Origin of the sequence: Streptomyces sp. NPDC056222 (genome assembly GCF_042264065.1) — a bacterium.
In the GTDB taxonomy this organism is placed as follows: Bacteria; Actinomycetota; Actinomycetes; order Streptomycetales; family Streptomycetaceae; genus Streptomyces.
The window spans coordinates 1-112,805 of record NZ_JBHJTL010000012.1 but is presented as its reverse complement, the minus strand read 5'-3'; the positions used below and the strand labels follow the sequence as shown (position 1 = coordinate 112,805).

Annotated in this window: 106 protein-coding genes and 1 riboswitch (1 of these 107 running past the window's edge); of the genes, 42 read left to right on the top strand and 64 right to left on the bottom strand. The window is 71.8% G+C overall.

Going from position 1 to position 112,805, the window contains the following annotated elements; translation table 11 throughout:
• Window positions 1–681, bottom strand: partial view of a hypothetical protein gene (locus tag ACFC0D_RS08940; RefSeq protein WP_376432662.1) — the 5' portion only. Its footprint begins 324 nt before the window's first position; only the first 681 of its 1,005 coding nucleotides appear in the window; its start codon is at window positions 679–681; the stop codon falls past the left edge of the window.
• Between the two features lie 390 nt (window positions 682–1,071).
• Here ACFC0D_RS08940 and ACFC0D_RS08935 point away from each other — a divergent pair, with 390 nt between their 5' ends.
• The 7 genes from ACFC0D_RS08935 to ACFC0D_RS08905 all read left to right on the top strand — a co-directional run bounded on the left by ACFC0D_RS08935 (window position 1,072) and on the right by ACFC0D_RS08905 (window position 10,901).
• Window positions 1,072–2,505: a PLP-dependent aminotransferase family protein gene (locus tag ACFC0D_RS08935; protein ID WP_376432659.1), complete on the top strand. Its 1,434-nt coding sequence runs from the start codon at window positions 1,072–1,074 to the stop codon at window positions 2,503–2,505.
• 184 nt (window positions 2,506–2,689) lie between these two features.
• Window positions 2,690–4,279, top strand: coding sequence for an alkaline phosphatase D family protein (locus tag ACFC0D_RS08930; protein ID WP_376432657.1), 1,590 nt, complete (start codon window positions 2,690–2,692; stop codon window positions 4,277–4,279).
• A gap of 76 nt (window positions 4,280–4,355) precedes the next feature.
• Entirely contained in the window at window positions 4,356–4,778 is a 423-nt protein-coding gene (locus ACFC0D_RS08925; protein ID WP_376432655.1) for a hypothetical protein, read from the top strand.
• On the top strand, window positions 4,775–5,089 hold the full coding sequence (locus tag ACFC0D_RS08920) for a winged helix-turn-helix domain-containing protein (RefSeq protein WP_376432653.1): 315 nt from the start codon (window positions 4,775–4,777) through the stop codon (window positions 5,087–5,089). Before ACFC0D_RS08925 ends, ACFC0D_RS08920 begins: the two co-directional genes overlap by 4 nt.
• A gap of 196 nt (window positions 5,090–5,285) precedes the next feature.
• Window positions 5,286–6,692: an SWIM zinc finger family protein gene (locus ACFC0D_RS08915; RefSeq protein ID WP_376432651.1), complete on the top strand. Its 1,407-nt coding sequence runs from the start codon at window positions 5,286–5,288 to the stop codon at window positions 6,690–6,692.
• Window positions 6,689–9,418, top strand: a complete 2,730-nt coding sequence (locus ACFC0D_RS08910; protein ID WP_376432649.1) for a DUF6493 family protein — start codon at window positions 6,689–6,691, stop codon at window positions 9,416–9,418. Before ACFC0D_RS08915 ends, ACFC0D_RS08910 begins: the two co-directional genes overlap by 4 nt.
• Before the next feature lie 88 nt (window positions 9,419–9,506).
• Window positions 9,507–10,901, top strand: a complete 1,395-nt coding sequence (locus tag ACFC0D_RS08905; protein WP_376432647.1) for a GNAT family N-acetyltransferase — start codon at window positions 9,507–9,509, stop codon at window positions 10,899–10,901.
• Here the strand turns inward: ACFC0D_RS08905 and ACFC0D_RS08900 are convergent.
• Complete coding sequence (locus tag ACFC0D_RS08900) at window positions 10,828–12,033, bottom strand: trans-sulfuration enzyme family protein (RefSeq protein WP_376432645.1); 1,206 nt, start codon at window positions 12,031–12,033, stop codon at window positions 10,828–10,830. The two genes, ACFC0D_RS08905 and ACFC0D_RS08900, sit on opposite strands and share 74 nt — an antisense overlap.
• A gap of 59 nt (window positions 12,034–12,092) precedes the next feature.
• Between ACFC0D_RS08900 and ACFC0D_RS08895 the strand changes: the two genes are divergently transcribed.
• The 3 genes from ACFC0D_RS08895 (at window position 12,093) to ACFC0D_RS08885 (ending at window position 14,964) form a co-directional block, all read left to right on the top strand.
• Complete coding sequence (locus ACFC0D_RS08895; protein WP_329123259.1) at window positions 12,093–12,590, top strand: Lrp/AsnC family transcriptional regulator; 498 nt, start codon at window positions 12,093–12,095, stop codon at window positions 12,588–12,590.
• A 49-nt stretch (window positions 12,591–12,639) separates the two neighbouring features.
• Entirely contained in the window at window positions 12,640–14,343 is a 1,704-nt protein-coding gene (locus ACFC0D_RS08890; protein ID WP_376432642.1) for a DUF885 domain-containing protein, read from the top strand.
• Window positions 14,344–14,517: 174 nt separating this feature from the next.
• On the top strand, window positions 14,518–14,964 hold the full coding sequence (locus ACFC0D_RS08885; protein ID WP_376432640.1) for an Lrp/AsnC family transcriptional regulator: 447 nt from the start codon (window positions 14,518–14,520) through the stop codon (window positions 14,962–14,964).
• On the opposite strand, the gene ACFC0D_RS08880 is transcribed toward ACFC0D_RS08885, so the two are convergent.
• The 4 genes from ACFC0D_RS08880 to ACFC0D_RS08865 all read right to left on the bottom strand — a co-directional run bounded on the left by ACFC0D_RS08880 (window position 14,954) and on the right by ACFC0D_RS08865 (window position 21,542).
• Window positions 14,954–18,184 (bottom strand): AAA family ATPase, encoded by a 3,231-nt coding sequence (locus ACFC0D_RS08880; RefSeq protein WP_376432638.1) that lies wholly within the window; start codon window positions 18,182–18,184, stop codon window positions 14,954–14,956. The two genes, ACFC0D_RS08885 and ACFC0D_RS08880, sit on opposite strands and share 11 nt — an antisense overlap.
• Window positions 18,181–19,353 carry an exonuclease SbcCD subunit D gene (locus ACFC0D_RS08875; protein ID WP_376432636.1) on the bottom strand — a complete coding sequence of 391 codons (1,173 nt, stop codon included), beginning with the start codon at window positions 19,351–19,353 and terminating at the stop codon, window positions 18,181–18,183. Before ACFC0D_RS08875 ends, ACFC0D_RS08880 begins: the two co-directional genes overlap by 4 nt.
• A gap of 126 nt (window positions 19,354–19,479) precedes the next feature.
• On the bottom strand, window positions 19,480–20,106 hold the full coding sequence (locus ACFC0D_RS08870; RefSeq protein WP_376432634.1) for a YigZ family protein: 627 nt from the start codon (window positions 20,104–20,106) through the stop codon (window positions 19,480–19,482).
• A 38-nt stretch (window positions 20,107–20,144) separates the two neighbouring features.
• Complete coding sequence (locus ACFC0D_RS08865; protein ID WP_376432632.1) at window positions 20,145–21,542, bottom strand: PucR family transcriptional regulator; 1,398 nt, start codon at window positions 21,540–21,542, stop codon at window positions 20,145–20,147.
• Between the two features lie 358 nt (window positions 21,543–21,900).
• Between ACFC0D_RS08865 and ACFC0D_RS08860 the strand changes: the two genes are divergently transcribed.
• From ACFC0D_RS08860 to ACFC0D_RS08850, 3 genes are all read left to right on the top strand, one after another.
• Window positions 21,901–23,388 carry a long-chain fatty acid--CoA ligase gene (locus tag ACFC0D_RS08860; RefSeq protein WP_376432629.1) on the top strand — a complete coding sequence of 496 codons (1,488 nt, stop codon included), beginning with the start codon at window positions 21,901–21,903 and terminating at the stop codon, window positions 23,386–23,388.
• A 35-nt stretch (window positions 23,389–23,423) separates the two neighbouring features.
• Window positions 23,424–24,878, top strand: a complete 1,455-nt coding sequence (locus tag ACFC0D_RS08855) for a carboxylesterase/lipase family protein (protein WP_376432627.1) — start codon at window positions 23,424–23,426, stop codon at window positions 24,876–24,878.
• A 69-nt stretch (window positions 24,879–24,947) separates the two neighbouring features.
• Window positions 24,948–25,370: a CoA-binding protein gene (locus ACFC0D_RS08850; RefSeq protein WP_376432625.1), complete on the top strand. Its 423-nt coding sequence runs from the start codon at window positions 24,948–24,950 to the stop codon at window positions 25,368–25,370.
• Window positions 25,371–25,399: 29 nt separating this feature from the next.
• Here ACFC0D_RS08850 and ACFC0D_RS08845 read toward each other — a convergent pair whose 3' ends face one another.
• Together ACFC0D_RS08845 and ACFC0D_RS08840 are read right to left on the bottom strand one after the other, a co-directional pair.
• Window positions 25,400–25,957, bottom strand: a complete 558-nt coding sequence (locus ACFC0D_RS08845; protein WP_376432623.1) for a YbaK/EbsC family protein — start codon at window positions 25,955–25,957, stop codon at window positions 25,400–25,402.
• Between the two features lie 44 nt (window positions 25,958–26,001).
• The gene (locus ACFC0D_RS08840) at window positions 26,002–26,574 is read right to left on the bottom strand and encodes a helix-turn-helix domain-containing protein (RefSeq protein ID WP_376432621.1); all 573 of its coding nucleotides are present in this window, start codon (window positions 26,572–26,574) and stop codon (window positions 26,002–26,004) included.
• 118 nt (window positions 26,575–26,692) lie between these two features.
• Here ACFC0D_RS08840 and ACFC0D_RS08835 point away from each other — a divergent pair, with 118 nt between their 5' ends.
• Entirely contained in the window at window positions 26,693–27,562 is an 870-nt protein-coding gene (locus ACFC0D_RS08835; protein WP_376432619.1) for an EamA family transporter, read from the top strand.
• Window positions 27,563–27,774: 212 nt separating this feature from the next.
• On the opposite strand, the gene ACFC0D_RS08830 is transcribed toward ACFC0D_RS08835, so the two are convergent.
• Window positions 27,775–28,518 (bottom strand): acyltransferase, encoded by a 744-nt coding sequence (locus tag ACFC0D_RS08830; RefSeq protein ID WP_376432617.1) that lies wholly within the window; start codon window positions 28,516–28,518, stop codon window positions 27,775–27,777.
• A 122-nt stretch (window positions 28,519–28,640) separates the two neighbouring features.
• Here ACFC0D_RS08830 and ACFC0D_RS08825 point away from each other — a divergent pair, with 122 nt between their 5' ends.
• Window positions 28,641–29,168 (top strand): gamma carbonic anhydrase family protein, encoded by a 528-nt coding sequence (locus ACFC0D_RS08825; RefSeq protein WP_376432615.1) that lies wholly within the window; start codon window positions 28,641–28,643, stop codon window positions 29,166–29,168.
• A gap of 84 nt (window positions 29,169–29,252) precedes the next feature.
• Here the strand turns inward: ACFC0D_RS08825 and ACFC0D_RS08820 are convergent, their stop codons facing one another.
• The 3 genes from ACFC0D_RS08820 to ACFC0D_RS08810 form a co-directional block, all read right to left on the bottom strand.
• Window positions 29,253–29,918, bottom strand: a complete 666-nt coding sequence (locus ACFC0D_RS08820; RefSeq protein WP_376432693.1) for a DedA family protein — start codon at window positions 29,916–29,918, stop codon at window positions 29,253–29,255.
• Between the two features lie 61 nt (window positions 29,919–29,979).
• Window positions 29,980–32,592 (bottom strand): glycoside hydrolase family 3 C-terminal domain-containing protein, encoded by a 2,613-nt coding sequence (locus ACFC0D_RS08815; RefSeq protein ID WP_376432613.1) that lies wholly within the window; start codon window positions 32,590–32,592, stop codon window positions 29,980–29,982.
• A 147-nt stretch (window positions 32,593–32,739) separates the two neighbouring features.
• A complete protein-coding gene (locus ACFC0D_RS08810; RefSeq protein WP_329123227.1) occupies window positions 32,740–33,192 on the bottom strand; it encodes a DUF4442 domain-containing protein in 453 nt (150 codons plus the stop codon).
• 106 nt (window positions 33,193–33,298) lie between these two features.
• Between ACFC0D_RS08810 and ACFC0D_RS08805 the strand changes: the two genes are divergently transcribed.
• The gene (locus tag ACFC0D_RS08805; protein ID WP_376432610.1) at window positions 33,299–34,390 is read left to right on the top strand and encodes a hypothetical protein; all 1,092 of its coding nucleotides are present in this window, start codon (window positions 33,299–33,301) and stop codon (window positions 34,388–34,390) included.
• 73 nt (window positions 34,391–34,463) lie between these two features.
• On the top strand, window positions 34,464–35,792 hold the full coding sequence (locus ACFC0D_RS08800; protein ID WP_376432608.1) for an MFS transporter: 1,329 nt from the start codon (window positions 34,464–34,466) through the stop codon (window positions 35,790–35,792).
• Window positions 35,793–35,807: 15 nt separating this feature from the next.
• On the opposite strand, the gene ACFC0D_RS08795 is transcribed toward ACFC0D_RS08800, so the two are convergent.
• The 5 genes from ACFC0D_RS08795 to ACFC0D_RS08775 form a co-directional block, all read right to left on the bottom strand.
• Window positions 35,808–36,653, bottom strand: coding sequence for a spermidine synthase (locus tag ACFC0D_RS08795; RefSeq protein WP_376432605.1), 846 nt, complete (start codon window positions 36,651–36,653; stop codon window positions 35,808–35,810).
• Between the two features lie 4 nt (window positions 36,654–36,657).
• Window positions 36,658–37,503, bottom strand: coding sequence for a patatin-like phospholipase family protein (locus ACFC0D_RS08790; RefSeq protein ID WP_376432602.1), 846 nt, complete (start codon window positions 37,501–37,503; stop codon window positions 36,658–36,660).
• 75 nt (window positions 37,504–37,578) lie between these two features.
• Window positions 37,579–38,748 carry an elongation factor Tu gene (gene tuf, locus ACFC0D_RS08785; RefSeq protein ID WP_376432600.1) on the bottom strand — a complete coding sequence of 390 codons (1,170 nt, stop codon included), beginning with the start codon at window positions 38,746–38,748 and terminating at the stop codon, window positions 37,579–37,581.
• A 94-nt stretch (window positions 38,749–38,842) separates the two neighbouring features.
• Window positions 38,843–38,977: a hypothetical protein gene (locus ACFC0D_RS08780; RefSeq protein WP_329123215.1), complete on the bottom strand. Its 135-nt coding sequence runs from the start codon at window positions 38,975–38,977 to the stop codon at window positions 38,843–38,845.
• Between the two features lie 59 nt (window positions 38,978–39,036).
• Complete coding sequence (locus ACFC0D_RS08775; RefSeq protein WP_376432597.1) at window positions 39,037–39,753, bottom strand: DNA alkylation repair protein; 717 nt, start codon at window positions 39,751–39,753, stop codon at window positions 39,037–39,039.
• A gap of 68 nt (window positions 39,754–39,821) precedes the next feature.
• Between ACFC0D_RS08775 and ACFC0D_RS08770 the strand changes: the two genes are divergently transcribed.
• Window positions 39,822–40,601: a TVP38/TMEM64 family protein gene (locus ACFC0D_RS08770; protein WP_376432595.1), complete on the top strand. Its 780-nt coding sequence runs from the start codon at window positions 39,822–39,824 to the stop codon at window positions 40,599–40,601.
• A gap of 316 nt (window positions 40,602–40,917) precedes the next feature.
• Here the strand turns inward: ACFC0D_RS08770 and ACFC0D_RS08765 are convergent, their stop codons facing one another.
• Entirely contained in the window at window positions 40,918–42,087 is a 1,170-nt protein-coding gene (locus ACFC0D_RS08765; protein ID WP_376432593.1) for a thiolase family protein, read from the bottom strand.
• Between the two features lie 117 nt (window positions 42,088–42,204).
• Between ACFC0D_RS08765 and ACFC0D_RS08760 the strand changes: the two genes are divergently transcribed.
• The 3 genes from ACFC0D_RS08760 to ACFC0D_RS08750 all read left to right on the top strand — a co-directional run bounded on the left by ACFC0D_RS08760 (window position 42,205) and on the right by ACFC0D_RS08750 (window position 44,216).
• Window positions 42,205–42,666 carry a winged helix-turn-helix transcriptional regulator gene (locus ACFC0D_RS08760; RefSeq protein WP_376432591.1) on the top strand — a complete coding sequence of 154 codons (462 nt, stop codon included), beginning with the start codon at window positions 42,205–42,207 and terminating at the stop codon, window positions 42,664–42,666.
• Between the two features lie 109 nt (window positions 42,667–42,775).
• Window positions 42,776–43,648, top strand: coding sequence for an undecaprenyl-diphosphate phosphatase (locus ACFC0D_RS08755; RefSeq protein WP_376432589.1), 873 nt, complete (start codon window positions 42,776–42,778; stop codon window positions 43,646–43,648).
• A gap of 352 nt (window positions 43,649–44,000) precedes the next feature.
• Entirely contained in the window at window positions 44,001–44,216 is a 216-nt protein-coding gene (locus tag ACFC0D_RS08750; RefSeq protein ID WP_376432587.1) for a hypothetical protein, read from the top strand.
• 22 nt (window positions 44,217–44,238) lie between these two features.
• Here ACFC0D_RS08750 and ACFC0D_RS08745 read toward each other — a convergent pair whose 3' ends face one another.
• A complete protein-coding gene (locus ACFC0D_RS08745; RefSeq protein ID WP_376432585.1) occupies window positions 44,239–44,838 on the bottom strand; it encodes a flavin reductase family protein in 600 nt (199 codons plus the stop codon).
• A gap of 83 nt (window positions 44,839–44,921) precedes the next feature.
• Here ACFC0D_RS08745 and ACFC0D_RS08740 point away from each other — a divergent pair, with 83 nt between their 5' ends.
• Together ACFC0D_RS08740 and lnt are read left to right on the top strand one after the other, a co-directional pair.
• Window positions 44,922–45,359, top strand: a complete 438-nt coding sequence (locus ACFC0D_RS08740; protein ID WP_376432583.1) for a nuclear transport factor 2 family protein — start codon at window positions 44,922–44,924, stop codon at window positions 45,357–45,359.
• A 54-nt stretch (window positions 45,360–45,413) separates the two neighbouring features.
• Window positions 45,414–47,147 carry an apolipoprotein N-acyltransferase gene (gene lnt / locus ACFC0D_RS08735; protein WP_376432581.1) on the top strand — a complete coding sequence of 578 codons (1,734 nt, stop codon included), beginning with the start codon at window positions 45,414–45,416 and terminating at the stop codon, window positions 47,145–47,147.
• Here lnt and ACFC0D_RS08730 read toward each other — a convergent pair.
• Both ACFC0D_RS08730 and ACFC0D_RS08725 read right to left on the bottom strand, forming a co-directional pair.
• The gene (locus ACFC0D_RS08730; protein ID WP_376432579.1) at window positions 47,071–47,976 is read right to left on the bottom strand and encodes a Gfo/Idh/MocA family protein; all 906 of its coding nucleotides are present in this window, start codon (window positions 47,974–47,976) and stop codon (window positions 47,071–47,073) included. The genes lnt and ACFC0D_RS08730 overlap by 77 nt on opposite strands.
• A 40-nt stretch (window positions 47,977–48,016) precedes the next feature.
• A complete protein-coding gene (locus ACFC0D_RS08725) occupies window positions 48,017–49,204 on the bottom strand; it encodes an FAD-dependent monooxygenase (protein ID WP_376432576.1) in 1,188 nt (395 codons plus the stop codon).
• A gap of 81 nt (window positions 49,205–49,285) precedes the next feature.
• On the opposite strand from ACFC0D_RS08725, the gene ACFC0D_RS08720 reads away from it, so the two are divergent.
• Both ACFC0D_RS08720 and ACFC0D_RS08715 read left to right on the top strand, forming a co-directional pair.
• Window positions 49,286–49,933 carry a TetR/AcrR family transcriptional regulator gene (locus ACFC0D_RS08720; RefSeq protein ID WP_376432574.1) on the top strand — a complete coding sequence of 216 codons (648 nt, stop codon included), beginning with the start codon at window positions 49,286–49,288 and terminating at the stop codon, window positions 49,931–49,933.
• A 52-nt stretch (window positions 49,934–49,985) separates the two neighbouring features.
• Window positions 49,986–50,507, top strand: coding sequence for a DinB family protein (locus tag ACFC0D_RS08715; protein WP_376432572.1), 522 nt, complete (start codon window positions 49,986–49,988; stop codon window positions 50,505–50,507).
• Between the two features lie 156 nt (window positions 50,508–50,663).
• On the opposite strand, the gene ACFC0D_RS08710 is transcribed toward ACFC0D_RS08715, so the two are convergent.
• From ACFC0D_RS08710 to ACFC0D_RS08600, 23 genes are all read right to left on the bottom strand, one after another.
• On the bottom strand, window positions 50,664–51,137 hold the full coding sequence (locus ACFC0D_RS08710; protein WP_376432691.1) for a hypothetical protein: 474 nt from the start codon (window positions 51,135–51,137) through the stop codon (window positions 50,664–50,666).
• A gap of 138 nt (window positions 51,138–51,275) precedes the next feature.
• Window positions 51,276–51,959, bottom strand: a complete 684-nt coding sequence (gene ung / locus ACFC0D_RS08705) for a uracil-DNA glycosylase (protein WP_376432570.1) — start codon at window positions 51,957–51,959, stop codon at window positions 51,276–51,278.
• 70 nt (window positions 51,960–52,029) lie between these two features.
• Window positions 52,030–53,607 (bottom strand): ABC transporter substrate-binding protein, encoded by a 1,578-nt coding sequence (locus tag ACFC0D_RS08700; protein WP_376432568.1) that lies wholly within the window; start codon window positions 53,605–53,607, stop codon window positions 52,030–52,032.
• A gap of 148 nt (window positions 53,608–53,755) precedes the next feature.
• Complete coding sequence (locus ACFC0D_RS08695) at window positions 53,756–54,523, bottom strand: SDR family oxidoreductase (RefSeq protein ID WP_376432566.1); 768 nt, start codon at window positions 54,521–54,523, stop codon at window positions 53,756–53,758.
• 28 nt (window positions 54,524–54,551) lie between these two features.
• Entirely contained in the window at window positions 54,552–55,313 is a 762-nt protein-coding gene (fabG, locus tag ACFC0D_RS08690; RefSeq protein WP_376432564.1) for a 3-oxoacyl-ACP reductase FabG, read from the bottom strand.
• A 167-nt stretch (window positions 55,314–55,480) separates the two neighbouring features.
• On the bottom strand, window positions 55,481–55,864 hold the full coding sequence (locus ACFC0D_RS08685) for a DUF3037 domain-containing protein (protein WP_376432561.1): 384 nt from the start codon (window positions 55,862–55,864) through the stop codon (window positions 55,481–55,483).
• A complete protein-coding gene (locus tag ACFC0D_RS08680; protein ID WP_376432559.1) occupies window positions 55,861–56,706 on the bottom strand; it encodes a HipA family kinase in 846 nt (281 codons plus the stop codon). Before ACFC0D_RS08680 ends, ACFC0D_RS08685 begins: the two co-directional genes overlap by 4 nt.
• A gap of 137 nt (window positions 56,707–56,843) precedes the next feature.
• Entirely contained in the window at window positions 56,844–57,659 is an 816-nt protein-coding gene (locus tag ACFC0D_RS08675) for an ABC transporter permease (RefSeq protein WP_376432557.1), read from the bottom strand.
• Window positions 57,656–58,642, bottom strand: coding sequence for an ATP-binding cassette domain-containing protein (locus ACFC0D_RS08670; RefSeq protein WP_376432555.1), 987 nt, complete (start codon window positions 58,640–58,642; stop codon window positions 57,656–57,658). Before ACFC0D_RS08670 ends, ACFC0D_RS08675 begins: the two co-directional genes overlap by 4 nt.
• A 121-nt stretch (window positions 58,643–58,763) precedes the next feature.
• Window positions 58,764–60,326 (bottom strand): GMC family oxidoreductase, encoded by a 1,563-nt coding sequence (locus ACFC0D_RS08665; protein ID WP_376432553.1) that lies wholly within the window; start codon window positions 60,324–60,326, stop codon window positions 58,764–58,766.
• Between the two features lie 47 nt (window positions 60,327–60,373).
• Window positions 60,374–61,921 (bottom strand): APC family permease, encoded by a 1,548-nt coding sequence (locus ACFC0D_RS08660; protein WP_376432551.1) that lies wholly within the window; start codon window positions 61,919–61,921, stop codon window positions 60,374–60,376.
• Window positions 61,918–63,387, bottom strand: coding sequence for an aldehyde dehydrogenase family protein (locus ACFC0D_RS08655; protein ID WP_376432549.1), 1,470 nt, complete (start codon window positions 63,385–63,387; stop codon window positions 61,918–61,920). The genes ACFC0D_RS08660 and ACFC0D_RS08655 overlap by 4 nt, the downstream gene beginning before the upstream one ends.
• A gap of 236 nt (window positions 63,388–63,623) precedes the next feature.
• Window positions 63,624–64,640, bottom strand: coding sequence for a Rieske 2Fe-2S domain-containing protein (locus ACFC0D_RS08650; protein WP_376432547.1), 1,017 nt, complete (start codon window positions 64,638–64,640; stop codon window positions 63,624–63,626).
• Window position 64,641: 1 nt separating this feature from the next.
• Complete coding sequence (locus ACFC0D_RS08645; RefSeq protein WP_376432545.1) at window positions 64,642–64,866, bottom strand: recombinase-like helix-turn-helix domain-containing protein; 225 nt, start codon at window positions 64,864–64,866, stop codon at window positions 64,642–64,644.
• A 29-nt stretch (window positions 64,867–64,895) separates the two neighbouring features.
• Window positions 64,896–65,831 (bottom strand): PDR/VanB family oxidoreductase, encoded by a 936-nt coding sequence (locus tag ACFC0D_RS08640; protein WP_376432543.1) that lies wholly within the window; start codon window positions 65,829–65,831, stop codon window positions 64,896–64,898.
• A gap of 43 nt (window positions 65,832–65,874) precedes the next feature.
• A complete protein-coding gene (locus tag ACFC0D_RS08635) occupies window positions 65,875–67,509 on the bottom strand; it encodes a thiamine pyrophosphate-binding protein (protein WP_376432541.1) in 1,635 nt (544 codons plus the stop codon).
• A gap of 9 nt (window positions 67,510–67,518) precedes the next feature.
• Window positions 67,519–68,307, bottom strand: coding sequence for an SDR family oxidoreductase (locus ACFC0D_RS08630; protein ID WP_376432539.1), 789 nt, complete (start codon window positions 68,305–68,307; stop codon window positions 67,519–67,521).
• Between the two features lie 19 nt (window positions 68,308–68,326).
• Window positions 68,327–69,082, bottom strand: a complete 756-nt coding sequence (locus ACFC0D_RS08625) for an SDR family oxidoreductase (protein ID WP_376432537.1) — start codon at window positions 69,080–69,082, stop codon at window positions 68,327–68,329.
• A complete protein-coding gene (locus ACFC0D_RS08620; protein WP_376432535.1) occupies window positions 69,075–69,596 on the bottom strand; it encodes a cupin domain-containing protein in 522 nt (173 codons plus the stop codon). The genes ACFC0D_RS08625 and ACFC0D_RS08620 overlap by 8 nt, the downstream gene beginning before the upstream one ends.
• A 12-nt stretch (window positions 69,597–69,608) precedes the next feature.
• A complete protein-coding gene (locus ACFC0D_RS08615; RefSeq protein ID WP_376432533.1) occupies window positions 69,609–70,415 on the bottom strand; it encodes an alpha/beta fold hydrolase in 807 nt (268 codons plus the stop codon).
• A complete protein-coding gene (locus ACFC0D_RS08610) occupies window positions 70,412–71,209 on the bottom strand; it encodes an aspartate dehydrogenase domain-containing protein (protein ID WP_376432531.1) in 798 nt (265 codons plus the stop codon). Before ACFC0D_RS08610 ends, ACFC0D_RS08615 begins: the two co-directional genes overlap by 4 nt.
• Window positions 71,206–72,150, bottom strand: a complete 945-nt coding sequence (locus ACFC0D_RS08605; protein WP_376432529.1) for a VOC family protein — start codon at window positions 72,148–72,150, stop codon at window positions 71,206–71,208. The genes ACFC0D_RS08610 and ACFC0D_RS08605 overlap by 4 nt, the downstream gene beginning before the upstream one ends.
• Before the next feature lie 30 nt (window positions 72,151–72,180).
• On the bottom strand, window positions 72,181–73,665 hold the full coding sequence (locus ACFC0D_RS08600) for an aldehyde dehydrogenase (protein WP_376432527.1): 1,485 nt from the start codon (window positions 73,663–73,665) through the stop codon (window positions 72,181–72,183).
• Between the two features lie 293 nt (window positions 73,666–73,958).
• Here ACFC0D_RS08600 and ACFC0D_RS08595 point away from each other — a divergent pair, with 293 nt between their 5' ends.
• From ACFC0D_RS08595 to ACFC0D_RS08575, 5 genes are all read left to right on the top strand, one after another.
• The gene (locus ACFC0D_RS08595; RefSeq protein WP_376432525.1) at window positions 73,959–75,323 is read left to right on the top strand and encodes an MFS transporter; all 1,365 of its coding nucleotides are present in this window, start codon (window positions 73,959–73,961) and stop codon (window positions 75,321–75,323) included.
• Between the two features lie 98 nt (window positions 75,324–75,421).
• Window positions 75,422–75,961, top strand: a complete 540-nt coding sequence (locus ACFC0D_RS08590) for a MarR family winged helix-turn-helix transcriptional regulator (protein ID WP_376432523.1) — start codon at window positions 75,422–75,424, stop codon at window positions 75,959–75,961.
• Window positions 75,962–76,140: 179 nt separating this feature from the next.
• Complete coding sequence (locus tag ACFC0D_RS08585) at window positions 76,141–81,039, top strand: RHS repeat-associated core domain-containing protein (protein ID WP_376432521.1); 4,899 nt, start codon at window positions 76,141–76,143, stop codon at window positions 81,037–81,039.
• A gap of 7 nt (window positions 81,040–81,046) precedes the next feature.
• On the top strand, window positions 81,047–81,412 hold the full coding sequence (locus ACFC0D_RS08580) for a DUF6193 family natural product biosynthesis protein (protein WP_376432519.1): 366 nt from the start codon (window positions 81,047–81,049) through the stop codon (window positions 81,410–81,412).
• Between the two features lie 74 nt (window positions 81,413–81,486).
• Window positions 81,487–81,651, top strand: coding sequence for a DUF6193 family natural product biosynthesis protein (locus ACFC0D_RS08575; RefSeq protein ID WP_376432517.1), 165 nt, complete (start codon window positions 81,487–81,489; stop codon window positions 81,649–81,651).
• A 36-nt stretch (window positions 81,652–81,687) separates the two neighbouring features.
• Here ACFC0D_RS08575 and ACFC0D_RS08570 read toward each other — a convergent pair whose 3' ends face one another.
• Window positions 81,688–82,884 (bottom strand): MFS transporter, encoded by a 1,197-nt coding sequence (locus ACFC0D_RS08570; protein WP_376432515.1) that lies wholly within the window; start codon window positions 82,882–82,884, stop codon window positions 81,688–81,690.
• On the bottom strand, window positions 82,881–83,426 hold the full coding sequence (locus tag ACFC0D_RS08565) for a Chromate resistance protein ChrB (protein WP_376432689.1): 546 nt from the start codon (window positions 83,424–83,426) through the stop codon (window positions 82,881–82,883). The genes ACFC0D_RS08570 and ACFC0D_RS08565 overlap by 4 nt, the downstream gene beginning before the upstream one ends.
• Window positions 83,427–83,617: 191 nt before the next feature.
• Between ACFC0D_RS08565 and ACFC0D_RS08560 the strand changes: the two genes are divergently transcribed.
• Window positions 83,618–85,996, top strand: coding sequence for an alpha-N-acetylglucosaminidase (locus ACFC0D_RS08560; protein WP_376432513.1), 2,379 nt, complete (start codon window positions 83,618–83,620; stop codon window positions 85,994–85,996).
• 42 nt (window positions 85,997–86,038) lie between these two features.
• Entirely contained in the window at window positions 86,039–86,455 is a 417-nt protein-coding gene (locus ACFC0D_RS08555; protein WP_376432510.1) for a Rieske (2Fe-2S) protein, read from the top strand.
• Here ACFC0D_RS08555 and ACFC0D_RS08550 read toward each other — a convergent pair.
• Window positions 86,442–87,101, bottom strand: a complete 660-nt coding sequence (locus ACFC0D_RS08550) for a cysteine hydrolase (RefSeq protein ID WP_376432508.1) — start codon at window positions 87,099–87,101, stop codon at window positions 86,442–86,444. The genes ACFC0D_RS08555 and ACFC0D_RS08550 overlap by 14 nt on opposite strands.
• Window positions 87,102–87,212: 111 nt before the next feature.
• Here ACFC0D_RS08550 and ACFC0D_RS08545 point away from each other — a divergent pair, with 111 nt between their 5' ends.
• Window positions 87,213–87,680 (top strand): pyridoxamine 5'-phosphate oxidase family protein, encoded by a 468-nt coding sequence (locus ACFC0D_RS08545; protein WP_376432505.1) that lies wholly within the window; start codon window positions 87,213–87,215, stop codon window positions 87,678–87,680.
• An 84-nt stretch (window positions 87,681–87,764) separates the two neighbouring features.
• Here the strand turns inward: ACFC0D_RS08545 and ACFC0D_RS08540 are convergent, their stop codons facing one another.
• Entirely contained in the window at window positions 87,765–88,670 is a 906-nt protein-coding gene (locus tag ACFC0D_RS08540; protein ID WP_376432502.1) for a LysR family transcriptional regulator, read from the bottom strand.
• 50 nt (window positions 88,671–88,720) lie between these two features.
• Here ACFC0D_RS08540 and ACFC0D_RS08535 point away from each other — a divergent pair, with 50 nt between their 5' ends.
• The gene (locus ACFC0D_RS08535; protein ID WP_376432500.1) at window positions 88,721–89,716 is read left to right on the top strand and encodes a DMT family transporter; all 996 of its coding nucleotides are present in this window, start codon (window positions 88,721–88,723) and stop codon (window positions 89,714–89,716) included.
• A gap of 52 nt (window positions 89,717–89,768) precedes the next feature.
• On the opposite strand, the gene ACFC0D_RS08530 is transcribed toward ACFC0D_RS08535, so the two are convergent.
• Window positions 89,769–91,100, bottom strand: a complete 1,332-nt coding sequence (locus ACFC0D_RS08530; protein ID WP_376432498.1) for an aminotransferase class I/II-fold pyridoxal phosphate-dependent enzyme — start codon at window positions 91,098–91,100, stop codon at window positions 89,769–89,771.
• Between the two features lie 35 nt (window positions 91,101–91,135).
• On the opposite strand from ACFC0D_RS08530, the gene ACFC0D_RS08525 reads away from it, so the two are divergent.
• Entirely contained in the window at window positions 91,136–91,819 is a 684-nt protein-coding gene (locus ACFC0D_RS08525) for a pyridoxamine 5'-phosphate oxidase family protein (protein ID WP_376432496.1), read from the top strand.
• 10 nt (window positions 91,820–91,829) lie between these two features.
• Window positions 91,830–92,468: an FMN-binding negative transcriptional regulator gene (locus tag ACFC0D_RS08520; protein WP_376432494.1), complete on the top strand. Its 639-nt coding sequence runs from the start codon at window positions 91,830–91,832 to the stop codon at window positions 92,466–92,468.
• A 52-nt stretch (window positions 92,469–92,520) separates the two neighbouring features.
• Here the strand turns inward: ACFC0D_RS08520 and ACFC0D_RS08515 are convergent, their stop codons facing one another.
• The 3 genes from ACFC0D_RS08515 to ACFC0D_RS08505 form a co-directional block, all read right to left on the bottom strand.
• Window positions 92,521–93,459: a DMT family transporter gene (locus ACFC0D_RS08515; RefSeq protein ID WP_376432687.1), complete on the bottom strand. Its 939-nt coding sequence runs from the start codon at window positions 93,457–93,459 to the stop codon at window positions 92,521–92,523.
• Between the two features lie 195 nt (window positions 93,460–93,654).
• Complete coding sequence (locus ACFC0D_RS08510; RefSeq protein ID WP_376432492.1) at window positions 93,655–94,671, bottom strand: DMT family transporter; 1,017 nt, start codon at window positions 94,669–94,671, stop codon at window positions 93,655–93,657.
• Window positions 94,672–94,712: 41 nt separating this feature from the next.
• A complete protein-coding gene (locus ACFC0D_RS08505; protein ID WP_376432490.1) occupies window positions 94,713–95,252 on the bottom strand; it encodes a Clp protease N-terminal domain-containing protein in 540 nt (179 codons plus the stop codon).
• 197 nt (window positions 95,253–95,449) lie between these two features.
• Between ACFC0D_RS08505 and ACFC0D_RS08500 the strand changes: the two genes are divergently transcribed.
• Together ACFC0D_RS08500 and ACFC0D_RS08495 are read left to right on the top strand one after the other, a co-directional pair.
• Complete coding sequence (locus ACFC0D_RS08500) at window positions 95,450–95,659, top strand: hypothetical protein (protein WP_376432685.1); 210 nt, start codon at window positions 95,450–95,452, stop codon at window positions 95,657–95,659.
• 78 nt (window positions 95,660–95,737) lie between these two features.
• The gene (locus ACFC0D_RS08495) at window positions 95,738–96,166 is read left to right on the top strand and encodes an SRPBCC family protein (RefSeq protein WP_376432488.1); all 429 of its coding nucleotides are present in this window, start codon (window positions 95,738–95,740) and stop codon (window positions 96,164–96,166) included.
• 80 nt (window positions 96,167–96,246) lie between these two features.
• Here the strand turns inward: ACFC0D_RS08495 and ACFC0D_RS08490 are convergent, their stop codons facing one another.
• Complete coding sequence (locus tag ACFC0D_RS08490; protein ID WP_376432486.1) at window positions 96,247–96,873, bottom strand: PadR family transcriptional regulator; 627 nt, start codon at window positions 96,871–96,873, stop codon at window positions 96,247–96,249.
• Window positions 96,874–97,021: 148 nt separating this feature from the next.
• On the opposite strand from ACFC0D_RS08490, the gene ACFC0D_RS08485 reads away from it, so the two are divergent.
• Complete coding sequence (locus ACFC0D_RS08485) at window positions 97,022–97,831, top strand: PhzF family phenazine biosynthesis protein (RefSeq protein WP_376432483.1); 810 nt, start codon at window positions 97,022–97,024, stop codon at window positions 97,829–97,831.
• A gap of 82 nt (window positions 97,832–97,913) precedes the next feature.
• On the opposite strand, the gene ACFC0D_RS08480 is transcribed toward ACFC0D_RS08485, so the two are convergent.
• Window positions 97,914–98,711: a CPBP family intramembrane glutamic endopeptidase gene (locus ACFC0D_RS08480; protein ID WP_376432481.1), complete on the bottom strand. Its 798-nt coding sequence runs from the start codon at window positions 98,709–98,711 to the stop codon at window positions 97,914–97,916.
• A gap of 177 nt (window positions 98,712–98,888) precedes the next feature.
• A complete protein-coding gene (locus ACFC0D_RS08475) occupies window positions 98,889–100,388 on the bottom strand; it encodes a glutamate-cysteine ligase family protein (protein WP_376432479.1) in 1,500 nt (499 codons plus the stop codon).
• A 477-nt stretch (window positions 100,389–100,865) separates the two neighbouring features.
• Here ACFC0D_RS08475 and ACFC0D_RS08470 point away from each other — a divergent pair, with 477 nt between their 5' ends.
• The gene (locus tag ACFC0D_RS08470) at window positions 100,866–101,465 is read left to right on the top strand and encodes a hypothetical protein (RefSeq protein ID WP_376432477.1); all 600 of its coding nucleotides are present in this window, start codon (window positions 100,866–100,868) and stop codon (window positions 101,463–101,465) included.
• 368 nt (window positions 101,466–101,833) lie between these two features.
• On the top strand, window positions 101,834–102,040 hold the full coding sequence (locus tag ACFC0D_RS08465; protein WP_376432475.1) for a DUF5999 family protein: 207 nt from the start codon (window positions 101,834–101,836) through the stop codon (window positions 102,038–102,040).
• Between the two features lie 133 nt (window positions 102,041–102,173).
• Here ACFC0D_RS08465 and gcvP read toward each other — a convergent pair whose 3' ends face one another.
• Window positions 102,174–105,059: an aminomethyl-transferring glycine dehydrogenase gene (gene gcvP, locus ACFC0D_RS08460; RefSeq protein ID WP_376432473.1), complete on the bottom strand. Its 2,886-nt coding sequence runs from the start codon at window positions 105,057–105,059 to the stop codon at window positions 102,174–102,176.
• Window positions 105,060–105,239: 180 nt separating this feature from the next.
• Window positions 105,240–105,338, bottom strand: a riboswitch (glycine riboswitch).
• A 111-nt stretch (window positions 105,339–105,449) separates the two neighbouring features.
• On the opposite strand from gcvP, the gene ACFC0D_RS08455 reads away from it, so the two are divergent.
• Window positions 105,450–105,815, top strand: a complete 366-nt coding sequence (locus ACFC0D_RS08455) for a PRC-barrel domain-containing protein (protein ID WP_376432471.1) — start codon at window positions 105,450–105,452, stop codon at window positions 105,813–105,815.
• Window positions 105,816–105,952: 137 nt separating this feature from the next.
• Here the strand turns inward: ACFC0D_RS08455 and ACFC0D_RS08450 are convergent, their stop codons facing one another.
• From ACFC0D_RS08450 to ACFC0D_RS08415, 8 genes are all read right to left on the bottom strand, one after another.
• Window positions 105,953–107,344 (bottom strand): DNA polymerase IV, encoded by a 1,392-nt coding sequence (locus tag ACFC0D_RS08450; RefSeq protein WP_376432469.1) that lies wholly within the window; start codon window positions 107,342–107,344, stop codon window positions 105,953–105,955.
• 89 nt (window positions 107,345–107,433) lie between these two features.
• Window positions 107,434–108,063, bottom strand: coding sequence for a MerR family transcriptional regulator (locus ACFC0D_RS08445; RefSeq protein WP_376432467.1), 630 nt, complete (start codon window positions 108,061–108,063; stop codon window positions 107,434–107,436).
• 218 nt (window positions 108,064–108,281) lie between these two features.
• On the bottom strand, window positions 108,282–108,755 hold the full coding sequence (locus tag ACFC0D_RS08440; protein WP_026281837.1) for a bifunctional nuclease family protein: 474 nt from the start codon (window positions 108,753–108,755) through the stop codon (window positions 108,282–108,284).
• Window positions 108,756–108,808: 53 nt separating this feature from the next.
• A complete protein-coding gene (locus ACFC0D_RS08435) occupies window positions 108,809–109,552 on the bottom strand; it encodes a MerR family transcriptional regulator (protein ID WP_376432465.1) in 744 nt (247 codons plus the stop codon).
• Between the two features lie 29 nt (window positions 109,553–109,581).
• The gene (locus tag ACFC0D_RS08430; protein ID WP_376432683.1) at window positions 109,582–110,523 is read right to left on the bottom strand and encodes an FHA domain-containing protein; all 942 of its coding nucleotides are present in this window, start codon (window positions 110,521–110,523) and stop codon (window positions 109,582–109,584) included.
• An 82-nt stretch (window positions 110,524–110,605) separates the two neighbouring features.
• Window positions 110,606–111,412, bottom strand: coding sequence for a DUF881 domain-containing protein (locus ACFC0D_RS08425; RefSeq protein WP_376432463.1), 807 nt, complete (start codon window positions 111,410–111,412; stop codon window positions 110,606–110,608).
• Between the two features lie 4 nt (window positions 111,413–111,416).
• Window positions 111,417–111,749, bottom strand: a complete 333-nt coding sequence (locus tag ACFC0D_RS08420; RefSeq protein WP_015032176.1) for a small basic family protein — start codon at window positions 111,747–111,749, stop codon at window positions 111,417–111,419.
• On the bottom strand, window positions 111,746–112,675 hold the full coding sequence (locus tag ACFC0D_RS08415) for a DUF881 domain-containing protein (protein ID WP_376432460.1): 930 nt from the start codon (window positions 112,673–112,675) through the stop codon (window positions 111,746–111,748). The genes ACFC0D_RS08420 and ACFC0D_RS08415 overlap by 4 nt, the downstream gene beginning before the upstream one ends.
• Window positions 112,676–112,805: the final 130 nt, after the last annotated feature.

Sequence of the window (112,805 nt, the reverse complement as noted above, 5' to 3'; positions counted from 1 at the left end):
GAGCGTCAGGAAGGCGCCGGAACGGAGGCTGCTGCCCGTGAAGGGCTCGTCGTAGCCACCGACCTGGGTGATCTCCAGCCGCTCCGGTGCGGACGCGACGAGCAGGGAGTACGCCTCCTCCTGCCCCTGCGCCGCGTTGAGGAAGACCTCCTGGGCGGCGGCCGGGCCGAGCGGCTGCTGGAACGCGTACGTCCCCCAATGCGTCGGGAGCGTGCCGGACGCCAGCACGGCGCCGGTCGCCAGGTCCAGGACCACGAGGACTTCGTTTCGTTCGGCCTCGACGCCGGGCTGGACGACCGCGAGCAGGGCGGTCCCGGAGGGGTCCGGGGCGCATGCGCCGTAGGCTCCGGTCGGCCACGCGGGGTGCGGGAAGGTCCACCGGACGCTTCCGTCCGCCTCGTGGAGGGTGACGGAGTCGCCCGCGCTCACCGCGAGGCCGCCGGCCGGCACGGGCGTCACGTACGCCCGCTCCGTCCCTGGCAGCCGCCGGCCGTGCCGGACGTCGAAGACGATGCTCGTGTCCCCCGACAGGCGGCCCGCCTCGACCCGCGCTCCGTCGCGGGCCACGATCCAGTAGGCACCGTCCCTGACCAGCAGCGAGTCGAGTCGGCCGAGCGCCGCGCCGAGGCCCGGCAGCTCCTCGGTGGCGGTGAGCTCGGCGCGGACGGCTTCAAACTCCACGGTGGTTCCCAGGTGTTCTTGACGTGGTTGTCGGGCCGGGCACTCGACTTCATCCAGACGAGGCGGCCGACGGCAGCAGCCTAATCGGACGGCGTCAACACCCGCCGTCAGGTTCGCGATCACGGACGCGCATGATGCCGAGCACCGGCGGATCCGCCACGGCGGAGCTCGGCTGCCGTCCACAGGGATCGAGCGAAAGATGTGCTCCGCCGCCCTGACCCCGATCTGAGGAAGTGACCGGTCGGGTGCCGCGCAGGGAGTGCGCTCTCATGCCGTACGAGTCCGGCAGGATCGAGGTGCGGTCGGGGGTTCGGTCGCGACGACGAAGTAGGGGGTGGTGTCGTGAACGGCGAGGAGTCCAGGACGCCGGGCGGGAGGGGGACATCCAGGATGCGGGCCTACACGGCGTGGGAGTTGCTGCTCCCCGCCGCGGGTGCGCCGGTGCGACGGCGCGGGCGGGCGCTTCAGGAGGCGTTGCGCGAGGCGGTGCGGAGCGGTCGCCTCACGGCGGGGACGCGGATGCCGTCGAGCCGTGAACTGGCGGCCGATCTCGGTGTCTCGCGCGGCCTGGTGACGGAGGCCTACGAGCAGCTCACCGCCGAGGGCTATCTGCGCAGCGACCGCGGTTCGGGCACCTGGGTGGGCGAGGCGGTGCGGGCGGCCACGTCCCAGGCCGCGCGGGATCGGGCGCCGCGCGCGCCGGGCGTTCAGGTGGACTTCCGTCCCGGGACGCCCGATCTCTCGCTCTTCCCGCGCGCCGCCTGGGCGGCGGCCCAGCGGTCGGTGCTCTCCTCGCTTCCGCACCGCGCGCTCGGCTATCCGGACCCCCGAGGGCTGCCGGAGCTACGGACCGCGCTCGCCGGGATGCTCGCCCGTCGGCGCGGGGTGGTGGCCGATCCTGAACGTCTCGTGGTGTGCTCGGGCGTGGCGCAGGCGTCGACACTGCTCGGCTTCGTCCTGGCGGCGCGCGGGATGCGGACCATCGGAATCGAGGACCCCGGCAGCCCGGAGCACGAACGGCTGTTCGCCTCGACCGGTCTCGGGACGGTGTGGCTGCCGACGGACGAGGAGGGGCTGCTGCCCGGTCCGCTCACCGCGTCGGGGGTACGGGCGGTCGTGACGACCCCCTCCCACCAGTTCCCCACCGGGATCGCCTACTCGGCGCCGCGCCGCGCCGCACTCCTCGACTGGGCCCGGGCGGTGGACGGCTATGTCCTGGAGGACGACTACGACGGGGACTTCCGCTACGACCGGGCGCCCGTCGGCGCGCTGCAGGGGCTCGATCCGGAACGGGTCGCGTACACCGGTTCCGTGAGCAAGTCCCTGGCGCCCGGACTACGGCTCGGCTGGATGCTGGTGCCGGAGGAGCTGGTGGCTGAGGTCGTGGAGCGGAAGAGGACGATGGACCTCGGGAACCCCGCCCTGGACCAGGCGTTGCTCACGGAGTTCGTGACGAGCGGCGGCTACGACCGGCAGCTGCGCCGCTGCCAGCGTGCGTACCGGGAACGGCGGGACGCGCTGGTCGCGGCCCTGGAGAAGCACTTCCCCGGCACCGGGGTGAGCGGGATCGCCGCCGGGCTGCACATCATCGCGCGCGTGCCGGAGCGCTACGGCCCCGGCGCGCGTTTCGTGGAACGGGCCGCGGCCGCCGGTGTCGCCCTGCGCCCCCTGGAGGAGTACGGCACGGCCCGCTCCACGGACGGCGCCGTCCGGTTGGTGATCGGCTACGCCCATCTGACGCCGTCCGAGATCGAGCGGGGGGTGGGGCTGGCGGCGGAGGCGTGCGGCCAGCAGCCAGCGGCGCAGGCACACACCGGCGGCTAGCCGGGCCGGTCGGCGTCCGGCCCCCACCCAGCCGCTCCCCCGCCGACCCGGCCGGGTCGGCGCTTGGGCCGAAGGGGGCCGACTCCGGTCTGTTCACGCGGGGTTCGTGTGTCAGCCGTCCCCTGCCGTTAGGCATGAGGGCGGCACAACGGACCCACCCGACCCAGCACTTGGAGGCCCTTCCATGTCCTACTCCGTCCCCGGCGGCCCGTCCCCCGCCCGCCGCAGCGTGCTGCGCGGCTCGCTCGCCGCGTCGGCGGCGCTCACCCTCGGCGGTACCGCGGCCGCCGCCCCGGCGCTGGCGCTCTCGGGTCGGCCGCGGGCCGCGTGGGGCGTGCAGACGGGCGATGTGACCGCCTCCTCGGGTCTGGTCTGGGTCCGTTCGGACCGGCCCGCCCGGATGATCGTGGAAACCTCGGCGAGCGAATCGTTCCGCCGTACGCACCGGCACGTCGGGCCCCTGCTCGGCGCGGGCAGCGACTTCACCGGGACGACGGCGTTGCGCGGGCTGCCCGCGGGCGAGCAGATCCACTACCGGGTCACGCTCGCGGACCCCGACGACCCGCGCCGTACCGGCGAACCGGTCGTCGGCACGTTCCGTACGGCTCCGGCACGGCGCCGCGACGGGGTGCGCTTCCTCTGGTCGGGCGACATCGCCGGACAGGGCTGGGGCATCAACCCGGACATCGGCGGTTTCCGGGCGTACGAGGAGATGCGCCGGCTGAACCCGGACTTCTTCCTGTGCAGCGGCGACACGATCTACGCGGACGGCCCCCTCCAGCCGAGCGTGACCCTGCCCGACGGACGGCTCTGGCGGAACGTCACGACGCCGGAGAAGGCGAAGGTCGCGGAGACCCTGGACGAGTACCGAGGCAACTTCCGCTACAATCTCCTCGACCACAACGTGCGCGCCTTCAACGCGCAGGTGCCGTCGATCGTGCAGTGGGACGACCACGAGGTGCGCAACAACTGGTACCCCGGCCAGATCCTGGACGACGCCCGCTACGCGGAGAAGGACGTCGACGTGCTCGCGGCCCGTGCCTCGCGGGCGTTCGCCGAGTACTTCCCCGTCTCCACGCTCCACGCGCGCGGTGGCGCCGCGGAAGGCCGGATGCACCGGGTGGTGTGCTACGGTCCGCTGCTCGACGTCTTCGTGCTCGACATGCGCTCGAACCGCAACGCCAACTCCCCCGGCCGGCAGGCGGACGACACCACGGGCATCCTCGGCGCCGAGCAGCTGGCCTGGCTCAAGCGGGAGCTGAGCCGCTCGCGGGCGGTGTGGAAGGTGCTCGCCGCCGACATGCCGCTGGGCCTCGTCGTCCCCGACGGCGCGGCGAACATCGAGGCGATCGCCCAGGGCGACCCCGGCGCCCCGCTGGGCCGGGAGCTGCAGATCGCCGAGCTGCTGCGCTTCATCAAGCACCGTCGCATCACCGGCACGCTGTGGCTGACCGCCGACGTGCACTACACCTCCGCCCAGCACTACGCGCCGGAGCGTGCCGCGTTCCAGGACTTCGCGCCGTTCTGGGAGTTCGTCTCCGGCCCCCTGGCCGCGGGCGGCTTCCCGGCCAACAAGCTGGACGCCACCTTCGGCCCGGAGCGGGTCTTCGTACGGGCGCCGGAGCGGGCGAACCTCTCGCCGATGGAGAGCCCGCAGTACTTCGGAGAGGTCGACATCGACGGCAGCAGCGGCGAGTTGACGGTCAGGCTCCGCGCGGAGGGCGGAACGGTCCTCTTCAGCAAGACACTTCAGCCGGGACGCGTCGGTCAATAGCCCCTTCTTCGTTGCCTCGACAGCATTTACTTGCCATAGTGGAAAGTAGTTGCTGTCGAGGACAAGGGGGATGGACATGTCCGCACACACGGACGCGTCACAGGCGTTGCACCGTTCACGCGCCATGGAGGACGCGGTACGGAAGCGCAGCGGCTGGTACGGGCGGTATCTGCTGGTCTTCGGCGCCACCCAACTCGCCCTGGTGCCGACCATCCTGCTGTGGCGGAGCCCGCTCGTCGTCGCCGTGTCGATGACGCTCTACGCGCTCGTCGTGGCCGGGTTGAGCCTGTACGCGGCCCGTCAGCGGGTCGTGCGGCGGAGCTTCGGGCTGCGCCACGGACTCGTCATCGGGACCTGGGGCGCCCTGTACGCGGCGGCGCTGGTCCTGGGGTTGAACGTGTGGGCGGACAGCGTCCCGTTCGCCGTGGTCGCGGCCGTCGGCTGCACGCTCCCGCCGGCGGTCGGGGCGTGGCTGGAGCTGCGGAGGCCCACGGCGTGAGCGCCACGGAGAAGCAGGGCGCGCACCCCCGCCACGATCTGGAGCCGCTGCTGACGTCGCCGGTACGACTCTCGGTCGTCGCGGCTCTCGTACCGCTGGACAAGGCGGAGTTCGCGTTCGTACGGGATCTGGTGGAGGTGACCGACTCGGCGCTGTCGAAGCAGGTGGCGGCGTTGGAGGAGGCCGGTCTCGTGTCGGTGGACAAGGGGCGGGTGGGGCGCCGGCCGCGGACGTGGCTGACACTGACGGCCGAGGGGCGGGCCGTGTACCGACGTCACCTGGACGCGCTGCGGGCGATCGCCGGGACGTGAGCGCGGGCGGTTCGAGCCGCCCGGTGTACCCGCGGCCGAGGGGCGCGGACCTACCCCCCACGGCGGCCGAGGGGCACGCGGGCGACACCACGCGGCGGTCGAAAGCGCCCGCGGATCGGCCGCCGGAGGACCCGCGGGGCGGCCTGCACTCCGCGGTCCCGGCCGATTGTCAGTGGTGGGTCCTAGCGTCCTTTCCATGACGCGATCCGTACAGGCGCTCGCCTACTCACGCCCGTCCGCCCTGGAGTCCTCCGGTGCCGGCCGGCTGCTCGGCCTGGAGACCTCCGGGGGGCTGACACCCGCCGGTGCCGAGGCGCATCCCCGTTTCTTCTCCGGCTTTCTGACGTCCCCGCAGATCGCCGCGCGCGGTCTGCTCGCGGTGGCGGACGTGGCGGCCGCCCGCTACTACCAGCGGATACGGCCGGGGTCGCTGGACCCGGTCGTGACGGGGAACGGCGACCGGCTGCGGTTCGAGTCGTTCTCGGGATGCGGCGGGGTGTACGCACGGCTCGACGTGCTGAGCGAGGGGCTGGACGGCGCCGAGACCGGGCACGGCACCACCAATGTCGACGTCAACAACCCGCTGCGCGAGGCGCTGTCCCGGATGACGGGCAGCGATCCGCTGCATCTGCGGGTCGGCCCGGACGAGTTGGCGGTGACCACCCTGGAGGGCGCGGTCGTCGAGAAGAAGGTTCCGCTGCCCGACCGCTGGCTGCGCGGTTTCGCCGAGGCACAGGTGGTGTCCGCCGGGTTCGATCTGCGCGCGGAACTGACGGGCCCCGAGGCGGTGCGGTTCCTGCGTTCGCTGCCGCGCTCGCAGGGCCGGGGGGCTGGTCCCCTCTGGGTCGTTCAGAACGGCCGCACCCTGCGGCCCACCACCCGGCCGGTACCGGGCGCCGTCTGTCTGCCGGGTCCGGACCGGCTGGCGACACTCGAACGGGTGCTGCGGCACGCGACCGCGCTTCGGGTCTACGGTCCCGTGCCGGACGGCGTCGCCACCGCGAGCGCCTGGGAGGTGGCGCTGCCGGGAATGCGCCTGACGCTCACCCTGTCACCCGACGCATCCCGGGGCTTCTCCGGCGAGGGCGGCGTTCTCGACGCACTGGCCACGGAGGAGGCGGCACAGGACGCCGAGCTCGTCTCGGTCCTGCTGGCCTGGGAGCCGCGCATCGATCTCGCCGAACTGGGGGCGCAGGCGGGGCTGCCGGTGGACCGGGTACGGGCCGCGCTGACCCGGCTCGGCACGGCGGGCCGCGTCGGCTACGACGTGGCCGACGCGGCGTACTTCCACCGAGAGCTGCCGTACGACGCCGACCGCGCCGAGCGGCACAATCCCCGCCTGGTGGCTGCGCGCGCCCTCGTCGCGGAGGGAGCGGTCGCGCTCGATGGTGAGCCGGCGACGGTCGCGTCCGGCGAACGGCGCTACCAGGTACGGGAGTCCGGCGGGGTGCAGAGCTGTACGTGCCAGTGGTGGGCGGACTACAGGGGCCGCCGGGGGCCGTGCAAGCACGCGCTGGCGGTGCGGATGGCCCGGCGTGGCGCCGTGCCGAGTGCCAAGACCGGGGCAGCGGCCGGAGTCGTGTCCGCCGGAGGTGCGCGATGAGCGACGGCATCGACGAGGCCGCGCTGAAGGCGCGGCTGGCGGCGGCCCGGGAGGGTCGGGCGGTGACCAAGCTGCTGATCACGGTTCGGGCGGGACGGGACGAGGCGGTTCCCGGACGGCTGAAGGAGCTGGGACCCGGCGATCGGAAGACCGCGCTCGCGGAGCTCAAGGCCCTGCGGACGGAGGTCCGCGGCTGGGGCTGGGCCCGTTGGAACGAGCAGACGAGGGTCCAGCGCGCGCTGCGGGTGGCCGGCGCCGGGTGTCACACGGGTGCGGCGGCCGCGGCGGCCTGGATCGGTGGCCGCGACCTGAACGACTGGAGCAGGTCGACCACGGACCTCGTCCTGGACGTGCTCGCCGACCGTGAGCCCGCGTGGCTGGGCGACGTGGCCCAGCGCCTCGCCGAGCGACCGGCCGTGGCGGAGGGCGACTACCGGCTGGTCCATGAACTGGTCCTGCGTTCGGGCTGCGCCGTTCCGACGACGGACGGCTACATCCTGGGCTGGACGGGCGAGGTGACCGGGCCCCGGCTTCTGGAGCAACTGCGCGCCGACCCGCAGACGCCGATCCTGGTGCCCCGGATCTTCGACATGATCGAGACGCCCGATCGGCTCACCTGGGCGGCGGGACCGGAGTCGCCCACTCACTGGCCCACCGCGCTCAAGGCGCTGGTCGACGAGGGCGTCCTCGACCGCGCGACGCTGCTGGACGGCTGCGTCGCACGGCTGCTGCGCGGCGGGAAGCCGCGTGATCTGCGCTTCCCGCTCGCGCTGCTCCAGCTGCTCGGCACGGACGGGGAGGAGCGCCGCGGCCGCACGGCCGAGTGGATCGGGATGGCGGCCGACGCTCCGTCACCCGTCGCGGCCCATGCGCAGGAGGTCCTGGCGGGGCTCGCCGCCGAGGGATCGCTCTCCGTCCAGGACCTGGCCGAGATGTCGGGACCGGTGCTGTTCCGTCCGGAGAAGAAGCTGGTACGCGCCCAGCTGTCACTGCTCGCCAAGGAGTTGCGGCGCCGGTCCGGTGCGGCGGCCGACCTGCTGCCCCTGGTCGCGGACGCGTTCGGGCATGAGGACACCGGTATCCAGGAACGGGCGCTGAAGCTGGTCGGGCGGCACCTGGCGGAAGTGGACGAGCACGTGCGCGAGGAACTGTCATGTGCCGCAGCCTCCTTGAGCCCCGTGCACCGGCAGACGGCCGAGGAGCTGTTCGGCGGGGTGACGGACTTCGGGGACGGCCTTCCGTACGAGGAGGTCCTTCCTCCGGTGCCGGAGCTGCGGCCCGTGCGGGATCCCGCTGGGACGGTCGCGGAGCTCGTCGAGGACCTGGTGACCGTGTCCAAGGGACGCACGACCGCTCCCGAGGAGTTCGAGCGTGCGCTGGACGGCCTCGTCCGCCATGCCCATCTCCACCGCGAGGAGCTGAAGCGGGCGGTGGCGGCCGCGTTCGCCGACGCGTTCTGGATGCGGACCTCGGAGGACGGAGGGCAGCGGGACCCCTTCGGGCACCACACCTACGGCGTGGACGTCGTCCTCGCCGCCCTGCTGGAGATGGTGCGGCCCTCGATGATCCACGGCGCCCTGGTGCACGGTCACAGCTTCGGCTCCTGTGCGCACCAGTCGCTGGACAGGGTGGTGGACGCGCGGCTGTGGGAGGCCGCCTCCGTCATCGGTTCGGGCAGGCTCCCGTTCCTGCTCGCGACCCCCACCTGGCACACGGGGGCGATCGATCCTTCGGTACTGGTGGAGAGGCTGCGGGCCTACCGGGACGCGAGGATCGAACCGGCCCCGGCGGATCTCGCCCAGGCGCTGCTGCGGGTCCACAAGTCCGACCCGTCGGCCCGGGGCGCGGCCGTCGCGGCGGCGGAACTCGGCACCAGGGCCGGTGAGCGGCTCGCGGACTGGCTGACGGCCGACCCCTCCCTGATGCCGGGCATGCGGTTCCAGACCCGCGGCTCCGAAGTGGGGCAGGGGAAGTGGTGGCTGGCGGACCGAATCGTGCTGAAGATCCGCGAGCGGCGGACCGTACGTGAGGAGTTTCCGCAGGCCTTCCAGTGGCTGGGAGGCGCCGAGAGCGAGGTCAGCCATCGCTGCCACCACTGGATCGGCGAGCGGGTGAACGGGCCGGCTGTCCTGCCGGACGACCGGGAGACGCTGGCAAGCTTGCTGCTGCCGGTTCTCGCCGGTGGGGTCGAGTGGGACGAGCGCGGGGTGACCTGGGGTCTGACGGCGCTGGCGGAGGCCGGCGGGCCGGTCGGTCCCGCGACGCATCTCGCGGTGGCGATCGGCCTCGGCTGCCGGCACGCGGAGGATCGGCTGACCGCCGTGGACGCGCTCCTCGTCCTGGCCGCGCGGGGCGATCTCGACGCGGAATGCCTCGGCACGACCCTCGCGCAGCTCGTCGGCGACGGCACGGTCAAGGTCAACCGCCTCGCCGACGCGGCTCGTACGGCCGCCGCCACCGGCGCGTGCGCCACCACGTGGGCGGTGCTCGCGGGCACGCTGCCCGGTCTGCTGGCGGCGGAGAAGCCGGTGCGCGGGCTCGGTGAACTGCTGGCCGTGGGCGCCGACTGCGTGGAGCGGTGCGGAGCGACGGCCGAGGTCGGGGGCCTCGACGCGGTCGCCGAGCGCGGCGGCTCCTCCCAGTTCGTGATGCAGGCCCGGCGGCTGCGGAAGGCCCTTCACCAATCGGCCCTCCAGGCCGATCAGGACGCGACACAACTGGTCTGAAACCGTCACCAAGCCCACAGATCGGCGCTTAACCCGTCAGTCACAAAGCGTTCGTGATCACGCAACACCGCTGGGTCACAGTGAAGTCATGACTGATGTGACATCCGCGAAGAGCGCCCGCCGTCCCCACCACTGGCGGCGGGACCTCATCGAGCTGGCCGCCCTGTTCACGGCCGTGGTGGTGGCCGACACGATCGCCAAGACCGTCGTCCGCGGCGCCGACGGTCCGTACATGCTGGTTTTCTCCGCGATCGCCCTGATCGCCACGGCCACCTTCCACACATGGTGGGCACGGCGCCACAGCCATGCACCGCCGGCCGGTGATCCCGGCGGCAGCGGGCACACCCCGCTGCCGTCGGACACCGGCACCGGCGAGCCCGTCGAAACGAGCCTCTGGCGGATGCGGACCACGGTCCGTGACGCCCCGGGCAGCCTCGCCGCGCTGTGCACCGCGCTGGCCCGCCACGAGGTCGACATCCTGACCCTGCAGACCCATCCGCTCGCCGAGGGCACGGTCGACGAGTTCCTGCTGCGCGCCCCGGCCGTCCTCCAGGCCAACGAACTCACCCGCGAGATCGCCGCCGCGGGCGGAAGCAGCACCTGGATCGAGCGGGCCGACGCCCACGACCTGGTGGACACTCCGACCCGGCTGCTCGGCCTCGCCACCCGCACCGCCCTCGACGCCGCCGAACTCCCGCTGGCTCTGCGCCAGCTGCTCGGTCGGTGCACCATCCACTCGCTGCCCGCCGTCTCCCTGACCGGCCGGCCCACCGGGGAGACCGCACCGGTCGAGGGCGTTCTGGAGGAGACGGTGATGCGGCTGCGCGACCCCAACGGCGGGGCGATCACGATCGAGCGGCCCTATCTGCCGTTCACCCCGACCGAGTTCGCCCGCGCTCGCGCGCTCGTCGAACTCGACGCACGCCTCGGCCCGCGCATCCCGCGCAGCCACGACGTCCTCACCCTGCCCGAGGGCAACGAGATCACGGTCCGCCGCGCCGACCAGAGCGACCTGGTCGCGGCCCGCGCCATGCACGACCGCTGCTCCGAGCGGACCCTGGGGCTGCGCTACCACGGGCCGGTCGGCGACGCCGACCGCTATCTGAGCCACCTCCTCAGCCCCCGCTTCGGCCGCACCCTCGCCGTGCAGACGGCCTCCGGCCGGCTCGTCGCCCTCGGCCATCTGCTGTGGGACGGCGACGAGACGGAGGTCGCCCTGATGGTCGAGGACGACTGGCAGCGCCGGGGCATCGGCTCCGAACTACTCGGCCGTCTTGTGGCCATGGCCGTCGAGGCCGGATGCGAGAGCGTCTACGCGGTGACCCAGTCCTCCAACACGGGCATGGTCGCCGCCATGCGTGCGCTCAACCTCCCCCTCGACTACCAGATCGAGGAGGGGACCCTCGTCATCACCGCCCGGCTCGGGGCGACTCCGACGCAGAGCCGTGTGTCGTACGAGGAGTACCAGCAGGCGGAGCGCTGAGCGCCTGCGTCAGATCCCGCCACAGGTCCTCCACGTCCTCCAGACCGACCGACATCCGGAGCAGCCGGTCGCTGACGCCCGCCGAGCGCCGGTCTCCCTCGGCCACGATCCGGTGGCTGATGGAGGCCGGGTGCTGGATCAGGGTGTCGACGCTGCCGAGACTGACCGCGGGCGTGATCAGCCGGACGCCGGCGATCACGTCGTGCGGGTCTCCGTACACCTCGAACGAGACCATCGCGCCGCCCACCCTCGGGTAGTGGACCCGGGCGATGCGCGGATCGGTGGCCAGCCGCCGGACCAGCTCCGCAGCCGTCGACGACGCCGCCCGTACCCGTACCGGCAGGGTGGACAGTCCCCGCAGCAGCAGATAGCCGGCGAGCGGGTGCAGCACTCCGCCGGTGGCGAACCGCACCTGGCGCAGCGAGCGGGCGAACTCCTCGTCGCAGGCCACCACGCCGCCCATGACGTCGCCGTGACCGCCCAGGTACTTGGTCGCACTGTGCAGCACGATCCGCGCACCGTGCTCGACCGGCCGCTGGAGCACCGGAGTGGCGAAGGTGTTGTCGACCAGCAGCGGCACCGAGCCGCAGGCGTGGGCCACGGCGCGGATGTCGACCTCGGCGAGGGTCGGGTTGGCGGGGGACTCCACCATCACCAGGCCGGTGTCCGGACGGATCGCCTCGGCGATGCCCGCCGGATCGGTCCAGGTGACCTCGGTGCCGAGCAGGCCGGCGTTCAGCAGATGGTCGCTGCAGCCGTACAGCGGCCGGACGGCCACCACGTGGCGCAGCCCGAGGCTCGCCCGGACGAGCAGTACGGCGGTGAGCGCCGCCATGCCGCTGGCGAAGGCCACGGCGGAGTCGGTCCCCTCCAGCCGGGCGAGCGCCGACTCGAACCGGGCGGTGGTGGGGTTGTCCAGGCGGGCGTAGACGGGCGGCCCGTCGAGCCGGGCTCCCGTGGTGGCGAACTCGTCGATCCGGGCGGCTTCGGCCCGGGTGTCGTACGAGGGGTACGTCGTGGACAGATCGATCGGCGGGGCGTGCACACCGAGCTCCGCGAGGTCTTCGCGGCCGGCGTGCACGGCTTCGGTGGCCAGAGCCCTGGGGGTGGAGGCGTCGTAGTCCATGTACATGGCGGAACTGTGAACGGATACCGGAAAGTAGCGTCGAATGTCCGTGCTACGTTCGGCGAATGGCCGATTCTGTCGTACTGGACCCGGTCGATCTGCACATACTTCGCCTCCTGCAGAACGACGCCCGGACCACCTACCGCGAACTCGCCGCCGAGGTCGGCGTCGCGCCGTCCACCTGCCTCGACCGGGTGGCGCGGCTGCGCCGCACGGGAGTGATCCTGGGACACCGGCTTCGATTGGATTCGGCCAAACTCGGCCGGGGGCTCGAAGCGCTCCTCCTTGTCCAGGTCCGCCCGCACCGGCGCGAACTGATCGGTCCGTTCGTCGAACGCATTCGCGCGCTTCCGGAGTCCCGGGCACTGTTCCATCTGACGGGACCGGACGACTATCTCGTGCACGTGGCCGTGGCCGACCCCGCCGACCTGCAAAGACTCGTGCTCGACGAGTTCACCTCGCGCCGCGAGGTGGCCCGCGTGGAGACCCGGTTGATCTTCCAGCAGTGGGAGTGCGGACCACTTCTGCCGCCCTCTCCCGGCGCTCATTTGTCAGCCGACTGAGATCGAATGAGGGTGACGCGGGCACGCCGGAGGCACGAGGATGAGCCTCATGCCAACGACTTCCAGCAGCGCGCTGCCCCGCCAGGTCGCCGACACCTTCGTCGACGCACTCATCGAACTCGACCCGATCACCGGTACATACCTGGGAGTCAAGGAAAGCGCAGGTCGCCTTCCCGACTTCTCGCCGGCCGGGCAGGAGACGGTGGCCGAACTCGTCCGCCGCACCCTGGCCCTGCTCGACGAGGCCGAGAAGCGGCCCGGCGCGGACACCGATGCCGAACGGCGCTGCGGCCGCCTGCTGCGGGAGCGACTGACGGCCGAACTCGCCGTCCACGAGGCCGATGAAAGCCTCTGCACGGTCAGCAACATGCGCTCCCCCGCGCACAGCGTGCGGATCGTGTTCACCGTGATGCCGACGGAGACCGAAGAGGACTGGGAGGCCGTGGCCCAGCGGCTGCGCGCGGTTCCGGCGGCACTGGAGGGCTATCGCGCCTCGCTCGCCCTCGGACTCGAGCGCAAGCTTCTGGGCGGGCCCCGGCCGACCGCGACCTTCGTCGAGCAGCTGACGGAGTGGTCGGGCGGGGACACCGAAGGCCGTGGCTGGTTCGAGGAGTTCGCCGCGCAGGGACCGGAGTCGCTCCGTCCCGAACTGCGTACGGAACTCGCCGAGTCGGCCGCGGGTGCGACCGCGGCGGTCGCCGCGCTGCGGGACTGGATGCGGGACGTGTACGCCCCTGCGGTCGCCGGTGCCCCCGACACGGTGGGCCGCGAGCGCTACCAGCGGTGGTCGCGCTACTTCAACGGCACGGACCTGGACCTCGACCAGGCCTACGCGTACGGCTGGTCCGAGTACCACCGTCTCCTCGCCGAGATGCGCGTCGAGGCGGAGCGCATCCTGCCCGGCGCGGGTCCGTGGGAGGCCCTGGCGCACCTGGACGAGCACGGCACGCACATCGAGGGCGTCGAAGAGGTCAGGGTCTGGCTGCAGAACCTGATGGACCAGGCGATCGAGGCGCTCGACGGCACCCACTTCGAACTCGCCGAGCGGGTACGGAAGGTGGAGTCGCACATCGCTCCGCCCGGCGGCGCCGCGGCGCCCTACTACACCGGCCCCTCGGAGGACTTCTCCCGGCCCGGGCGCACCTGGCTGCCGGTCGACGGCCAGACCCGCTTCCCGGTGTACGACCTGGTGTCGACCTGGTACCACGAGGGTGTGCCGGGCCACCATCTGCAGATCGCCCAGTGGGTGCACGTGGCCGATCAGCTCTCCCGCTATCAGGCGACGATCGGCGGAGTGAGCGCCAACGCCGAGGGCTGGGCGCTCTACGCGGAGCGGCTGATGGACGAGCTCGGCTTCCTGCCGGACGCCGAGCGGCGGATCGGCTACCTGGACGGGCAGATGATGCGCGCCTGTCGCGTGATCGTCGACATCGGCATGCACCTGCGGCTGGAGATCCCGGCGGACTCGCCCTTCCACCCGGGCGAGCGGTGGACGCCCGAGCTGGCGGAGGAGTTCTTCCAGCAGCACTCCAGCCGGCCGGCGGCCTTCGTCGCGAGCGAGATGACCCGCTATCTGTCGATGCCGGGCCAGGCGATCGGCTACAAGCTGGGCGAGCGGGCCTGGCTGCTCGGCCGCGCCAACGCGCGGGCGGCGCACGGCGACGCGTTCGACGCGAAGGCCTGGCACATGGCGGCACTGTCACAGGGCCCGCTGGGCCTCGACGACCTCGTGGACGAGATCTCGCGTCTCTGATCGCGGGCCATGGGCACCGCTCCGGGTCATGGGTCGACGGCCCACGGGCGCAGTGGCAATCGGGACGGATGAGGGCGGGGCCGGGTGGAAATCCGGCCCCGCTGCCCGTTTCGTACGGTGGGAATCCCCGGGCATTTCTTGATCGACCGGGGATTTCCCTGCTACATCTCGTTCATGAGCGGATATTCACCGGACGCCACCGACTGGCGCATCCTCGAGGCCCTGCAGGCCGAGGGCAGGGCCAGCTTCGCCGAGCTGGCGCGGGCCGTGTCGATGTCGGCGTCCGCGGTGACCGAGCGGGTGCGCAGGCTGGAGGAGGCCGGGGTGATCGCCGGGTACACGGCGGTGGTGGACCAGGAGCGGCTCGGGCTGCCGATCCTGGCCTTCGTCCGGCTGCGCTACCCCAACGGCAACTACAAGCCCTTCCACGATCTCGTCGGGACCACCCCCGAGATTCTGGAGGCGCACCATGTGACCGGCGACGACTGCTTCGTGATCAAGGTCGCGGCCCGGTCCATGAAGCATCTGGAGGAGATCTCCGGGAAGATCGCCACGCTCGGCTCGGTGACGACGAACGTCGTCTACTCCTCACCCCTCCCCCGGCGCCCGATCAGCCGCTGAGGCCGCCTCCCGTACAAAGCTTCACGGCCGAGCCGCTGCGCTCCTTGACCACCTCCAGCTGGGCCGGGATGCGGCGGCGCAGGTCGCCGACGTGGCTGACGATGCCGACGCTCCGGTCCCGTTCGCGCAGGGAGTCGAGGACGTCGAGCACCTCGTCGAGGGTCTGGTCGTCCAGGCTGCCGAAGCCCTCGTCGATGAAGAGGGTGTCGAGACGGACGCCGCCGGACTCGTCGGTGACGACATCGGCGAGGCCCAGTGCGAGCGCCAGGGAGGCGAAGAAGGTCTCGCCGCCGGAGAGGGTGGCGGTGTCGCGCTCGTTGCCCGTCCAGGCGTCGACCACGTGGAGGCCCAGTCCTGCGCGCTTGCCGCCGGTCCGGGCGTCGGAGTGGACCAGGGTGTAGCGGCCGGAGGACATGCGCTGGAGGCGGGCGGTGGCGGCGGCCGCGACCTGCTCTAGCCGGGCGGCCAGTACGTACGACTCCAGGCGCATCTTCCGTTCGTTCTCGGCCGAGGTGCCGGCGGTGAGGCCGGCGAGCCGGGCGACCCGTTCGTACTCCTCGCGGAGCGGCCCCAGGCGGCGGACCTCCGTGTCGGCCTGCCGGGAGAGCCGTGCCAGCTCGGCGCACCGCTCGCGTACGACCGCGAGGGCCGACGTGGCGTCCCGCAGAGCCCGTTCGGCCGCGGTGTGCGCGGCCTCGGCGCTCGCCGGTTCGGCGGGCGGCCGGTCGGCGGCGGCCCGTGTCCCGGGCTCGGCGAGCCGGTCGGCGACAGCGGCGGCCTCCGCCTGCCAGGCGTCGAGCCGTTGCTGGAGGGTACGGCGCTCGCCGTCCTCCAGGAGCGCGCCGGCGGCCTGGGCGGGGGTGTCGAAACCGGCGCGGAAGGCGGCGTCGGCGAGCCGGTCGTCGGCCTCCTTGAGCCGCTGGGAGGTGAGGTCCACGGCCCGTACGGTCTCGGCCGCGTCGATCAGGATGGCGATCTTCCGCTCCAGCCGCGAGGCGTGCTCGGCGACGCTCCCGGACTCGCCACGGCCTCTGACCAGTTCGGCGTCCAGGCCGGCCTGCTCGCGGTCGAGCGCCTCACGCTGCGAGGTGCGCCCCGCCATCCGCCGCTCGGCGTCCCGCTGCGCGCCGACCCTGCTCTCGTACTCCCGCTCGGCCCGCGCGAGCGCCTCACGCGCCCCGTGCGTCTGCGCGGCGAGCGAGTGTGCCTCGGTATGCCGCGCGGCCAACTCCTCCACTTCCCGGGCCAGTTCGGAGACGGTGGGCTCGGCCGCCACCGCTTCTGCCGGGATCCTCTCGTCGGCCACGGGAGCGGCGCCCTCGCCCGCGGTTCCGCTCGGGGCCCGCCCGACGGAGGCGTGCAGGGCGGACTGCTCGTCGCCGCTGGGCGTGTGGCCCGCATTCGGGGTTGCGGCGGCGGCGCTGCCTGTGAGGACTCCTGCGCGTGTCTCCGCGTCGGCAGAGGCGCGGCCCTGTGTCGGGATCACGGGTGAGGGTCCCGCGAGGACCTCCGCGCGGGCCGCGGACCAGGATTCGCGGGTGACCGCGAGCTCGCGTTCGGCTGTGGTCCTGGTCTCCTCCGCGCGAGTGAAGGCGGCGTAGGCCGCGTCCTCGGCGGTGCGGTCGACGTGGTCGGCGCCGGTGCGGGCGGGGGCCGGGTGGTCGGCGGAGCCGCAGACCTGGCAGGGGGCGCCGGGGGTGAGGGCGGCGGCCAGTTCCGCCGCGATGCCCTGCAGGCGACGGGACTTGACGTCGAGCCAGGCCTCGTGGGCCGTGTTGCGGTGCTCGCGGGCAGCCGTGAGCCGGGCCTCGGCGGTGTTCGTCCGCTCCGCGAGGTCGTCGCGGCGGCGGGCCGCCGACAGCCTGCGGCGGGCGGGTTCGAGGCGGCCCGCCAGGTGCTCGGCGCGGGCGGCGGCCTCCTGGGCCGCCTCGATGCGTGCCGTCAGCTCCGCCCGCCGCGCCTCCCACCCTGCGAGCCAGCCGCCCGCGTCCTGGAGGATCTCCTCGTCGGCGCGGGCCTGGCGCTCCAGAACGGCGCGTTCCTGGGCGATGTCGGCGCTGCGCCTCTCGGCGCGCCGCGCGGACTCCAGGCCGCCGAGCTCCTCGCGCAGTCGGCGCTCCAGGGCGGACAGTTGCTCCGCGCCCGCGTCGGCCAGGTCGGCGGGCAGCCTGCCGCGGATCCGCTGCCGGGCGGAGCCCGCGGCCGCGTGCTCGCGCTCCGCGTCGGCCCGCAGTCCGAGGGCGGGTGCCACGCGGTCGGCCTTGCGGGCGCGCTCCAGCGTCGCCTCCCACACGTCCCGCTCGGGCCGGCGTTCCTCCAGTTCCCGCTGCCGTCGCCGCGCCTCCGCGTGCCGCGCCTGACGGTTCGCCAGGTCCCGTTCCGTGTCGAGCGCGTGGCGGGCGGCCGCCTGTCGGGACTCGGCCGCCGAGACCGCGGAGTCGGCGATGTCGAGCGCCTCGCGCGCCTCGGACCGGGCCACGGCGGCCCGGGTCTGGACGGCCTCGGCGAGTCCGGGCTCACCTGGCCGCTCCTCGACCACGGCGCCGCCCGTCTCCTGCGCCATCCGGTGGGACAGCGCGAGCAGCCGCTCGTCCCCCTCCCGTACCTGCTGCTCGGCGGCGCGCCGCAGATCGGCGAGGCGCTCCTCGACGGCCGCGAACCGGCGGGTGTCGAAGAGCCGCCCGAGCAGCTTGCCCCTGGCCTCGGCGTCGGCACGCAGGAAGCGCGCGAAGTCGCCCTGGGGAAGGAGGACGACCTGGCAGAACTGCTCGCGGCTCATCCCGACGAGCTGGGTGATCTCCTCGCCGATCTCCTGGTGGGAGCGGCTGAGCCCGGTCCACTCCGCCGTGCCGGCGTCGTACTCCCGCAGCCGGCTCTGCGCCTTCTCGGTGGTGAAGCCGCCGCCCCGCTTCTTGGGGCGTGGCTGGGCCGGGCGTCGGGTGATCTCCAACCGCCGGTCCCCCACGGTCAGTTCGAGGGTGACTTCGGTGGAGGTGCCGGTCGCGGCGTGGTCGCTGCGGAGCGAGGCTCCCGGGGACTGCCGCGCGCCCGGCACGGCGCCGTACAGGGCGAAGCAGACGGCGTCGAGGACGGAGGTCTTGCCCGCGCCGGTCGGTCCGTGGAGCAGGAAGAGCCCCGCGGAGGACAGGGCGTCGAAGTCGATCTCCTGGGTGGCGCCGAAGGGACCGAACGCGGTGACGGCAAGGCGGTGCAGTCTCACCGGGCGCCCACCTCGCGCTCCGCCGCGTCCACCCGTACGTCGTCGAACGCGCCGTACAGCACGCTCCGTTCGGCGCCGTCCGGTCCCGCGCCGCCGCGGACATGCGCCACGAAGTCCTCCGCGATCTGCTGGTCGCTGCGGTCGCGCAGCCGCTGTGCGTACGAGGCGAAGGGGTCGCCCTCGGTGCGCTCCGGCTCGAAGACCAGGTTCAGGGTGTGCGGGAAGCGTTCGGTGAGCCGGGCCATGGGCTCGGCGGGCCGCACGGGGTCCGTGAGGGTCGCCTCGACCCAGGACTGCTCGTGCCGTACGAGGGCGGGGTCGGCCAGCAGGTCGTCCAGCCGTCCCCTCATCCGGGCGAGGGGCCGGGGCACCGGGCAGTCGATCCGCTCGGCGGCCTCGATGCCGCCCTCGGGTCCGAGGTCGATCAACCACATGGTCTTGCGGTGATCCACCTCGGAGAAGGAGTAGGCCAGCGGGGAGCCGGAGTAGCGCACGCGCGGGGTGACGGCCTGACTGCCGTGCAGATGGCCGAGGGCCACGTAGTCGACGCCGTCGAAGACTCCGGCGGGGACGGCGGCGACACCGCCGACGGTGATGTCCCGTTCGCTGTCGCTCGGTTCGCCGCCGGCGACGAAGGCATGGGCGAGGACCACGGACCGGGTGGAGTCGGGCCGCTGCGCGAGGTCGGCCCGGACGCGGTCCATGGCAGCGCCGAGGACCGCCTCGTGCCCGGCCTTGGTGACACCGAACTGCTCGCGGACCAGGGCCGGTTCGAGGTAGGGAAGGCCGTACAGGGCCACGTCCCCATGGGCGTCGGTGAGGACGACGGGCGTGCCGACGCCGGTCGGGTCCGTCCGCAGATGGATTCCGGCGCGCTCGATGAGCCCGGCGCCGACCCCGAGGCGGCGGGCCGAGTCGTGGTTCCCGGAGATCATGACCGTCGGCACCCCGACCTCGGCGAGACGGTGCAGGGCGGTGTCGAAGAGCTCGACGGCGGAGAGCGGCGGCACGGCCCGGTCGTAGACATCCCCGGCGACGAGGACCGCGTCCACGTCACGCTCGCGCACCGTGGCCACCAGGTGGTCGAGGAACGCGGACTGGGCGTCGAGCAGGCCGACCCGGTGGAACGACCGTCCCAGGTGCCAGTCCGACGTGTGCAGGAATCTCATGATCCAGGAGCGTATCGGTGGGGTCGGACATCGGTCGGGGCTTCGGGAATCCCAGGGGCTGCGGGAATCCCGAGGACATGCGCAACGCCCGGGGTCGCGGACGGGTGCCCTCGGCGGATGACGCGCTCAGGCATCGCCGTACGCCTCGCCGCCGAGCTCCAGCGTCGCCGCGCCGGCCGTCGCGTCCGCGAGCCAGGCGCGGAACTCCGCCACGTCCGCGTCCGGCAGACCGATCTCGATGGTGACCCCCTCGGCGTACGTCACCTCACGGACCGCGCGCCCGGTCGCCCGCAGGTCGTTCTCCAGCTTGCCCGCACGCTGGTGGTCGACGGTGACGGTGGCGAGACGGAAGCGCTGCCGGGTGATCGTGCCGAGTGCGTCCAGGGCCTCGCCGACCACACCGCCGTACGCCCTGATCAGACCGCCGGCGCCGAGCTTCACGCCACCGTAGTAGCGGGTCACGACCGCGGCGACGTACCGCACCTCCCGCCGCATGAGCATCTGGAGCATCGGTACACCCGCCGTGCCGCCGGGCTCGCCGTCGTCGCTCGCCTTCTGGACGGCGGCGTCGGCGCCGATGACGTACGCGAAGCAGTTGTGCGTGGCGGTCGGGTGCTCCTTGCGGATGCGTGCGACGAACTCCTGCGCCTCCTGCTCGGTCGCGACGGGTGCCAGCGCGCAGATGAAGCGCGATCGGTTGATCTCGGTCTCGTGCACACCCTCGCGGGCGAGCGTGCGGTACTGCTCCTGCATCCCGCCACCCTATGCGCCCGCGCCCGTGCTCCCGGCCGTCAGTCCCCCGGCGCCCGCTCGGGCTCCGCGCCGAGGCCGGCGAAGCCACCGAAGTCGCCCGGTCCGCCGAGGTCCCCGAAATCTCCGGCGCCGGCCGGGTCGCCGAGGTCCGCGAGGGGCAGCGCCCTCAGGGCCAGGGACCAGCCGAGGCGGGTGGCACCCGACTCGCTGGAACGGCCGGTGAGCTCCGCGATTCGGCTGATGCGGTTGAGGACCGTGTTGCGGTGGCAGTAGAGCTGCTCGGCAGCCCGGGCCGCCGAGCAGCCGTTGTCCAGCCAGACCCGGAGGGTCTCGAGGAGGGCGGCGCGTTCGCCGCCGGTGGCCAGGACGGGTCCGAGGTGGACGGTGACGATCCGCTCGGAGATGTCACCCCGGCCGCTGAGCAGCACCTCGGCGAGCCGGTCGTCGAACGTGGCCGCCTCGCCACTGCCCGTGGGGAGCGTACGGAGGGTCTCCTCGGCCAGGCGCAGTGCCCGGCCGGCCCGCGCGAGCCGGTCGAACTCCGGGGAGACCCCGGCGGTCGCGCCCGTCCGGTTCCGGAGCAGGTCGAGCAGGGTGCGGTGGGCGTCCGCGCCGCGCGGCAGCCGGACGATGCCGGCGTAGCGGCCGCCACGGGGGCGCCAGAACGACCACATGCCGTGCGCCTCGAGGACGGGTGCCGGGTGGGGCGGGGCGGCCGGGTCCTGGGCGGCGACCACCACGACGTACCGGTCCTGCTGCGGCACGCCGAGTGCGGCGGAGGCGGCCGCGGCGACGGCCGGGTCGTCGGCGCGACCGTCGAGCAGCGCCTCGAAGAGCGCGACCCGGCGGGTGTCCTGGCGGCTCTGCATCTCCAGCTGGGTCAGGCGGTACGCGTCGGACATGACGACCGAGTAGCGGTCGATGGTCTCCCAGACCGCGCCGGCGACGTCGAGCTCGGTGTCGCGGCTGTCGGAGTCCCGGCCGGGCCTGGTCCGCAGATGTTCGGCCATCACCAGCCACAGGACGCGGCCGCCCCGGCGGTAGGCACACAGAACGGTGTCGAGCGGGACGTTCTGCTCGGCCCGGCGGCGGCCGGTCGCGCGGGCCGCGTCCTCGAAGTCTCCGCCGGTGGGGGCCAGTCCGCCGAAGTCCTCCAGGGCTCGCAGCAGGTTGTCGCGGACGAACCTCCACAGCTCCTCGCGTGTGACGGGGGTTCCGGAGGCGTACGTGCCGCTGTGGGCGCGGATGTCGTCGACGGCCCGGTCGGTGAGGCGGTCGAGGTCGTCGATCAGCGCGGTGGCGAGGGTGTGGCGCAGCGCGCCGGTGGCGGAGCCGACGGGGGTGTGGCGCAGCGCGCCGGTGGCGGAGCCGACGGGGGTGTGCGCGCCCCGGCCTCCGGGAGCCGTCGAGCCGGACGTCGCGGAGCCACGCGCCATGGAACCGGGTGATGTGGAGCCGCGTGCCGCGGAACCGGACGATGCGGACCCGCGGGCCGCGCCTCCGGACGATGCGGAGCCACGCCCCGCGCCGCCTCCGAGCGTCGTGGATCCGCGCGTCGCGTCTCCCGGCGTCGTGGGGCGGGGCGTCCTGCCGGGAGTCGTCGGGGGGCCGTGCGTCATGGCCGCACCGTAACGCCGGAATTTGGCGAATGCCACGCCCCGGTCGGCCACAGGGGGCCGCTGCCCAGCTCCGTCGGTCACATGGTGGGCAGATGCACATGGTGCCCGGCCGGCATGGCGACGGATTCTGTCTCGTGTCAAGCGATTGTCAACGCGGTGTTTCCTGGAGCGTGCCATGTCACTGAGCGTCGCCAACGTCCTGGGCGAGTCCGCCCGCCACTTCCCCGACCGGATCGCGGTGGTGGAGGGCGCGGCCCGGGTGACGTACGGGGAACTGTGGGGCGAGGCGCTCCGCTGCGCCGCCGGGCTGCGCGCCGCGGGCGTGAAGCCGGGCGACCGGGTCGCGGTACTCCTGCCGAACACCACGGAGTTCCTGCGGGTGTACTACGGCGCGCTGGCCGCGGGGGCGACCGTCGTGCCGGTGCACGCGCTCCTGGTGGCCGAGGAGGTCCAGTACGTCCTGGAGCACAGCAAGGCGGTGGCGATCGTCAGCGGCGGACCGCTGTGGCCGGTGGCCGAGGAGGCGGCGCGGGCCGCCGGGGTGCGCGCGCTGCAGGGCGCGCCTTCGGCGGCCGAGCCGCTGCGCGCCCCCGAGCCGGCCGAACCCTCCGACACGGCCGTGATCCTCTACACGAGCGGGACGACGGGACGGCCGAAGGGCGCCCGGCTCACGCATCTCAACATCGTGCTGAACGCCTCCGTGACCTCGCAGGACCTGCTGGGTCTGGGCGCGGAGGACGTGGTCCTCGGCTGTCTGCCGCTCTTCCACAGCTACGGGCAGACGTGCGCCATGAACGGGACGCTGCGGGTCGGGGCCACGCTGGTACTGATGCCCCGGTTCACCGGGGCCGCGGCGCTGGAGGTGCTGGCCGGTGAGGGCGTCACCGTCTTCATGGGCGTTCCGACGATGTACCACGCCCTGGTGGAGGCGGCGGCCGTGTCGGGCTCCGGGCAGGTGGCGCTGCGCGCCGCGGTCTCGGGTGGCGCGGCGCTCCCGGTGGCCGTGCTCGAACGGTTCGAGGAGACGTTCTCGACCCAGGTCCTGGAGGGCTACGGCCTCACCGAGACCTCGCCGGTCGCCACCTTCAACCAGCCGCACATCGGACGGCGTCCCGGGACGGTCGGACACCCCGTCTGGGGTGTCGAGATCGGGATCGCGGACGCGGCTGTGGACGACGAGGTCCGGTTCCTCGCGGACGGCGAGATCGGCGAGGTGGTGGTGCGCGGGCACAACGTCTTCGCGGGGTATCTCGACGACCCGGAGGCGACGGCCGCGGCGGTGGTCGACGGCTGGTTCCGGACGGGTGACCTCGGGGTCCGTGACGAGGACGGGTTCCTGAGCATCGTGGACCGGAAGAAGGACCTCGTGATCCGGGGCGGCTTCAACATCTACCCGCGCGAGGTCGAGGAGGTCCTGGTCCGCCACCCGGCCGTCTCCGAGGTCGCGGTGATCGGCATCCCCGACGACGCTAAGGGCGAGGAGGTCTGCGCGGTGATCGTCCGGCGCGCCGACGCCGGCGTGGTCACGACGGAGGAGCTCGTCGAATGGTCGAAGGAGCGTCTCGGTCGTCACAAGTACCCGCGGGTGGTCCGGTTCGTCGACGAGCTGCCGCTCGGGCCGACCGGCAAGGTCCTGAAGCGGGCGCTGGTGTCCGCGGTCTGAGCACGGCGCGGCGCGCCGAGGAGGGGGCTGAACCGATGTCCGATGGTGCCGGTCCGCTGGTGACCACGTGTGAAGGTGTCCTGCGGGGCTCCCTGGAAGGCGGTGTGGCCTCCTTCCTCGGTGTCCCGTACGCCCAGGCCCCCGTGGGTCCGCTGCGCTTCGGGGCGCCCGAGGCCGTCGAACCCTGGGACGGCGTGCGCGAGGCGGTCGCCTTCGGGGCGACGGCCCCCAAGCGCCCGTACGCCCCGCCGCTGGACGCGCTGCTCCCGGATCCGGACGTCGTGGGCGAGGACTGTCTCAACCTCAACGTCTGGGCCCCCTGGGAGCGCGGGGCCGGGAGCCGTCCGGTCATGGTCTGGATCCACGGTGGCTCGCTGGTCCATGGTTCGTCGTCCGTCCCCGTCTACGACGGGGCGGCGTTCGCCCGCGACGGTGTCGTGCTCGTCTCGCTCAATTACCGGCTCGGCATCGAGGGCTTCGGGGTGTTCCCCGACGCTCCGGCCAATCTGGGGCTGCGTGACCAGCTGGCCGCGCTGACCTGGGTACGGGAGAACATCGCGGCCTTCGGGGGCGACCCGGAGCGCGTGACGGTCTTCGGCGAGTCGGCGGGCGCGATCTCGATCGCCGCGCTGCTCGCCTCCCCGCTCGCCAAGGGGCTGTTCCGGCGCGCCGTGCTCCAGAGCGGGGCGCCGACCGCGCTTCCGCTCGAACGGGCCCGCCGGACGACCGAGGCCATCGCCTCGCACCTGGGCGTCGAGGCGACCGCGCGGGCGCTGTCCGCCGTACCCCGTGACCGGCTCCTCGACGCGCAGACCGCGGTGACCGGGAAGGGCTCGCCGCTGACGGGTGGGCACTCGTTCCAGATCGCCGTCGACGGCGAGGTGCTCCCCCGCGACCCGGCCGAGGCACTGCGCGACGGGGCGTCGGCGGAGGTCGATCTGCTGATGGGGACGAACACCGAGGAGTACCGCCTGTGGTTCGTGCCCAGCCGGCTGACCGAGCGGCTGAGCCGCCTCGCGCTGAGGGCGGCGCTGTGGAGGACCAAGGTGCCGTCGCGGACCACGCGCGCGTACCGGGCGAACCGGCCCGGCGAGACGCCGGGCGAGCTGCTCGGGGCGCTCGCGACCGACAAGCTGCTGCGCGTGCCGCTGAACCGAGTGGCGGACGCCCGGCCGACGGGTCCCGGCTCGACCCATGTGTACGAGTTCGGCTGGCGTTCCCCGGTCATGGGCCTCGGCGCCTGTCACGCCCTGGAGATCGCCTTCGTCTTCGACACCTTGGACCGGCCCGAGGCGGTGGCGCTCACCGGCCCGGACGCCCCACGCGAGCTGGCGGCGGCGATGCACGGGGCCTGGACGCGGTTCGCCGCGACCGGCGACCCGGGATGGCGGCCCTGGGACCCGTCCCGGCCGGTGATGACCTTCGGCCCGGGCGCCCCGACGCTGGTCGAGTCCCCGCGCGAGGACGAACGGCGGGCCTGGGACACCTGACACGACCGACGGGGAATCACCGGGGCCCCTGGCTCGTTCTGGACAGCGACGAGCCACAGGAGGCAGCAGATGAGCGTCGAGACCGCGACCACCGAGTCGGACACCGTACGGAAGATCCTGACCGCGACGGGCGACACCTGGGCGGTCGTGGGCCTGTCGTCGAACCGGGCGCGCGCTGCGTACGGCGTGGCCGCGGTGCTGCAGCGCTTCGGCAAGCGAATCGTGCCCGTCCATCCGAAGGCGGAGACGGTGCACGGCGAGCAGGGTTACGCCTCGCTCGCCGACATCCCCTTCCCGGTCGACGTGGTCGACGTCTTCGTCAACAGCGAGCACGCGGGACAGATCGCGGACGAGGCGGCCGCCATCGGCGCCAAGGCGGTGTGGTTCCAGCTCGGCGTGATCGACGAGGCGGCGTACGACCGGACCCGCGAGGCGGGCCTCGACATGGTCATGGACCGCTGCCCCGCGATCGAGATCCCGCGCCTCGCCTGAGCGAGGCCCTCGAAGCCCCGCGCCACGCCTCAGCCGACGCCGAGGCCCTCCAGGACGACGGCGCCGGGCAGTTGGGCGAAGGCCTTGCCCGGCACGATGAGCTTGCCGCGCCGTCGGCCGCTGCCGACGAGGACCCATTCGGTGTCGACGACGGTGGCGTCGACGAGGACCGGCCAGTCGGCGGGGAGCCCGATCGGGGTGATGCCCCCGTACTCCATGCCGCTCTCGCCGGTCGCGGTCTCCGACGGCGCGAACCGCACCTTGCGGGATCCCAGGTGCTTGCGGACGACTCCGTTGACGTCGACCCGGGTGGCGGAGCGCACCACGCAGGCTGCCAGGGTCGTCTCCTCGCCGCGCTTCCCGGCGACGATCACGCAGTTGGCGGACTGGTCGAGCAGCCGGGGCCCGTAGTGCTCGACGAAGACGGCCGTGTCGGCGATCTCCGGGTCGGTGTCCACATACAGCAGCTGGTCGGCCGGGACGGCTCCCCGCCAGGCGCGGACCGCGGCGGCCACCGGTTCGGTGAGCCGGTCGAGGCACTCGGGGGCGGGAACGGCGTTGTCGAAGTCTCCGATGGGTGCGCGCATGGGCGACACGCTAACAAGGCGCCCGTTCCCCGGGTTTGGTCGTCTCAGCGTGCGGGCGGGATGGAGACCGCCATGGTCATCTCGGCCTTGTCCGTGCCGTCGTTGCGGTAGGCGTGCGGCACATTGGCCTCGAAGACGGCCGAGGTGCCGGCCGGGATCCGGTGCTCCTCGCCCTCCACGACGAGGGTGAGCTCGCCCTCCGTGACGTGCAGCAGTTCGGTGGTGCCGTCGGGGTGCGGGTCGGAGGCGCTGCCGTCGCCGGGCATCAGCGTCCAGGACCAGAGCTCCAGCGGGCCGCGTGCCTCGGTGCCGACCAGGAGCTTGGTGTGGCTGCCCGTGGACGTGGACCACATGCGCACGGCCTGATCGGGCGGGACGAGGCGGACGTGCGGGCCCTGCTCGTAGTCGAGGAGGGTCGTGATCGAGATGCCGAGCGCGTCGGCCAGCTTCACCGTGGTGCCGACGCTGGGGTTGGTACGGGCCTGCTCGATCTGGATGATCATGCCGCGGCTGACCCCGGCCCGTGCGGCGAGCGCGTCCAGAGTGAAACCGCGCTCGTTGCGCCACCGCTTCAGATTCCGCGCGAGCGACTGCGTGAGCTGATCGAGGTCCGACACATTCCGTCCAATATTTTGGATGACAGAGTTCAACAGACTGAACTACCGTGTGGTCTATCGCGGTGTACTCAGCTGTACACCGCACTGTACTGCGAGACCACCACCCTGCGAGGATTCCATGACCGCGCTGTTCGCCCTGGCCACCGCCCTGCTCTGGGGGCTGGCCGATTTCGGCGGGGGGCTGCTCACCCGGCGCATGCCCGCGCTGACGGTCGTCGTCGCCTCGCAGACCATCGCGGTCGTGGTCCTCGGCGCCATCGTCGTCGCCACCGGCGGCTGGAGCGAGATCGGCCCCCAGCTCTGGTACGCGGTCGCCGCGGGTGTGGTCGGCCCGGTGGCCATGCTCGCCTTCTACAAGGCCCTGGCCCTCGGCCCGATGGGCGTGGTCTCCCCGCTCGGCTCGCTCGGCGTCGTGGTGCCCGTGTCGGTGGGCCTGCTCATCGGCGACCGGCCGGGGCTGCTCCAGTTCGCCGGGATCGGCGTGGCGATCGTGGGCATCGTCCTGGCCGGCGGACCGGAGCTGCGCGGCGCGCCGGTGCAGCGGCAGGCGGTGCTCCTCACCGTGGTCGCGGCTTTCGGGTTCGGCTCGGTGATGGCCCTGATCGCGGAGGCGTCCACGACCCTCACCGGCCTGTTCCTCGCCCTGTTCGTGCAGCGCGTCACCAATGTGGCGGTGGGCGGTGGCGCCCTCTACGTCTCCGTGAAGCGGGGCGGCCGGGCGCTGCCCGAGGGCGGTGAGGGCATGAAGGTCGTCTGGGCGGCCCTCCCGGCGCTCGCCTTCGTCGGCCTCGCGGACGTCGCCGCCAACGGCACGTACTCGATCGCGGCGCAGAACGGTCCGGTCACCGTCGCCGCAGTCCTGGCCAACCTCTACCCGGTCGTGACGGCGCTGGCCGCACGCGGAGTGCTCAAGGAACGGTTGCGGGCGGTACAGGCGGCGGGTGCGGGCCTCGCCCTGGTCGGCACGGTGCTGCTCGCGACGGGCTGACGACGGGACCTGGACAGCAGCACGCAGTCGTCGCTCGCCAGGCGCCGCGCAGCCGGGCCGGTCGACGGTCGGGCCTGGCCTGACCCGGTCGACCGTCAGCCCGGTCGACGGTCGGGCCCGGGCGGGCCGCACCCGTCAACGGTCACGCCCGTCAACGGTCACGCCGGTCGACGGTCGGACCGGACGCCCCACGCCTGACGCCCGCGCCGGCGTCACCCCTCCGCGAGGTCCCAGGCCGCCAGCGCGGCGAGCTGCTCGTGCGTGACGCCGTCCGGGATCGGCACCGGCGCCGGCGTCCGCAGCGGCGGCTGCCAGCCCAGCTCCGGGTCCCAGCTGCGCACGACCTTCGCCGGGGCGCCGGCCACCACCGAGTGGTCCGGGACCTCTCCCCGTACGACCGCGCCCGCCGCGACCACCACGTTCCGGCCGAGCTTGGCGCCCGGCAGGATCACCGCACCCGTGCCAAGCCAGCAGCCCGGGCCGATCTCGACCGGCTCGGAGCGCGGCCACTGCCTGCCGACCGGCTCGTCGGGATCGTCGTAGCTGTGATTGGTCGAGGTGATGTAGACGTACGGACCGCAGTACGTGTCCGAGCCGATCGTCACCGTCGTGTCCGCGATGACATGGCTGCCGCGCCCCAGGACGACACCGTTCCCGAGGGTCAGGACCGTGTCGGGGCCGAGGTCGAGCCCCGGCAACATGCCTGCGGTGAGGGTGACCTGCTCGGCGATGATGCAGCACTCGCCGATCTCGATCCACTGTTCGCCGAAGACCGTGCCCTGCGGGAAGGCGAGTCGGGTGCCCGCGCCGAGCCGGCGGAAGCGCAGCCGTCCGGGGCTCTCGGCGGTCACGGAACCGGCCTCCTGCACCCAGCGCCATCCGCCCTGCACGGCACGGGCCAGAACCCGGCGCCGCCAGGCGGCGAGAGAGGAGAACGTGTTTCTGTTCTTGGGCACCCGGACACGGTAGTCCTCACCGTCGTACCTGATCACGGGGGTGCCCTGTGATGTCCGTCATCAGGCGGGGGCTAGATTGCCCCGCAGGGCGTGACGCAACGACGAAGGATCAGGAGCGAACGATGACAGAGGCGTTGATCAAGGGCGTGGGCGGCAAGGAGCCGCGGGTCGATCCGACCGCCTTCACCGCGCCGACCTCCGTCGTGCTCGGCGAGGTCACGCTCGGCGCCCGCGCGAGCGTCTGGTACCACGCGGTGCTCCGGGCGGACTGCGGTCCGGTCGTCGTCGGCGAGGACTCCAACATCCAGGACAACTGCACGGTCCATGTCGACCCCGGCTTCCCGGTCACCATCGGCGAGCGTGTGACGGTCGGCCACAACGCGACCGTCCACGGCTGCACGATCGAGGACGACGTCCTGGTCGGCATGGGTGCCACGATCCTGAACGGGGCCCGTGTCGGTGCCGGTTCGCTCATCGCCGCGCAGGCGCTCGTCCCCCAGGGCATGGAGATCCCGCCGGGTTCGCTGGTCGCCGGCGTCCCGGCCAAGGTCCGGCGCCCGCTGACGGAGGAGGAGCAGGCCGGGATCCGTCTCAACGCGGAGATGTACCTGCACCTGGCCAAGGGCCACGCCGAGGCTTTCGAGGACTGAGAGCGGCGGAGCGGATACGGCGAAGGGCGCGGCACCCGAATCGGGTGCCGCGCCCTCGCCGTGTCTCCGAGGTCTCCCGCCGGGTCAGTCCGCGACGGTCGCCGGGACGGGCTCCGGGGCCGACTCGGCCGAGGACTCCGCCTTGGCTGCGGCCTTCTTCGCGCGGTTCTTCAGGATCAGCATCGAGGAGAGGCCGACCACGACGGCGAGCACCAGGCCGAGCCAGGAGAAGCGCTTGAGCCAGGCCTCGGCGACGATGCCCACCGAGTAGATGACGGCCGTCGTGCCGCCCGCCCAGAGGATGCCGCCGAAGACATTGGCGATGGCGAACTTCCAGTACGGCATCTTCAACACGCCCGCGAGCGGTCCGGCGAAGATCCGCAGCAGGGCGACGAAGCGGCCGAAGAAGACCGCCCACATGCCCCACTTCTCGAAGGACCGCTCGGCCAGCCCGATGTTGGCCTCGCTGAAGTGCTTCGGGAACTTCTTCCCCAGCCAGGCGAGCAGCGGCCGCCCACCCTTGCGGCCGATCGCGTAACCGATCGAGTCGCCGATGATCGCGCCGGCCGTGGCGCAGGCGCCGAGGACGTACGGATTGATGTCGCCGTGCTGCGAGGCCAGCAGGGCCGAGCTCACGAGGACGATCTCGCCGGGCAGTGGGATGCCCAGGCTCTCCAGCCCGATCACCACCCCCACCAGCGCGTAGACGGCGACCGCGGGGATCGTCTCCAGCCACTCCTGGACGTGCAACGCGGATTCCTCCCGTGTCGAGGCGCGCGCCGCGTCGCGCACGCCGAGGCAGCCTACCTGGTCACAGGGGTCTCACCACGACCTCCGCGCGAAGCCGGGAATCACGTGAGGAGGCTCCCACGACGACCGGGCGCCGACCCGTCCCGAGCACCCAGCCGTGCCGTGCGATGTCCCAGGAGGAGAGGGTGCGGGCGGCAATGGACACGGTCACACGGCGCCGCTCGCCCGGCGCCAGCTCCAGGCGCCGGTACCCGGCCAGGAGCCGGCGCGGCTGGTCGACGCCGAGCGCGGCCAGGTGGGGCGACGGGCCGAGATAGACCTGGGCCACCTCGATCCCGGCCCGGCCGCCGGTGTTCCGCACCGTGAAGGTGACCGCGAGTCCGCCGTCGTCGGCGGACTCGACCGTCAGGCCGTCGTAACCGAACGTGGTGTACGAGAGCCCGTGCCCGAAGGGGAACAGCGGCTCCACCTTCTTGGCGTCGTACCAGCGGTGGCCGACGTGGACGCCCTCGCTGTACTCCTGGATCCCGTCCCGCCCCGGGTAGCGGAGCGGGTCGCCCGCCGTGGGGTGCCGGTCCTCGGCGGCGGGGAAGGTCTGGGTGAGCCGTCCGCCGGGGTCGGCGTCGCCGAAGAGGACGGCCGTGGTCGCGGCGGCGCCCTCCTGGCCGGGGTAGTACATCTGCAGCACGGCGGCGCTGCTCTCCAGCCAGGGCATGGTGACGGCGGACGAGGTGTTGAGGACGACGGTCGTACGGGGGTTGGCGGCGGTCACCGCGTCGATCAGGGTCTCCTGGTTGCCGGGGAGCGCCAGGCTCGTGCGGTCCTGGCCCTCGGTGGCGTCCTCGTACGCGAAGAACACGACGCTCCGCGCGGCGCGGGCCGCACCGACGGCCTCCTCGAAGTCCTCCTCCCGCTGGGAGTCGCTGATCGCACGGAGCCGGAGGACCTGGCCGGCCGCCCCGCCGCGGGCGGTGACGGTCAGACGGTGGGTGCCCGCGGTGAGCTCGACGGTGTCGCGGCGGACGGAGAGACCGTCCGGAGCGCGGCTCAGCAGTCCTCCCGGGAGCTGCTCGGGGGCGCCCGGGACGACGGGGAAGAGCTCGGTGGAGTCCAGGGTGACGAGGGGCCGGGCGCCGCTGTGGTGGAGATGGAAGGTCCAGCGGTCGGTCTCGGGGACGGTGAGGGTGCCCTCGTAGGTCCAGGTGGCCTTGGCGGCGACGGTGCGGTTCTCCAGGTCGGTCGGGGGCTCCGTGGCGGGCAGCGGCCGGCCGAAGAGATCCTCGCCGAGGGCATGGGTGACGGTGGCGCCGGCGCCGGCCCGGTCCCGGATGGCGTCGAGGGGGCGAGCGGCGGAGTCGGGGACCACGAAGGCGCTGCCGCCGCCGCTGACGAAGGGGAGCGTGCCGGTGGGGCCGATCACGGCGAGCGAGCGGGCGGCGGGGCCGGTGAGCGGCAGCATCCCGCCCTTGTTGCGCAGCAGGGTGGCTCCGGCTGTGGCGACGCGCAGGGCGACGGCGGCGCCCGCCTCCGCGTCCCGGTCCGGCCTGGTGGCATCGTCGAGGAGCCCGAACCGCGCCCGTACGGACAGGATGCGGCGCACGGCCCGGTCGACGGTCGCCTCGGTCACAAGTCCGTCCCGCACCGCCGTCCTGAGCGCGTCGCCGTAGCGCGCGCCCCTCGGCATCTCCATGTCGAGGCCGGCTTCGAGGGCGGGCGCGGTGCTGTGCGTGGCGCCCCAGTCGCTCATCACCCAGCCGTCGAAGCCCCAGCGGGTGCGCAGCACATCGGTCAGGAGTGCCGCGTTCTCGGTGGAGTACACACCGTCGACCTTGTTGTACGCGGCCATGACGGACCCCACGCCGGCGGCCACGGCGGCCTCGAAGCCGCGCAGCTCGGTCTCGTGGAGGGTCTGCTCGTCGGCCCGTACGTCGAGGGTCGTCCGGTCCTTCTCCTGGTTGTTGAGGGCGAAGTGCTTGACCGTGGCGATCAGGCCCTCGCCCTGGATGCCGCGGATCTCCTCGGCGACGAGGTCTGCGGAGAGCAGCGGGTCCTCGGAGAAGGTCTCGAAGTTCCGTCCCGCGTACGGCGTGCGGATCAGGTTGACCATCGGGGAGAGCAGCACGTCCTGGCCGAGCGCGCGCCCCTCACGGCCGATCACCCCGCCGTAGGCGCGGGCGAGGTCGGGGTCGAACGCGGCGGCGAGCATGACGGGCGCGGGCAGAGCGGTGGCGGCGAGCTTCACGCGCACCCCTGCCGGGCCGTCGGCGAGCCGCAACGGCGGCAGGCCGAGCCGCGCCACACCGGGTACGTATCCGGCCTGGCCGAGGCCCTTCGGGTCGGCGGCGCCGTGCAGCAGGGAGACCTTCTCCTCGAGCGTGAGCGCCGCGAGGAGTTCGTCGACCCGGTCGACCCGGCGGCGCGCCGGGTTCGGTCGTTCCGGGTTGGGTCGCGCCTGGTTCGCGTGTGCCGGCTTCGCATGTGCTGGTACGGCCACGGCGGCAGCGGCCGCGACGGCCCCGCCGAGCAGCCACAGGGCGGTCCTGCGCGGCAGACGTCCCTCGGCATGGGCCCGTGCCGGTCCGGAGCGTGCGCGACGCGCGCCCGCTTCGGGGGACGGGTCGGCCTCGGGGCCGTGGGACGGCGGTGTCGGCTCACGGGAATCGGCGTCTGACAATGCGCTGCTCCTTCGCACGGAGGCGGATGCCGCGTATACGCGGTGAGCGCACTATGCGTGACAGCTTGTCATTTTTTCGCCGCATTCCGGCCGACGCGGCCGCCCCCGCACCCGAATTGGCGTGCGGGGGCGGCTCGCGGCGATATGTCAGGCGTTCGGGCGCAGGGTCCAGACGACCGTCATCTCGCCGGTCACGGCACCGTCCTCGCGCGTGATCGCGATGTGGACGGGGAACTCCGGGCGCGCGCCGGCGTCGAGCTCGGCGACGACGTCGGCGGCCGGGCGGCCGAGGGTGGCGGTGGCCGTGACGACGCCCATCGCGAGCTTCTTGTAGCCGATCTCGGCGGTGACCGCGAGCGGCACCGCGCGGCTCAGCTGGTCGCCGAAGGCGGCCAGGACGATCGCGCCGCTGGCGGACTCGGCCAGCGTGAACATGGCTCCGGCGTGCGGGCCGCCGACGTGGTTGTGGTAGTCGGCCTGGTCCGGCAGGCGGACGACGGCTCGCTCGGAAGTGGTCTCCAGGAACTCGAGGTTGAGGGTCCTGGCCATGGGAACCGTGGCGGCGAGCATCTCGCCGACGGACATCTGGTCTGCGCTCATGGCGCGATGTTACCCGCGAGTAGCAGAGAAGGCCATCCCCGCCTCCGCGCACCCGCATGGGGGCGGGCGTAGCAGGGTTCCCGCCACACCTCTATGGTTACTGGCCATGTGGCCAGGACAGCAGCCGCCCGGGGGCGAGCAGAACCCGCAGGACCAGAGTCAGAACCCGTACCAGCAGTCGGGTTACCAGCAGCCGAACCCCTATCAGCAGCCGGGGTATCAACAGCAGCCCGGATACCCGCAGCAGCCACCGACGCAGCCCGGCTATCCGCAGCAGCCGCCGACGCAGCCGGCCCAGCCCGGGTACCAGCAGCCCAACCCGTACCAGCAGCCGACCGTGCCGCAGTACCAGGTGCCGGGCGCGCCGCCGCAGCCCGGCGGTCCCGGTGACGGCAAGAAGAAGCAGACGACGATCATCGCCATCGTCGCCGCGACCGCCGTGGTCGTCGCCGCCGGTGTCACGGGGTTCCTGGTCCTCGGCAAGGACGACGAGAAGAAGACCGACGCCGGCGGCGACCCGAAGCCCTCGTCCTCGTCGGCCCCCAGCAACCAGCAGTCGTCGCCTCCGATCGACAACCCGCGCGACGACGCCCAGCAGCAGCCGACGATCCCGGGCTGGAAGGTCGTCCACAATCCCAAGTACGGCACGCTCTTCGACGTGCCGCCGGAGTGGGAGCTGCTGAAGCCCGGCTCGATCACCTTCTTCGAGGACGAGAAGAAGGGCGACGGCTCGCCGGTCGTCACCATGTCCGCGCCCGCGCGCTTCAAGAGCAAGTGGTGCACGTTCGACACCGACAAGAACGGCACCGAAGAGACCTGGGGCCTGAGCACCGCCGGCACCAAGGGCGGCCAGGGCGCGAAGAACACCGAGGAAGCGGCGTTCAACGAGGCCGGCAACTGGGTGTGGGCGGGCTACGCCCAGCACATGCCCAAGGGCACCATCAAGATCACCAAGGCTGTGCCGTTCACCACCAAGTCCGGGCTCGTCGGCAGCATGTCGACGGCCACCGCCCCGGGGATCAAGAAGCGGAACAAGTGCGAGTCGGACGGCAAGTCCATCGCGTTCTCCTTCAAGAACTCCGCCGGTGACTTCTCGTCGTTCGTGCTCTACGCGGCCGACGGGGTCAAGGACGAGCTGCCGGACGCGACGATCCAGCAGATCCTCTCGACGGTGCGACTGGCCCCGGCCTCGTCCTGACGGAGGCCGTACCGGGCGAGGTCGTCCGGATATCGGTTTGGCAGGAGGCGGCGGCGACGGGGATAGTCCCGGGGTGAGAACTCCCGCCGCCTCCCCCCGCCCCCCGCTGCTCTCCCGCCGTCCCGAGTGGGCGGGGCGCAACTATCTGCTGCTGACCGCCGCCGCGATGGTCACCAACCTGGGCACCCACGGTGCTCTGATCGCGACGGCGTTCGCCGTGTTGGAGTCCGGCGGGGACGGCGGTGACGTGGGCCTGGTGGCGGCGGCCCGGATCGTCCCGCTCGTGCTGTTCCTGCTCATCGGCGGCGCGGTCGCGGACCGGATACCCCGGCACCGGGTGATGGTCGCAGCCAACGGCCTCAACTTCGTCTCCCAGGGCGTCTTCGCCGTGCTCGTCCTCACGGGCGACCCGCAGCTGTGGCAGATGATGGTGCTGACCGCGCTGTGCGGAACGGGCCAGGCGTTCTTCAACCCGGCGGCCGAGGGCATGTTGATGTCCAGCGTCAGCGGCGAGCAGGTCAGTCGTGCCTTCGCCCTGTTCCGGATGGCGATGCACGGCGCCGGCATCGGCGGCGCGGCGCTCGGCGGCGCGATGATCGCCGCTGTCGGCCCCGGCTGGGTCCTCGCGATCGACGCGGCGGCCTTCGCGGTCGCCGGCGCGATGCGCGCCTTCCTCGACGTCAGCCACATCGCGAAGCGCGAGGCGGGAGGCGGCCTGCTCGCCGATCTGCGCGAGGGCTGGCACGAGTTCATCGGACGGCCCTGGCTGTGGTCCATCGTGGCCCAGTTCTCCATCGTCGTGGCGCTCGTCGGCGCGGCAGAGTCCGTCTACGGGCCGCTGGTGGCCCGGGACCAGCTCGGCGGTGCCAGGCCCTGGGGAATCGCCCTGGCCTTCTTCGGCGTGGGCACGCTCGCCGGCGCGCTGCTGATGATGCGCTGGAAACCCCGCCGGATGCTGCTCGTGGGCACCCTGGGCGTCTTCCCGATCGCCCTGCCGTCGGCGGCGCTCGCGGTCCCGCTCGACGTGGTGGGTCTCTCGGCCGCGATGTTCGTCAGCGGTGTGGCGATCGAGATGTTCGGCGTGGCGTGGATGACGACGCTGCACCAGGAGATCCCGGAGGACAAGCTGTCGCGGGTGTCCGCGTACGACTGGTTCGGCTCGACAGCCATGCTGCCTCTGTCCACGGCGCTCGCGGGCCCGGCAGAGACACTCTTCGGCCGCAGCGAGGCGCTGTGGGGCTCGGCGACGCTGATCGTGGTGGTGACGGCCCTGGTCCTGCTGGTCCCCGACGTACGGAACCTGAGGCGCCGTACGAAGGAGGTGGGCGGTTCCGCCGCCCCCGCGAAGACCGCCGCACCGAACACGGTCGCGGCGACCCCGACGGCGCACCCGGGCTCCTGACGCTCTCGGGAGGCGTCAGCCGATACTGAAGGATCCGTCCGGCGGGACGGGGGACGGCACCGCGTCCGTGTCGGTCACGGGGCGGGCGGACCCCGTGAAGCGGGTCAGGGTGGCTCCGTACTCCACGCGCGCGGGGAAGGCGTCCCCGGCCGCGCGCCGGGCCAGACGGGCCGTGTCGATCTCGTGGTCGGAGGCGACGAGGACCGCGTTGCCGAAGCGACGGCCGCGCAGCACCGCCGGCTCGGCGATCAGGGCCAGCTCCGTGAAGACCCCCGCGAAGGTCGCCAGCTGGGAGCGGAGGAAGGCGAACGGCGAACCGTCGGCGAGGTTGGCCGCGTAGACACCGCCCGGCCGCAGCACCCGCCGGGCCTCCCGCGCGTACTCGACGGAGGTCAGATGGGCGGGTACCCGCGAGCCGCCGAAGACATCGGCGATCAGCACGTCCACGGAGGCGTCGGGCGCGGCTTCCAGCCAGCCCCGGGCGTCCGCGGCGTGCAGGGCGACCCCCGCGCCGTCGGGCAGCGGGAGGTGCTCCGTCACCAGGTCGAGCAGTCCCCGGTCGGCCTCGACCACGTCCTGACGGGAGCCGGGGCGGGTCGCGGCCACGTAGCGGGGCAGGGTGAGCGCCCCGCCGCCGAGGTGCAGGACGGCGAGAGGGGCACCCTCGTCGGCGAAGCTGTCGACGACATGGGCGAGCCGACGGGCGTACTCGAACTCGAGATGGGTCGGCTCGTCGAGGTCCACATAGGACTGCGGTGCGCCGTCGACGGTGAGCAGCCAGGCCCGGTCCCGGTCGACGTCGGGCATCAGCTTGGCGGTTCCCCGGTCGACGTCCCGGATGACGGGTATCTGCTCGTTCACGCTCTCATTGTGCCCACAGGGCCCGGACCGCCTCCGCATGGGCCGCGGCCTGGGCCCGTCCGGCGCGGGCCGCGGGGCCCCGGCGGCTCGGGTCGAGGGGGTTGCGGCCGAAGGCCGTCTTGGAGTCCGCGTCCGGGGTGACGACCTCGACCCGGGCGCCCGCCGCTGCGAGTGCCGCGCCTTGCCGGGCCGGGGAGTCGATGACCTTGCTGCCGGATCCATTGGGCGCGATGACGACGACGCTGTCGTACCCGGCGGCGAGATGCGCGTTGGCGGTGGAGTGCACTCCACCGTCGATCCAGCGACGTCCGTCGATGGTGGCGGGCGGCCAGAGCCCCGGAATGGCGCAGCTCGCGGTGACGGCGTCGAGGAGCGCGGCGCCGCTGTCCTTGTCGTACGTCCTGAGCTCGCCGGTCAGCGCGTCGACGGCCGTGACGAGCAGCCGACGCTCCGGCCACCGGTCCACCGGAGCGAGACGGCGGGCGACGGTGGCACGGCGGGTGGCCTCGTCGACCGTCGTGGCTCCGAGCGCAAGCCGGCCGAGCTTGCGCCCGTACGCCTCCGGGGTACGGGAGGTCAGGACGGCGATCGCGTAGCGGAGGATCGTTCCGGCGCCGAGGCGGCCGGCGGGCTCCCCGGGACCGTCGTCCAGCTGGCTCTCGTACAGCTCCGTGACGGTGGACGTGCCGGAGGCGAGCTGGGTGGCGACGACCGCGCCCGCCGAGCTGCCGATGATCAGATCCGCGGTGGACAGGTCGGTCCCTGCTTCCGCCAGGCCGTGCAGCACGCCCGTCGCCCAGCCCGCACCCGTCATTCCGCCCGAACCCAGAACCAGTGCCGTCCTCGTCATGATCCGAGTGTGGCAAAGGGAGTTGGGCCTGCATTCCGCGGGGTGCGGAATGCAGGCCTCTACCCGACCGGGCGCTCAGCCGACGTTCGTGACCGTGCCGGCGCCGACCGTACGGCCGCCCTCACGGATCGCGAAGCCGAGTCCCGCCTCCAGCGGGACGTCACGGCCGAGTTCGACGGTCATGGTGACCGTGTCGCCCGGGCGCGCGACCGCCGTCTCGCCGAGGTCGACGTCGCCGACGACGTCGGCGGTCCGGATGTAGAACTGCGGCCGGTAGCCGGTCGAGACGGGGGTGGTGCGACCACCCTCCTTGCCCGACAGGACGTAGACCTGCGCGGTGAACCGCCGACTCGGTACGACGCTGCCCGGCGCCGCCACCACATGCCCGCGGCGGACCGCGTCACGGGCGACACCACGCAGCAGCAGCGCGACGTTGTCGCCGGCCTCGGCCGACTCCATCGGCTTGCCGAAGGTCTCGACCCCGGTGACGACCGTCTCGGTCTCCGCGCCCAGCACCTCCACGCGGTCGCCGACCCGCACCGTCCCGCGCTCGACGGCGCCCGTGACGACGGTGCCGCGGCCGGTGATGGTGAGGACGTTCTCGACGGACATCAGGAACGGCGCGTCCACGTACCGCACGGGCATGGGCACATAGGTGTCCACCGCGTCGAGCAGCGCCTCGATCGCCGCCGTCCAACGCGGGTCGCCCTCAAGGGCCTTGAGCCCCGACACCCGGACGACGGGGACGGAGTCGCCGCCGTAGCCGTGCGCGGTCAGCAGCTCCCGTACCTCCAGCTCGACCAGGTCGGTCAGCTCGTCGTCGCCCGCGTCGGCCTTGTTGAGCGCGACCACGATGTGGTCCACGCCGACCTGACGGGCGAGCAGGACGTGCTCGGCCGTCTGCGGCATGATCCCGTCGAGCGCGGAGACGACGAGGATGGCCCCGTCCAGCTGGGCGGCGCCGGTGACCATGTTCTTGACGTAGTCGGCGTGGCCTGGCATGTCGACATGGGCGTAGTGGCGGGTGTCGGTCTCGTACTCGACGTGCGCGATGTTGATGGTGATGCCGCGCTGGGCCTCCTCGGGCGCGCGGTCGATGCGGTCGAACGGCACGAAGGTGCCGGTCCCGCGCTCGCTGAGGACCTTGGTGATGGCGGCGGTCAGGGTGGTCTTGCCGTGGTCGACGTGGCCCATGGTGCCGATGTTGAGGTGCGGCTTGGTGCGCACGTAAGCCGTCTTGGACATGGTTCGCTCGTTCCTTGAGCTCGAAGCGTGTGAGGGGACCCCGGGGCCGGACCGACCCTCCCCCTGTGGGGTCCGCCGGACGAGCCGGGGAGGGTCAGCTTCGGGCGCCGTCGAGTGCGACGGCCGCGAGCGCGGCGGCTGCGAACGCAGCGGCGGCGACGGGCGCGACGGCAGCCTTCGGCGCGGCCGCGACTGCGGGCCGTGCTTCGAGGAAGGCGTACCGGAACATGTCCACGATCATCCCGGGACGGCCGGTCGCCGTCGACCGATTTTCTGCCGCAGGCGAGTTCAGAGGTGCTTGAGCGCCTCGCGTACGGAGAGCGGGGCGAGGCGGTCCCGGTTCTCCTCGACGAACGCGCGGACCTCGTCGGGGCCGGTCTTCGCGTACTCGCGCAGGGACCAGCCGATCGCCTTGCGGAGGAAGAAGTCGGTGTCGCCGGCCCGGCGCAGGCAGTACGCGAACAGCCGCTCGGTGTCCGTCCCGCCCTTGAACGTGAGTTGGTGCAGCAGCGCGGTGCGCGCCACCCACAGGTCGTCGTCCTCGATCCACTCGTCCATCCGCGCGGCGAGCGCCGGATCGGCCGCGACGAGCCCACCGACGACATGGGCGGCGAGATGGTCGACGGTGTCCCACCAGGATTCGGTGGTGACGAGCCGCAGGGCGACGGGCAGGAAGCCGGAGGAGCAGCGCTTGACGTGACGGCGCAGGTAGTCGACGGCGAAGTAGTGGTACTCGCGCTCGGGGAGCGCGAAGCAGCGCAGCGCGACGGCGGCGCAGTCGGCCTCGTCGGGGCGCGGGGTGCCGTCGAGGACCGTACGGGACAGGGCGCGACGCTCGGGGGTGCGGATGCCCAGGAAGGGGGCGACGCCCTTCATGTACGCGACCATCTCCTGCGCCCGGAAGGGATCGCCGGCCGCCGGATAGACCTCGGTGAGGCGGGCGAGCACGCTGTCGGCGAGAGCGCTGTCGGGCACGGCGGGCCCAGCGGGCACGGCGGTCGTCATGCGGCCCAGAGTACGGTCGATGACGGACATTACGGCGATCACATGTGTCCGTCGGTTACTCTCCCCGGATGCTCGACCCCGTCACCCAGCCGCCGGGCTCCCTCGCACTGCGCTGCTCCCGGGCTCTGCTGTCGCCCTGGTCGCGGCTGTCCCTGCTCGCGGTGCTCCTCGCCGCCGCGGCGACGACCGTGGTGCTGTACGAGCCCCAGCGGCTGCTGTCGGCGGGCTGGCCGCCGCAGATGAGCGGCGCGGGCGCGGTGGTGGTGTTCGGACTCGCCTACGGGGCGTGCACGGCCGCCTTCGTACCGCGGCCGATCCTGAACCTGGCGGCGGGCGCCGTCTTCGGCACCCAGGCGGGACTGGCGGCGGCGGTGGCCGGGACGGTCCTGGGGGCGGGAATCTCGTTCACCCTGGGGCGCGTTCTGGGGCAGGGCGCGCTGCGTCCGCTGCTGCGGGGGCGCTGGCTGAAGGCGGCGGACGGGCAATTGAGCCGGCACGGCTTCCGCTCGATGCTGGCGATCCGGCTCTTCCCCGGGGTGCCGTTCGCCGCCGCCAACTACTGCGCGGCGGTCTCCCGGATGGGGTACGCGCCGTTTCTCCTGGCGACGGCGATCGGCACGATCCCCAACACAGCCGCGTACGTGGTGGCGGGCAGCGAGGCCGCCTCGCCGACCTCGCCCGCCTTTCTGATCTCGATGGGCTTCATCGTCGTGTCCGGCCTCGCCGCGGCGACCGTCGCCTGGCGCAAGCGCCACGGCCTGCGGACGGCCCCGGCCGAACCGACCGAACCGACCCGGCCGACCGAGCCCCGCCCGCTGGCGGGCGTGGGGGCTTCGCGAGAGGGATAGGGCGCGGACGGGGATGCCGTAGGGCTCCGACGGGGATGCCGTAAGGCTCCGACGGGCCCCGGCCGGGCCGCGGCGAGGCAACGCCTGACCCCACGAGGACGCAGGGACGCCATGCCCCGACGCGCCCGACCGACCGCGCACGGCGCGGCGTAGCCGCCGGCCCCACGCGGACGTCCGGCCCAAGGCGCCGGCGCGCCTCGCCGGCCCGCGTGGACGCCTGCCCCAAGGCGCCATCGCGCTCCGCCGGACCCGGGGCGCCGGCGTGCCTCGCCGGCCCGTGGGAGACGGCCCGCCCGTGCGCCCGCAGCGAGGCCCCTCAGAGCGCCTCGACGATCATCGCGTTCGCCAGGCCGCCCGCCTCGCACATCGCCTGGAGGCCGTACCGGGCGCCACGGGCTCGCAGGGCGTGGACCAGGGTGGTCGTCAGCCGGGTGCCGCTGGCGCCGAGGGGGTGGCCGAGCGCGATGGCGCCGCCGTGGACGTTGACCTTGGCCGGGTCGGCGCCGGTCTCCTGCTGCCAGGCGAGCACGACGCTGGCGAACGCCTCGTTGATCTCGAAGAGATCGATGTCGTCGAGGCCGAGCCCGGCCCTGCGCAGCACCTTCTCCGTCGCCGGGATCACGCCTGTCAGCATCAGCAGCGGGTCGGAGCCGGTCACCGCGAAGCTGTGCAGCCGGGCCAGCGGGCGGAGCCCGAGCCGCTCCGCGGTGTCCGCCGCCATCACGAGCACGGCGGAGGCGCCGTCGTTGGTCGGGCTGCTGTTGCCCGCCGTCACCGACCAGTCGATCTGCGGGAATCGCTCGGCGAAGACCGGGTCCTGGAACGCGGGCCGGAGCCCGGCCAGGATCTCGGGAGTGGTCGTGGGCCGCACCGACTCGTCGCGGCGGACGTCTCCGTACGGGACGACCTCGGCGTCGAAGAGCCCGGCCTCCCAGCTCCGGGCGGCCTTCGTGTGCGAGGCGGCGGCGAACTCGTCCATCGCCTCGCGCCCGATCGACCACTTCGCGGCGATCAGCTCCGCGCTGATGCCCTGCGGAACCAGACCCTCGGGGTACCGCTCGGCGACCCCTGGGCCGAAGGGGTCCGCTCCCGGCGGCACGTTCGACCACATCGGGACGCGGCTCATGGACTCGACCCCGCAGGCGACGGCGATGTCGTACGCCCCCGAGAGCACGCCCTGGGCCGCGAAGTGCACGGCCTGCTGGGAGGAGCCGCACTGCCGGTCGACGGTGGTGGCGGGCACGGAATCGGGGAAGCCCGCGCCCAGCCAGGCGTAGCGGGTGGTGTTCATGGCCTGCTCGCCGACCTGGTCGACCGTTCCCCCGATGACGTCGTCGACGGAGGCGGGGTCGATGCCGGTGCGTTCGATCAGCGCGCCGAGGGTGTGGGAGAGCAGGGCGACGGGGTGGACCTCGGCCAGGGCGCCGTGCGCCTTTCCCCTGCCCATGGGCGTGCGGACTGCTTCGACGATGACGGCGTCGCGCATGATGACGGCTCCTCGATCACCTGGTGAGTTGGAAAACTGGACCCAAAACTTGGCAGTAACATAACCCAGTCGGTTGGATTCTCAAACCCTCTCCTCGGCCTGCCTTAGGCTGAGCCCATGAAGGCAGCCCCCCGCCCCTGCTCGATCGCCGACGCCCTCACCCTCGTCGGCGAGAAGTACTCGCTGCTCGTCCTGCGCGAGATCTCGCTCGGCGTCCGCCGCTTCGACCGGATCGCGCGGAACACCGGCGCCCCGCGCGACATCCTCACCGCCCGTCTGAAGCGGCTGGTGGAGGCCGGAATCCTGGAGAAGGTGCCGTACAGCGAACGTCCGCGGCGCTTCGAGTACCGGGCCACTCCGGCCGGCCAGGAGCTGCAGCCGGTGCTGCTCACGCTCATGGCCTGGGGCGATCGCCATCTGAACGAGAAGGACCGTCCGGTGGTCCTGGAGCACAGCTGCGGCGAGGTCCTCAGCCCCCGGGTCGTGTGCGCCTGCTGCGGTGACGAGGCGGACGCGGCGAGCCTGACCCACCATGTGCGAACCCCGGGATGGACGACGACCGGCCCCGTGGAGACCTGAGATCGGGGCCTTCATCTGGGGACGGTACGCTGCGCAGCGACCGGCGGTCGATCTCCGATCCGACCGCCCTTTCTGACCGCACGAGCACATTCGGGACGGCCCTAGCCCCATGAGTTGGTTCGAATCATTCATCCTCGGACTCGTCCAGGGGCTGACGGAGTTCCTTCCCATCTCCTCCAGCGCGCACCTCCGCCTCACCGCAGCCTTCGCCGGCTGGGAGGACCCCGGCGCGGCCTTCACCGCGATCACCCAGATCGGCACGGAGACGGCCGTCCTGATCTACTTCCGCAAGGACATCGCGCGGATCGTCTCCGCCTGGTTCCGCTCGCTGCGGGACAAGTCCATGCGCAGCGACCACGACGCCCAGATGGGCTGGCTGGTCATCGTCGGCTCGATCCCGATCGGTGTGCTGGGCGTGACGCTCAAGGACCAGATCGAGGGCCCGTTCCGTGATCTTCGGCTGATCGCCACGACCCTCATCGTGATGGGCATCGTCCTCGGCGTCGCCGACCGCCTCGCCGCCCGCGACGAGATCGGCGGGCGGCACCGCGTCGTCCGCGAGCGCAAGACGCTCAAGGACCTCGGAGTGAAGGACGGCCTGATCTTCGGAGTCTGCCAGGCGATGGCCCTGATCCCCGGCGTCTCCCGCTCCGGCGCGACGATCTCCGGCGGTCTGCTCATGGGCTACACGCGCGAGGCGGCGGCCCGGTACTCGTTCCTGCTGGCCATCCCGGCGGTGCTCGCCTCGGGCGCCTACGAGCTGAAGGACGCCGGCGAGGGCCATGTGTCCTGGGGTCCGACGATCTTCGCGACGATCATCGCGTTCGTGGTCGGATACGCGGTGATCGCCTGGTTCATGAAGTTCATCACGACGAAGAGCTTCATGCCGTTCGTGATCTACCGGATCCTGCTCGGCATCGTCCTGTTCATCCTCGTCGGCACGGACGTCCTGAGCCCCCACGCGGGCGAGTCCGGCCACTGACCTCAGGCCTCGCACAGACCGGAGCCCGTCCGCGGGCGCCGGTGGTCGATCGACCGCCGGCGCGCGGACGGGCTCATGTCCGTTCGGGTGGGGACCGGGTTCCGCGCCGATCGGGACGGGTCGCCGGACTCGGGGGGTTTCCGGCGGCTCTTCTCTGGTGCGCCCCTACCGAAGGGACGCGACGATCCTCCCGCCGCGGAGGGGAGAGCGGCGAGCGTGTGCACCCGCCGTGTCGACGCGTTCCGTTCACACCCCGTGTGAACCGGTTCCGGGTCTCTCCACGGACCGGGTCTCTCCACCGCCCGGCGGGATCCGCCGGGCGGGATCCGGGGGCTCGTCGCACCCTGGAACCATGGCCTGGCAAGCACCCATCGTCATCCACCGCCCCTCCCCCGGCGGCGGGCGGCGCGTCACCGTCCGCGGGCAGATCGTGGGCCTTGCGCACAACGACACCGACCTCGTCGAGTTCCTGCGCCGAGCCGGACTCGAGGACGCCGACATGATCCTCGACGATCCGCATCTGGTGGAGTGGCGCGGCGGCCGTCCCCACCGGTGGGAGGCCGCCTAGGAAGCGCCGCGCACCCCTCTCGTCACGCCCGGGAGTCGTACGGGACCCGGGCGATCTCCTGGATTCCGCCGAGGGTCCCCCACTCGTTCCGGCCGAGCCGGGTCAGCGGGCGCATGAGCGTGATCTCGGGGTGGCCGTCCACCATCACGGCCTCGTCCACGGCCGCGTGCACCACCCGCCCGAAGACGACGGTCGAGTCCCCGATCCGCAGGGTGCTGTGCAGCTCGCACTCCAGCGCCACCGGCGCGTGTGCCACCCGCGGCGGCTTGACCCGCAGGCTCGGCTCGCGTTCCACGCCACAGGCGTCGAACTCGCTCACCCCGCGCGGAAAGTCCGTCGCCGTGGCGTTGATCTGCTCGAAGAGCGGCTCGGGCGCGAAGTTCACCACGAAGGCCCCGGTGTCCTCGATGTTGCGCAGCGAGTCCTTGCGGCCCACCGAGGTGAACTGGACCACCGGCGGAGTCACCGACGAGATCGTGAAGAAGGAGTGCGGGGCCAGATTATCGGTCCCGTCGGCCGAGGTCGTGGAGATCCAGGCGATGGGCCGGGGCACGACGGTGGCGGTGAGCAGTCGGTAGAAGGTGTTCCGGTCGCTCAGGGCGGGATCGATGTCGATGCGCATGACGCAAAGTATGACCGGGATCCGACCACGCCCTCGCCGCACGGCTCTTGGCCCCGCGCCTCCCCCTGCCCGACACTGTGCCGATGACACAGCGCGTGGATCTCGCGACCGTGATGGACCGGCTTGCCATCGACGACCTCGTCACCGGGTACGCGGTGGCCGTGGACGACTCCGACTGGACGGGCTACCGGGCGCTGTTCACGCGCGACGGCAGGGCCGACTACCGCGATTCCGGCGGTGTCGAGGGCCCGGCGGCCGAGGTCGCCGACTGGCTCGAGGAGACGATGCGGCTCTTCCCGGTACGCCAGCACCTGATCGTGAATCGCCGGGTGACCATTCAGGACCTCGGCGGCTACTCGGGGGACTCGGCCGAGGTCCGTGCCGACTATGTGAACCCGATGCGCTTCGAGTCGGGCGAGGACTTCGTCTGCGGCGGCCGTTACACGTTCTCCCTGCTCCGGACGGACGCCGGATGGCGGCTCCACTCGGTCGTCGTACGGGAGAAGTGGCGTCGCGCCTAGGGGCGGGGCCGGGGGTGCGCGGCGCACACTGGAGGCGACACCTGGAGGCGCTGCGTGGGAATTGCGTTCGGCCGGCGCGGCGCCGGCGCGGAGCACGGGCCCGGTGCCGGTTCCCGGCGCCCGCGCCGGACACGTACGGCAGCCGAGGACGGGGCAGGCGCGGAGGCCGGAGCCCCCGCAGGGGACGGGCCGTCCGAGGGCGCCCGGTCCCGCACCCCGCAGACACCGCATCGTGGCGCCCGCGGCGCGCTCGCGGTCGTCGCGGGCGCCCTGCCCGCGCTCGCCTTCCCGGCGCCCGCCCTCTGGTGGTTCGCCTACGTCGCCCTCATCCCGTGGCTGCTGCTGCTCCGTACCGCGCCCACCGCGCGCCGTGCCGCCCTGGAGGGCTGGCTGGGCGGTATGGGCTTCATGGTGGCGATGCACCACTGGCTGATGCCGAGCCTGCACGTCTTCCTTCTCGTACTGGCCGCGCTGCTCGGTCTGTTGTGGGTGCCCTGGGGTTGGCTGGTGCGGGCGATGCTCGGGGACGGGCCGTCCGGTACGCGGGCCGCCGCCGCGCTCCTGGTCGTCCCGTCCGGCTGGCTGCTGATCGAACTGGTCCGTTCCTGGGAGGCCTTGGGCGGGCCGTGGGGTCTGTTGGGCGCGAGTCAGTGGGAGGTCGCGCCGGCGCTGCGGCTGGCCTCCGTCGGGGGCGTCTGGCTCGTCTCCCTGCTGGTGGTGGCGGTCAACACGGCCGTGGCGCTTCTCGTGGTGTCGGCCGCCGCCGTTCGGATGGCAGCCCTGGTGGGACTTGTGGTGTGCGCGCTCACCGTGGGCGTGGTCTGGTGGGGTACCGGGCCACCGCGGGAGCAGGGGACCGCGCGGATCGCCGTCGTCCAGCCGGGGGTGTTCGACGGATCCGGTGGGGCGGAGCGGCGGTTCGCGCGGGGCGAGGAGCTGACGCGTGAACTGGTCGGCCAGGACCTGGATCTGGTCGTCTGGGGCGAGAGCAGCGTGGGCGCCGATCTGGCGACCCGCCCCGACCTCACCGCCCGGTTGACCGCCCTCTCCCGTGCGGTGGACGCGCCCATCCTCGTCAATGTGGACGCCCGCCGCTCCGACCGGCCGGGCATCTTCAAGAGCGCCGTGCTGATCGGTGAGCAGGGCCCCACCGGCGACCGTTACGACAAGATGCGGCTCGTGCCGTTCGGCGAGTACATCCCGCTGCGACCGGTCCTGGGCTGGGCGACATCGGTCGGCAAGGCGGCGGGCGAGGACCGGCGGCGTGGCACCGAGCCCGTGGTGATGAGCCTTCCGGCCGACGGAGCCGACGCGGCGCTGCGGATCGGGCCGCTGGTCTGTTTCGAGTCGGCCTTCCCCGACATGTCCCGCCGCCTGACCCGCGACGGCGCGGACCTGCTGATCGCCCAGTCGGCGACCTCGACCTTCCAGCACAGCTGGGCGCCCGCCCAGCACGCCTCGCTCGCGGCGCTGCGCGCGGCGGAGTCCGGCCGTCCGATGGTGCACGCCACGCTGACCGGCGTGAGCGCCGTGTACGGCCCCGACGGGCGCCGGATCGGTACGACGCTGGACACCGACCGCAGCGCGGCGGCCGTCTACGACGTGCCCCTCGCGCGGACGACCACGGGCTACGCGCGGTTCGGCGACTGGCCGCTGTACGGCGCCCTGACCGTGCTCGCCGTACTGTGCGCCGCCGAGGGCATGGGCGCGCTCAGGAGGCCTGCGTCAGAGCCTCGCGCACGACGCGCTCGCACAGCTCGTGGGTCGAAAGAGCGTCCCGGGCGCTGAGCTGCTTGCCCGCTCGTACGGCGTCGAGGAAGGCGAGGACGGCCTGTTCGATGCCGCGCTGGCGGGCCACCGGCACCCAGTCCCCGCGTCGCCGGACCGTGGGCTGGCCCTTGTGGTCCACGACGTCCGCGAGGTTGAGGACCTGACGCTTGGTGTCCTGGCCCGACACCTCGAGGATCTCCTCGGTGGAACCGTTCATCCGGTTCATCATCCCGATGGCGGTGAATCCGTCGCCGGAGAGCTGGAGCACCACGTGCTCCATGAGTCCGTCGCGGATCCGGGCCCGTACGTCCGTGTGCTCCACCTCTCCCGGCAGAAGGAAGCGGAGGGTGTCGACGACGTGGATGAAGTCGTCCAGGACGAGGGTGCGCGGGTCCTCGGGCAGTCCGAGCCGGTTCTTCTGCATGAGGATGAGTTCGCGCGGGTGGTCCAGGCACTGCGCATAGCTGGGTGCCAGGCGGCGGTTGAAGCCGACGGCCAGGCTCACCGCGCGGTCCTCGGCCAGCTCCACGAGCCGCTCGGATTCGGCGTACTCGTACGCCAGGGGCTTGTCGACATAGGTCGCCACCCCGGCCTGGAGGAGCCGGGTGACGATCTCGGCGTGGGCGGCGGTCGGCGCATGCACGAACGCGGCGTCGAGGCCTGCGGAGATCAGTGAGTCGAGGTCTCTGTGGCGCCGCACGGCCGGCACGTGGTGGGTCTCTGCGACCCGCTCCAGGGTGGCCTCCGTCCGTGTCTGCAGATGGAGTTCGGCCCCGGGGAGGGCGGCGAGGACCGGGAGATATGCCTTCTGCGCGATGTCGCCGAGTCCGATGCAGCCGACCTTCACGGGGTCTCCCTAGCGCTGGGTGATCTGTCGTAAGCGCCGGTCAGCTTACTCGCGCGCGGTCGGCGGCCGACGGCGGCCGCCAGTCCGCGATGCCGTCGAAACCCCGCAGGACGAGGCCGGGTCCGAAGCGGGAGACGGCGGTGATGAGCGCGTTGCGCAGGGCGACGGCGGGCGGGGCGGCCAGGAGGGCGAGCCGGCCGGTCCGGGCGGCCTTGCGGACGATCGCCGTGGTGCGCGGCAGCCGGTCGGCGGTGTACGCGTCCAGTGACCGGCTCGGGCGAAGTCCCGGGCCGGCGTGGTGGGCCAGGACGATCGCGTCCTCGATGGCCTGGTTGCCGCCCTGCCCGAGGGTGGGCTCCATGGCGTGCGCGGCGTCGCCGAGCAGTGCGACGCGACCGTGGTGGAAGGCGGGCAGCGGTGTGGGCATGTGGTGGACGTCGTGGCGCAGGACGCCGTCGGGATCGACGGCGGCGAGGATCTCGGGCACGGGGTGGTGCCAGTCGCCGAAGAGGCGCAGGAGTTCGGCCTTCTCGTCGTCGGGGGCGCGGGCCCCTTCGGGGGCGGCGGCCATCGCGTAGGCGTAGGTGCGGCCGTCCTTGAGGGGCTGGGTTCCCCAGAGGCGGCCGGGGCCCCAGGTCTCGTGCGGCGGGAAGGGGCGTTCGGGGGCGGGTACGACGACGCGCCAGGTGGTGAAGCCGGAGTACTCGGGACCGGTGTGGTCGGGGAAGAGGGCGCGGCGGACCGTGGAGTGGATGCCGTCGGCGCCGAGGACCAGTTCGGCCTCGATGTCCCCGTCGGGGGTGCGGACGACGGCGGGCCTGTCGTCGTCGCCGGGGTCGGCGAGGGACGCGGCCACCCCGGTCCGTACGACTCCGTCGGGGAGGGCCGAGAGCAGGATCTCGACGAGGGTGGCGCGGTGGAGCAGGACGAGGGGTCCGCCGAAGCGGGCGGCGGCGGCCTTGGCGCTGGTGCGGGCCAGCCAGCGGCCGTCGGGGGCTCGCATTCCGCCGTCGCCCTGCCAGGCGGACAGTTCGCGGACGCGGTCGCCGAGCCCGATGACGTCGAGGGCGCGTTGGGAGTTGGGGGCGAGGCCGATGCCGGCGCCGACGGGGGTGAGGGCGGCGGCGCGTTCGAGGACGGTGACGTTCCAGCCGCGTCGGTGGAGGGCGACGGCGGCGGTGAGCCCGCCGATGCCGGCCCCGACGACAACGGCACGGTGCTGTTCCATGACTGCCCCCTCGGAAACTACAGGTGTAGTGACCTCTTGAACGTACTACAGGTGTAGTCAGACCGGTAGTAGGTTGTGCCCATGACCGCACGCACCCCCCGGCCCGCCTCCGACTCCGCCGCTCCGGACTCCCCCGCCACGGCCGCTCCCGCCGCGACCGGCTCGCGCGCCGAGCGGATCGGGGACGCCGCCCTCGACCTCCTCGTCGAACGCGGGATGCGCGGGCTCACCCACCGGGCGGTCGACGAGCGGGCGGGGCTGCCGCAGGGCTCGACCTCCAACCACGCCCGCACCCGCCAGGCGCTGCTGGAGACGGCGGTCCGCCGCCAGGTCGAGCTGGAGGCCCGCGTTCTCACGCCACACGAGATGCCGGGCCCGGACGCCGGGGCCGGGGACCTGGTGGACGCCCTCGCGCTCGCCCTGCACCGGTATCTCACCGACCACCGCGCGCTGCTCGTCTCCCGCTACGAACTCGCCCTGGAGGCCACCCGCCGCCCCGAACTGCGTACGTTCTTCGACGCGGCGGGGGCGGCGTTCCACGGGCCGCTGATCGCGATGATGGCGGACGCCGGCTCCCCCTCCCCCGAGCGGCACGCGCTGTCCCTGATCGCCTGGTGCGAGGGGCTGATGTTCTCCTGCGCCGCGGGCTCCTTCCACTCCGCCGTACCGAGCCGGGACGAACTGCGCGTGGGCTTCGACGAGTTGCTGCGCGGAATGCTCGGCGGGTGACCCGCGCCAGGTCCCCTGGCGCCCACCGCGGCCATCGGCGACGATTCCCGGCATGACCTCCGTGGAACACACCGCACGCACCGAACCGTCGACCACCGCGGGCGAGCGCGAGATGCTCGAGGGCTGGCTGGACTACCACCGCCGGACGCTCGCCCTGAAATGCGAGGGGCTGGCCGAGCCGCAGCTGCGCACCGCCTCCGCGCCACCGTCGAACCTCAGCCTGCTCGGCCTGGTCCGCCACATGGCCGAGGTGGAACGCGGCTGGTTCCGGCGGGTGCTGGCCGGAGAGCGGCCGGGGCGGATCTACAGCACCGAGGAGGACCGCGACCGCGCCTTCCACCTCACCGAGGCGGACACCTGGGACGAGGCGTACGCGACCTGGCAGGGCGAGATCGCACGGGCCCGCGAGCTCGCCGCGGCGCACCACCTCGACGATCTGGCCAAGGGTGAGCACCGCAGCGGGGAGACGTTCAACCTGCGCTGGATCTACACCCACATGATCGAGGAGTACGCGCGTCACAACGGCCACGCGGATCTGCTGCGCGAGCGGATCGACGGAGCCACGGGCGACTGACGGGCCCGAGGGGGACGGCGGCGTGACGCGCCCCGAGCCGCCCCGCTCCCGGGCGGACGTCCGCACGCCGGGTGATCCGTACGGAGGCAGGCGCCCCCGGCAGCGACCGGGGCAGGGTCTGCCGCGGTCCGTACGGGAAGCGAGACCGGCACCGGGCTATCGCGCGCGGAGCCGCACCTCCAGGCGCTCGATCGCCGCGCGCACCCCGTTGCCGTATCCGTCGTCGTCCAGAGCGTCCGATGCCGCGCGGGCCCGGTCCAGATGGACCCGGGCCGCGTCGGGCCGCTGCACCTTCAGATAGTCGGCGGCCAGGTTGAGGTGGAGGGAGGGGTACAGCGCCCTCAGCGCGACCGCGGAGTCGTGCTCGGCCAGCCGCTCCTCCCCTAGCTCCTCGGCCGCCAGAAGGGCCCGCAGGTCCCAGGCCAGCTCGACGTCCGGGTCGTCCTGCGCGTCGGCCATGTAGTGCGCGAGGGTGCAGCGGTGCAGAGGGTCCCCGTCGGGACCGATCTGCGCCCACAGATCCCCGAAACGGTTGCGAGCCTCCTCCCGGTCCCCGCCGTGGAGCAGCATCGTCGTCTGACCGATCCTGGTCATGACGCCGTCGTCCGACATCTGCTGCTGCTCGGTCACTGCGGCCTCCACGCGATCTCCGTCCGGGAGATCCGACGCTAGCCGCAGCGACCCCCGAACCGGATCAGGCTCGGGCGCCGGGCGGGGCCTGTCAGCCGGGCGGGCTCAGATGCCCGCCCGGACAGCGGCCCGGCGGCGTCAGCCCAGGTCGGGGATGCGCCAGTCGATCGCCTCGTGGCCCTGGGCCGCGATCGCCTCGTTGATCTGCGTGAAGGGGTGGGAGCCGAAGAACTTCTTCGCCGACAGCGGCGAGGGGTGCGCGCCCTTCACCACCACGTGGCGCTCCTCGTCGATCAGGGGGAGCTTCTTCTGGGCGTAGTTCCCCCACAGCACGAAGACGGCGGGGTCCGGCCGGGACGCCACGGCGGAGATCACCGCGTCCGTGAACTTCTCCCAGCCCTGGCCCTTGTGCGAGTTGGCCTCGCCGGCGCGGACGGTGAGGACCGCGTTGAGCAGCAGCACACCCTGCTCGGCCCACGGCATCAGATAGCCGTTGTCCGGCACCGGGTGCCCGAGCTCCTCCTTCATCTCCTTGTAGATGTTGCGGAGGGACGGCGGGGTCTTGACACCGGGCCGGACGGAGAAGCAGAGGCCGTGCCCCTGCCCTTCTCCGTGGTACGGGTCCTGGCCGAGGACCAGGACCTTCACCTTGTCGTACGGGGTGGCGGCGAGGGCCGCGAAGACCTCGTCGCGCGGCGGATAGACCGGCCCCTTCGCCCGCTCCTCCTCGACGAACTCGGTGAGCTGCTTGAAGTACGGCTTCTGCAGCTCGTCGCCGAGGACGCCGCGCCAGGACTCGGGCAGCATGTCGGTGTCGGTCACGTCAACAACCTCCGGTAGGCCATGTCTTCTTACGTGCTGAAGAACCTACCGGGGGCCACTGACAATGCCGCTACCAGCTGGTCCTGCGGCTGAGTTCCCACATCTGCATGACGGTCTGCGGGTCGAGCGCGCGCTCGCCGCCCGCGATGTCCTCACCGGCCGCGATGTAGAGCTTGCCCTGCCACAGCGGGAGGAGCCGGACGTCGTCCACCATGATCTCCTGCGCCTCCTTGAACTCCTCGGCGGCGGCGCCGCGGTCGCTCTCGCGCCGCGACTTCGGCAGGATCTCGTCGGTGATGCGGGGGCTCACGTACGGCGTTCCCAGCGCGTTCTGCTTGCCGACGAACGGGGCGATGAAGTTGTCCGCGTCCGGGAAGTCGGGGAACCAGCCGCGACCGAAGACCGGGTACTCGCCCTTCTGGTAGTCGGCCGCGAACTCCTTCCACGGCTTGCTGCGCAGGGTCACCTTGAAGAGCCCAGACGAGTCCAGCTGCCGCTTGAGCTCGGCGAACTCGAGCGCGGTGCCGGAGCCGTACCGGTCGGTGGTGTACCAGAAGGTCAGCTCGACCGGCTTGGTGATCCCGGCCTTGCGCAGGATCGACTTGGCCTTCGTGACGCTGGGCTCGCCGAAGGCGTCGAAGAACTCCGTGGTGTGCCCGGCGATGCCCTTGGGGACCATGGAGTACAGCGGCTCGGCCGTGCCCTTGTACGCCTTGTCGACCAGTTCCTCGCGGTCGACGATCTGGGCGATCGCCTTGCGGACCGGCTCCTTGGCGACCGAGGCGTCCCGCGCGTTGAAGACGAGGTAGCGGATGTCGGCGCCGGTCGACTCCACGAGCTGGAGCTTCTCGTTCGCCGGGGTGTCCTCCTGGAGTTCGACGACCTCCTCGGCGGTGAGACCCCGGTAGGTGGCGTCGATCTCCTCCTTCCGCAGCGCGGTGACCATGGCCTCGGACTCCTTGAAGTACCGAATGGTCACGCCGCCGTTCTTGCGGTCCGCGAACCCCTTGTAGGCGGGGTTCTTGGTCAGCTCGGCCTTGTCGCCCTCGACGTATTCGTCGAGGACGTAAGGACCGGAGCCGGTGAGCTTCCCGTCCTCACGGAGCTTGTCGGCGGGGTACTCGGCCGGGTCCACCAGGGACATGGCCGGCGTCGCGAGAACGAAGGGGAAGGTCGCGTCGGGCTTGTTCAGCTTGAAGACGACCGTACGGTCGTCCACGGTCTCGATCTTGTCGAGCGAGCCGAGCATCCCGTTGGGGCCACCGTCGGCGTTGATCGTGCGGATGCGCTCGATGGAGTACTGGACAGCCTTGGCGTCCAGTTTGTGCCCGTTCGAGAACGTCAGGCCGTCGACGAGCTTGCACTCGAAGATCCGGCTGGCGGTGTCGGAGAATTTGCAGTCGGCGGCATCGGACTGCGGGGTCGTACTGCCGGTGGGAAAACTCACCAGCGTCTGGAAGACATTTCGGTACAGCTCCCAGGAATTGTCCCAAGCGGCTGCCGGATCAAGCGTGGTGGGAGAACTCGTCGTGCCGACGACGATTCTCTGCTCCCCGGTGGATTCACCGTCCGAAAACAGGCTGCATCCGGATACCAGGGATATGGACGCAAGGGCTGCAGCGGCCTGCAGACTGGTCCGGTTGAACACGTGCACGCTCCTCGTTCAGCCATGGGTCGGCCGACCATACCGCAGCGCCCCGCCAGGTCAATGTTCGACCCTGACGGGGCACTTGAGGCATTCAACGATTAACCGGGGTCAAACCGGTCAGGAATTCAGGAAAGTGTCCGGATATCGGTCACTCGACGCCGGAGTTGAGGAAAAGACCCCCGTCGACCACCAGCGTCTGGCCGGTGATCCAGTCCGACTGGTCGGAGGTGAGGAACGCGGCGGCGCCACCGATGTCCTCCGGGACTCCCAGCCGGCCGAGCGGGTACGCGGCCGCCGCCTCGGCCTCCCGACCCTCGTAGAGGGCCTGGGCGAACTTGGTCTTGACAACGGCCGGGGCGATCGCGTTGACCCGCACGACCGGCGCGAATTCGTGCGCCAGCTGGAGGGTCAGATTGACCATGGCCGCCTTGCTCATCCCGTACGCGCCGATGAACGGCGAGGCGGAGATGCCGGCGATCGAGGCGATGTTCACGATCGCGCCGCCATGATCCTTCTGCCAGGCGCGCCAGGTCAGCTGGGCGAACCCCAGGGCCGAGATCACATTCGTCTCGTAGACCTTACGGGCGACGTTCAGGTCCAGCTCGGCGATCGGTCCGAAGACCGGGTTCGTCCCGGCGTTGTTCACCAGGAAGTCGACCCGGCCGAACGCCTCCATCGTGGCATCGACGGCAGCGGCCTGGTGGGCCTCGTCGTGGGCCTTGCCGGGCACCGCGATGACCCGGTCGGCTCCGAGGCGCTCGACGGCCTCCTTGAGGGCCTCCTCGCCCCGGCCGGTGATGCACACACGGTCGCCGCGGGCGACCAGCGCCTCGGCGACGCCGTAGCCGATGCCCCGGCTGGCGCCGGTGACCAGAGCGACCTTGCCGGAAAGCTCGGGCAGTTCCTTCGTGCTCATGTACGTCTCCTTCTTCCCGCTCGAAGCGTCAGTTGAGCGGGCCGCCGGCCACGTACAGGACCTGACCGGAGACGAAGCCGGCGTCGTCACCCGTGAAGAAGGCGATGGCGTTGGCGATGTCCTCGGGCTTGCCGACCCGCTGCACCGGGATCATGGAGGCGGCCGCGGCCTGGAAGTCCTCGAAGCCCATGCCGACACGCTCGGCGGTCTGCGCGGTCATCTCGGTGACGATGAAGCCCGGGGCGACGGCGTTGGCGGTGATGTTGAACTTGCCGAGTTCCTTGGCGAGGGTCTTGGTGAAGCCCTGCAGACCGGCCTTGACGGCCGAGTAGTTCGCCTGGCCGCGGTTGCCGAGCGCGGAGGACGAGGAGAGCGAGACGATCCGGCCGAAGCCCGCGTCCACCATGTGCTTCTGGCACGCCTTGGCCATCAGGAACGCGCCCTTGAGGTGCACGTTCATGACCATGTCCCAGTCGGACTCGCTCATCTTGAACAGCAGGTTGTCGCGGAGCACGCCGGCGTTGTTGACGAGGATCGTCGGGGCGCCGAGCTCGGTGGCGACGCGCGCGACGGCGGCCTCCACCTGAGCGCTGTCGGAGACGTCGCAGCCGACGGCGATGGCGGTGCCACCGGCGGCCTTGATCTTCTCGACGGTGTCCTTGCAGGCCGCCTCGTCGAGGTCGAGTACGGCGACGGCGCGGCCCTCCGCGGCCAGCCGTACCGCGGTCGCGGCGCCAATGCCCCGCGCCGCGCCGGTGACGACGGCTACGCGCTGCTCGGTGGTCGACATGCTGGTTCTCCTCGCCCTTGGATCATCCATGGATGCGGCCCGCACGGTGCGTCCCACACATGAGCGACCGCTTAGTACCTTCCGCAGACGAGACGCTAGAAGCCCTGGCACCCGGTGTCAACGGCCCACCGGGTGCACAGCGTCACTCCGCGCCACATCGACGGCGCTCAGCGCACCAGCAGATCGAGCAGTCTTTCGACCTCGCCCTCCGGATCGGCGGTCAGTCCGGTGTGCACCGGGCCCGGCTGGACCACCGTGGAGCGGGGTGCGATCAGCCACCGGAAGCGCCGGCCCGCGTCGTCACGGGCAGCCTGCCCGGCGTCCTCGCCGCCCCGGCAGACCCCCTCGACCGCGTGCAGCGCGGCCCGGACGCCGGTCACGTCGGCGCCGGGGTCGAGCACCCTGAGCTTGGCCTCGTCGAGGTGGATGCGGGCGGCGACGAAGGATTTCGCCCGGCAGTAGACCACCACGCCCGCGTTGAAGAACTCGCCGCGCTCGACGCGTGGCACGACGCGCAGCAGCGCGTACTCGAAGACATCGCGGTCGGTCACGTGGTGCGGTCCTTCTGGGCGGAGTGCGGCCGGGGGGCGAGACGTTCGGCGAGCCAGCCGGGCGGCTGCGCCGGCCCGCGCTCGACCCGCGGGCCGAGGGTGATCCGTTCGTGGATGGTCGCGGCGCGCGGCAGCAGCGCCTCCACGTATGCGGCGCGCAGCGCGTCGGTGCTCTCGAAACCGGGCTCGTCCACCAGCCACTCGTCGGGGACGTCGGCGGCGACCTCCTCGAGCAGCTCCCGTGTCACCAGGGGTGCCAGCTCCGCCGCCGCGGCGGCGACGTCCGGCGAGAAGGGCGCGAGGGCGTGGTCGGAGGCGTCGTACGGCTTCGCGGCGGAGGCCTGGGCGCCCCGCCAGTTGTGGTGCCAGATCATCGTGGCGCCGTGGTCGATCAGCCACAGGTCGCCGTGCCAGACCAGCATGTTCGGGTTGCGCCAGGACCGGTCGACGTTGTTGATCACCGCGTCGAACCAGACGACCTTCCCCGCCTCCTTCGGGTCCACCTCGTACGCCAGCGGGTCGAAGCCCAGCGAGCCGGGAAGGTAGTCCATCCCGAGGTTGAGCCCGCCACTCGCCTTCAGCAGCTCCTGGACCTCCTGGTCGGGCTCGGAGAGCCCGATGACGGGGTCGAGCCCGATGGCGACGAGCTCGGGCACACGCAGCCCGAGCCGGCGGGCGAGCTGCCCGCAGATCACCTCGGCGACGAGTGTCTTGCGCCCCTGCCCGGCGCCGGTGAACTTCATGACGTACGTACCGAGATCGTCGGCCTCGACGATGCCCGGGAGCGACCCGCCCTCACGCAGAGGGGTGACATAGCGGGTCGCTGTCACTTCTGTAAGCATTTCGCCAGGCTATATGGCCTGGGGAGTCTCGACCGGGCTGCTGGTCACCCTGACTCCTCGGCAGTGGATCAAGCATGGCGCGCCCCTTCGTTCCGGCCTCCGGCATGAAGTGCGCGTAGTGGCCGGCGAAGGCGGCGTCAGCGGCTGCGGGAGTTGTAGACGCGCATGGCGAGCGGCATGAAGACGGCTGTGATGCCCGCGGCCCAGACCAGTGACCACATGACGGACGAGCCGACCGGCGTGCCCAGCAGAAGCCCTCGGAACGCGTCGGCCAGGTGCGTGACCGGATTGACCTCGACCCACGCCTGGAGCCACCCCGGCATCGTCTCGACCCGGACGAAGGCGCTGCTCGTGAAGGTGACAGGGAAGATGATCGTGAAGGCGAACACCTGCACCTTCTCGGCGTCGCCCGCCAGCATCCCGATCAGGACGGCGGTCCAGGAGACGGCGGCGGCGAAGGTCAGGAGAAGGAGCGTCGCGCCGAGGAAGCCGAGGGCGCTTCCGGTGAGCGTGAACCCGAGCAGGGTGCCGAGGCCGATCATCAACAGCATCGCCCAGAGCTGCTTCGCCAGGTCGGCGGCGATGCGTCCGTACAGCGGCGCCGCCCGGGCGATGGGGAGGCTGCGAAGGCGGTCGAACACGCCCTTCGTCAGGTCGGCGTTGAGCGACATCGCGGTGTACATGCTCATGAACAGGGTGTTCTGCACGATGATCCCGGCCAGCGCGTACTGCAGGTAGTCCTGCGGAGAGCCGGCCATCTGCCCGCCGAAGACAAAGGTGAAGAGGAAGACGAACATGATCGGCGTGATGCTGTAGTCGACGAGCTCCAGCGGGTTGTGCTTCACCGAGATCAGGCTCCGCCAGGCCATCGTGGCCGTCTGCCGCAGCGCCGCACCCACGTGGACGCGGTTCCCTCCGCGGGCGGTCGTCCCCGTGAGCTCCATACCGGTCATGACGGGCCCCCTGTGGACGCGTAGTCGTCGTCGGACGTCGCCGGGTCGTTCGCCTGTGCCTTGTGACCGGTCAGGGCCAGGAACACCTCGTCCAGGGAGGAGCGGCGCAGGGTGAGCTCTCCCACGGATATTCCCGCCTGATCGAGGCGGCGCACGACGCGGGGCATGAGCGCCTCGCTGGTGACGGGGGCGGTGACGCGATGGTCCTCGATCGCGGTCTGGGGGCCGGCCTCCTCCGCCACGAGCGCGCGGACCTTTGCCAGATCGGCCGTGGAAACAGGCTGCACGTTCAGCACCTGCCCTCCCACCTGCGACTTCAGCTCATCTGGGGTGCCCTCGGCGATCACGCTGCCCTGGTCGACAACGACGATGCTGTCGGAGAGACGGTCGGCCTCGTCCAGATACTGCGTGGTCAGCAGCGTGGTCATGCCTTCGGACACCAGATCGCGCAGCATCCCCCAGACCTCGCCACGGCTGTGGGGATCGAGCCCGGTGGTCGGTTCGTCGAGGAACAGGATGCGGGGCCGCCCCACCAGGCTCGCCGCCAGGTCCAGGCGCCGCCTCATCCCGCCCGAGTACGTCTTCACGGCGCGCCCCGCGGCCTCTTCCAGGTGGAAGCGCTGCATCAGTTCGGCGGACCGCGCCCGTGCGTCGGGGCGCGACATGTCGAGCAGGCGGGCGATCATCACCAGGTTCTCGGTGCCGGTCATGTTGTCGTCCACCGCGGAGAACTGGGAGGTGAGACCGATCAGGGACCGCACCTGGCGGGCCTGGCTCACCACCTCGTACCCGCCGACCTCGGCATGGCCCCCGTCGGGAAGCAGCAGCGTGGCGAAGATCCGGACCGCCGTGGTCTTGCCGGCACCGTTGGGTCCCAGTAGGCCCAGGACGGTGCCTGCCGGGACCTCGAGATCGATGCCCTTGAGCGCGGCGGTCCCCTTGAACCTCTTCGTGAGACCTTCCGCCCGTATCGCGTGTGGCATGAGTTCACCCCGCTCGTCGAGGAATCACCTCTTCCACTGTGCCCGACGCCTCTGACAGTCACCGGCTGAGGAGGCCGCCGGGGGCCTGGTGGGAGGGAGCATCATCGGCTCCGGGGCGCGGTCACTGTCCGGCCCGGATCATGTCCGAACACTTCTCGCCGATCATCATCGTGGTGATGCACGGATTGACCGCGGGCAGGAACGGCATGACCGAGGCGTCCGCCACCCGTAGCCCCTGCACCCCTTTGACCCGCAGCTGCGGGTCGAGGGGCGAGGAGGGGTCGCTCTCGGCACCCATCCGTACCGTGCCCGCCGGGTGGTAGACCGTGTTGTGCGTCTCGCGGATGTAGGAGAAAAGCTCCTCGTCGGTCGTGGCGTCCGGTCCGGGCGCCAGCTCCGCACCCTTCCAGTCGGCGAGCGGCGCCTGCGCCGCGATCTCCCGCGCGAGCCGCAGTCCGTGGATCATCACCCGGATGTCGTGCTCGTGGGTGAAGTAGCGCGGATCGACCTTCGGCTTGTCCCGGAAGTCACGGCTGCGCAGCCGGACCGTGCCCTCGGAGCGGGCACGGGTGACGTTCGGCGTGAGGCAGAAGGCGTTGTCGGTGGTCGGATAGCCGCGGCGGTAGGTGTTCATGTCGAACGGGACCGAACCGTAGTGGAACATCAGGTCCGGCCGGTCGAGACCCGGTTCGGTGTCCGTGAAGATCCCGATCTCCCACCACTGCGTGGACGAGGTGACCATGGGCTGCTTCGCCTCCCACATGATCACCCCCTCGGGATGGTCCTGGAGGTGCGAGCCGACGCCGGGGGAATCCACGTGTACGTCCACGCCGTTGTCGCGCAGATGGGCGGCGGGTCCGATGCCCGACAGCATCAGCAGCTTCGGCGAGTCGATCGCCCCACAGGAGACGATCACCTCGCGCCGCGCCCGTACGGAGTCGACATGCACGGCGTCCGGCTGCAGGTACTCCACGCCCGAGCAGCGCGCGCCGTCGAAGAGCAGCCGCCTCGCCTGCACCCCGGTGCGTACCTCCAGATGGGGCCGCTTGCCCATCACGGGATGCAGATACGACACCGATGCGGAGGAACGGGTCCCGTCCTCGCGGCAGTTGATCTGGAACCAGTTCGCTCCGCGCACCACCGTGCGGCCGGAGTTGAACGGCACCGTCGGGATGTCGCTCGCCGCACAGGCCTCCAACAGCGCCCGGCCGCACGGGTCCCGGGGCGGCACCGAGCGGATCGTCACGGGGCCGGAGCGGCCGTGGTGGTCGCCGGGGCCGTCGTTGGTCTCCAGCCGCTGGTACAGCGGGAAGCAGTCGGCCGCGCTCCAGCCCGAGCACCCCATCGCACCCCACTCGTCGAGGTCCTCGGCCGGCGCCCAGAAGGCGATGCACGAGTTGTGCGACGAGCAGCCGCCGAGCACCTTGGCACGGGCGTGGCGCATGAAGCTGTTGCCGTTCTCCTGCGGCTCCACCGGATAGTCCCAGTCGTAACCGGACTCCAGCAGCGCCATCCACCGGTCCAGCCGCAGGATGTTCTCGTCGCCCTCGTCGGAGGGGCCCGCCTCCAGCAGGCAGACGCTGACACCGGGATCCTCCGACAGGCGGGCCGCGACGACGGCCCCGGCGGTGCCGCCGCCGACCACCACGTAGTCGAACTCGGCCCCAGAGGGCTGTGCGGGCATGGTCTCTCCAGTACGGGATGTCCCCGTGGCGGGGGAAGGGGCGTGGATCAGGGGGCGTCGGCGCGGTGTTCGGCCAGCACGCCCGTACGGTGCCGCTGTACGAACCAGTAGTAGGCGAAGCCGCCGAGCGCCACGATGCCGACGAACAGGAACGCACCCCAGCGCAGGTACCAGTGCTGGGCCCCGGTCGCGTTGTAGACCTCGGCTCGGGGCCAGGCCAGGTTCAGGGACATGGCGGCGCCCCACAGCACCGCCAGGATGTTGATCGGCAGTCCGAGGCGGCCGAGCGAGAACGCTCCCTCGCGGGGGTGCCATTTCCCGCGCAGCCGCTGGATCAGCATCGGGGTGGTGACCATCAGGTAGGCAACGTAGATCATGATGATCGCGATGCTGGTGATCACCGAGAAGATCTGCGGCTGGTTGATATTGACGACCAGGATGACGACACCCACCACACCGATCACGACGGCGGGAATCACCGGGGTCCGGAAGCGCGGGCTCACCTTGGCGAGTGCCGATCCGGCCGGCAGGTTGTTGTCCCGTGCCATCGCGAACATCAGCCGGATGCCCGCGGCCTGGACGGCCAGCACGCACACCGTGATCGCCACGACCACGCACCACAGGAAGATCTCACCGATCGTCGACCCCAGCGTCTCCAGCACCACGTACTGCAGGCCGCCGGTGGCCAACTCCTTCGACTGCAGGTCGGGCACCGCCATCAGCGCGAACAGCAGGATGAGGCCACCGATGACGAAGGACGCGATGAGCGCCCGCAGAATCGCGCGCGGCGCGTTGCGGCTCGGGTTGTGAGACTCCTCGCCGAGCGAGGAGGCCGTGTCGAAGCCGTACATCACGTACGCCGACGCGAGTGAGGCCGTCAGGAACGCCCCGAAGTAGCCGAGCGGGTCCCCGGCTCCCAGGCCCCACGTGTCGGTGAGCACCGTGCCGGGGCCACGGGTGATGTGCGCGGCGAAGCAGATGATCAGGGCCACGGCGGCGATCAGCTCGATGAAGACACCCGCCGAGTTGATCCGTGCCATCAGCTGTACGCCGAACGCGTTGACCAGCGTTGAGAAGAGGATCAGCACCGAGCCGAGCAGGACCGCGTTGGCCGCGGCGTCGTTCTCGCCGCTGCCGTCCCCGACGAACTGGAACCAGGGGTCGATCTGCGGCAGCGTGATCTGGTACGCGAGGGCCACGGCCGACAGGGTCACCATGGTGGCCGTCATCATCATCCAGCCGCCGAGCCAGCCCACGTGCGGGCCGCCCATCTTCTTCGCCCAGTTGTAGACCGAGCCCGCGACCGGATACCGCGCCGCCAGTTCGCAGAAGCACAGTGCCACCATCAGCTGGCCCACGAACACCATCGGCCACGACCACCAGTACGCCGGGCCGCCGAAGGCGATTCCGAAGTAGAACAGCTGGAAGGTGCCGGTCAGGATCGAGATGTAGCTGATCCCCGCGGCGAAGGTGTGGAAGTTGCCCAGCGTGCGCTTCAGTTCGGGCCGGTAGCCGAGTTCGGTCAACGAGTCGTCGTCGTGCGGGACGCCGTCGCCGGCCTGGGGCCGATCCTGGCCGGTCGGCTGTGCGGTCACTCGAACCACCTCTGCGGCTTGGGAGCGAGGTTGCGCCAGATGTGTTTGGTCTCCTGGTATTCGGCGAGTCCCGCCGGCCCCAGTTCACGGCCGAAGCCGGACTGCTTCATGCCGCCCCACTCCGCCTGCGGTACGTACGGGTGGAAGTCGTTGATCCACACGGTGCCCGCGCGGAGCCGGGACGCGACCCGGTGCGCACGGCCGGTGTCCTGCGACCAGACCGCACCCGCGAGGCCGTACACGGTGTCGTTGGCGACGGCGAGGGCCTCGGCCTCGTCGGCGAACCGCTCGACCGTGAGCACCGGGCCGAACGACTCGTCACGTACGACCGACATCCCGGGCGTGCAGTCGTCCAGCACGGTCGGCGGATAGTAGTAGCCGTCGGCGAGTTCCGGGTCCGTCGGCCGCGCCCCACCGCAGCGCAGCACCGCGCCCTCGGCGAGGCCCGCGGCCACGTACGCCTCCACCTTGTCGCGGTGCGCTGCCGAGATCAGCGGCCCCGTCCGCGCGTTCTCGTCGAATGGCCCGCCCATCGGGATGGCCCGCGCGCGGGCCACGATCTCGTCGACGAAGGCGTCGTGCAGCGAGTCCTCCACGAGGAGCCGGGCACCTGCCGAGCAGACCTGCCCGGAGTGCAGGAAGACGGCCATCACCGCGTAGTCGACAGCCGCCTCGAAGTCCGCGTCCGCGAAGACGATGTTCGGGTTCTTGCCGCCGAGTTCCAGGGCGACCTTCTTCACCGTGGGCGCTGCCGCCGCCATGATCCGGCGGCCGGTGGCCAGGCCGCCGGTGAACGACACCAGATCCACGCGGGGATCCTCGGTGAGCGGCGCGCCGGCCTCGGCGCCCGTTCCCAGGATCAGGTTTCCGACCCCTGGTGGCAGCCCCGCCTCGGTCAGCAGCCGCATCAGCAGGATCGCGGTGTGCGGGGTCAGTTCGCTCGGCTTCAGTACGAACGTGTTGCCGGCCCCGAGGGCCGGTGCGACCTTCCACGCGGTCTGCAGCAGCGGATAGTTCCATGGAGTGATCAGTGCGCACACCCCGACCGGTTCGTGCACCACCCGGCTGTCCGCCTCCGGGTTGCCGGTGGCGACGATCCGGTCGGCGCCGCCCGACGCGGTGAGATTGCCGAAGTAGCGGAAGCAGGCCGCGATGTCGTCCATGTCGTACTCGGACTCGACGAGCCGCTTGCCGGTGTCCAGGGACTCGGCACGGGCGAAGGTCGCCTTGTCACGTTCCAGCAGATCGGCGACGCGCACCAGCAGCCGTCCGCGCTCGGCGGCGGGCGTGGCGGGCCACGGCCCGCTGTCGAACGCCTCGCGGGCGGCGGCGACGGCCGCCGCCGCGTCCTTGGGACCGCCCTCGTCCACGGTGGCGACCAGGGTGCCGTCCGCCGGGCAGCGGATCTCCCGCGTGCGGCCGTCGGCAGCGGCTGCCCACGTGCCTCCGATAAACAGCTCCGGCATCGCGCACCTCCGGGTCGATGGGCCGGGCACTGTCCGTGTGCTCCACCCCATGACACTAGGCAGCCTTGGCCGACCCCGCAGAACGAAGGCCCGGGGCGGCCGAGGATCGCGACAGCTCCGTCCGGGCCCGGGCCCCGTGTCCCAGCCTCGGTTCGACGGCTCTTCCGGGCGATCGGGAATCGCAACCGGACGCCGAACGACTCATCCGGGCGGGTGAGAGCCGAGCGACCGGCGGCTCAGGTGCCGGACGGCGCCTGAGCCTCGGCCTCCGCGCGGTAGAGCCTGCGCAGCCGCACCACGCCCAGATCGTGCTGGTACAGGTTCTCCCGCTGGTCGGCGTCGGCGGGCATCGCCTCCAGCATCACGCGGTCCTGTTCCAGGACCTCCCAGTGCCGCTTCTCGATCAGCGTCTTGTACAGGAAGCGCCAGGACGCGCGCTGCCAGTCCTCGACACGGCGGTAGCGCCAGAAGAAGACACCGGAGCGCTGCTCGTCGACGGGGCAGACCATGCCCACGATCCCGAACGGTCCGCCCGGGCCGGCCGACGGCGGGTACGGGATGGACAGGTCGACCCAGTCGACGCCCGTACGGCACAGCTCGACCCAGTCGAAGTTGACGCCCCGCTGGTCGGTCTTCTCGAAGAAGTAGCCGCGCTCGGTCTCCCGGATGCGGAACTTGGCGGTCGTGTCGCCGGCGAACATGGTGTGCGACTCGTGGTGGAGGAAGGCGCCGTGCATGGGGTCGAGCAGGTTCTCCACGGCGTAGCGCCACGGCACGTCCCACTCGGCGTAGCAGAGGAACGCGTCCACCGCCGGGTCCGTCAGCGGCTCGGGGAGCGTGAGCTCCGCCGGCTCGGGGTGCTCCTCGTCGCCGAAATAGGCGAGGATCGCGCCGCCGACCTCGCGCACGGGCAAGGAGGTGACCAGCTTCTTGCCCTCCAGGTTGCAGCCGGGCAGACCGGGCACCGAGGTCACCGTGCCGTCGGAGCCGACCTCGACGCCGTGGTACCAGCAGGCCACCCGGTCGCCGAGGTGCTTGCCCAGCGACAGGGGCGCTCCGCGGTGCGGGCAGCGGTCGGCGAGCATGGAGAGCGTTCCGTCGGAGCGGCGGAACAGCAGCCACTGCTCGCCGAGCGCGGTCACCTTGCGCATCGCGCCGGGGGCGACGAAGTGCGAGGGGACGACGGGATGCCACTGGTTGCGCAGACCGGTGGCGTAGATGCGGTCCGCGGTGGCGGTGGACGACAGCGTCATGTCAGGCTCCCAGTCGGTTCATCTCGGCGCGGAAGGACTCCTCGGTCCACGGCGTGCCGTCGGCGGTGTGCACCTTGCGGGCGTTGAGCCCGCGCACCACGTCGGCCAGCTCGTGGCCCTCCTGGGTGAAGACCTCTTCGAGGGTGGCGGCGAGCTTGTACTCGTACGGCGTGGGCTCGTGCGTACGGGACTGGTGGACGTCCAGGTAGGGCCAGGTGTCGGTCACGTTCTCTCCTGAGAAGGCGGGGGGAAGGGTCACAGATCGAGGACGAGCCGGCCGGAGGCGCACCGCGAGACGCAGATCATCATGGTGGCGCCGGCGGTCTGCTCCGCCTCGCTGAGCAGGAAGTCGCGGTGGTCGGGCGTGCCGTCGAGCACCCGGGTCTCGCAGGACCCGCAGATGCCGTCGCGGCAGGAGCTGTTCACGCCGATCCCGGCGCTCTCCGCGGCGTCGAGGATCGATGTGTCGGCGCCGACCCGGAGCGTCAGGCCCGAGGTGCGGCACTCGACCTCGAACTCCTCGTCTCCTTCGAAGCGTTCCACGGTGGGCGCGGCAAACCGCTCCAGTCGCAGTCGGCCTTCCGGGGCTCGTTCCTCCACGGCCGCGAGGAGGGGTTCGGGTCCGCACGAGTACACGAGCGCCCCGTCGGGCAGCCCGGTGAGCACCGCGTCCAGGTCGATGTGGCCCAGCTCGTCCTGCGGGACGAGCGTCACATCGCCGCCGAGCAGCGCGAGTTCGGAGGTGAAGGCCATCGAGGCCCGACTCCGTCCGCCGTAGACCAGGCGCCACTCGGCGCCCCGACGGGCGGCCTCGCGGGCCATCGCGAGGAGGGGGGTGATCCCGATGCCGCCGGCGACGAAGACGTACGAGCCGGCGTCCTCCAGGGCGAAGTGGTTGCGCGGTTCGGAGACCGTGACGGACTGGCCGGGGCGCAGCTTCGTGTGCACGTGGCGCGAACCACCGCGCGAGGAAGGCTCGTTGAGGACACCGATCCGGTACGCACCCTGGTCGTGCGGGTCGCCGCACAGGCTGTACTGGCGGATCTGGCCCCCGACGTGCACGTCGATATGGGCGCCGGGCGTCCAGGCGGGCAGGGGTTTGCCGTCGGGGTGGGCGAGCTCGACGGACAGTACGCCCTCGGCCTCCCATGTCATGCGGTGGACGATCAGCTGCAGCGGGTTCTCGCTCATGGCCTGGTGCCTCCTTACCGGCGATAGGCAGTACGGGACCGGATTACCGGCCCGGGATCCTCACGGGTGGGGTGAACGGGTTCTTCATCGGGCCCAGGGCCGCGAGGTCGACCTCGACGAGCGTCGGCCCGTCCGAGGAGACGGCCTCGGTGATGACCGGCGCCGCGTGCTCCTCGGCGGCGATCCGCAGGTACGGCAGGCCGCAGGCGCGGGCGAGCAGTTCGAAGTCGGGTGTCACCAGGTCGACGCCGGAGCGTCGCTCGCTGTGGCGGTCCTGCATGTTGCGCAGCACGCCGTACCCGCCGTCGTTGAAGACGATCAGGGTGAGCCGGGGCCGCTCCTGGGCGAGGGTGAGCAGTTCGCCCAGGTGCACCGCGAGTCCGCCGTCACCGGCGAGGACGACGGTGGGCGCGTCGGGCCGGGCGAGCGCCGCGCCGATCCCCATGCCGAGGCCCTGGCCGATGCCGCCACCGCGCGGGAAGACGTTGTCCCGCGGGTCGTACATCTCCAGCAGGCGGTTGCCCCAGCTGCTGGACGGGATGGTCACGTCGCGGGCGACGACCGCCTCGCGCGGCAGCGCGGCGCGGATGGCGTCGCATATCGCGGCCTGCGGGCCGATGTTGTCGTGGAGCGTGGCCCGGACGTCGGCGCGTACGGCGCGGACGCGTTCCCGCCAGCCGTCCTCGGCGGGTGCGGCGTACCCGGTCAGGGCCGCCAGGGTGGGCGCGGCATCGCCGTGCAGGGGGTGCGCGACCGGGTAGACCCGGCCGAGCGCCGCCGCGTCGATGTCGATCTGTATGTGCGCGGCGGGCAGGTCCAGCGTGTAGTCGGCGGTCTCGTTGGAGCGGAAGTGGGTGCCGACGGTGACCAGCACGTCCGCGTCGGCGAGCAGGGCCCGCACGGCGGGAGTGGTGGCGAAGTTGCCGATGACCTGTTCGTGGTCCTCGGGCACCGTGCCGCGCCCGGAGTTGGAGGTGAGCAGCCCCGCTCCGGTCGCCTCCAGGAGGCGGGCGAGTTCGGGGCGGGCCGCTGTCGCGCCGCCGCCGGCCCAGACGAGCGGGCGTCGGGCGGAGGCCAGCAGCTCGCCGGCGGCGGCCAGTTCACCGTCCGTGGGGGCGGGCGCGGCCGGGTGGCCGGGAACGGCGAGGCCGTCGGTCTGGGGCGCGTACTGGAGGTCGATGGGCCATTCCACGCTCGCCGGCCCGCCGGTTCCGCCGGACCCGCCGAGCGCGGCCCGGGCGGCCTCGCGCAGGATGTGGCCCGCCCTCTCGGTGTCCGGCACCGTCGCGGCGTGGGCCGACACGGCGGTCAACATGCCGAGCTGGTCCTTGGTCTCGTGGATGAACCCCCGTCCGCTGCCCAGGAATTCGCTCTCCACCTGGCCGGTGACGTGCAGCACGGAGCTGCCGGCGCTCAGCGACTCGATGAGCGATCCGGCGGCGTTTCCGGCGCCGGTTCCGGTGGAGGTCAGGGCGCAGCCGATGGAGCCGCGGGCCCGTCCGTAGGCGTCGGCGGCGTTCACGGCGGATGCCTCGTGGCGTACGGGAACGAAGCGCAGTTCGCGGTCGACGGCCTCGACGAGCGGCAGGTTGTGCACGCTGACGATGCCGAAGACGGTGTCGATGCCCAGTTCGCGCAGGACGGCGACGAGGAGATCGCCTCCGTTGTCGTAACGCATGGTGTCTCCTCAGAGGATGGAGCGGCCGACGCCGCCGCACACGTCGATGCTGGTGCCGGTGATGTACGAGGCGCGGGGCGAGAGCAGGGTGACGACCGCGTACGCGACCTCTTCCGCCCGGCCGAGCCGGCCGAGGGCGACGCCTCGGTCGGCGGCGAGTTCCGCCTGCCAGTCCTCGTAGCTCGTGCCGGTGGCGGCCGCGGCGTGGCGGCGGGTCCACTGGCCGGTGTCGATGAGTCCCAGGCACACGGAGTTGACCCGGATGCCGTCGCCGGCCAGTTCGACCGACAGGGACTTGGAGAGGTTGAGGATGCCGGCGCGGGCGGCGCTGGTGGTGATCAGGCGGGGCTCGGGCTGCTTGGCGAGCACCGCGTTGATGTTGACGATGCTCGCCGCTTCGGAGCGGGCGAGGTACGGGTGCGCGGCGCTCAGCGGGTTCAGCACCCCGGCGAACTTGAGCTCCAGTTCGTCGCGCCAGTCCTCGGCCGTCGAGTCGTCGAGCCCCTTCATGCGGGACTGTCCTGCGTTGTTGACGAGTCCGTCGACGCCGCCGAACGCGTCGGCGGCGCTGCGCACGAAGCGGTCCACGGCGTCGGCGTCCCGTACGTCGCACACGCCCGTGAACAGGCGGTCGCGCCCGGCACCGAGCCGAACAGCCGCCTTGGCGAGACGGTCGGCGTCACGGCCGCAGGTGGCGACGCGGGCGCCCTCGTCGAGCAGGGCGCGGACCGTGGCCAGGCCGACGCCCGAGCTGCCGCCGGTGACCACGATGGTGCGGTCGGCGAGGCCCAGATCCATAGCGGGTTTCTCCTGCGCTTCAGTTCATGGTGAAGCCGCCGTTGACGGCGATCACCTGTCCGGTCAGATAGCGGGACTCCTCGCCGAGCAGGTAGGAGACGATCCCGGTGAGGTCGTCGGGCTGCTGCGGACGGGAGACGGCGCGGTTCATGCGGTAGAGGTCGTGCCGCTCGGCGGGCACGGTCTCGGTCGCCTCGCACTCGGTGAGGCCGGGGGCGACCGCGTTGACGGTGACCCCCTTGTCGCCGAGTTCGCGCGCCATGGCCCGGGTGAGGGCGATGACGGCTCCCTTGGAGGCGATGTAGTGGGCGAGGCGCGGGGAGCCGTAGAGCGCGGCGTCCGAGGCGATGTTGACGATCCGGCCCGGCGTCGCGAGGAGCGGGTACAGGGCCTTGGAGACCAGCCAGGGGCCGCGGGCGTTGACCGTCATCAGCCGGTCCCACACCTCGATGTCGATGTCCTGGAACTCCTTGCCGCCCACGCCGTTGGCGAGCGCGGCGTTGTTGACCAGGCCGTACAGCGGGCCGATCTCCCGCACGGAGGCCGCCAGCGCGGCCACCGAGTCCGGGTCGGCGACGTCGCAGCGTACGAAGCGGGCGTCGATGCCCTCCGCGCACAGCTCCGCGGCCGCGTGTTCGCCCCGTTCCCGCTCCACTTCGGCGACGACGACTCGGAAGCCGTCCTCGCCCGCCCGGCGGGCCATGGCCAGTCCCAGGCCACGGCCCGCTCCGGTGACGACGACGGTGCGTACGTCGGCCGGGGGCAGGTCAGCCACGGGTGACGCCGTGCATCGGCGAGTACTCCGGGTACGTCGGCACCTGCGGCTTCTGCGTGCCGATGACGACGCAGAAGAGGGCGTCGGTGTCCCCCTCGTTCTTCAGGGAACGGGTCACGCCGGCCGGGACGACGATCATGTCGCGGTATCCGAGCGTCCGGTACTCGACCTCGTCGGGGCCTCGGTGGATGCCGACCTTGACCTCGCCCTCGAGGACGAAGAAGGCCTCTTCGACGTCGTGGTGGGTGTGGGCCGGGCCCTCGGCGCCGGGCGGAAGCAGCATGTTGGAGAAGGTGAACCCACCGGACGGGATGATCCGGCTGTCGTTCTCGTGGTTGCCGGTGGCACCCGAGCCGACGTAGCGGATCTGGCCCCGGCGGAACTGCGAGCCGGCCTTCTCCTGGAAGGACAGGGTGTCGAAGTCGGCCACCCGGGAGGCCCTGGTGGCGATGAGCGCGTCGGTGTAGGCGGCGAGGTCGCCGCCGTTGTCGTACTCGGTGGTGGTCAGAGGCATGGGAGACAACTCCTATTCGGGGATGCGTGCGGTGATACGGAGGTGGGAGAGGATCCAGGCGTTGAAGCGCCCGGGCTGCTCCTGATTGGCCAGGTGACCGGCGTCCTTGACGATCACGAAGGCGGTCTTGTGGAGGGCACCGGCGATGGCCTGGCTCGCCTCGACGCCGGTGACCTGGTCCTGGTCGCCGCAGAGGACGAGCGAGGGCGCGGCGATCGAGGGCAGTTCGGCGCGGAGGTCGGCCGATGCCATGGACTCGGCGGCGTACGCGTAGCCCGGCAGGCGCACCGAGGCCGCCATGGTGTCGACGACCCGCCGGACCAGTTCGGCCGGGGCTCCGGGTGACACCAGGCGTGGTCCGCGGGCCGCGGCGAAGGCGCGCGGGCCGAGTTCGGCCAGCTCGGTGGCGCGGGCCCGCATGGCCGCCGCCTTCTTCTCGTCCGTGCCCGAGCCGGGGCTGGAGTCGGCGACGATCAGCGAGGCGACCAGATCCGGGTGGCGGGAGGCGAGCCGCAGGGCGATCACGCCGCCCCAGGAGACGCCGAGCACATGGGCGCTCCCGCCGCGCTCGCGGATCAGTCCTGCCGCCACGTCCGCGAAGTCGTCGAGGGTGAGGGTGACTTCGGGGTCGGGCGACGAGGCGTAGCCGGGGGCGTCCCAGGCGACGACCCGTGCGTACGCGGAGAGTTCCGCGAGCTGCGGGGCGAAGGCGGCCGACGAGGAGCCGATGCCGTGCAGGCACAGGAGCAGGGGACCGTGGTCACCGGCCTCCTCGACGTGGACGTCCGTGGAGGCGGCGGCGAGGACGTCGACGCTCACAGGATCTGTCCCGTCCGTCCGGCGAGCGCGGCGAGGCTGCGCAGTACCGCGTACGGCACCACCTGGCTGGTCGCCGGGTTGCCCGGGTCAGGCAGGTGCGCGACCTCGAAGCGGTACGTCCCGTGCGCGCCGGCCGCCTCGACGAGGTGGCGGGTGTGGTGCGCCGCTGGATCGGCGACGACCCGGACCCGCACAGCGTCCAGGTCGCCGACGGCCAGCGCGACCGAGGCGGCCACGTTCGTCGACTTGGGGAACTTGACCGGAACCTCGCGGGCCGTTCCGGTCATGACCTCGACCGGGCCGGTCGCCGTCCGCATCCGGCCGAGCAACTCCTCGTCCATCCACGGCTGTTCGAGGGTCGAGGGCAGCTTCGTGGTGGTGAGCCGGACCTCGGTCAGGGGCCCCAGGAAGCGGGCCGCCTGAAGCAGGTCGAGACCGCCGACGGCACCGCCGGTGAAGTACACCCGGCCCGGGCCCGCGGCGAGCAGTCGCTTCGCCAGCTCGTCGTCGGTCAGCGCCCCGGTCGAGGCGATCAGCAGGTCGGTGCCGGAGGCCAGCACCCGCTCACCCCACTCCCGTACGACTCCCTGGCCCGCCGCCTCGACGATCAGGTCGCAGCGGTCCAGCGCCTCCTCGAAGGGGACCTGCGGGGCCGGGGAGGCCTCGCCGAGCGGGCGGTTGTCGACGACGCACTCGAGCTCTGCGCCGCTCACGTCGCCCGCGGCGAGCGCGGTGCCGACGATCCGGCCGATCGCACCCCAGCCGACGATGCCGACCTTGCGTACGGTGCTCATACGGTGACCTCCTGGGCGTCGACGGGGGCGAGCGGGCCGGGGTCCGGCGCGCCCGCCATGTGGCAGCGGATCTCCTTCGACGGCGGACCCGCCGTCCCCCACAGGTCGGACAGGTCGGGGACCCGCCGCCAGACGCGGGCGATCCACGCGTCCTCGACGATCTGGGCGACCTCGGAGGTGTACTCGCAGACCAGTCCGGAGGGGTCGGTGAAGTAGGAGAAGGTGTTGTTCCCGGGACCGTGGCGGCCGGGTCCCCACTGGGGGGTGATGCCGTGGTGGCGGAGCCGGCCGAGGCCGCGCATGAAGTGGTCGACCGAGCTCATCTCGTACGCCACGTGGTTGAGCGAGGTCCACTCGGCCTGGTTGAACGCGATGCAGTGGTGGTCGGCGTTGCAGCGCAGGAACGCCATCTGGTGCTCGGACCAGTCGGAGACGCGCAGGCCCAGCACATCGCAATAGAAGGCGACGGCGGCGTCGATGTCGACGGTGTTCAGCACGGCGTGGGTGACCCCGACGGGCACGGCGCCGTCCCGTCCGCGCGGGACGACCGCCTCGACGTTGGCGCTGATCTCGATGAGGCGCCCTTCGGGGTCGGTGAACCGCAGCCCGTATCCGCCGCCCGCCTGATCCAGCAGTCCGGGGCCGAAGACGGGGACGAGGGAGCGCGCCTCCAGGCGCCGGGCCGCCTCGTCCACCTCGGCAGGGGTTCCGACGGCGAAGGAGATCCGGCCGAGGCCGACGCGCTCGCACTCGGTCAGCTGGAGGACGTGGTGTTCGTCGCTCGTGCCGCGCAGCCAGCGTGTTCCGGTGTCGGACTCCACGGTTTCGAGGCCCCAGACGTCCTCGTAGAAGCCGGCGGCCTCGGTGAAGGCCGGGGTGTACAGCTCGACGGAGCGCAGCGAGCGGAGCCGGGCGATCGGACCTGGCGGTGTGTGGTGCATGAGTCTCTCCAGACGGGCGGGCGTGCCGGGTCAGTTGGCCCAGGGCAGGGGAAGGTCGGAGGTGCCCCAGTACAGGGACTTCTGTCGCTGGTAGGCGCGGATCGCGTCCCGGCCCTTCTCCGTGCCGAGGCCGCTGTCCTTCCATCCGCTGAACGGTGTGGAGGCGCTGAACTGCTTGTACGTGTTGATCCAGACGGTGCCGGCCTCGATCCGGCGGGCGATCCGCCAGGCGGCGCGCAGGTCACGGGTCCAGATGCCGCAGGCCAGTCCGTAGACGGAGTCGTTGGCCTGGCGGACCAGGTCGTCCTCGTCGTCGTAGGGCAGGGCGACGAGGACCGGGCCGAAGATCTCCTCCTGGCACGTGCGGGAGGTGTTGGCGAGGCCGTCCAGGACGGTCGGGAGGTAGTACGCGCCGTCCTTGTACCGCTCCCCCAGGGGTACCGAGCCGCCGCACAGCACGCGCGCCCCTTCGGAGCGGGCGAGGTCGACGTAGGCGGCGACGGAGTCACGGTGGCGGTGGTGCACCAGGGGGCCGACCTGGGTGGCCGGATCGGTGCCGGGGCCGACGCGCAGCTTGCGTACCCGCTCGACGAGCTCGCCGACGAAGGTGTCGTAGATCTCTCGTGCCACGAAGAGCCGCGAGCCGGCGATGCAGGACTGGCCGCTGGACGAGAAGATCCCGAACAGCACTCCGGCCAGGGCCTGCTCGATGTCGGCGTCGGCGCGCACGACGGTCGGCGACTTGCCGCCCAGTTCCAGTGAGGCGGGGACGAGCTTCTCACCGGCGATCGCGGCGATGGACCGGCCGGTCTCGGTGCCTCCGGTGAAGCCGATCCGGGCGACGAGGGGGTGGCGTACGAGGGCGTCGCCCACGGTCCTCCCGCTGCCGGGCAGCACCGAAAGGAGTGCGGTGGGCAGGCCGAACTCGTCGAGTGCCCGGGTGATCAGCCGCCCGAGGGCGAGGGAGACCAGGGGGGTCCAGGCGGCGGGCTTGAGGAGGACGGCGTTGCCGGCGGCGAGCGCGGGGGCGATCTTCTGCGCGTCGCTCGCGACCGGGGAGTTCCACGGGTTGATCGCGCCGACCACTCCGATCGGCTCGTACACGCTCATGGTGACGTACGGGCCGCGGGACGGCGTGACCGCGTCCTCGGCCGTCTCCAGTGCGGCGGCCATGTACCGGAAGGTGCCCGCCGCACTGAGCGCCAGGGCCCGGGTCTCGGTGAGCGTCTTGCCGGTGTCGGCGGTCTGCACGGCGGCGAGCTCAGGCGCCGCCTCTTCGGTCAGCTCGGCGATCCGATGCAGCAGCCGGGCGCGCTCGTGGGCGAGCATGTCCCGCCAGGCGGGGTCCGCCACCGCTTCCGCCGCGGCTTCGGCGGCTTCGGCGACCTCGGCGGCGGAGGCGGAGTGCACGGTGGCGAGCACCTGTCCGGTCGCCGGATCGACGGTGTCGACGGGCTCGCCCGCACCGCGTCGCCACTGGCCCGCGATCAGGATGTCGGTGGGAAGGAGCGGCACGGGTGGACCTCCGGGCGGGCAGCGGAAGGGGAGTTGGCTCCGGGCACGGACGGAGTCCGGCGCGATCCCGTGGCCGGAATCGCTGAAGCACTAGAAATCTAAGCGCTTAACTATTTCTCGACAAGCCCCCGAGTCGAGATCGTTGCCGAATCGGCCTTGAGCACGGCCTTCACGGCGCCGATGATGGCTACCGGGCCTGCGAGACAGAAATCTCTAGGCACTTAACCATTGACCGCTTAGATATGGCCCCCTACTGTCTCGGCAACTCCCCTGCCCGCGGAAGGACCCCCTCCATGACGACTGTGGCCGGCAAGCAGGCCATCGGCTCGATAGCCGCGCGACTTGAACGACTTCCGCACTCCCGGTGGCACGTCAAGGTCCGGTTCTTGATCGGCGCCGTCACCTTCTTCGAGGCGTTCGACCAGCTGCTGGCGGCGTCCGCGCTGCCCGTGCTGATGAAGGAGTGGCACCTGACCACCGGGCAGGCCACCCTCGCGGTGACCTCCGCCTCCATCGGGATGCTGCTCGGCGCCCTCGCGGCCGGCTGGCTGGGCGACCGGATCGGCCGTGTCCGCACCGTCGCCCTGGGCGTCGGTATCACCGGCCTCGCCAGCCTCGCCGTCGCCTTCTCCGGCAGCATCGAGACGTTCTCGCTGTTCCGGTTCGTCCAGGGACTCGGCATCGGCGGAGTCGTGCCCGTCGCCGCGACCTACATCAACGAGATCGCCCGCTCCGACAAGCGGGGCAGGTTCGTCCTGCTGTACGAGATGATCTTCCCCGCCGGACTCGCGGCGGCCACGCTGGTGGCCGTATGGGTGGTCCCCCAGTTCGGCTGGCGCGCGATGTTCCTCATCGGCACCATCCCGGTGCTGCTCGCCGCCGCGCTCCCCCGCCAGGTCGCCGAGTCCCCGCGCTGGCTGCTGGCCCGCGGACGCACCCAGGAGGCGGAGGAGGTCATCGCGCGCATCGAGGCGGAGGTGGCCCGTTCCACCGCCGAGGCGCTGCCCGCTCCCGCCGCGAACCTGACCGACGAGACGTCTCACGGCCGGCTCGGCGACCTGTTCCGGGGACGCTACCTCCGACGCACGGTGGTCCTCTCGGGGCTCTGGTTCGTCGCCTACTACGTCAACCACGGCATCTCCACCTGGCTGCCCTCGCTCTACACGAAGACGTTCGGCCTGGACCTGACCACCGCGCTCGTCTACACCCTGCTCAGCAATGTGACCGGCCTGCTCGGCACCCTCATCGTCGCGCTCCTGATCGACCGCATCGGCCGCAGGCCCGCCCTGATGGGCGCGCTCGTCGGTACCGTGCTCTCGCTGGGTGTGCTCGCCCTGGCCGGCGCGACCTCGGGCGGCCAGGTGGCGGTCTTCGCCTCCTGCACGACCTTCTTCCTCTACGCGGTCAACGCGGGGCTCTACCTGTACTCGCCCGAGCTGTACCCCACCTCCAACCGCGCCAGGGGCGCCGCGTTCGGTGGCGTGTGGAACCGGCTCGGCGTCATCCTCGGCCCCGTGACCGTCGGCGCGATCATCGGAGCGGGCGGCAGCCTGACCCTCGTCTTCCTGCAGCTCGCGGTGGTGGCCGCGGTGGGCGCGGCCATCGCCTGCTTCGCCGTCGAGACCAAGGGACGGACGCTGGAGGAGCTCAACGCCTGAGGCGACCGGCAGAGCGGCTCCCGCACACTTTCACCTCAGCGCTAAGATTCTCAGCGCTGAGGTGAAGGCGCGGGACGACGCCGGACGAGGGGAAGAGCATGGCTGTATCGAAGCCGTCGGACCGTGACGCCGTCGCGCGGGTGATCGAGGACTGGGCGCGGGAGAGGCCGGAGCTGGACACCAGCCCGCTGGAGGTGCTCGCCCGCCTCCACCGCTCCTTCCTGCGCTACAGCACCCGGCTCACGGCGTCGATCGAGCGTCACGGCCTGTCCGTGGCCGGCTTCGACGTCCTCACCGCACTGCGCCGGGCGGGGCACCCGCACCGGCTGACCGCGGGGCAGCTCGCCGACTCCGGTCTGGTGTCCTCGGCCGGGGTGACCCTGCGCATCGACCGCCTGGAGAAGGACGGCCTCATCGTCCGCGAACGGGACGCCGACGACCGCCGGGTCGTCTACTCCCGCCTCACCGACAAGGGCCTCGCCACGGTGGACACCGTGTTCGCCGAGCATCTCGACAACGAGCGCCGAATGCTCGGCGGACTCTCACCCTCCGAACGCCGCCAGCTCGCACGACTGCTGCGCAAGCTGGAGGAGTCGATCATCGGCTCCGACGAGGAGCCCACAGACACGACGGCCTGAGGGACGCTTCCGTCCCGTGCCGATGACACCGCACTCGGGTCGGCCCTCCCGGGAACGGCCGCTCCCTCGACGGCCCCGAACTGGCCGAGACCGAAGTCGCTTTGATCGACTGTCACCCCATGGCAAGGTATTCGCACTTGCATTCTGCGAATGCACTTACGTACGGGGGGCTTGGGGTCATGGCTGTCACGGTGCCGGATTGGGCTGACACGCTGCTGGATCTGGTGGGGGTGAACTGGCCGAACGTCGACGAGGACGCCTACCGGGACATGGCGGACGCGTTGCGGGAGTTCGCGGACGATCTCGCGGACGACGGTCAGCTCGCCAACAACCATATGGAGCGTCTGCTGTCGTCGGGGCACGGTGAGGCGATCGACGCGCTGAACGAGCACTGGGGCAAGGTCAAGGGCAAACACCTCAAGGACATGATCTCGGCTGCCCGGACCATCGCCGGGGCGCTGGACATGGCGGCGGGTGCGATCGAGGCCATGAAGTGGAAGGCGGTCGCGGAGCTCGGGATCCTGGCCGGCCAGACCGGTCTGGCGATGGCCCTGATACCGGTGACCGGCGGTCTGTCCGCGCTGCTGGGCGCCGGCGCGATCGCGTTCACGAAGAAGCAGTTGCTGAAGCTGATCACGGGGGCGATGGAGGAGGCGGTCGGTCACATCGTCGGGGTGATGACCGAGCCGGCCGTGGCGGCCCTGGAGGGCATGGCCGCCGATCTGGTGGTCCAGCTCGGGGCGACCGCGATGGGTCTGCAGGACGGCGTGGACGTCGACCAGACCAAGCAGGCCGGCAAGGACGGCTTCAACGAGGGCGTGCAGGGGGCCAAGGAGGGCCTGAACCTCGCCTCCGCCGGGGGCGGTGGCGGTGGCGGTGGCGGGGCCAAGGGCAAGGGCTTCCACATCGAGCACGACGAGCACGACAACGCCGGCACGAAGCTGAACGGCGTGAGCGTCGGCATCCACGGCAAGACCGCCGGCAAGCTCACCAAGGCCAAGACCGCTCAGGGCCGTAACAAGGGCCGCGACGACATCGCCGACGCGCTGGACCCGGTCATCGAGAAGGCCATGGGCGCCCTGGTGAAGTCCGCCAAGACCATGGGCGACCACGTCGGCGAAACCCTGCCCAGGGCCGTCAAACAGATATCCAAGGACCACAAGAACAACGACGACGACACCCGCGACCGCCTCGCCCGCCAACGCAAGGGCGACCACGACGGCAAGGACGGCAAGGACCCCGACGGGCCGAACAGCAAGGGCCCGCGCACCGACGGACACCTCAAGCCGGACTCCCTGAAGGACACCAAGTCCGACCCGCGCGGCAAGGGCGTCGAGATGGGTGACCGCACCTGCGAGGGCGACCCCGTCGACATCGCCTCCGGCGAGATGACCCTGGAGCAGGTCGACCTGTCCCTCGCCGGCGTCCTGCCCCTGGTCCTGCGCCGCACCCACCTCTCGACCTACCGCTACGGCCATTGGTTCGGGCCCAGTTGGGCCTCCACGCTCGACGAGCGGATGGAGCTCGACCCTTCGGGCCGGGGTGCCTTCTGGGCCCGCGAGGACGGATCGATCCTCTGGTTCCCGGCGCTCCCCGCGCCCGGGGCCGTGGATCCGGTCCTCGCCGTGGAGGGGCCCCGGTTGGCCCTCCACCACGGCGGCGAGGAGAACGGGGAGATCACGTACGTCGTCACCGACCCGCGCACCGGTGTGACCCGTACCTTCACCGGCAGCCCGTACCGCGAGTCCTCCGCGTACTGGCTCACCGCGATCGAGGACCGTACCCGCAACCGGATCACCATCTCCCGCCACGGCGACGGCACGCCCACCGCCGTATCCCACTCCGGCGGCTACCTGGCGACGATCGCGTCGGAGGACGGCAGGCTGCGCGAGCTCGCCCTGCGCGCTCCCGAGGGCCCCCGGACGGTGATGCGCTACGGCTACGACGAGCTGGGCCGACTCACCGAGGTCGTCAACTCCTCGGACCTGCCGCTGCGCTTCGGCTACGACCCGGACGGCCGCATCACCTCGTGGACCGACCGCAACGGCTCCACGTTCCGGTACGTGTACGACACCGACGGCCGCGTCGTCCGCACGGCCGGCCCGGACGGCTACCTGTCGTCGACGTTCTCCTACGACGTCCATCCCGCCACCGGCGACCGGATGACCCGCTTCACGGACTCCACCGGCGCGTCCAAGGTCTACGTCCTCAACGGCCACCTCCAAGTCGTGTCCGTGACGGACCCGCTGGGCAACACGGTCCGTCAGACGTGGGACCGCTACGACCGGCTGCTGTCCCGCACCGATCCGGCCGGGCGGACCACCACGTACACCCGCGACGAGCGCGGCAACCTCACCGGCATCGCGCACCCGGACGGCACCTCGGCCGGCGTCGAGTACAACGAGCTGAACCAGATCACGGTCGTCACCGGTCCGGACGGTTCGGTGTCCCGACAGGAGTACGACGAGGACGGCAACCCGGTCCTGTTCACCCGGCCCAACGGGACGACGACCCGGCTCACCTACGACGCGCGTGGCCGCCTCACCGGCGTCGACGACTCGGTGGGCGCCGTGGACCGGGTGGAGAACGACCCGGCGGGCCTCCCGCTCGCGGTTCGTGGCCAACACGGCGGGGTCACCCGCTACGTCCGCGACGCCTTCGGCCGACCCGTGCGGATCACCGACCCACGGGGCCACAGCACCGAACTGGAGTGGACCGTCGAGGGCCTGCTCGCCCGGCGGACCGACCCCGACGGGGCCACCCAGGCCTGGTCGTACGACGGCGAGGGCAACTGCGTCCTGCACACCGACGCCATGGGCGGCGAGACCCGCTTCGAGTACACCCACTTCGACCTGGTCTCCGCCCGGACGACACCGGACGGGGCGCGCCACGAGTTCGCCCACGACACCGAACTGCGCATCACGCGCGTCACGAACCCGCAGGGACTCACCTGGTCCTACACCTACGACCAGGCCGGCCTGCTGACCGCGGAGACCGACTTCGACGGACGCTCGCTCAGCTACACCCACGACGCCCTCGGGCGGCTCGCGTCACGGACCAACGGGGCTGGGCAGACGGTCCGTTACGAGCGGGACGTCGACGGACGGCTGGTCCTGAAGGACGCCGACGGTGCGATCACCCGCTTCTGCTACGACGCCCACGGCCACCTGGCCGGTGCCAGTGGCCCCGACACGGAGCTGACGTACGTCCGCGACATCTCGGGCCGGGTGCTCCAGGAGACGGTCGACGGCCGGAGCCTCACCCACACGTACGACGAAGTCGGCCGTCGCGTCCGCCGCACCACGCCCTCCGGAGCGGTCAGCTCCTGGTCGTACCCGGCGGACTCCCACGCCCGCCTGGACACCTCGGGGTACCAGGTCGACTTCGAGTTCGACGAGACCGGCCGGGAGCTCACCCGGCGCGTCGGCACCACGCTCACCATGGACCACGTCTACGACGCCGTGGGCCGACTCACCGGCCAGCACATCCGGGGCGCCGGAGCGCGGACCGTCCAGGAGCGGACGTACGCCTATCGCCCGGACGGCCACCTCACCGCCGTCGACGACCACCTGGCCGGCCGCCGGCAGCTCGAACTGACCGGAGAGGGACGGGTCACCGGCGTCACGGCCGAGAACTGGACCGAGCGGTACGCCTACGACGAGACCGGCAACCAGACGCATGCCTCCTGGCCCGGCGCCGGGACGGCGGAAGGCACCCGCGAGTACGCGGGCACACGCATCGGCCGGGCCGGCGCGATCCGTTACGAGCACGACGCGCAGGGCCGCGTGGTGCTGCGCCAGAAGACCCGGCTCTCCCGCAAGCCGGACACCTGGCGCTACGACTGGGACGCCGAGGACCGGCTGATCGCGGTCACCACCCCGGACGGCACCCGCTGGCGGTACGTGTACGACGCGCTGGGCCGCCGGGTCTCCAAACGGCGGCTCGCGGACGACGGGGTCACGGTCGTCGAGGAGACCCTCTTCACCTGGGAAGGCGACGCCCTCTGCGAGCAGACGACCCGCGTCCCGGGTACGGCGGAGAGCGTCGCGCTCACCTGGGACCACGACGGCCCCAAGCCGATCGCCCAGGTCGAGCGCCGGTTCCTGGACAGCGCGGAGGTCGACCGTCGCTTCTTCGCGATCGTCACGGACCTGGTCGGCACCCCGCGCGAACTCGTCGACGAGTCAGGCGACATCGCCTGGCGCACCCGCGCCACCCTGTGGGGCACCACCACCTGGAACCGCGACGCCACCGCGTACACCCCGCTGCGCTTCCCCGGCCAGTACTTCGACCCCGAGTCCCAGCTCCACTACAACCGCCACCGCCACTACGACCCCGCCTCGGGCCGCTACGTCTCCCCGGACCCCTTGGGCCTGGTCCCGGCACCGAACGCGGTGGCGTACGTGGAGAACCCGACGCGGTGGATCGACCCGCTGGGGCTGGCGATCGAGAACTACGAGACGGGGTGCCCGCACCGTCGCCGCGGCGAACACCGCCACAGCGTGGTGCTGGGCCCGAACCAGAGGCCGGCGACGGCGTCCAACTCGCTGGCGCGCTACCTGCGCAACGACCCCAACGACCTGAACCATGACGAGGACCGTCCTCAGGATCCGGGTGCCCACACGTACAACGGTGAGGACTACAAATACGGGGAGCCGCCCACGTGGATGACGAACGTGGCTTCCTCGGTCAGCGAGCGCAGCACCACCTTGTCGATCACCCTCGACGGCATGCCGAACAGGAACGGGGACGAGGGGAACTGGGACACGCCCGAAACCATTGTCGAGGCCTTTCAGAAGGCGGCCGTATTCGGCGCCAAGTTCGACATGAGCCACCCCGACAACTATCCTCCCGCCGGAGTAGGGGGCACGGCCTGGGAGATGAGCCGCGTCGCAGCCGCCGTGAAGGCCTACGACGGCGCGGCTGCCTTCGGCGATCCCGAGGAAGACCGGCCCGGCCGCCCTTGGGAAGAGATCCATTGGTACACCCGTGACGGGGATGACTCGTTCAAGAGGATCGACGTCCCCAAGCCGGACATCCCCGAGATCAAGCCCAACCTGCCGAAACACATGAGGTAGCCATCCCGTGACATCCGACGAATCCTCCGCAGCGGCCGGCCTCGTGGCCGCGGAGTGGCGCTTCTACACCGAGGAGACCCAGGACCTGGTCGACCCGGCCATGGCGCGTGCCGCGTACGCGCAACCTCGGCTGCGGGAGCTCTTCCCGAGGGCCAGTCACGGTGTCATGTTCTTCAGCCGCTGCACCGGCCTGCCCGCCGCCCGCGTCGGGGGGCAGGTGTACACCTCCGCCCCAGGGCAGTACAGGGTCAGGGGCCCCGAGGGGCGGACCATCGGCGAGACCGACTCGCTCGAAGCTGCCTTCGAACTGGTCGTCCGCTCCCTGCCCGATGACAGCGGCCCCGCCGTCATCGGAACGGCCAAGGACCTCTGACCGACAGCAGGAGCCCCCATGGGCCGACCGAGGCGGCGGAGATCGTGGCCGCCGAGTGGCATTGGACCCACGACGTGGCTGCCCTGTTCCCTCGTCCCGGCGGATTCCATGTGTTCCGGCACTCGGACCAGAAGGTGCTCGGCGAACCGGACACGGTGGAGGAAGCCGTCGGGCTCATCGTGGCCAACCTGCCCGACGACTGCGGGCCGGCCATCGACGGAACCCCGGACGACCTGTGACGGACGCCGGTCGCGACACCCTCGCGTGCCCGGCGGTCAGTCGGCCGCTGGGACCGTCCGGCCGCCTGTCCTCAAGGACAGAAGAGGGACGACGAGCACGAGCGCGGCAAGGGCGGCGAAGCCGTAGGTGAGGGTGGAGGCCGTGGCGACCGCGGCGACGAGGAGCGGGCCTCCGGCGTCGCCGAGTTCGCGGCCGAGTTCGGCCGAGCCCATGGTCTGGCCCATCCGCTCCTCGGGCGTCCTGGTGGCGAGCGCCGTGAAGCCGAGCGGGGTGATCAGCCCCGTGCCCGCCCCGACGAGGACCGCCGCGGTGAGGACGCCCGGCACGCCGGGCAGCATCGCGCAGAGGAGGCCGCCGGCCGTGAGGCCGAGACCGGTGGCGAGCCCGCCCCGTACGGTGATGCGCCCGGCGTCCAGGGCGCGTCCCGCATACGGCTGGACGACGGCCGCGGACGCGGCCAGGACGGAGACGGCCGCTCCGGTGGCCACGGTGCCGAATCCGGCGGCGGCTCCCGAGACGGGCAGGAACCCCACGCCGACCGAGAGGGCGGCGGTGGCCGCGGCCAGGGCCGCGGTGGGGGCGAGGAACGAGCGGTCGGCCAGGCGGCGTGCCAGGTCGGCGAGGGTCTGCCGCTGCTTCGGCAGCGGCGGTACGGCGGGTACGGCCACCGCGGCCCACACGGCGACGGCGAGACCGAGCACGGCGAGGACCGTGAACAGCAGGCGCAGCCCGCCCGCCCAGACCAGGAGGCCGCCCAGGAGGGGCCCGAGCGTGTAGCCGATGGACTTGTGGAAGCCGTAACTGCCGAAGGCGCGACCGCGCTTGGCGGCCGGATTGAGGCGGGCGACGAGCGCGGAGGCCGAGGGGGAGAACGCGGAGGCGGCGGCGCCCTGGCCGAGCCGCGCGGCCCACAGCCACCCTGGGCTGTCGGCGATCGCGTACAGCGCGGAGGCGGCGGCGAACGCGATCAGGCCGCCGAGCAGTACGGGCTTGGCTCCGATACGGTCGGCCAGCGAGCCGAAGACGGGCTTGAGAACGACCTCGGCGCCGTCGTACAGGGCGAGCAGGCCACCGAGGACGAGCAGTGAGGTGACGGCGTCGTCGGAGAAGCCGCCGAGGTTGGCCGCGATGCCGTGGGCGCCGAACGCGGTGGTGAATCCGGCCGCGTACAGGGGCCACATGGACCGCTTCGACGCGGGAGCCTCGCCGGTGGCGCGGGGTGCGGCGCTCATGCCTGGTCCGCCTGGCTGCCGTGCAGGGCGGCGAAGACGCGCTCGGCGTAGTCCTCGCAGACCGCCACGCACTGCCTGAGGCGCTCGGCGGCCCGGCCGGCCTCGGGGGCGCCGAAGACGTCGCGGGCCGTCAGATCCCGGTGCCAGCGGCGCAGCCGCTCCAGGCTCTGCTCTTCCTCCTCCAGCTCGGCGAGGGTGAACTTGCCGATCCGGATCTCCTTGGCGATCTCCTCCTCGAACTTGCCGCAGTCGGCGAGGAATTCGGCCCAGTCGGCGCTACGGGCCGCCGTGAACATCGCCTCGAACCCCGACGAGTCCTCGTCCGAGCGCCCGGCCGCCCGCAGGGTCACGGCCCGGCCGCCGGCGGTGTTCGTCAGATCGACGGCGCGCCGCACACCGTCGGCGAAGGCGGGCACGTCCGGTACGGCCCAGACGCCCTGCCCCAAGGAGAGCGCACCGGCCTTGCGCAGCTCGCGCCAGACCGCCACGCGGTGCCGGGACGGCTCGGCGGGCACCTTGAGGACCAGGACCAGCCACGCCATGTGCGAATCGTTCGCAGTCACACCGAGGAATGTAGCAGCCGTTACAAGCGGCGCTGTGCGAGCCGGTCGGCCCGCCCGTGCACCCGCAAGGATGAGCGCCGCGGTGTCCTCGGCTCCGCCTGCGCCCGCGGCGACACCGGTCGGCGGACAGTGATCGCATCATTCGACGATCACTCCGAGCAGGGAGCCAGATGGGCACTGACCTGGTCCTTCGATGCCGCCGGACGCTGGCCGCACTCGCGCTGACGGCGACCGGCACGCTATTGGTGCCGGCGCCCACCCCCTCCATGGCTGCCGATCATGCGTCCACCCGCTTCTCGGCCTCTGCGCGCTCGGCATCCGCGAGCGCGCCCGCGCGCGCCCCCGCCGCCGAGCCCGCGAACGCCCCAGCCGCCACCGACCGCGCGAACGCCCCCGCCATCGCTCCCGCCTTCGACCCGGCGCCCGCCCGGGCGAGCCTGGAGCGGCTGCTGTCGTCCCGGGCCGCTCAGTTCACCTTGCTGGCGGTCGAGCGGCCCGCCTCCGGCGACTTCTTCTCGGTCTCCGGGACGCCCGGAGCGATCCGTGTGCAGGGCACTTCGCCGGCCACGCTGCTCAGGGGAGTGGGCTGGTATCTGGAGCGGATCGCCGGGGTCGACATCGGGTGGCCCGGCGACAGTCTGGGCCGACTGCCCGCCACGCTCCCCGCGGTCCCCGGCACCGTCACCCGCTCGGCGAGCGTGCCCCACCGCTATGCCCTGAACGACACCGACGAGGGCTACTCCGGTGCCTACCGCGACTTCGCCTCGTACCGGCACCAGATCGACCTGATGGCCCTGCACGGCGTGAACGAGGTCTTCGTCCCGACGGGCGCCGAGTACCCCTACTACCGGGCGCTCCAGCAGTTCGGTTACAGCGCGGCCGAGCTGCGCGCGTGGATCCCGGGCCCGGCCCATCAGGCCTGGTGGCTGCTGCAGAACGTGTCGGGCTTCGCGGGCCCGGTCTCCGCGCAGCTCATCGAGGCCCGCGCGGCGCTGGGACGCCGGATCGCGGGCCATCTGCGCTCGCTGGGGATGACCCCGGTGCTGCCGGGCTTCTTCGGCACCGTGCCACCGGACTTCGCCGCCCGGAACCCGGGCGCGGTCACCGTCCCGCAGGGCAGGTGGGTGGGATTCGACCGCCCCGACTGGCTGGACCCCACCGGGCCGGTCTTCGACCGGCTGGCCGCCGCCTACTACCGCTTCCAGGAGCGGCAGTTCGGTGACAGCGACATGTTCAAGATGGATCTGCTGCACGAGGGCGGCACCCCGGGACCGGTCGACGTCCCGAGCGCGGCCGGCGCCGTCCAACGAGCCCTGGAAGCCGCCCATCCCGGCGCCACCTGGGTCATGCTCGGCTGGCAGGCGAACCCGACCACGACCCTCCTGAGCGGTGTGGACCGCAGCCGGGTGCTGATCGTCGACGGACTCTCCGACCGCTACGACGGCCTCGACCGCGAGAAGCAGTGGGGCGGCACTCCGTACGCCTTCGGTTCGATCCCCAACTTCGGCGGCCACACCAGCCTCGGCGCCAACACCGGCGCGTGGGTGAGCCGTTTCCACGCATGGCTGGCCGAGCCGGACAGCGCGCTGCGCGGCATCGCCTACCTCCCGGAGGGCACCGGCGGGAACCCCGCAGCCTTCGACCTGTTCACCGAACTGGCCTGGCAGCCGGACCCGATCGACCAGCAGGCCTGGTTCGCCTCGTACGCGGCCCGGCGCTACGGCGGTGCCGACCCGCACGCGTCCGCCGCGTGGGAGCAGCTGCGCCTCGGCCCTTACAGCGCACGTACCGGTACGTGGAGCGAGCCGCAGGACAGTCTGTTCGCCGCGCGTCCCAGTCTGACGACGACCAGGGCGGCCCGATGGAGCCCGACCGCCATGCGCTACTCCGCCGCCACGGTGGAGCGGGCGCTCGCCGAGCTGCTCCAGGTGGCTCCCGAACTGCGGACCACGGACGCGTACCGCTTCGACCTCGTCGACGTGGCGCGGCAGGCGCTCACCAACCGCGGCCGCGTCCTGCTGCCGCGTATCAAGGCGGCGTACGACGCGAAGGATCTGGAGGGCTTCCGGGCGCTGGTGCGCGAGTGGAACGCCGACGAGGAGCTGCTCGGGCGGCTGGTCGGCTCCGATCGCCGGTTCCTGCTCGGTCCATGGCTCGCCGACGCCCGCTCCTGGGGCGCCGACCCCGCCGAGCGCGATCGGCTGGAGTACGACGCCCGCTCGATCCTCACCACGTGGGGCGACCGCGTGCCGAGTGAGACGGGCGGTCTGCACGACTATGCCAACCGGGAGTGGGCGGGGCTGGTCCAGGACGTCTACGCGCCGCGCTGGGCGGCGTACTTCGCGAGCCTCGACACCGCGCTGGTGAACGGCACCGATCCCGTCGCCATCGACTGGTTCGCGCGCGACGACGCCTGGGCGCGCGGACACCGGTCCTACCCGACGGTTCCGGCCGGTGATCCCGTCGCTCTGGCGGGCGAGGTGCGGGCCGCGCTGGCAATGCCGTCCGACGCTGAACGTTTCGGGGCGCTCGCGCGTACTGACTCCTGACAGGGTGATCGCCTCGATGTGATCGAAAGGCAAGGGGAGCACATGAGTGGAGTGGCACGCCGGACGGTGGTCTCGGCAGCGGGCGGCGCGGGCCTGGTGGCCGTACTCACCGCCTGCGGTGCGGACGGCGACTCGGGCGGCGGTGGCGCGGCGGGCGCCGTGAAGGAGCCGGGCGCGCCCTTGGCGAAGACCGCGGACATCCCGGTGGGCGGCGGCAAGGTGCTGGACGGTCAGGGGGTGGTGATCACCCAGCCGACGGCCGGTGAGTTCAAGGCGTTCTCGTCCAAGTGCACCCATCAGGGCTGTGCGGTGAGCAAGGTCGCCGACGGGGTCATCACCTGCCCGTGCCACCAGAGCCTGTTCGACGCCTCGGACGGCAGCGTGAAGGGCGGTCCGGCCACGTCCCCGCTGCCGCCGACGCCGATCAAGGTCGAAGGGGACTCGATCACGCTCGCGTGACCCGCCGGGGGCTCTTCCAGCAGCCCAGCACCTCTTCGGTGGTGGCGACGGTGGAGACGAGCGCGAGCGTGTGACGGATCATCGCGGGGGTGTAGTCGGCCGGCACCCCCGCGATGGCGTCTCCGGGTACGACCACGGTGTAGCCGAGGTTGACCGCGTCGAAGACGGCGTTGGGGATGGCCACGTTGGCGGAGACGCCGGTGACGACGAGCGTGCGGCAGCCGAGGTTGCGCAGCAGCGGGTCGACGTCGGTCCCGGCGAGGGGCGAGAGGCCGTGCAGCCGTCGTACGACCAGGTCCTGGTCCGCGACCTCGATCGGCTCGGCGATCCGTACCGCCGTGCTGCCGCTGTGCTGCTGTACGGGGAGTCGGGCGGCGGCCCGGAACAGCCGGGCGTTGCTGTTGGCGCCGCGGCCGTCGGACCGGCGCTCGGCGACCGCGTGAAGCACCTGCACATCGGCCTCGTGAGCGGCGGCGACGAGCCGGGCGACGTTCTGGAGCACGCCCGACGCGCGTGCGGCGGTGGCGAGTTCGGGCAGCGCGCTGTTCCGTCCCACGACGCCTTCCTGGCACTCGACGGTGAGCAGCACCGTGCCGGCCGGGTCGAGCTGCTCCTGGAGCTGTGCCAAGTGATGTGTGCCGGCCATGGTCCCCCCTGCGTCGCACTCCGGGCGGGCGAGGTTAGCCACCCTTGCCCCAGGAGGGAAGAGCCTCCATGATTTCTGACACTTCATCAGAATTCTAGAAGGGGGCGGGCGATGACCGTCACGCAGCGCCGAGGACGCCGGATCATGATGACTCCGGCCGAGCTGGACACCTTCCTGACCGAGAAGCGCACCTGCCGCGTGGCGACCGTCTCGGCCGACGGCCGCCCGCATGTCGGCGCGCTCTGGTTCGTCTGGGACGGGACCTCGCTCTGGCTCTACTCGATCACCCGGAGCCGCCGCTGGGCGGAGCTGCGCGCCGACCCCCGGATCGCGGTGGTGGTGGACGACGGCGAGGAGTACGGGGAGCTGCGGGGCGCCGAGCTGTCGGGCACGGTGGTCTTCGTCGGCGAAGCCCCGCGCACCGGCGAACCGTGCGCCGAACTCGACGTCCCCGAACGGCTCTTCGCCGCGAAGAACTTCGGCCTGGACACGATGCCGCACGACGGTCGGCACGCATGGCTGAAGCTGACGCCGGACGCGGTCGCGTCGTGGGACTTCCGGAAACTGGCGACACTCTGAGGGCCGGGCGGGTGGAGGGGCCGGCACTCTCGGCGAGCGCGGGCCCGCGCAAGCCCGACCGGCTCCCCGCCGCTCTCGGTGGCGTCAGCTGCTCAGCGGCTCCCCCGCGCTCCGGAGCGCCTCGACCGCCGCCCGGATCGAGGGCCGCCGGTCGGCGTCGCTGCGCCAGGTCGCGTAGATGTGCCGGCGCATCTTCTGCCGTACGGGGACGAACGCGATCCCCTCCGGGGTCGGGCCCCGCCCGAGCCGCGGCGTGACACACACCCCGAATCCCGCGGCGACCAGCGCGAGCTGGGTGTGGTGCTCCGCCGCGAAGTGGGCGATGCGCGGCTCCATCCCCTGGGAGCGCAGCGTGAACAGCAGCCAGTCGTGGCAGAACTCGCCCTCCGGCCAGGAGACCCACTCCTCGTCACCGAAGTCCACGAGGTCCACCTCGTCGCGCGCGGCGAGCGGGTGGTCGGCCGGCATCGCGACATCCGCCGCGTCGTCGAGAAGGGGGGCCCGCTCCAGCCCGCCGGGCACGGGTGCCCTCTTGTTGCTCCAGTCGAGGACGATCGCGAGGTCGGCATCGCCCCGCAACACCTCGCGGATACTCTGCTCCGGCTCCAGCTCGGCGGTCCTCACCCGCAGCTCGGGATGGGCGGCGCGCAGCGCGACGAGGGCGGCGGGCAGCAGTCCCCGCGCGGCCGTGGGGAAGGCCGCGATCCGGACCTCGCCCACGACCTGTCCGCGCTGCGCCTCGATGTCGGCCTGCGCGACCTCGACCTGGGAGAGGATGCGCGCCGCGTGCTCGGCGAGGAGCAGCCCGGCGTCGGTGAGCCGCACGCCCCGGCCGTTCTTGGCGAGCAGCTGCTGGCCGATCTCCCGCTCCAGCTTGGACAGCTGCTGCGAGACGGCCGAGGTGGTGACGTGCAGTCCGTCGGCGGCTCCACTGACGGAGCCGTGCCGTGCGACGGCGTCCAGGGTCCGCAAGCGCTCCAGGTTCAACATGTAAGCAATGCTAAGCGAACGGATTCAAATAATCTCGCTTGTTCTACGAGATGGCAGCCCTCACTCTGGATCCCATGATGGTCGACTGGCGGATTCGCTTCGGTGTGCTGGCCCTGATCTGGGGCTTCAGCTTCCTCTTCATCAAGGTCGGTACGGAGGGCTTCGCACCGTTCCAGGTGACCTTCGGCCGTCTCCTGTTCGGTACGGCGGTGCTGGCCGTCGCCATGCTGCTGAAGCGCGAGCGGCTGCCGCGCGGTCGCCGGACGTGGCTGCACCTGACGGTCGCCGCGTTCCTGCTGAACGCCCTGCCGTTCTCGCTGTTCTCGTACGCGGAGCTGACGATCCCCTCGACGCTGGCGGGCATCTGCAACGCCACGACGCCGCTGTGGGGCATGCTCCTGTCGCTCGTGGCGCTCTCCGAGGACCGCCCGACGCGGGTGCGTGCGGCGGGTCTGGGCATCGGCTTCATCGGTGTACTGACGGTGCTCGGCGCCTGGCAGGGCTTCTCCGGACTGGACGTCACGGGCACGATGCTCGCGCTGCTCGCCTCGTTCAGCTACGCGGTGGGCTGGATCTACGTCCGCCGCACACTGACCGGCACGGGCGCGTCGAACCTCTCCCTCGCCGGGTCCCAGGTGGGCCTGGCAACGCTCCAACTGGCGGTGGTGACGCCCCTGTTCACCTCGCTCCCGTCGTCGATCGAGATCGTTCCACTGCTCGCGGTGATCGCCCTGGGAGCGCTGGGCACGGGGTACGCGATGCTGCTGCAGTACGGCGTGGTCGCGGAGGTCGGCCCGACGACGGCGGCCATGGTCACGTACTTCATCCCGGTCATCGCCACGGCGGCGGGCGTGGCCCTGCTGAACGAGCAGCTCAGCTGGAACACCCCGGTGGGCGCCGTCATTGTCCTGGCCGGCGCGGCCCTGACCCAGACGCGCCCCCGCACCCTCGCCCCCAGCACCGTCCACGCCTCCGCCACCCCACCCAAGCCCACCGCACCCGCGCCCGCGCCCGCGCCGACAGCGACAGCGACCCGGCACTCGTAGGGCGCCGCACGCGGCCCGAACCAACAGAGCTCGACCCCCGCCCCCGCCCCCGTCAGCCGTAACTCCGCGCCGGCGCCGGCCCCGCCGCCCCCGCGACCGCGTCGGCCAGGACCTCGACGTCGGCGGGGGTCAGCCCGGAGACGGTCAGCCGGACGGCCGGGCCCGTGGCCAGCCGGAAACGGGCCCCGGGGGCCACCGCCCAGCCCGCGCCGAGCAGTCGGGTCACGGCGCCCGTCTCGTCCGAGACCGGTACCCACACGTTCATCCCGCTCCGCCCGTGCGCCTCGACGCCCCGCCGCCGCAACGCGCGCACAAGCCCGTCGCGCCGCTCCGCATAGGAGCCCGCGACCGCCGCCGGGTCCACCGCCCCCGTCGCCCACAGGTGCGCGACGGTGCGCTGGAGCAGCCTGCTGACCCAGCCGGGGCCGAGTTGCTGACGCCCGAGGACCCGGTCGACGGTCTCCGCGTCGCCGGTGAACGCGGCGATCCGCAGGTCCGGCCCGTACGCCTTGGCCACCGAGCGCACGAAGACCCAGTGGCGAGTCACCCCCGCCAGCGGATGCAGCGGCAGGTCGACGATCCCGTGACCGTGGTCGTCCTCGACGAGCAGCACGTCCGGATGGTCGGCGAGGATCCGACGCAGGGCGGCGGCACGGGCCGCACCGATGGCCGCACCGGTCGGGTTCTGCGCGCGGTCGGTGACGATCACCGCCCGTACGCCCTCCCGCAGCGCACCCTCCACCGCCGCGGGCAGCGGCCCCTCGTCGTCGACCGCGACCGGCACCGCCCGAAGACCCAGCGCCGGCACGAGGTCGAGCAGGCTCCCCCACCCCGGGTCCTCGACAGCGACCGCGTCCCCCGCCCTGAGGTGGACGGCCAGCACCCGTTCGATGGCGTCGAGCGACCCGGAGGCGACCGCGACCGGCCCGTCGGGGACCCCGTCTGCGTCCAGCGCGGCCCGCGCGAGCAGGGCGAACCCCTCGTCGACAGGGCCCTCCGCGTACATCCCGGGCCGCTCGGCCTCACGCCGCGCCGCCTCGGCGAGCGCCTCACCCAGCGACGGCAGCAGGGCCGGGTCCGGATTGCCCTTGCCCACGTCCCGTACGCCTGCGGGGGCCTCCACGCGGATCGACCCACGGGCCGTCGTCGCGGGCCTGGGCCTCACCCGACTGCCGCGCCGCCCGTCCGTCTCGATGACCCCCCGCTCCCGCAGGGTCCGGTACGCGGCCGCGACCGTGTTCGGGTTCACGCCGAGCGTGACCGCCAACTCCCGCATGGACGGGATTAGTTGACCAGGCTCCAGCACCCCGTCCGCCACTCCGCGTTCGACACTGGCGGCGATCTCCGATGCGCGACGACCTTCGATCCGATACTCTCCTAGCACAAAAGACATTATGCACTAGTGCAATGGAGAGCGCAATGACGGATTCCTACGAGCCGACCGAGCGGACCATCCCCACCCGTTCCCGCGACCGCGCCTCGTACGACCGTGCGGCGGTGCACTCGATACTCGACGAGTCCTACGTCTGCCATCTCGGCTTCGTCCGCGACGGCGCCCCCGTCGTGCTGCCGACGCTCTACGGCCGGATCGGCGACCGCCTCTACGTCCACGGCTCCACCGGTTCACGCCCGCTCCGCATGGCGGGCGCCGGCGGCGCCGAGGCCCCCGGTGACGAAGAGGCCCCCGGCCTGCCCGTCTGCCTGACGGTGACCCATGTCGACGGTCTCGTCCTGGCCCGGTCCGCCTTCCACCACTCGATCAACTACCGCTCGGTCGTGGTCCACGGAACCGCCCGCCAGGTCACCGATCCCGAGGAGCTGCGCACCGCCCTCGACGCCCTGGTCGACCACGTCGTGCCGGGCCGCTCCTACGACTCCCGCCCCGCCAACGCCAAGGAGCTCGCGGCCACCGCCGTCCTGCGCCTCGACCTCGACGAGGTCTCCGCCAAGGTCCGCACCGGCGGTCCCAACGACGAGCCGGAGGACGCGACCCTCCCGCACTGGAGCGGTGTGATCCCCGTACGGAAGACCTACGGCACGCCGATCCCGGCCGACGACCACGACCCGGCCATCGCCCTGCCCGACTACCTCTCCGTCCTCTGAGGGCCGCGCCATGCTGATCCATCCCTGGGACGCCCCCCACGAGGACCGGGAGTGGCGGGACTGGCTGGCTCACCACGACTTCGGCCAGCTCGCGGTGAACGGACTGCCCGGCGAACCGCCGTGGGTGCAGCCGATGCACTTCCGGTACGACTCCGAGCCCGGCCCCCACGGGCAGGTCCTGGCCCACCTCGCCCGCCCCAACCCCCTCTGGCGGGCCTTGGAGCAGAACCCGACGGTCCTGCTCAGCGTGGTCGACGACTACGCCTTCGTGCCCGGCCCGTGGGCGGCCCCGGACGGCGCACCTGCCGAGCACGGCACCCCCACGTCCTTCTACGCCGCGGTCCAGCTGCGCTGCACGGCGCACGTGGTCGACGATCCGGCGGAGAAGGCGGAGTTGCTGAACCGCCAGGTCGCCCACTTCCAGCCCGAGGGCGGTACCGCCCCGGTCACGGCGGCCGAGGCGCCCTTCGGACGGCTCCTGTCGGGGCTGCGGGTGCTGCGCCTCGACGTGACGGAGGTCCGGGCGAAGTTCAAGTACGCGAACCACAAGCCGGAGCCGGTCCAGGACCGCATCGTCGAGGGCCTGACGGCGAGGGCGGGGCGAGGAGACGCCGAGGCGGTGGCTCACCAGGTGCGCCGCCGCGCGTAGGGGGTGGGGCGGGCCCGGGCGCCCCCTGACGGGCTCCGCCCACCCCCACCGGCTACGCCGTCGCAGCCTCCGCCCGCCGCACCGCGGCGTCCCGCGCCTCCGCGAAGGCGAGCCCGGTCACCGCCGTGAGCAGCAACAACGTGCCCACCACGGTGGCGGCGGTCAGCTCCTCCCCCAGTACCGTCACCGCGATCGCCGCAGCGCTCACCGGCTCGAGCAGCATGATCACGGACACGGTCGCCGCACGGACCACCGCCGCCCCGGCGAAGTAGAGCGCGTAGGCGAGCGCGGTCGGCACCGCAGCCACGTACACCAGCAGTCCGAGCACCTGCACGGGCTGCTCGGTGTGCGGGAACAGGCCCTCGACGGCCGCCATCGGCAGCAGTCCCACCGCTCCGACGGCGAAGGCCCAGGTGGTCGTCGACAGCGCGTCGGAGCCGCCGCCGTCACGGCCGAGCCACCGCGTGAGCAGGGTGATGGCCGCGTATCCGGCGGCCGAGAGCACCGCGAGGCCCACGCCGAGCGGCCTGACCTCGCCGCTCTCGCCGCCCAGAACGAGGACGGCCAGTCCGGCGAGCGCCCCGCCGACGGCGGCCGCGCCACCGCCACCGAGGCGTTCGCCCATGGTGAGCCTGGCGCCGAGCGCGATGAGCACGGGCCCCGCGCCCAGCGTGACGACCGTTCCGACGGCCAGCCCGGTCGTCTCGACGGCGGCGAAGTAGGCGCTCTGGAAGACGGTCAGCCCGATCCCCGTACCGAGGATGCGGATCAACCGTCGCCTGCGCGGTTCCGCCGCCTCGGCGGCGGGTCGTCCGGGCCGCAGGGCGAGCGCCCCGAGCAGCAGGACCAGGCCGCCGACGCAGCGCCAGAAGGACAGCGCCAGCGGGCCCATGTCGCTGACCCGGAACATCAGCGAGGCCGCGGCCCCTGCGGTGCCCCAGGCTACGCCGGCGACGATCAGATAGAGGAGGCTCCGCCCGATGGCAGGCATGGCTGCCGTGGACGTGGAGGAGGAGTTCGACACGTGCTTCTCCGTGTGAAGACGGGGTGGTGTGGTCGCTCGAATCCGCACGCGGGCAGCGACGAACCGCTCGGGAACTGCCCGAGCCCGGTCTTCGTCAGGGAGAGTGCCGCCCGCGCCTAAGCGGCAGGGGGCGGAAGTACGGTCGAATGCATGATCGTCACCTTACGGGGCGGTCCGGCCGGCGGACAACTCGGCTTCGAGGTCGCTCGCCCCGGACCCGGAGACGGGCTCGGCCTCGGCCTCCGACCCGGCCACCGGCTCCGCCGAGGCCGGCTTCGGCGTCGACGACTGGGCGATGAACGCGCCGACGAGCACGACCGCGCCACCGATGATCTGCGGCGCCGCCAGGTGCTCACCGAGCAGCACCCAGGCCAGTACGGTCGCGATCACGGCCTCCAGGCAGGCGACGACGCCGGCCACCTGCGGCGAGAGCCTGCGCACAGACACGATCCCGGTGACGTAGGCGAGGACCGTGGCGATCAGCACGATCCACCCGAGGAGCAGCCAGGCAGCCACTCCCGTGCCGTTCATGTCGGCGTCGCCGGCGAGCAGGGACCAGTCCATCCCCCACGGCCGGGCGACGACGGTGAGCACGAGTGCGCCGATGAGGAGTCCGTACGCGATCACACCCAGCGGGTCCACGGGGTCGGACTCGTCGCCGCCGTGGTCGGAGAGCACGAAGTAGCCGACCTGGCAGCAGGCGGCACCCAGTGCGAGCAGCAGTCCGAGCAGGTCGAAGCTGAGCCCCGACCAGACCTGCACCACACATGCCAGACCGCCGACGGCGAGGACGACGCCGAGCGCGGCGGCGCGGGTGACCGGCCGGCGCTGGACGAAGCGGACCCAGCCGAGGACGAGGGCGGGGGCGAGGTACTCGATGAGCAGCGCGACCCCGACGGGGATCCGGGAGATCGAAGCGAAGTAGAAGGCCTGGACGCCCGCGACCGCGAGGAGTCCGAAGCCGACGAGGAGCACGGGCCTGCGACGGAGCAGGTCGCGGTGGCGCCAGGCGACCGGCAGCATGACGAGGGCGGCGCCGGCCACCCGGAGCCACACCACGTGAAGCGGATCGAGGCCTGCCTCGATCAGCGGCTTCGCCGCCACACCTGAACCACCGAATGCGAAGGCCGAGGCCAGGGCGAGTCCCAGGCCGGCGCTTCTCCCCTGAGACGCGTGCATCGGGCCATCATGACAGGACCGAGTCAGGTGCGTAACCCCCGTTACACCTGTTGAGACAGCTCCCCGATCCGGTCGGCGAGAACGAGCGGATCGACCCCCGCCCGGCCGAGCACCTCGACCGCCCGGCTGTCGGGATCCTCGGCGATCACGGCCAGGAGATCGAGGCCACGCGCGCGTGGCTCGCCGCGCAGGGCGGCCCGCTCTCCGGCGCGGTCCATCGCGGCGGCCGCGGCGGGCGACCAGCCGTCCGCCGCCGGATCGGCGTCGCGTACGGCACCCAGGGTGCCGGAGTCCTCCACGGAACCCTGCCACCGCAGGCCGTAGCCGATGGAGCGCTGGACGAGATAGCCGAGGACGCGGGCGAGCTGCGGCCCGCCCTCGAAGGCTGCGCCGACCTCGGGATCGGATTCGATGAGGGAGTGGAGCAGATGGGCGGTGTCGATCTGCCGGTCCCCGTCACGCAGGGCTCTGCGGCGCGCACTCGCCACGACCGTCGCGAGTTCGGCGGTCAGGCGACCGAGCTGGATTTCCGGGCGGCGGGCCACCGGCTGCCGGGGCACGCGAGGGACAGGACTATGCACCCTCCCACCTCATCAGCCCCGGGGGGCCTGAACATCCCCGCGGAGGAGCATGTCCGCATCCCACGTGAGTTGGGCACGGGCGCACGGTCCCTCATCCCTGCGGAGGAGATTTCGGGTGTTCTCCCCGTGGGGGCGCGCGCCGCCTTGCCCTGCGCCCCTGATGCAACCACGGCGCGCTCCCGTTTCGTCCTGTGAGTATGTTCTGGATGGTCGCCCTGCTCGCACTCGACGGGCGGCAGTACGTCTACCGCGTGTACGCACCGCGGGAAGCGCTGCCGGCCGATCTCTTCTGGGCCGCGTTCCTCTGCCACGACGAGGGCGGTGGACCACGGGCCTCCGACTCGTTCGACGCCGCGCAGATGTGGTGGATCGGCGAAGTCGAAGAACTGACGGTTCATCAGTATTGAATGTTGAGGGCCGCGCGGCTACGTTCCGTCGACACCGAAGACCGACGAGAACACGCGAACCCGTGAAGGGGTGGTCGTATGGCCGAAGTCAGCGCGGAGGCACGGATCGATGCGCCGGCTGAGAAGGTCTGGGCGCAACTGACGGACTTCACCTCGTACGGCGAGTGGAACGCCACCCACACCAACTTCCCGAACGGCGGTCCGGCCACGCTCGAGCAGGGCGCCACCTTCGCGGAGAACATGAAGCTGATGGGTTTCCCCGCCGAGGTGACCTGGACGGTCGAGGAACTGGAGACCACCCGGGTGCTGGCCATCCGGGGCAAGGGTCCGATGGGGGTCGACGTCGGCACGCGCTACTCGCTCGCGGCGGACGGAGACGCCACCACGGTCCGGATCGACGGCGAGTTCACCGGCGCGGCCGTCTCGCTGATGGCGGGCAAGCTGAAGGACTCGGCCACCGCGGCGCTGAACGAGTCGCTGCGGAAGCTGGCCGGCCTGGTGGTCTGAGCGAGCCGTCCGCCGACCTACGGACACACGGAAGAGGCCGCACGGCACTGCGCCGTGCGGCCTCCCACCGTCCGGTCGACTCAGTGCTCGTCGGCCAGGATGAGGTACAGCTTCTTACGGGCTTCGTTGATGACCGTGATGGCCTTCTGCCGCTGCTCGGTGCTGCCGGTCTTCCAGACCTGGCCGAACGCCTCCATCAGACCGAAGCCGGCCTGCCGGACCTCGTTCATGGCCTCCCAGTCGACACCGCGCCCGGCCTCCTCCCAGGGGGCCTCCGGCCCCGACTCGGCCTCGGCACGCCCGGCGTCGGTGAGCGTGAACAGCTTCTTGCCGCCCTCGCTCTCGCTGGCGATCAACCCCTCGTCCTCGAGGAGCTGCAGGGTCGGATAGACCGAGCCGGGGCTGGGCCTCCATGCCCCGCCACTGCGCTCGCCGATCTCCTGGATCATCTCGTAACCGTGCATCGGCCGATCCTTCAGCAGCGTGAGGATCGAGGCGCGCACATCTCCGCGCCGCGCCCGCCCCCGGCCGCCTCCTCGACCCCTGCCACCTCCGAAGGGGCCTCCGCCCCACGGTCCGCCGCCGAATCCCGGCCCGAACTGCCCGAAGGCGGCACGCCGCCCCTCGAAGTCACCGCGAGAGCCTCCCCGCCCACGAGGGCCGGGTCCGCAATCGCCATGTCCGTGTTCGTGTCCATGTGAACGCATCGCAACGCTCCTTCCATCGGGTACATCGTTGAACTGTCGCGATGCGTCAACGATATATCGGAACACTTCTTTTGCCAACACCCGATCGGTCCAGTCGTCCCGGATTGGCCTTGGCCTGCGGCTTTACGGCGCCGGTACGTTCCGTGCCATGCGGATCCGAATCGTCGACGCGTTCACCGACCGCCCCTTCTCCGGCAATCCGGCAGGGGTCCTCCTCCTCGACTCCTTCCCCGACGACCACTGGCTCCAGAAGGTGGCCGCCGAGGTCAACCTCTCCGAGACGGCCTTCGCGCACCCGCTGCCACCCGGCGGCGAGGCCGACTGGGCCCTGCGCTGGTTCACCCCGGCCACCGAGGTCGACATGTGCGGCCACGCCACCCTCGCCACCGCCCACGTCCTGCACACGACCGGCGCCGCGACAGGGACTGTCCGCTTCGCCGCCCGCTGCGGCATCCTGAGCGCCACCGCCGCACAGGACGGCACCATCACGCTGGACTTCCCGACCTCCACGCTGACCCCGGTGCCGGCCCCGGACGGCCTGGAGAAGGCACTGGGCGCGGAGGCCGTCTCCGTCCACGACACCGCCGCCCACATCGGGGACCTCGTCGTCGAGCTGCGCGACGAGGCGACCGTCCGGTCCCTTAGGCCGGACTTCGCGGCTCTGGCGCACCTCTCCGACCGGGGTGTCATCGCGACCGCCGCGGCCGAACAGCCGGAGCGCGGCTACGACTTCGTCTCGCGCGGCTTCTTCCCGGGCGTCGGCATCGACGAGGACCCGGTCACCGGCAGCGCCCACACCGCGCTGGCCCCGTTCTGGTCCGCGCGCTTCGGCCGCGACGATCTGACCGGGTTCCAGGGCGGCGCCCGCACCGGCATCGTCCACACCCGGCTGCGGGGCGACCGCACCCTGCTGACCGGCCATGCGGTCACCGTCATCGACGGCGAACTGCACGCCTGAGCCACCACCCCGGACGCCGGGCCCTCGTACACAGAAAGGGGCGCACGGCCCTCGCCGTACGCCCCTTTCTGTCATTCGCCGTCTACATGGTGGGCAGCCAGCCCACCTTCCCGGCCAGCAAGCCGTAGCCGACGAAGGCCACGATGTCGAGCAGCGCGTGCGCCACCACCAGCGGACCCACCCGCCCCCAGCGGCGGTAGAGGAGCACGAAGACGACGCCCATCACGACGTTGCCGACGAAGCCGCCGATCCCCTGGTACAGGTGGTACGAACCGCGCAGCACCGAGCTCGCCACCAGCGCGGCCATCGGCGTCCACCCCAACTGCCCGAGTCGGCGCAGCAGATAGCCGACGACGATGACCTCTTCCAGTACGGAGTTCTGGATCGCCGAAAGGATCAGGACCGGGTACTTCCACCACACCTCCGGCAGCGATTCCGGCACCACGGTCAGATTGAAGCCGGTCGCCCGGGCCCCCAGGTAGAACGCGAGGCCGGCGCTCCCGATCACGGCGGCCACCAGCGCGCCCCGTCCGAGGTCCGGCCAGGGGCGGGTCCGGTCGAAGCCGATCGCCCGCAGCCCGGAGCCCTCCCGCAGCAGCAGGTGCGCGACGAGCAGGACCGGCATCAGCGCGGAGGCGATGCCGAAGAGCTGCCAGGCCAGGTCGAGCCAGGGCCGCCCGGGGGCGAACGAGCCGTTGAGCGTCGCCGCCTGTTCCTTGAGCCCACCGGGCTTGGTCAGCGAGCCGACGAAGCTGATGAAGGACGACACCGCGCTCGCACCGAGCGAGAGCGCCAGGACGATCAGGGTCTCGGACCGCAGAACCCGGCGCGGCAGGCCTTCGGGGGGAAGAGAATCGGCGACCACTCGTTGCTCCGACACCACACCTGTCTCCACTTCCCCATCGCGTTCCGGGTACGGAGATCATGCGTGAAGGGCCCCGCCGGGCGCCATTCCGGGGGGCGGGGGACTTCTGCTCGATCGCGGGCCAGGCGCCGTAACGGGGTCGGGGAGCCTCCTCGGTCCCGGGCCGGGCGCCCCCTGGGGCCCGGAGGATCACTACTCGATGCCCACCGGCCACCGGTGCACCGGTTCGCCGCCGCGCATCAGCTCGGCGTACCGGCGGGTCGTGGCCGCCAGGGCCGCCTCCCGGTCGAGACCGGACTCCCGGGCCCGCCGGAAGGTCTCGGCCTGCCAGGAGGCACCGTTGACCCGGCCACGACAGCGCTCCTCGATCACGCCCAGATAGAAGTCGCGGTCGGCCGGCTCGATGTGCCAGGCGTCGAGCCCCGACGCCGCCAGCGGCAGCAGTTCGTCGAGGACGAGACGTACCGCGGACACCGTCGAGACCCCGCCCGAGCGCCCGGGCCGGGGCCAGCGCAGCTCCGCCTCGATCCCGTGGCGACAGGCGGCGTCGAAGTTCGCGGCGGCGTCCTCGAACGCCAGCTTCTTCCACACCGGCCGGGGCTCCTCGGCCAGCGCCCGCACCAGCCCGTAGTAGAAGGCCGCGTTGGCGACGACGTCGGTGACCGTCGGTCCGGCCGGCAACACCCGGTTCTCCACACGCAGATGCGGGACCCCGTCCACCCAGCCGTAGACCGGCCGGTTCCAGCGGTAGACCGTCCCGTTGTGCAGGACGAGCTCCTGCAGGCGCGGCACCCCGCCCTGGTCGAGGACGAGGAGCGGGTCCTCCTCGTCGCATATCGGCAGCAGCGGCGGGAAGTACCGCAGGTTCTCCTCGAAGAGGTCGTACGCCGAATCCACCCACCTCTCCCCGAACCAGGTGCGGGGCCGCACCCCTTGCGCCTGGAGCTCCGGTGGCCGGGTGTCCGTGGCCTGTTGGAACAGCGGCGGACGGGACTCGCGCCAGAGCTCCCGGCCGAAGAGGAACGGCGAGTTGGCGCCGACGGCGATCTGGACCGCCGCCACGGCCTGGGCCGCGTTCCACACCGCGGCGAAGCGGGCCGGAGTGACCTGGAGGTGCAACTGCACGGAGGTGCAGGCGGCCTCCGGCACGATCGACGTGGACGTGCAGGTGAGCCGCTCCACCCCCTGGATGTCGAGGCTGAAGTCCTCGCCCCGGGCGGCGACGATCTGGTCGTTGAGCAGGGTGTACCGGTCGACGGCCGAAAGGTTCTCGAAGACGAGATCGTTCTGCGAAAGCGTCGGCAGAATTCCGATCATGATGACGCCGGCGTCGACCTCACGGGCCTTGCGGTCGGCGTATCCCAGCCCGGTCCTCAACTCCTCCGCGAGCCGGTCGAATACGCGGCCGCCGAGACGGTGCGGAGCGATGTTCACTTCGAGGTTGAACATTCCGAGTTCCGTCTGGAAATCCGGGCTCGCGATGCGCTCGAGGACCTCGTCATTCACCATCCGTGGCATCCCGTCCACGCCCGCGAGATTGAGTTCGATCTCCAGGCCCATCAGATTCTGTGGACGGTCGAACCTCTTCTCCGCCAGGAGCCTCGCGAGCCCCGCCAGGCACTGCTGGAGCTTCCTGCGGTATCTCTGCCGATCGGACAGGCCGAACCCGTCTGCCACGACCTTCTCCCCCATCGAAGCGTCCCTCCCCGATTGGGCGGCCACGGCGACGGCCGCGCGCGTCACGGACGATGATGCCCAGCCGACTGATCCATAACGCCTGCGGAGCCACCCCGCCGCCAGGTAGGCTGGATTGAGCAATCTCCCGGCACATCCCGCGGTCACTCGACAATGGACATATTCCACCGACATAATCGCGGAAAGCGTGGAGTCGATATTTAGCCGTCCGCAGCGGCGACGAAGCCGCAGGCAGGCGAAGTGCCCTCACGACAAATGCTGCGAATCACCCCTGGAACAAGGCCGGATGACGCCTTGCTCGCAATATCGGCGACCGCTAGCGGAAACAACGTGTGAACACGTCTCGTATAAACTCCGCGAACGAGGCAGAGTGTTGGCGCCCGGCCATGACTTCATGGCCCCTCTCCGGCAGCCCACAGCGCCGTCGTACCTGCCCACGCATCACCGTGTCTCCTGAGTGAGAGGCGACCCATCATGCTCCGACCCTCCCCGGCCCCCGCGCCGGCCCTGCGCAGCGTCCTCGCGGCCCTCGGTTCCCCCACCGCCGTCCGCGAGGCTCGAACTCCCGCTCTCCGGGCCGCCCAGGGGCCGCTGAGCCCCGAGCTGCCCCTGCCCGTCCATGTCCTCGACGTACGGGACCAGGTCGTCCCGTCCGGGCAGGCGCCGCGCACGCGGCTCGTCGGCTGGCGCTTCCTGATCCGGGGCACCGACCGGGCCGTCGCCGCCGCCGACACCATGCTCACGCCCGACGGCTGGTCCTTCTCGCACTTCTTCGAAGGTCCGTACGTCACCGCCACCGAACGCGCCCTGCACCAGGCCGAGACGCTGCCCACGACGTACCAGCCGCGCCTGCTCTCCGTACCGGAGCTGTACATGCTGACGCTGTGGCTCCACGGAGACACGGAGGCCGACGGGGCGTCCGCCTCGCCCGCGCCCAGCGACCTCCTCGTCCCGCTCGCCCCGGCGCCGCCCGGTATCGCCTCCCACCGTCCGCACCGGGTCGCCGACCTGCTGCCCGTCCTGACCCTGCGCCTCGCGCCGCCACCGCTGTTCGGCACTCCGGCGCCGGCCTGAACCACCGCACCCGAAGCTCATCCGACGCGTGCACGCCCCGCAGGCCGACCGGGCCGCGGGGCGCCGCGCTGCCCGAAAGCCGCCGGACACCGCCCGTAACCGCCCGAACACCGCTGTCGAACACCCCGCCCCAGACGGACTAGCCCGCCTGGACTACCCCGAACCATCCGAAGAGACCGCCCAGTTGAGTTGAACCGCCCGCGCGGGTGATACGTCTTCATGCAGTAGGAAGAGCTGCAGTGAAATACCTGCGGATCGACGTCCGTAGGGGAACACTGGACCAACCGAACCGACAACGGGGGGCGGCCATGAGCACCGCATCGAGCCGCAGGACGACAGACACCACGACGCAGCGAAAGAACCCATCCATGTGCCAGCACCAGCCTGCCTGTCCCACCGCCCACTCCGCCGACCGGGAGGCGGCACGACCGATGGCGCACCACCCGGAGCAGGGCTGGAGCCTGCTGTGCAACGGGGTCCTGCTCTTCGAGGACACCGGTGAACTGCTGCCGGACGGACAGATCATCGCCCCGCACCGCCCGTTGACGGCGGGCCGGGTCACGACCGCCGCCTGACGACAGGGCACGTCGGGCACCACACCGTACGAGGGAACACGCCAAGGGCCGGCCCGGAGAACTCTCCGAACCGGCCCTGACTCATGCCCGGTTGCCGACGGCGCTCAGCTCATGCTCGCGCTCGCGGCCGTGCTCAGTTGTCGTACTCGTCCAGCGGCGGGCAGGAGCAGACGAGGTTGCGGTCACCGAACGCACCGTCGATCCGGCGGACCGGCGGCCAGTACTTGTCCGCGGCCGAGACACCGGCCGGGAAGACCGCCTCGTCACGGGTGTAGGCGTGCTTCCACTCGCCGCCCAGCGCCGCCGCGGTGTGCGGGGCGTTGCGCAGCGGGTTGTCCTCCGCCGGCCACTCACCCGACGCGACCTTCTCGATCTCGCCGCGGATCGCGATCATCGTGTCGCAGAAGCGGTCGAGCTCGGTCAGGTCCTCGGACTCGGTCGGCTCGATCATCAGGGTGCCGGCCACCGGGAACGACATCGTCGGCGCGTGGAAGCCGTAGTCGATCAGGCGCTTGGCGATGTCGTCGACGCTGACACCGGTCGACTTGGACAGCGGGCGCAGGTCGACGATGCACTCGTGGGCGACCAGACCGGCCGGACCGGTGTAGAGCACCGGGTAGTGCGGCTCGAGGCGCTTGGCGATGTAGTTCGCGGCGAGGACGGCCACCTGCGTGGCGCGCTTGAGGCCCTCGCCACCCATCAGACGCACGTACGACCACGAGATCGGCAGAATGCCGGCCGAGCCCCACGGGGCGGCCGAGATCGGGCCGACGCCCGTCTCCGGACCGGCGGTGGGCTGCAGCGGGTGGTTCGGCAGGTACGGCGCGAGGTGCGCGCGCACACCGACCGGGCCGACGCCCGGGCCACCGCCGCCGTGCGGGATGCAGAAGGTCTTGTGCAGGTTCAGGTGCGAGACGTCGCCGCCGAACTTGCCCGGCTTGGCCAGCCCGACCAGCGCGTTGAGGTTGGCGCCGTCGACGTACACCTGGCCACCGGCGTCGTGCACCTCGGCGCAGATGTCGGCGACGTGCTCCTCGAACACACCGTGCGTGGACGGGTAGGTGATCATCAGCACGGACAGCTCGTCGCGGTACTGCTCGATCTTGGCGCGCAGGTCCGCGACGTCGACCTCACCGTCGTCGGCGGTCTTGACGACGACGACCTTCATGCCGGCCATGACCGCGGAGGCGGCGTTGGTGCCGTGCGCGGAGGACGGGATGAGGCAGACGGTGCGCTGCTCGTCGCCGTTGGCGCGGTGGTAGGCGCGGACGGCCAGCAGACCGGCCAGCTCGCCCTGCGAACCGGCGTTCGGCTGGATCGACACCTTGTCGTAGCCGGTGACCTCGGCGAGGCGCTCCTCGAGCTCGGTGATGAGCGTGAGGTAGCCCTGCGCCTGCTCGATGGGCGCGAAGGGGTGGATCTGACCGAACTCGGGCCAGGTGACCGGCTCCATCTCGGTGGTCGCGTTCAGCTTCATGGTGCAGGAGCCGAGCGGGATCATGCCGCGGTCGAGCGCGTAGTCGCGGTCGGCGAGCTTGCGCAGGTAGCGCAGCATCGACGTCTCGGAGCGGTGCGCGTGGAAGACCGGGTGGGTCAGGTACGCGTCCGAGCGCAGGAGCTCGGCGGGCAGCGCGTCCTCGGTGGCGGCGTCCAGGGCCTCGATGTCGGCGTCGACACCGAAGGCGGCCCACACGGCGGCGAGCTGGGCGCGCCCGGTGGTCTCGTCGCAGGAGATCGACACGTGGTCGGCGTCGACGAGGTACAGGTTGACGCCGGTCTCGCGGGCGGCGGCGACGGCCTCGGCGGCCTTGCCGGGCACGCGAACGGTGAGAGTGTCGAAGAAGTCGCCGTGGACGACCTCGACACCGCCGGCCTTCAGGCCCTGGGCGAGGATCGCCGCGTACCGGTGGGTGCGCTGGGCGATGCCCTTGAGGCCGTCGGGGCCGTGGTAGACGGCGTACATGCCGGCCATGACGGCGAGCAGCACCTGCGCGGTGCAGATGTTGCTGGTGGCCTTCTCGCGGCGGATGTGCTGCTCGCGGGTCTGCAGCGCCAGGCGGTACGCCCGGTTGCCGTCGGCGTCGACGGAGACACCGACGAGGCGGCCGGGGAGCGAGCGGGCGTGCTTGTCCTGGACGGCCATGTAGCCGGCGTGCGGGCCACCGAAGCCCATCGGGACGCCGAAGCGCTGGGTGGTACCGACGGCGATGTCGGCACCGAGCGCGCCCGGCGAGGTCAGCAGGGTCAGCGCGAGCAGGTCGGCGGCGACGGTGACGATGGCGCCGAGCTCGTGGGCGGCGTCGATCAGCGGCTTGATGTCGCGGACGGCACCGGAGGCGCCCGGGTACTGGACGAGCACACCGAAGACACCGCGCTCGGCGATCTCGGCGGGGATGCCGTCGGACAGGTCCGCGACGACGACCTCGACACCGGTCGGCTCGGCGCGGGTCTCGATGACGGCGATGGTCTGCGGCAGGGCGTCGGCGTCGATGAGGAAGACACCGTTCTTGACCTTGCCGACGCGGCGGGAGAGCGCCATGGCCTCGGCGGCCGCGGTGCCCTCGTCGAGCAGGGAGGCGCCGGAGGTGGGCAGACCGGTGAGGTCGGCGACCATGGTCTGGAAGTTGAGCAGCGCCTCGAGACGGCCCTGCGAGATCTCCGGCTGGTAGGGCGTGTACGCCGTGTACCAGGCCGGGTTCTCCATGACGTTGCGGAGGATCACCGGCGGGGTGAAGGTGCCGTAGTAACCCAGGCCGATCATCGGGGCGAGGACCTGGTTGCGGTCGGCGAGCTCACGCAGCTCGGCGAGGACCTCGGCCTCGGTACGGGCCGAGGGCAGACCGAGCGCCTCGGCGTTCTTGATCACGTCCGGCACGGCGGCGGCCGTGAGCTCGTCGAGGGAGCCGTAGCCGACCTGCGCGAGCATCTTGGCCCGTGCTTCGGCGTCGGGCCCGATGTGCCGCTGCTCGAACGGGATGCCCTGTTCGAGTTCGGAGAGCGGAATGCGGTTGGCGGTCATGTACGGAGGCCTCCTGGTCGTCACGACCTGCGAGGGGCACCAACGGCGCGGGTGCCCGGACGGCCTCCCCCTCTGTCATCTCAACCTGAGAGTTTCACCGGCACGCCAAAGGGGCTCGCCGGCTTTCACCGTCGGTGAGAGCGGATGCCGTCGGACGTCCGCCCTGCTTTCCAGAGTGACCTCGTCCGTGCGGTACAGGGGCCTGAGAGATTCCGGGGAGGATTTGCTCCTTCGGCGCCTCCGAAAGGTTTCTCCGGAGGACTCTCCCGCACAGGGTCGACAGCCACAGCCAGCCTACCAGCGAGGTTCCCGGAGCCATCGCTCAAGTGGCCGACATCCCAGATGTGCACTTTCGTAGTCTTAGAGCAGTTGCGACCTGTTGGAGGGACCGTGCAGACCGACATCGATCCGCGCAGCCTGATCGGCCGCAAGGCGTATGACCGCGAGGGGCACAAGATCGGCACCGTGGACGAGGTGTATCTGGACGACGCGACCGGAGTCCCGGAGTGGGCCGCGGTCCGCACGGGCCTCTTCAGCCGGGACGCCTTCGTCCCCCTGGAGCCGAGCGAGCTGGCCAAGGACGGCCTCCACATCCCCTACGACCGGTCCCTGATCAAGGACGCCCCGGACTTCGGCGTGGGCCGCCACCTCTCCCCCGAGCAGGAGCTCCAGCTCTACCGCCACTACAACATCTCCCTCCCCCCACCACCCCCGGACCGCGACTTCGGCCGCCTGGCGGGCCAGGAGGAGACCTGACGCCTCCGGCCCGCCGGACCGGGAGCAGGCACGCCCGCACACCCTCCGCCGGCCGTCGGCGGCGCGACGGACCCACGAGGGGACCGGAATCTCCGTCACCCCAGCGAGCGAAGCGAGACGGGGACCCCTGGCGATGCTCAGGGGGACGGTGGGAGCGACAAGCCCGGCCGGAGGCCGGGCTCGACCCCCACCAGCGGCAGCGGCTCCCCCGCCTCAAGCTCCGGGTCGTCCACGAGAAACGTCCGCACCCGCCCCGGCGCCGACCCGGGCTGCTCGAAGCGGACGGTGACCCGCCCCACACCGCTCCCCTGCACCCACCCGGCGCCGTACACCGCATGCCGTACGTCGTGCCCGGGCGACCACCGCCGCTCGGCGGGCGCGGCCGGCTCAGGGGCGGCCTCCATGGGTGACGCCTCCTCGGACCGCTCCACCGGCCCCGCCGCCTCGGCCTCCGCCTCCGCCGCCTGGGCGAACAGATCCTCCTGGGTGTAGTCCGCGAGCCCGCTCACCCCCACCCCCAGCAGCCGGACCCCGCCCGTCGTGTCCACCCCCTCGAGCAGCCGCCCCGCGGCCTCCCGCACCACCACGGGGTCGTCCGTCGGTCCCCGCAGCGTCTCGGAACGCGTCAGCGTCGAGAAGTCGAAACGGCGCACCTTCAGCACGATCGTGCGCCCCGAGTGGCCCGAGCCCCGCAGCCTCCCCACGCACCGCTCGGCCAGCCGCTCCACCTCGATCCGGATCCGTACCCGGTCGTGCAGGTCCACGTCGAAGGTGTCCTCCACCGACACCGACTTCGTGTCCCTCTCGGCCACCACAGGCCGATCGTCGTACCCCTGGGCCATCAGGTACAGGGACGCCCCGTGCGCCCGCCCAAGGAGCCGTACAAGCTCGTCCTCGCCCGCTTCCGCCAGGTCCGACACCGTCGTCATACCGGCCCGCCGCAGATGCTCACCGGTGGCCGGCCCCACGCCCGGCAGAATCCGCACCGACTTCGGCCCCAGCAGCTCCCGCTCGGTCCCCGGCTCGATCAGCACCAGGCCATCGGGCTTGGCCTCCTCCGAGGCGATCTTCGCCAGCATCTTGGACCCCGCGAGCCCCACAGACCCCGTCAGCCCCGTGGTGGCGAGAATGTCCCTGCGCAGCCGCTCACCGGCCTCCCGCGCGCTCTCACCGTCGTCGGCCACACCCCCGGCCTCCAGGTCGACGAAGGCCTCGTCCAGGCTCAGTGGCTCCACGAGCGGTGACAGCCGCCCGAGCAGCTCCATGACCTGCTCGCTGATCCCCCGGTAGAAGCCGAAGCGCGGCACGAGATAGGCGGCATTGGGCGCCCGCCGCCGCGCCTGCGCCATCGGCATCGCTGAGTGCACCCCGAAGCGTCGCGCCTCGTACGAGGCGGTGGCGACGACCCCGCGCGGGCCCAGACCTCCGACCACCACCGGCTTTCCACGCAGACTCGGCTTCGCCGCCTGCTCGGCGGCGGCGAAGAAGGCATCCATGTCCAGATGCAGAATCGTCGGCGCGGCTCTCACATCTCCGATGCTCCCCTACGCCACTGACATTCGACCGCACGCACGTGCGGGCACGAATACAGCCGCCCCACGCGCAGCCCGTCCGACGCTCAGACCGCCCGGTCCCGCCGGCGCCGCGCGAGCTCGTCACTCGGGTTGTGGCCGATCAGCGTCTCACCGGTGTCGACGCGCTCCCCGTGCAGCTGCGAGAGCGCCGCCTCGACATCGCGCCAGACCACGCCCACCGCGATCCCGAACACGCCCTGCCCGCCCTGGAGCAGGTCGACGACCTCGTCCGGCGAGGAGCACTCGTAGACCGTGGCTCCGTCGCTCATCAGCGTCATGCGCTCCAGGTCGCGGAAGCCGCGTGCGCGCAGATGCTGCACCGCGGCCCGGATGTTCTGCAGCGCGACCCCGGTGTCCAGGAACCGCTTGACGATCTTGAGGACGACGACGTCCCGAAAGCTGTACAGCCGCTGCGTGCCGGATCCGTACGCGGGCCGCACGCTCGGCTCCACGAGGCCGGTGCGCGCCCAGTAGTCCAGCTGGCGATAGGTGATCCCGGCCGCCGCGCACGCCGTCGGACCGCGGTAGCCCACCACGTCCGTCCCGGATGCCGCAGCCGCGCCCGCACTCACGTCCGTACCGAGGTCGCCCACACTGCCGTGAAGCGGATACGGACCGTCCTCCCCGGGCGCACGCCCGAGAGAGCCCCCTGCCGTACCGTCGCCGCTGCTCATCACGCCGACCCTCCGTCCTTGACCTGCCCACACGAAGGTAGGCAGTCACTCGGGGTGCGTCAACGATCGCCACACTCGGCACGCCGAGTGATAATCACCCTGAGAGTGGTTTCCCGTGTCTCTCTCCGGGGAAAGGCTACTCGAATGCCCTGACCGCACCCGGCGCGCGACGGCCGGTGGCCGGCCCACGGCCGGCTCACCTCAGTGGCTGCTGGACCTCACTGGCTGCTGGAGCCGAAGTCCTCGGGGGAGATCTGGTCGAGGAACTCGCGAAACTTCTCCACCTCGTCCTCCTGCTCGTCCGGAATCGCGATACCGGCGTCGTCGAGCACACCGTCACTGCCGTAGATCGGCGTCCCGGTGCGCAGCGCGAGCGCTATCGCGTCGGAGGGCCTGGCGCTCACCTCGACGCCGCTGGCAAAGACCAGCTCCGCGTAGAAGACGCCTTCACGGAGGTCCGTGATGCGGACCTCGGTGAGCTCCTGGCCCACGGCTTCAAGGACATCCTTGAAGAGGTCGTGCGTCAGCGGCCGGGCGGGGGCCATGCCCTGCTGGGCGAAGGCGATCGCGGTCGCCTCACCCGGTCCGATCCAGATGGGGAGGTACCGATCGCCTCCCACTTCACGCAGGAGCACGATCGGCTGGTTGGAGGGCATTTCCACCCGGACACCCACAACGTCGAGCTCGTTCACACAGCAACCCTAGGACGTGCCCGACCGGTTTGGGTAGTCGGGCCCCCACAAGATCACGGGAGCCGGAGCCCCAGAGCGGTCTGGACCAGTGCCGCGTGCAGCCGGATGGAGAGCCCGGCGAGCTCCTTCACAGTGGCCTCCGCATGTGCTCTGGTCTGCGGGTTACGGTGCCGGCGCAGCGGCGCGACCACCTGTTCGACCAGACCCGCCTCCCGGTCCGCCGCCGCTTTGACCGCCCTGAGATGCCTCGGTTCCAGACCGAATCTCCCCAGATCCGCGACAAGTCTGGCGACCGTGACGGTCTCCGCGTCATAGCCGCCCTCGGCCCCCGCGGCGATGAGCCCGTACGACTCCCACTCCGCGAGCTCCTCCTCGCTCACCTCGGCGGCGGCGAGGAGCTCGGCCCGTCCCACCCGTGTGGCGGTAGGACGGTCGCCCTCCGGTTCCCAGGCCCCGTCGAGCAGATCGCGCTGCGGGCTGGGCGACGGGAGCTTGATCTGCTCACCCCGGGCAAGGGCGTCGAGATGCTCCCGGATGACCTTCAGCGGAAGATAGTGGTCCCGCTGCATCCGCAGGATCTGGGCGAGCCGCTCCACGTCCTGCGGGCTGAACTTCCGGTATCCGGAGGCCGTCCGCCGGGGCTCGACAAGCCCCTCGGCCTCCAGGAACCGGATCTTGGAAATGGTCACTTCGGGAAATTCGTCACGCAGTTGGTTCAGCACCGTCCCGATGCTGACCAGCCGGTCGCCCGCGGTGGCGGTGCCGTGTCCGGCACCGCCCGTCGGTGTTCGCAGCATGGACCTTCCCTGAAGGCTTCCCGGAGGCGTCACACGCCCCGCTGGCTCGAGTAGAAGACCAGCCGGTACTTGCCGATCTGCACCTCGTCACCGTTGGACAGAACAACCGACTCGATCGGCTCACGGTTGACGTACGTGCCGTTGAGGCTGCCGACGTCGGCGACGGTGAAGCTGCCGTCCTGCGCCCGCCGGAACTCGACGTGGCGCCGCGACACGGTGAAGTCGTCGAGGAAGATGTCGCTCTGCGGGTGACGGCCGGCCGTGGTCAGCTCGCTGTCCAACAGGAACCGGCTGCCCGAGTTCGGGCCGCGCCGCACGACGAGCAGAGCCGAACCGGCCGGCAGGGCCTCGACGGCCGCCAGAGCCTCGGGCGACAGGGACGGCATGGCCGTCTGACCGGTGACCTCGGCGTCGTAGGCCTCGAGGCCCGAGATCGAGATCGTCGACGTCGTCTCGGACGCGCGCTCCACGGGCGCCCCGCCCCGCAGCGGCGTACCGCAGTGGGAGCAGAAACGGCTGTCCGCGGTGTTGCGGTGACCGCACCTCGTACACACCGGCATGGACGCATCCTCCTGCCGCGGCTGACCCGCGGAGGTCTGGGTCGCATACGGATCGGGGGTGAACCCTCCACCCGTACTTGAGGTTGATGGTTCCCCGAAACCTATGCGGCCGGCACCGGCAGGGTCAACAGACGACGCGCCGTGCGCGCCCGCGACATCTCCGCCCTGGCCGCCGACCTCATCGCGGAACAGCGGACGCTCGCCACCCTGTTCCTCGCTCTGGGCATGGCGCGGCGCGCGGTGCTTGGCGTTGCCGCCGTCCTCGCGTGCGCTCTTGCCGAACAACTTCGCAAAAAAACTCACGGGCGATTCCCCTTGACCGAAACAGACCCGCCCGTGGGGCAGGACGAACCCTGAATGAACACACCTGCCGACCCGGACACCTTCACAACGTCCGTATCCTCCGGACAGTTTCCACCACGCACCACGCTTGTGATGCGGCGACCCCCCGCAACGTCTTCCCCATGTCGCGCGACCGCCATGCACCCCCGCCTCACTGCGAGGACGACTGAGCGTAGTCAGGCCGCTTCGCAGGTCGCAAGGCATCCACAACGATCTTCTCGGACTTGGCCACGGTCGCCGTGGCCTGCTCCTTCTCCAGTGTCTGAATGACTCCACCGGGGATGTTGAGCGCCGGCTCGAGATCCTCCGGCTTGCCGATGACCTTGAAGACGTACGGAGCGGTCACCTTCGTTCCATCGATCTCTATGTCGCTTCCCGCACCGGAGAAGTAGCTGTCAGCAACCACCCGAACGTTGTTGATCTGGATCGCCTCGGCGCCCGCGGCACGCAGCTCCTGGATCGCGTCGAGGAGCATGTCCGACTCGACCGCCGCCGCCGCGCCGGCCACGGTCAGCGTGATGCCCGGCCCCTCGGCCGCGACCGTGCCGGCCAGGATGCCGAGCTGCTGCTCCTTCTCCTGGGTCTGCTTGCGCGCCTCTTCGGCCTGGTCCGAGCTGGACTCCAGCTCGGAGCGCTGGTTCTCCAGACGCGCCTTCTCGTCCTCCAGGCGCTGCGTACGGTCGTCGAGCTCGTCGAGGATACGGACCAGGTCCTCCTGACGGGCGCCGCGCAGCGCACTGTTGTCACTGGTGGACCGGACCTGGATGGCAAGACCCAGACCGAGGACGAACAGCAGCAGGGCGACGATGAGTTGGGCCCGGCTCACCCGCGGCGGCCACAGCCCCGCGGCCAGCCGCTGCCGCCCGGTCAGCTGCTTCTCGGGGGCGGCGGGGGTCGACGGGGTCGCCTTGTCGTCGTCCGGGTTCTCCGGCGTCTCGGGGTGCACGTCGTTGCTCATCGCGTCACGCCCGGAACACGTGCCGCCGGATGGCGGCGGCGTTGGAGAAGATGCGGATGCCGAGCACGACGACGACACCGGTCGACAGCTGCGCGCCGACACCCAGCTTGTCGCCGAGGAAGACGATCAGCGCGGCCACCACCACGTTCGACAGGAAGGAGACCACGAAGACCTTGTCGACGAAGATTCCGTCGAGCATGGCACGCAGGCCACCGAAGACCGCGTCGAGGGCGGCGACCACGGCGATCGGAAGATAGGGCTCGACCACCGCCGGAACCTCGGGCCGGACCAACAGTCCGACCACCACTCCCACGATCAGGCCCAGTACGGCGATCAAGATGTGCCCTTCCCTGTGTCGGCCGTGGCCTGCCCGGTGGGCTTGGCGGCCCCGGCTCCCCTCGGCTCTGCTGTACGTACGATCAGGCTCGGCGCGGCCGGCAGACGCACGTCCGTCTCGGCCGTGATGCTGGTGCGGATCCCGAAGTTCTCCTGCAGCGCGTGCAGGTACTGGCCGTCGGCGCTGTCCTGGAACGCGGTGCTGAGCCGCTGCCCGTCCCCCACCGCGAGCACCGTGTACGGCGGCACGAGCGGCTTGTTGTCGACCAGTATGGCGTCGCCCGCCGCCCGGATCGCGGACAGCGACGTCAGCCGCTGGCCATTGATCGAGACGGCCTCGGCGCCCGACTCCCACAGCCCGTTGACGACGCGCTGCATGTCACGGTCACGGACCCGGCCCGTGTCGGAGAACCCGCTGCTCTCCCGGGGACCCCCGCCACCCTGCTCGGTGTCCTTGGCGTCGTCGACCACGAGCTTCACGCCCGGACCGTGCACCGGGGTCGCCCCCGACAGCAGGGCCACCAGCTCGGCCTGGTCACCGCCGTGCTGCTCCAGCGCCTTGCGCTGCCGCTCGCCGACCTCGGCACGGATCTTCTCGACGTCCTGCTCCAGCTTGTCGGCCGCGGCGGTCTCCGCGTCGATCCGGCCGATGAGCTCCTGCCGCTCCTTGGCGACGACCGGCGCGGAGATCCGTGCCTCCGCGGCGCCCACGGTCACCACCGCCGCCGCGAGCACGAGGCCGGCCGCCAGGCCGAGCTTGGCCCGCAGCGTCCGCGGCAGCCCGCCGCCCTCCGCCTCACGCCGGGCCGAGGCCTCCGCGTAACCGTCGTCGAGCGCGTGGTCGATCACGTTGTTCAGCAGCGACATGGACGCGTCCGGACGCGGGGGCGGTGATCCGGTGCTCCGAACGGGGTGCTGCTGCGACATGCCGCACATCGTCGCACGTCGGGGGTGCTACCGCCGAATGGCCCCACCGAAGTGGGGGGGGGGGGGGGCGGGACACCACCCCCCCCGAACCGCCCCCCCCCCACAGAGCAGCGCGCGGGGCCCCCGTCGG

Bases quoted from the DNA above. Each gene is read 5' to 3' on its own strand.
- ACFC0D_RS08935 (WP_376432659.1), top strand. From the start codon at position 1,072: ATGCGGGCCTACACGGCGTGGGAGTTGCTGCTCCCCGCCGCGGGTGCG.
- ACFC0D_RS08930 (WP_376432657.1), top strand. From the start codon at position 2,690: ATGTCCTACTCCGTCCCCGGCGGCCCGTCCCCCGCCCGCCGCAGCGTG.
- ACFC0D_RS08925 (WP_376432655.1), top strand. From the start codon at position 4,356: ATGTCCGCACACACGGACGCGTCACAGGCGTTGCACCGTTCACGCGCC.
- ACFC0D_RS08915 (WP_376432651.1), top strand. From the start codon at position 5,286: ATGACGCGATCCGTACAGGCGCTCGCCTACTCACGCCCGTCCGCCCTG.
- ACFC0D_RS08910 (WP_376432649.1), top strand. From the start codon at position 6,689: ATGAGCGACGGCATCGACGAGGCCGCGCTGAAGGCGCGGCTGGCGGCG.
- ACFC0D_RS08905 (WP_376432647.1), top strand. From the start codon at position 9,507: ATGACTGATGTGACATCCGCGAAGAGCGCCCGCCGTCCCCACCACTGG.
- ACFC0D_RS08900 (WP_376432645.1), bottom strand. From the start codon at position 12,033: ATGTACATGGACTACGACGCCTCCACCCCCAGGGCTCTGGCCACCGAA.
- ACFC0D_RS08895 (WP_329123259.1), top strand. From the start codon at position 12,093: ATGGCCGATTCTGTCGTACTGGACCCGGTCGATCTGCACATACTTCGC.
- ACFC0D_RS08890 (WP_376432642.1), top strand. From the start codon at position 12,640: ATGCCAACGACTTCCAGCAGCGCGCTGCCCCGCCAGGTCGCCGACACC.
- ACFC0D_RS08885 (WP_376432640.1), top strand. From the start codon at position 14,518: ATGAGCGGATATTCACCGGACGCCACCGACTGGCGCATCCTCGAGGCC.
- ACFC0D_RS08875 (WP_376432636.1), bottom strand. From the start codon at position 19,353: ATGAGATTCCTGCACACGTCGGACTGGCACCTGGGACGGTCGTTCCAC.
- ACFC0D_RS08870 (WP_376432634.1), bottom strand. From the start codon at position 20,106: ATGCAGGAGCAGTACCGCACGCTCGCCCGCGAGGGTGTGCACGAGACC.
- ACFC0D_RS08865 (WP_376432632.1), bottom strand. From the start codon at position 21,542: ATGGCGCGTGGCTCCGCGACGTCCGGCTCGACGGCTCCCGGAGGCCGG.
- ACFC0D_RS08860 (WP_376432629.1), top strand. From the start codon at position 21,901: ATGTCACTGAGCGTCGCCAACGTCCTGGGCGAGTCCGCCCGCCACTTC.
- ACFC0D_RS08855 (WP_376432627.1), top strand. From the start codon at position 23,424: ATGTCCGATGGTGCCGGTCCGCTGGTGACCACGTGTGAAGGTGTCCTG.
- ACFC0D_RS08850 (WP_376432625.1), top strand. From the start codon at position 24,948: ATGAGCGTCGAGACCGCGACCACCGAGTCGGACACCGTACGGAAGATC.
- ACFC0D_RS08845 (WP_376432623.1), bottom strand. From the start codon at position 25,957: ATGCGCGCACCCATCGGAGACTTCGACAACGCCGTTCCCGCCCCCGAG.
- ACFC0D_RS08835 (WP_376432619.1), top strand. From the start codon at position 26,693: ATGACCGCGCTGTTCGCCCTGGCCACCGCCCTGCTCTGGGGGCTGGCC.
- ACFC0D_RS08825 (WP_376432615.1), top strand. From the start codon at position 28,641: ATGACAGAGGCGTTGATCAAGGGCGTGGGCGGCAAGGAGCCGCGGGTC.
- ACFC0D_RS08810 (WP_329123227.1), bottom strand. From the start codon at position 33,192: ATGAGCGCAGACCAGATGTCCGTCGGCGAGATGCTCGCCGCCACGGTT.
- ACFC0D_RS08805 (WP_376432610.1), top strand. From the start codon at position 33,299: ATGTGGCCAGGACAGCAGCCGCCCGGGGGCGAGCAGAACCCGCAGGAC.
- ACFC0D_RS08790 (WP_376432602.1), bottom strand. From the start codon at position 37,503: ATGACGAGGACGGCACTGGTTCTGGGTTCGGGCGGAATGACGGGTGCG.
- tuf (WP_376432600.1), bottom strand. From the start codon at position 38,748: ATGTCCAAGACGGCTTACGTGCGCACCAAGCCGCACCTCAACATCGGC.
- ACFC0D_RS08780 (WP_329123215.1), bottom strand. From the start codon at position 38,977: ATGTTCCGGTACGCCTTCCTCGAAGCACGGCCCGCAGTCGCGGCCGCG.
- ACFC0D_RS08775 (WP_376432597.1), bottom strand. From the start codon at position 39,753: ATGACGACCGCCGTGCCCGCTGGGCCCGCCGTGCCCGACAGCGCTCTC.
- ACFC0D_RS08770 (WP_376432595.1), top strand. From the start codon at position 39,822: ATGCTCGACCCCGTCACCCAGCCGCCGGGCTCCCTCGCACTGCGCTGC.
- ACFC0D_RS08765 (WP_376432593.1), bottom strand. From the start codon at position 42,087: ATGCGCGACGCCGTCATCGTCGAAGCAGTCCGCACGCCCATGGGCAGG.
- ACFC0D_RS08760 (WP_376432591.1), top strand. From the start codon at position 42,205: ATGAAGGCAGCCCCCCGCCCCTGCTCGATCGCCGACGCCCTCACCCTC.
- ACFC0D_RS08755 (WP_376432589.1), top strand. From the start codon at position 42,776: ATGAGTTGGTTCGAATCATTCATCCTCGGACTCGTCCAGGGGCTGACG.
- ACFC0D_RS08750 (WP_376432587.1), top strand. From the start codon at position 44,001: ATGGCCTGGCAAGCACCCATCGTCATCCACCGCCCCTCCCCCGGCGGC.
- ACFC0D_RS08745 (WP_376432585.1), bottom strand. From the start codon at position 44,838: ATGCGCATCGACATCGATCCCGCCCTGAGCGACCGGAACACCTTCTAC.
- ACFC0D_RS08740 (WP_376432583.1), top strand. From the start codon at position 44,922: ATGACACAGCGCGTGGATCTCGCGACCGTGATGGACCGGCTTGCCATC.
- ACFC0D_RS08725 (WP_376432576.1), bottom strand. From the start codon at position 49,204: ATGGAACAGCACCGTGCCGTTGTCGTCGGGGCCGGCATCGGCGGGCTC.
- ACFC0D_RS08720 (WP_376432574.1), top strand. From the start codon at position 49,286: ATGACCGCACGCACCCCCCGGCCCGCCTCCGACTCCGCCGCTCCGGAC.
- ACFC0D_RS08715 (WP_376432572.1), top strand. From the start codon at position 49,986: ATGACCTCCGTGGAACACACCGCACGCACCGAACCGTCGACCACCGCG.
- ACFC0D_RS08695 (WP_376432566.1), bottom strand. From the start codon at position 54,523: ATGAGCACGAAGGAACTGCCCGAGCTTTCCGGCAAGGTCGCTCTGGTC.
- fabG (WP_376432564.1), bottom strand. From the start codon at position 55,313: ATGTCGACCACCGAGCAGCGCGTAGCCGTCGTCACCGGCGCGGCGCGG.
- ACFC0D_RS08680 (WP_376432559.1), bottom strand. From the start codon at position 56,706: ATGCTTACAGAAGTGACAGCGACCCGCTATGTCACCCCTCTGCGTGAG.
- ACFC0D_RS08675 (WP_376432557.1), bottom strand. From the start codon at position 57,659: ATGACCGGTATGGAGCTCACGGGGACGACCGCCCGCGGAGGGAACCGC.
- ACFC0D_RS08670 (WP_376432555.1), bottom strand. From the start codon at position 58,642: ATGCCACACGCGATACGGGCGGAAGGTCTCACGAAGAGGTTCAAGGGG.
- ACFC0D_RS08665 (WP_376432553.1), bottom strand. From the start codon at position 60,326: ATGCCCGCACAGCCCTCTGGGGCCGAGTTCGACTACGTGGTGGTCGGC.
- ACFC0D_RS08655 (WP_376432549.1), bottom strand. From the start codon at position 63,387: ATGCCGGAGCTGTTTATCGGAGGCACGTGGGCAGCCGCTGCCGACGGC.
- ACFC0D_RS08650 (WP_376432547.1), bottom strand. From the start codon at position 64,640: ATGACGCTGTCGTCCACCGCCACCGCGGACCGCATCTACGCCACCGGT.
- ACFC0D_RS08640 (WP_376432543.1), bottom strand. From the start codon at position 65,831: ATGAGCGAGAACCCGCTGCAGCTGATCGTCCACCGCATGACATGGGAG.
- ACFC0D_RS08635 (WP_376432541.1), bottom strand. From the start codon at position 67,509: ATGCGTTACGACAACGGAGGCGATCTCCTCGTCGCCGTCCTGCGCGAA.
- ACFC0D_RS08630 (WP_376432539.1), bottom strand. From the start codon at position 68,307: ATGGATCTGGGCCTCGCCGACCGCACCATCGTGGTCACCGGCGGCAGC.
- ACFC0D_RS08620 (WP_376432535.1), bottom strand. From the start codon at position 69,596: ATGCCTCTGACCACCACCGAGTACGACAACGGCGGCGACCTCGCCGCC.
- ACFC0D_RS08610 (WP_376432531.1), bottom strand. From the start codon at position 71,209: ATGAGCACCGTACGCAAGGTCGGCATCGTCGGCTGGGGTGCGATCGGC.
- ACFC0D_RS08605 (WP_376432529.1), bottom strand. From the start codon at position 72,150: ATGCACCACACACCGCCAGGTCCGATCGCCCGGCTCCGCTCGCTGCGC.
- ACFC0D_RS08595 (WP_376432525.1), top strand. From the start codon at position 73,959: ATGACGACTGTGGCCGGCAAGCAGGCCATCGGCTCGATAGCCGCGCGA.
- ACFC0D_RS08590 (WP_376432523.1), top strand. From the start codon at position 75,422: ATGGCTGTATCGAAGCCGTCGGACCGTGACGCCGTCGCGCGGGTGATC.
- ACFC0D_RS08585 (WP_376432521.1), top strand. From the start codon at position 76,141: ATGGCTGTCACGGTGCCGGATTGGGCTGACACGCTGCTGGATCTGGTG.
- ACFC0D_RS08570 (WP_376432515.1), bottom strand. From the start codon at position 82,884: ATGAGCGCCGCACCCCGCGCCACCGGCGAGGCTCCCGCGTCGAAGCGG.
- ACFC0D_RS08565 (WP_376432689.1), bottom strand. From the start codon at position 83,426: ATGGCGTGGCTGGTCCTGGTCCTCAAGGTGCCCGCCGAGCCGTCCCGG.
- ACFC0D_RS08560 (WP_376432513.1), top strand. From the start codon at position 83,618: ATGGGCACTGACCTGGTCCTTCGATGCCGCCGGACGCTGGCCGCACTC.
- ACFC0D_RS08555 (WP_376432510.1), top strand. From the start codon at position 86,039: ATGAGTGGAGTGGCACGCCGGACGGTGGTCTCGGCAGCGGGCGGCGCG.
- ACFC0D_RS08550 (WP_376432508.1), bottom strand. From the start codon at position 87,101: ATGGCCGGCACACATCACTTGGCACAGCTCCAGGAGCAGCTCGACCCG.
- ACFC0D_RS08545 (WP_376432505.1), top strand. From the start codon at position 87,213: ATGACCGTCACGCAGCGCCGAGGACGCCGGATCATGATGACTCCGGCC.
- ACFC0D_RS08540 (WP_376432502.1), bottom strand. From the start codon at position 88,670: ATGTTGAACCTGGAGCGCTTGCGGACCCTGGACGCCGTCGCACGGCAC.
- ACFC0D_RS08535 (WP_376432500.1), top strand. From the start codon at position 88,721: ATGGCAGCCCTCACTCTGGATCCCATGATGGTCGACTGGCGGATTCGC.
- ACFC0D_RS08525 (WP_376432496.1), top strand. From the start codon at position 91,136: ATGACGGATTCCTACGAGCCGACCGAGCGGACCATCCCCACCCGTTCC.
- ACFC0D_RS08520 (WP_376432494.1), top strand. From the start codon at position 91,830: ATGCTGATCCATCCCTGGGACGCCCCCCACGAGGACCGGGAGTGGCGG.
- ACFC0D_RS08515 (WP_376432687.1), bottom strand. From the start codon at position 93,459: ATGCCTGCCATCGGGCGGAGCCTCCTCTATCTGATCGTCGCCGGCGTA.
- ACFC0D_RS08510 (WP_376432492.1), bottom strand. From the start codon at position 94,671: ATGCACGCGTCTCAGGGGAGAAGCGCCGGCCTGGGACTCGCCCTGGCC.
- ACFC0D_RS08500 (WP_376432685.1), top strand. From the start codon at position 95,450: ATGTTCTGGATGGTCGCCCTGCTCGCACTCGACGGGCGGCAGTACGTC.
- ACFC0D_RS08495 (WP_376432488.1), top strand. From the start codon at position 95,738: ATGGCCGAAGTCAGCGCGGAGGCACGGATCGATGCGCCGGCTGAGAAG.
- ACFC0D_RS08490 (WP_376432486.1), bottom strand. From the start codon at position 96,873: ATGCGTTCACATGGACACGAACACGGACATGGCGATTGCGGACCCGGC.
- ACFC0D_RS08485 (WP_376432483.1), top strand. From the start codon at position 97,022: ATGCGGATCCGAATCGTCGACGCGTTCACCGACCGCCCCTTCTCCGGC.
- ACFC0D_RS08475 (WP_376432479.1), bottom strand. From the start codon at position 100,388: ATGGGGGAGAAGGTCGTGGCAGACGGGTTCGGCCTGTCCGATCGGCAG.
- ACFC0D_RS08470 (WP_376432477.1), top strand. From the start codon at position 100,866: ATGCTCCGACCCTCCCCGGCCCCCGCGCCGGCCCTGCGCAGCGTCCTC.
- ACFC0D_RS08465 (WP_376432475.1), top strand. From the start codon at position 101,834: ATGTGCCAGCACCAGCCTGCCTGTCCCACCGCCCACTCCGCCGACCGG.
- gcvP (WP_376432473.1), bottom strand. From the start codon at position 105,059: ATGACCGCCAACCGCATTCCGCTCTCCGAACTCGAACAGGGCATCCCG.
- ACFC0D_RS08445 (WP_376432467.1), bottom strand. From the start codon at position 108,063: ATGAGCAGCGGCGACGGTACGGCAGGGGGCTCTCTCGGGCGTGCGCCC.
- ACFC0D_RS08435 (WP_376432465.1), bottom strand. From the start codon at position 109,552: ATGCTGCGAACACCGACGGGCGGTGCCGGACACGGCACCGCCACCGCG.
- ACFC0D_RS08425 (WP_376432463.1), bottom strand. From the start codon at position 111,412: ATGAGCAACGACGTGCACCCCGAGACGCCGGAGAACCCGGACGACGAC.
- ACFC0D_RS08415 (WP_376432460.1), bottom strand. From the start codon at position 112,675: ATGTCGCAGCAGCACCCCGTTCGGAGCACCGGATCACCGCCCCCGCGT.